At 40.4% G+C, this 115343-nt stretch carries 94 protein-coding genes and 3 pseudogenes (1 of these 97 running past the window's edge); 33 read left to right on the top strand and 64 right to left on the bottom strand.

What is annotated here, in order from left to right; genetic code table 11:
- Positions 1 to 224: 224 nt before the first annotated feature.
- Together ABJE44_RS02830 and ABJE44_RS02835 are read right to left on the bottom strand one after the other, a co-directional pair.
- Positions 225 to 404: a hypothetical protein gene (locus ABJE44_RS02830; protein ID WP_348109836.1), complete on the bottom strand. Its 180-nt coding sequence runs from the start codon at positions 402 to 404 to the stop codon at positions 225 to 227.
- Positions 405 to 649: 245 nt separating this feature from the next.
- Positions 650 to 946, bottom strand: a complete 297-nt coding sequence (locus tag ABJE44_RS02835) for a hypothetical protein (RefSeq protein ID WP_348109838.1) — start codon at positions 944 to 946, stop codon at positions 650 to 652.
- Positions 947 to 1122: 176 nt separating this feature from the next.
- On the opposite strand from ABJE44_RS02835, the gene ABJE44_RS02840 reads away from it, so the two are divergent.
- Positions 1123 to 2106 (top strand): hypothetical protein, encoded by a 984-nt coding sequence (locus ABJE44_RS02840; RefSeq protein WP_348109840.1) that lies wholly within the window; start codon positions 1123 to 1125, stop codon positions 2104 to 2106.
- Between the two features lie 594 nt (positions 2107 to 2700).
- On the opposite strand, the gene ABJE44_RS02845 is transcribed toward ABJE44_RS02840, so the two are convergent.
- Positions 2701 to 3822 (bottom strand): RHS repeat-associated core domain-containing protein, encoded by a 1122-nt coding sequence (locus tag ABJE44_RS02845; protein ID WP_348109841.1) that lies wholly within the window; start codon positions 3820 to 3822, stop codon positions 2701 to 2703.
- A 136-nt stretch (positions 3823 to 3958) separates the two neighbouring features.
- Between ABJE44_RS02845 and ABJE44_RS02850 the strand changes: the two genes are divergently transcribed.
- On the top strand, positions 3959 to 4519 hold the full coding sequence (locus tag ABJE44_RS02850) for a heat-shock protein (protein WP_348109843.1): 561 nt from the start codon (positions 3959 to 3961) through the stop codon (positions 4517 to 4519).
- Between the two features lie 206 nt (positions 4520 to 4725).
- Here ABJE44_RS02850 and ABJE44_RS02855 read toward each other — a convergent pair whose 3' ends face one another.
- The 5 genes from ABJE44_RS02855 to ABJE44_RS02875 form a co-directional block, all read right to left on the bottom strand.
- Positions 4726 to 5676 carry a tyrosine-type recombinase/integrase gene (locus ABJE44_RS02855; RefSeq protein ID WP_348109845.1) on the bottom strand — a complete coding sequence of 317 codons (951 nt, stop codon included), beginning with the start codon at positions 5674 to 5676 and terminating at the stop codon, positions 4726 to 4728.
- The gene (locus ABJE44_RS02860) at positions 5666 to 6148 is read right to left on the bottom strand and encodes a hypothetical protein (RefSeq protein WP_348109847.1); all 483 of its coding nucleotides are present in this window, start codon (positions 6146 to 6148) and stop codon (positions 5666 to 5668) included. The genes ABJE44_RS02855 and ABJE44_RS02860 overlap by 11 nt, the downstream gene beginning before the upstream one ends.
- 2 nt (positions 6149 to 6150) lie before the next feature.
- Positions 6151 to 6918, bottom strand: a complete 768-nt coding sequence (locus ABJE44_RS02865; protein WP_348109849.1) for an ATP-binding protein — start codon at positions 6916 to 6918, stop codon at positions 6151 to 6153.
- Positions 6915 to 8453 (bottom strand): IS21 family transposase, encoded by a 1539-nt coding sequence (istA, locus tag ABJE44_RS02870; protein ID WP_348109851.1) that lies wholly within the window; start codon positions 8451 to 8453, stop codon positions 6915 to 6917. Before istA ends, ABJE44_RS02865 begins: the two co-directional genes overlap by 4 nt.
- A 187-nt stretch (positions 8454 to 8640) precedes the next feature.
- Positions 8641 to 8838 (bottom strand): hypothetical protein, encoded by a 198-nt coding sequence (locus ABJE44_RS02875; protein ID WP_348109853.1) that lies wholly within the window; start codon positions 8836 to 8838, stop codon positions 8641 to 8643.
- A 161-nt stretch (positions 8839 to 8999) separates the two neighbouring features.
- Between ABJE44_RS02875 and ABJE44_RS02880 the strand changes: the two genes are divergently transcribed.
- Both ABJE44_RS02880 and ABJE44_RS02885 read left to right on the top strand, forming a co-directional pair.
- Positions 9000 to 9971: a hypothetical protein gene (locus tag ABJE44_RS02880; RefSeq protein ID WP_348109855.1), complete on the top strand. Its 972-nt coding sequence runs from the start codon at positions 9000 to 9002 to the stop codon at positions 9969 to 9971.
- A 414-nt stretch (positions 9972 to 10385) separates the two neighbouring features.
- Positions 10386 to 10610 carry a hypothetical protein gene (locus ABJE44_RS02885; protein WP_348109857.1) on the top strand — a complete coding sequence of 75 codons (225 nt, stop codon included), beginning with the start codon at positions 10386 to 10388 and terminating at the stop codon, positions 10608 to 10610.
- A 202-nt stretch (positions 10611 to 10812) separates the two neighbouring features.
- Here the strand turns inward: ABJE44_RS02885 and ABJE44_RS02890 are convergent.
- From ABJE44_RS02890 to ABJE44_RS02910, 5 genes and pseudogenes are all read right to left on the bottom strand, one after another.
- Positions 10813 to 10956, bottom strand: a pseudogene (locus ABJE44_RS02890) (transposase); the annotation flags it as partial.
- A 97-nt stretch (positions 10957 to 11053) separates the two neighbouring features.
- A pseudogene (locus ABJE44_RS02895) lies at positions 11054 to 11167 on the bottom strand (transposase); the annotation flags it as partial.
- A 98-nt stretch (positions 11168 to 11265) separates the two neighbouring features.
- Positions 11266 to 11724, bottom strand: a pseudogene (locus ABJE44_RS02900) (transposase); the annotation flags it as partial.
- Positions 11725 to 11852: 128 nt separating this feature from the next.
- Positions 11853 to 12347 carry a hypothetical protein gene (locus ABJE44_RS02905; RefSeq protein WP_348109859.1) on the bottom strand — a complete coding sequence of 165 codons (495 nt, stop codon included), beginning with the start codon at positions 12345 to 12347 and terminating at the stop codon, positions 11853 to 11855.
- Entirely contained in the window at positions 12328 to 19566 is a 7239-nt protein-coding gene (locus ABJE44_RS02910) for an FG-GAP-like repeat-containing protein (protein WP_348109861.1), read from the bottom strand. The genes ABJE44_RS02905 and ABJE44_RS02910 overlap by 20 nt, the downstream gene beginning before the upstream one ends.
- Before the next feature lie 300 nt (positions 19567 to 19866).
- Here ABJE44_RS02910 and ABJE44_RS02915 point away from each other — a divergent pair, with 300 nt between their 5' ends.
- Positions 19867 to 20466 (top strand): peptidylprolyl isomerase, encoded by a 600-nt coding sequence (locus ABJE44_RS02915; protein WP_348109863.1) that lies wholly within the window; start codon positions 19867 to 19869, stop codon positions 20464 to 20466.
- A gap of 351 nt (positions 20467 to 20817) precedes the next feature.
- The gene (locus ABJE44_RS02920; RefSeq protein WP_348109970.1) at positions 20818 to 22986 is read left to right on the top strand and encodes a TonB-dependent receptor; all 2169 of its coding nucleotides are present in this window, start codon (positions 20818 to 20820) and stop codon (positions 22984 to 22986) included.
- 66 nt (positions 22987 to 23052) lie between these two features.
- Here the strand turns inward: ABJE44_RS02920 and ABJE44_RS02925 are convergent, their stop codons facing one another.
- Positions 23053 to 23502, bottom strand: coding sequence for a PA2169 family four-helix-bundle protein (locus ABJE44_RS02925; protein ID WP_348109865.1), 450 nt, complete (start codon positions 23500 to 23502; stop codon positions 23053 to 23055).
- A 416-nt stretch (positions 23503 to 23918) separates the two neighbouring features.
- Between ABJE44_RS02925 and ABJE44_RS02930 the strand changes: the two genes are divergently transcribed.
- A complete protein-coding gene (locus ABJE44_RS02930) occupies positions 23919 to 24455 on the top strand; it encodes a DsrE family protein (RefSeq protein WP_348109867.1) in 537 nt (178 codons plus the stop codon).
- Positions 24456 to 24578: 123 nt separating this feature from the next.
- On the opposite strand, the gene ABJE44_RS02935 is transcribed toward ABJE44_RS02930, so the two are convergent.
- The 3 genes from ABJE44_RS02935 to efp all read right to left on the bottom strand — a co-directional run bounded on the left by ABJE44_RS02935 (position 24579) and on the right by efp (position 26710).
- The gene (locus tag ABJE44_RS02935) at positions 24579 to 25037 is read right to left on the bottom strand and encodes a hypothetical protein (RefSeq protein ID WP_348109869.1); all 459 of its coding nucleotides are present in this window, start codon (positions 25035 to 25037) and stop codon (positions 24579 to 24581) included.
- 49 nt (positions 25038 to 25086) lie between these two features.
- Positions 25087 to 26073: an elongation factor P--(R)-beta-lysine ligase gene (epmA, locus tag ABJE44_RS02940; RefSeq protein ID WP_348109871.1), complete on the bottom strand. Its 987-nt coding sequence runs from the start codon at positions 26071 to 26073 to the stop codon at positions 25087 to 25089.
- Between the two features lie 67 nt (positions 26074 to 26140).
- A complete protein-coding gene (efp, locus tag ABJE44_RS02945) occupies positions 26141 to 26710 on the bottom strand; it encodes an elongation factor P (protein WP_348109873.1) in 570 nt (189 codons plus the stop codon).
- Positions 26711 to 26745: 35 nt separating this feature from the next.
- On the opposite strand from efp, the gene epmB reads away from it, so the two are divergent.
- Entirely contained in the window at positions 26746 to 27771 is a 1026-nt protein-coding gene (epmB, locus tag ABJE44_RS02950; RefSeq protein WP_348109875.1) for an EF-P beta-lysylation protein EpmB, read from the top strand.
- 28 nt (positions 27772 to 27799) lie between these two features.
- On the opposite strand, the gene ABJE44_RS02955 is transcribed toward epmB, so the two are convergent.
- Positions 27800 to 28084, bottom strand: coding sequence for a hypothetical protein (locus tag ABJE44_RS02955; RefSeq protein ID WP_348109877.1), 285 nt, complete (start codon positions 28082 to 28084; stop codon positions 27800 to 27802).
- 260 nt (positions 28085 to 28344) lie between these two features.
- Complete coding sequence (locus ABJE44_RS02960; protein ID WP_348109879.1) at positions 28345 to 28521, bottom strand: hypothetical protein; 177 nt, start codon at positions 28519 to 28521, stop codon at positions 28345 to 28347.
- A gap of 95 nt (positions 28522 to 28616) precedes the next feature.
- Between ABJE44_RS02960 and ABJE44_RS02965 the strand changes: the two genes are divergently transcribed.
- On the top strand, positions 28617 to 28925 hold the full coding sequence (locus tag ABJE44_RS02965) for a hypothetical protein (protein WP_348109881.1): 309 nt from the start codon (positions 28617 to 28619) through the stop codon (positions 28923 to 28925).
- 25 nt (positions 28926 to 28950) lie between these two features.
- Here ABJE44_RS02965 and ABJE44_RS02970 read toward each other — a convergent pair whose 3' ends face one another.
- The 7 genes from ABJE44_RS02970 to nudF form a co-directional block, all read right to left on the bottom strand.
- A complete protein-coding gene (locus ABJE44_RS02970; RefSeq protein WP_348109883.1) occupies positions 28951 to 30243 on the bottom strand; it encodes a hypothetical protein in 1293 nt (430 codons plus the stop codon).
- A 29-nt stretch (positions 30244 to 30272) separates the two neighbouring features.
- Complete coding sequence (locus ABJE44_RS02975) at positions 30273 to 30623, bottom strand: hypothetical protein (RefSeq protein ID WP_348109885.1); 351 nt, start codon at positions 30621 to 30623, stop codon at positions 30273 to 30275.
- Positions 30623 to 32512 (bottom strand): DNA topoisomerase IV subunit B, encoded by a 1890-nt coding sequence (gene parE, locus ABJE44_RS02980; protein ID WP_348109886.1) that lies wholly within the window; start codon positions 32510 to 32512, stop codon positions 30623 to 30625. The genes ABJE44_RS02975 and parE overlap by 1 nt, the downstream gene beginning before the upstream one ends.
- A 99-nt stretch (positions 32513 to 32611) precedes the next feature.
- Positions 32612 to 33190: a YqiA/YcfP family alpha/beta fold hydrolase gene (locus ABJE44_RS02985; protein WP_348109887.1), complete on the bottom strand. Its 579-nt coding sequence runs from the start codon at positions 33188 to 33190 to the stop codon at positions 32612 to 32614.
- A 9-nt stretch (positions 33191 to 33199) separates the two neighbouring features.
- On the bottom strand, positions 33200 to 33943 hold the full coding sequence (locus ABJE44_RS02990; RefSeq protein ID WP_348109888.1) for a metallophosphoesterase: 744 nt from the start codon (positions 33941 to 33943) through the stop codon (positions 33200 to 33202).
- A gap of 10 nt (positions 33944 to 33953) precedes the next feature.
- Positions 33954 to 34397, bottom strand: coding sequence for a DUF1249 domain-containing protein (locus ABJE44_RS02995; protein WP_133467988.1), 444 nt, complete (start codon positions 34395 to 34397; stop codon positions 33954 to 33956).
- Complete coding sequence (gene nudF / locus ABJE44_RS03000; protein WP_348109889.1) at positions 34390 to 35037, bottom strand: ADP-ribose diphosphatase; 648 nt, start codon at positions 35035 to 35037, stop codon at positions 34390 to 34392. Before nudF ends, ABJE44_RS02995 begins: the two co-directional genes overlap by 8 nt.
- Before the next feature lie 227 nt (positions 35038 to 35264).
- On the opposite strand from nudF, the gene tolC reads away from it, so the two are divergent.
- Together tolC and ABJE44_RS03010 are read left to right on the top strand one after the other, a co-directional pair.
- Positions 35265 to 36614, top strand: coding sequence for an outer membrane channel protein TolC (gene tolC, locus ABJE44_RS03005; RefSeq protein WP_348109890.1), 1350 nt, complete (start codon positions 35265 to 35267; stop codon positions 36612 to 36614).
- 173 nt (positions 36615 to 36787) lie between these two features.
- Positions 36788 to 37603: an ion transporter gene (locus ABJE44_RS03010; RefSeq protein ID WP_348109891.1), complete on the top strand. Its 816-nt coding sequence runs from the start codon at positions 36788 to 36790 to the stop codon at positions 37601 to 37603.
- Positions 37604 to 37712: 109 nt separating this feature from the next.
- Here the strand turns inward: ABJE44_RS03010 and prsT are convergent, their stop codons facing one another.
- On the bottom strand, positions 37713 to 40487 hold the full coding sequence (gene prsT / locus ABJE44_RS03015) for an XrtA/PEP-CTERM system TPR-repeat protein PrsT (RefSeq protein ID WP_348109892.1): 2775 nt from the start codon (positions 40485 to 40487) through the stop codon (positions 37713 to 37715).
- Positions 40488 to 40558: 71 nt separating this feature from the next.
- Entirely contained in the window at positions 40559 to 41803 is a 1245-nt protein-coding gene (locus ABJE44_RS03020) for a TMEM143 family protein (RefSeq protein ID WP_348109893.1), read from the bottom strand.
- A 312-nt stretch (positions 41804 to 42115) separates the two neighbouring features.
- Here ABJE44_RS03020 and ABJE44_RS03025 point away from each other — a divergent pair, with 312 nt between their 5' ends.
- The 7 genes from ABJE44_RS03025 (at position 42116) to ABJE44_RS03055 (ending at position 56451) form a co-directional block, all read left to right on the top strand.
- Positions 42116 to 43852: a DEAD/DEAH box helicase gene (locus tag ABJE44_RS03025; protein ID WP_348109894.1), complete on the top strand. Its 1737-nt coding sequence runs from the start codon at positions 42116 to 42118 to the stop codon at positions 43850 to 43852.
- Positions 43853 to 44021: 169 nt separating this feature from the next.
- Positions 44022 to 45404 carry a siroheme synthase CysG gene (cysG, locus tag ABJE44_RS03030; protein ID WP_348109895.1) on the top strand — a complete coding sequence of 461 codons (1383 nt, stop codon included), beginning with the start codon at positions 44022 to 44024 and terminating at the stop codon, positions 45402 to 45404.
- Between the two features lie 409 nt (positions 45405 to 45813).
- Positions 45814 to 47007 (top strand): diguanylate cyclase, encoded by a 1194-nt coding sequence (locus tag ABJE44_RS03035; RefSeq protein ID WP_348109896.1) that lies wholly within the window; start codon positions 45814 to 45816, stop codon positions 47005 to 47007.
- Between the two features lie 51 nt (positions 47008 to 47058).
- On the top strand, positions 47059 to 50688 hold the full coding sequence (locus ABJE44_RS03040; protein WP_348109897.1) for a hydantoinase B/oxoprolinase family protein: 3630 nt from the start codon (positions 47059 to 47061) through the stop codon (positions 50686 to 50688).
- Between the two features lie 15 nt (positions 50689 to 50703).
- Positions 50704 to 51921, top strand: a complete 1218-nt coding sequence (locus tag ABJE44_RS03045; protein WP_348109898.1) for an Nramp family divalent metal transporter — start codon at positions 50704 to 50706, stop codon at positions 51919 to 51921.
- Positions 51922 to 52100: 179 nt separating this feature from the next.
- Positions 52101 to 53249 (top strand): efflux RND transporter periplasmic adaptor subunit, encoded by a 1149-nt coding sequence (locus tag ABJE44_RS03050; RefSeq protein ID WP_348109899.1) that lies wholly within the window; start codon positions 52101 to 52103, stop codon positions 53247 to 53249.
- 10 nt (positions 53250 to 53259) lie between these two features.
- Positions 53260 to 56451 (top strand): efflux RND transporter permease subunit, encoded by a 3192-nt coding sequence (locus ABJE44_RS03055; protein ID WP_348109900.1) that lies wholly within the window; start codon positions 53260 to 53262, stop codon positions 56449 to 56451.
- A 63-nt stretch (positions 56452 to 56514) separates the two neighbouring features.
- On the opposite strand, the gene ABJE44_RS03060 is transcribed toward ABJE44_RS03055, so the two are convergent.
- The 6 genes from ABJE44_RS03060 to ABJE44_RS03085 form a co-directional block, all read right to left on the bottom strand.
- The gene (locus tag ABJE44_RS03060) at positions 56515 to 57078 is read right to left on the bottom strand and encodes a lysophospholipid acyltransferase family protein (protein WP_348109901.1); all 564 of its coding nucleotides are present in this window, start codon (positions 57076 to 57078) and stop codon (positions 56515 to 56517) included.
- The gene (locus ABJE44_RS03065; protein ID WP_348109902.1) at positions 57078 to 57386 is read right to left on the bottom strand and encodes a hypothetical protein; all 309 of its coding nucleotides are present in this window, start codon (positions 57384 to 57386) and stop codon (positions 57078 to 57080) included. The genes ABJE44_RS03060 and ABJE44_RS03065 overlap by 1 nt, the downstream gene beginning before the upstream one ends.
- Before the next feature lie 47 nt (positions 57387 to 57433).
- Positions 57434 to 58057 carry a YigZ family protein gene (locus ABJE44_RS03070; RefSeq protein ID WP_348109903.1) on the bottom strand — a complete coding sequence of 208 codons (624 nt, stop codon included), beginning with the start codon at positions 58055 to 58057 and terminating at the stop codon, positions 57434 to 57436.
- A gap of 3 nt (positions 58058 to 58060) precedes the next feature.
- Entirely contained in the window at positions 58061 to 58936 is an 876-nt protein-coding gene (locus ABJE44_RS03075; RefSeq protein WP_348109971.1) for a DMT family transporter, read from the bottom strand.
- Between the two features lie 162 nt (positions 58937 to 59098).
- Complete coding sequence (locus ABJE44_RS03080) at positions 59099 to 60250, bottom strand: iron-containing alcohol dehydrogenase (RefSeq protein ID WP_348109904.1); 1152 nt, start codon at positions 60248 to 60250, stop codon at positions 59099 to 59101.
- A 93-nt stretch (positions 60251 to 60343) separates the two neighbouring features.
- Positions 60344 to 60757, bottom strand: a complete 414-nt coding sequence (locus tag ABJE44_RS03085) for an MAPEG family protein (protein ID WP_348109905.1) — start codon at positions 60755 to 60757, stop codon at positions 60344 to 60346.
- Between the two features lie 85 nt (positions 60758 to 60842).
- Here ABJE44_RS03085 and ABJE44_RS03090 point away from each other — a divergent pair, with 85 nt between their 5' ends.
- Together ABJE44_RS03090 and ABJE44_RS03095 are read left to right on the top strand one after the other, a co-directional pair.
- Positions 60843 to 61274 (top strand): MarR family winged helix-turn-helix transcriptional regulator, encoded by a 432-nt coding sequence (locus ABJE44_RS03090; protein WP_348109906.1) that lies wholly within the window; start codon positions 60843 to 60845, stop codon positions 61272 to 61274.
- Positions 61275 to 61692: 418 nt separating this feature from the next.
- On the top strand, positions 61693 to 63030 hold the full coding sequence (locus tag ABJE44_RS03095; RefSeq protein WP_348109907.1) for an alkaline phosphatase D family protein: 1338 nt from the start codon (positions 61693 to 61695) through the stop codon (positions 63028 to 63030).
- A gap of 250 nt (positions 63031 to 63280) precedes the next feature.
- On the opposite strand, the gene ABJE44_RS03100 is transcribed toward ABJE44_RS03095, so the two are convergent.
- From ABJE44_RS03100 to ABJE44_RS03140, 9 genes are all read right to left on the bottom strand, one after another.
- A complete protein-coding gene (locus tag ABJE44_RS03100; RefSeq protein WP_348109908.1) occupies positions 63281 to 63760 on the bottom strand; it encodes a DUF6436 domain-containing protein in 480 nt (159 codons plus the stop codon).
- 38 nt (positions 63761 to 63798) lie between these two features.
- On the bottom strand, positions 63799 to 65265 hold the full coding sequence (locus ABJE44_RS03105) for a methyl-accepting chemotaxis protein (protein ID WP_348109909.1): 1467 nt from the start codon (positions 65263 to 65265) through the stop codon (positions 63799 to 63801).
- Between the two features lie 388 nt (positions 65266 to 65653).
- A complete protein-coding gene (locus tag ABJE44_RS03110) occupies positions 65654 to 67459 on the bottom strand; it encodes an EAL domain-containing protein (protein ID WP_348109910.1) in 1806 nt (601 codons plus the stop codon).
- A gap of 371 nt (positions 67460 to 67830) precedes the next feature.
- Entirely contained in the window at positions 67831 to 68487 is a 657-nt protein-coding gene (locus tag ABJE44_RS03115) for an HAD family phosphatase (protein ID WP_348109911.1), read from the bottom strand.
- 142 nt (positions 68488 to 68629) lie between these two features.
- Positions 68630 to 71596 (bottom strand): amidohydrolase family protein, encoded by a 2967-nt coding sequence (locus ABJE44_RS03120; protein WP_348109912.1) that lies wholly within the window; start codon positions 71594 to 71596, stop codon positions 68630 to 68632.
- A gap of 60 nt (positions 71597 to 71656) precedes the next feature.
- On the bottom strand, positions 71657 to 75043 hold the full coding sequence (locus ABJE44_RS03125) for a TonB-dependent receptor (RefSeq protein WP_348109913.1): 3387 nt from the start codon (positions 75041 to 75043) through the stop codon (positions 71657 to 71659).
- A 110-nt stretch (positions 75044 to 75153) separates the two neighbouring features.
- Complete coding sequence (locus ABJE44_RS03130) at positions 75154 to 76284, bottom strand: FecR domain-containing protein (RefSeq protein ID WP_348109914.1); 1131 nt, start codon at positions 76282 to 76284, stop codon at positions 75154 to 75156.
- Entirely contained in the window at positions 76281 to 76853 is a 573-nt protein-coding gene (locus ABJE44_RS03135; protein ID WP_348109915.1) for an RNA polymerase sigma factor, read from the bottom strand. Before ABJE44_RS03135 ends, ABJE44_RS03130 begins: the two co-directional genes overlap by 4 nt.
- Before the next feature lie 405 nt (positions 76854 to 77258).
- Positions 77259 to 77684 carry a hypothetical protein gene (locus ABJE44_RS03140; RefSeq protein ID WP_348109916.1) on the bottom strand — a complete coding sequence of 142 codons (426 nt, stop codon included), beginning with the start codon at positions 77682 to 77684 and terminating at the stop codon, positions 77259 to 77261.
- Between the two features lie 505 nt (positions 77685 to 78189).
- Here ABJE44_RS03140 and ABJE44_RS03145 point away from each other — a divergent pair.
- From ABJE44_RS03145 to ABJE44_RS03165, 5 genes are all read left to right on the top strand, one after another.
- Positions 78190 to 79227: an alpha/beta hydrolase gene (locus ABJE44_RS03145; RefSeq protein WP_348109917.1), complete on the top strand. Its 1038-nt coding sequence runs from the start codon at positions 78190 to 78192 to the stop codon at positions 79225 to 79227.
- 39 nt (positions 79228 to 79266) lie between these two features.
- Positions 79267 to 81891 (top strand): TonB-dependent receptor, encoded by a 2625-nt coding sequence (locus ABJE44_RS03150; protein ID WP_348109918.1) that lies wholly within the window; start codon positions 79267 to 79269, stop codon positions 81889 to 81891.
- 64 nt (positions 81892 to 81955) lie between these two features.
- Positions 81956 to 83113 carry an iron-containing alcohol dehydrogenase gene (locus ABJE44_RS03155; RefSeq protein WP_348109919.1) on the top strand — a complete coding sequence of 386 codons (1158 nt, stop codon included), beginning with the start codon at positions 81956 to 81958 and terminating at the stop codon, positions 83111 to 83113.
- A gap of 30 nt (positions 83114 to 83143) precedes the next feature.
- On the top strand, positions 83144 to 84487 hold the full coding sequence (locus ABJE44_RS03160) for an MFS transporter (protein WP_348109920.1): 1344 nt from the start codon (positions 83144 to 83146) through the stop codon (positions 84485 to 84487).
- A gap of 81 nt (positions 84488 to 84568) precedes the next feature.
- On the top strand, positions 84569 to 86026 hold the full coding sequence (locus ABJE44_RS03165) for an NAD-dependent succinate-semialdehyde dehydrogenase (protein ID WP_348109921.1): 1458 nt from the start codon (positions 84569 to 84571) through the stop codon (positions 86024 to 86026).
- Between the two features lie 18 nt (positions 86027 to 86044).
- Here the strand turns inward: ABJE44_RS03165 and ABJE44_RS03170 are convergent, their stop codons facing one another.
- Together ABJE44_RS03170 and ABJE44_RS03175 are read right to left on the bottom strand one after the other, a co-directional pair.
- Complete coding sequence (locus ABJE44_RS03170; protein WP_348109922.1) at positions 86045 to 86980, bottom strand: LysR substrate-binding domain-containing protein; 936 nt, start codon at positions 86978 to 86980, stop codon at positions 86045 to 86047.
- A gap of 195 nt (positions 86981 to 87175) precedes the next feature.
- Positions 87176 to 87703 carry an NUDIX hydrolase gene (locus ABJE44_RS03175; protein ID WP_348109923.1) on the bottom strand — a complete coding sequence of 176 codons (528 nt, stop codon included), beginning with the start codon at positions 87701 to 87703 and terminating at the stop codon, positions 87176 to 87178.
- A gap of 204 nt (positions 87704 to 87907) precedes the next feature.
- Between ABJE44_RS03175 and zigA the strand changes: the two genes are divergently transcribed.
- Both zigA and ABJE44_RS03185 read left to right on the top strand, forming a co-directional pair.
- Positions 87908 to 89116, top strand: a complete 1209-nt coding sequence (zigA, locus tag ABJE44_RS03180; protein WP_348109924.1) for a zinc metallochaperone GTPase ZigA — start codon at positions 87908 to 87910, stop codon at positions 89114 to 89116.
- Positions 89117 to 89305: 189 nt separating this feature from the next.
- Positions 89306 to 90058 (top strand): transporter substrate-binding domain-containing protein, encoded by a 753-nt coding sequence (locus ABJE44_RS03185; protein ID WP_348109925.1) that lies wholly within the window; start codon positions 89306 to 89308, stop codon positions 90056 to 90058.
- A gap of 248 nt (positions 90059 to 90306) precedes the next feature.
- Here the strand turns inward: ABJE44_RS03185 and ABJE44_RS03190 are convergent, their stop codons facing one another.
- From ABJE44_RS03190 to ABJE44_RS03225, 8 genes are all read right to left on the bottom strand, one after another.
- Complete coding sequence (locus ABJE44_RS03190) at positions 90307 to 90486, bottom strand: hypothetical protein (RefSeq protein WP_348109926.1); 180 nt, start codon at positions 90484 to 90486, stop codon at positions 90307 to 90309.
- Between the two features lie 198 nt (positions 90487 to 90684).
- A complete protein-coding gene (locus ABJE44_RS03195; protein WP_348109927.1) occupies positions 90685 to 93012 on the bottom strand; it encodes a tetratricopeptide repeat protein in 2328 nt (775 codons plus the stop codon).
- Between the two features lie 28 nt (positions 93013 to 93040).
- The gene (locus ABJE44_RS03200; RefSeq protein ID WP_348109928.1) at positions 93041 to 93406 is read right to left on the bottom strand and encodes a hypothetical protein; all 366 of its coding nucleotides are present in this window, start codon (positions 93404 to 93406) and stop codon (positions 93041 to 93043) included.
- 680 nt (positions 93407 to 94086) lie between these two features.
- Positions 94087 to 95268, bottom strand: a complete 1182-nt coding sequence (locus ABJE44_RS03205) for an NAD(P)/FAD-dependent oxidoreductase (protein ID WP_348109929.1) — start codon at positions 95266 to 95268, stop codon at positions 94087 to 94089.
- Positions 95269 to 95345: 77 nt separating this feature from the next.
- A complete protein-coding gene (locus ABJE44_RS03210; RefSeq protein ID WP_348109930.1) occupies positions 95346 to 95963 on the bottom strand; it encodes a response regulator transcription factor in 618 nt (205 codons plus the stop codon).
- Between the two features lie 5 nt (positions 95964 to 95968).
- Positions 95969 to 97144 carry a sensor histidine kinase gene (locus tag ABJE44_RS03215; RefSeq protein ID WP_348109931.1) on the bottom strand — a complete coding sequence of 392 codons (1176 nt, stop codon included), beginning with the start codon at positions 97142 to 97144 and terminating at the stop codon, positions 95969 to 95971.
- A complete protein-coding gene (locus ABJE44_RS03220; RefSeq protein ID WP_348109932.1) occupies positions 97145 to 97924 on the bottom strand; it encodes an ABC transporter permease in 780 nt (259 codons plus the stop codon).
- A 25-nt stretch (positions 97925 to 97949) separates the two neighbouring features.
- On the bottom strand, positions 97950 to 98831 hold the full coding sequence (locus ABJE44_RS03225) for an ABC transporter ATP-binding protein (RefSeq protein WP_348109933.1): 882 nt from the start codon (positions 98829 to 98831) through the stop codon (positions 97950 to 97952).
- A gap of 204 nt (positions 98832 to 99035) precedes the next feature.
- On the opposite strand from ABJE44_RS03225, the gene ABJE44_RS03230 reads away from it, so the two are divergent.
- From ABJE44_RS03230 to ABJE44_RS03240, 3 genes are all read left to right on the top strand, one after another.
- The gene (locus tag ABJE44_RS03230) at positions 99036 to 99968 is read left to right on the top strand and encodes an alpha/beta hydrolase (protein ID WP_348109934.1); all 933 of its coding nucleotides are present in this window, start codon (positions 99036 to 99038) and stop codon (positions 99966 to 99968) included.
- The gene (locus ABJE44_RS03235; protein WP_348109935.1) at positions 99965 to 101122 is read left to right on the top strand and encodes a sigma-70 family RNA polymerase sigma factor; all 1158 of its coding nucleotides are present in this window, start codon (positions 99965 to 99967) and stop codon (positions 101120 to 101122) included. The genes ABJE44_RS03230 and ABJE44_RS03235 overlap by 4 nt, the downstream gene beginning before the upstream one ends.
- A 65-nt stretch (positions 101123 to 101187) precedes the next feature.
- On the top strand, positions 101188 to 101802 hold the full coding sequence (locus tag ABJE44_RS03240) for a DNA-3-methyladenine glycosylase I (RefSeq protein WP_348109936.1): 615 nt from the start codon (positions 101188 to 101190) through the stop codon (positions 101800 to 101802).
- A gap of 16 nt (positions 101803 to 101818) precedes the next feature.
- Here ABJE44_RS03240 and ABJE44_RS03245 read toward each other — a convergent pair whose 3' ends face one another.
- From ABJE44_RS03245 to recG, 5 genes are all read right to left on the bottom strand, one after another.
- Complete coding sequence (locus tag ABJE44_RS03245; protein WP_348109937.1) at positions 101819 to 102478, bottom strand: SCO family protein; 660 nt, start codon at positions 102476 to 102478, stop codon at positions 101819 to 101821.
- Positions 102426 to 103094 (bottom strand): toxin-antitoxin system YwqK family antitoxin, encoded by a 669-nt coding sequence (locus tag ABJE44_RS03250; RefSeq protein WP_348109938.1) that lies wholly within the window; start codon positions 103092 to 103094, stop codon positions 102426 to 102428. Before ABJE44_RS03250 ends, ABJE44_RS03245 begins: the two co-directional genes overlap by 53 nt.
- A complete protein-coding gene (locus ABJE44_RS03255; protein ID WP_348109939.1) occupies positions 103081 to 103929 on the bottom strand; it encodes a YHYH protein in 849 nt (282 codons plus the stop codon). Before ABJE44_RS03255 ends, ABJE44_RS03250 begins: the two co-directional genes overlap by 14 nt.
- A gap of 121 nt (positions 103930 to 104050) precedes the next feature.
- On the bottom strand, positions 104051 to 104848 hold the full coding sequence (locus ABJE44_RS03260) for a class I SAM-dependent methyltransferase (RefSeq protein WP_348109940.1): 798 nt from the start codon (positions 104846 to 104848) through the stop codon (positions 104051 to 104053).
- Positions 104841 to 106916: an ATP-dependent DNA helicase RecG gene (gene recG, locus ABJE44_RS03265; protein ID WP_348109941.1), complete on the bottom strand. Its 2076-nt coding sequence runs from the start codon at positions 106914 to 106916 to the stop codon at positions 104841 to 104843. Before recG ends, ABJE44_RS03260 begins: the two co-directional genes overlap by 8 nt.
- 269 nt (positions 106917 to 107185) lie before the next feature.
- On the opposite strand from recG, the gene ABJE44_RS03270 reads away from it, so the two are divergent.
- Positions 107186 to 108208 (top strand): GGDEF domain-containing protein, encoded by a 1023-nt coding sequence (locus tag ABJE44_RS03270; RefSeq protein ID WP_348109942.1) that lies wholly within the window; start codon positions 107186 to 107188, stop codon positions 108206 to 108208.
- Here ABJE44_RS03270 and trmH read toward each other — a convergent pair.
- The 5 genes from trmH to gmk all read right to left on the bottom strand — a co-directional run bounded on the left by trmH (position 108205) and on the right by gmk (position 112805).
- A complete protein-coding gene (gene trmH, locus ABJE44_RS03275; RefSeq protein ID WP_348109972.1) occupies positions 108205 to 108921 on the bottom strand; it encodes a tRNA (guanosine(18)-2'-O)-methyltransferase TrmH in 717 nt (238 codons plus the stop codon). The two genes, ABJE44_RS03270 and trmH, sit on opposite strands and share 4 nt — an antisense overlap.
- A 118-nt stretch (positions 108922 to 109039) precedes the next feature.
- Positions 109040 to 109426 (bottom strand): RidA family protein, encoded by a 387-nt coding sequence (locus ABJE44_RS03280; RefSeq protein WP_348109943.1) that lies wholly within the window; start codon positions 109424 to 109426, stop codon positions 109040 to 109042.
- 21 nt (positions 109427 to 109447) lie between these two features.
- Positions 109448 to 111580 carry a bifunctional GTP diphosphokinase/guanosine-3',5'-bis pyrophosphate 3'-pyrophosphohydrolase gene (gene spoT, locus ABJE44_RS03285; RefSeq protein ID WP_348109944.1) on the bottom strand — a complete coding sequence of 711 codons (2133 nt, stop codon included), beginning with the start codon at positions 111578 to 111580 and terminating at the stop codon, positions 109448 to 109450.
- A 214-nt stretch (positions 111581 to 111794) separates the two neighbouring features.
- Entirely contained in the window at positions 111795 to 112067 is a 273-nt protein-coding gene (gene rpoZ / locus ABJE44_RS03290) for a DNA-directed RNA polymerase subunit omega (protein ID WP_348109945.1), read from the bottom strand.
- Positions 112068 to 112157: 90 nt separating this feature from the next.
- Complete coding sequence (gene gmk / locus ABJE44_RS03295; protein ID WP_348109946.1) at positions 112158 to 112805, bottom strand: guanylate kinase; 648 nt, start codon at positions 112803 to 112805, stop codon at positions 112158 to 112160.
- A gap of 108 nt (positions 112806 to 112913) precedes the next feature.
- Here gmk and cyaY point away from each other — a divergent pair, with 108 nt between their 5' ends.
- Both cyaY and ABJE44_RS03305 read left to right on the top strand, forming a co-directional pair.
- Positions 112914 to 113234, top strand: coding sequence for an iron donor protein CyaY (gene cyaY, locus ABJE44_RS03300; protein ID WP_348109947.1), 321 nt, complete (start codon positions 112914 to 112916; stop codon positions 113232 to 113234).
- Between the two features lie 11 nt (positions 113235 to 113245).
- Positions 113246 to 113917: a carboxylesterase gene (locus tag ABJE44_RS03305; RefSeq protein WP_348109948.1), complete on the top strand. Its 672-nt coding sequence runs from the start codon at positions 113246 to 113248 to the stop codon at positions 113915 to 113917.
- Here ABJE44_RS03305 and ABJE44_RS03310 read toward each other — a convergent pair.
- A protein-coding gene (locus tag ABJE44_RS03310; RefSeq protein ID WP_348109949.1) for a transporter substrate-binding domain-containing protein crosses the window boundary here: on the bottom strand, positions 113914 to 115343 show its 3' end. It continues 2725 nt past the right edge of the window; only the last 1430 of its 4155 coding nucleotides appear in the window; the start codon falls outside the window, past its right edge; its stop codon occupies positions 113914 to 113916. The two genes, ABJE44_RS03305 and ABJE44_RS03310, sit on opposite strands and share 4 nt — an antisense overlap.

The following is a 115343-nucleotide window of genomic DNA, read 5'->3' on the forward strand; positions in this document are numbered from 1 at the left end:
GTATCGATTTTTTCTGATAGTGATACCACTCAAATAAACGACAGCGTTCAAAATTAGATAAATGTGAATAGTGGATTCCCATAGTACACCTCCGTAACTAATAGCTTAGTAAAGGTGGTGCACTTCAACCTTGAAGCTGGGCTGTGATTTAGCTAACTTTAAAAATGGGTGTCTTGTTTATTTGTGTTGCTTCAAAACTAAATTTAATGTTCATCTGACCCCGATTAGTTTTCCTCGTCAGTCATATGCGAAATTTGCTGCCAATCCAAAAGCATACGACTCAGTAAAAGTTTATGCCTACGCACTGTATTGGGCGCTAAGCCGGTATTTCTGGCGATATGATGGTTAGAATAGTCAGTCGTCAGAAGTTGTCTCACCATTTCTTTTCTAGTTTGAATTTTCATTGTCGAGCCTTAATAGGTCATGTTTAGCCATCACCATTCGAAGTGATAGCTAAACCAATTTAGTAAATTCAAGACACGCGCACGCATACCTGAAAAACAGGTGTTGAAATTTTGTGCGGAAAGACTATTATGTGGATGTCGGCGTCAAAATCGGCAAACACTAAAAAAGCTTGGGAGTCCTACCTCTTAAGCTTTTTTGCTTTCTGGTCTTGGGTGATAGTGTTATTTATTTTCAAGTTCAGTGTCTATTTTTCCATTTCACCTCCTTTTTTACTTTCATAACGACTTTTAGCCAAATAACAGGCAACGTCTTTAACTAACACAAAGTACCCACGCCTTTTCTCCATTTTAAACACTGGAACAGGTACCGTCTTTCTTACAATAGACTGGCGCAGCGCTTCTTGAGATACAAATCCCAACGCTTTAAGTAAATGCTCTCCCGTTATAACAGGACCATGCAGTTTTAATAAATCCTTTTCTAACGCTTCAGCGAACACCTCAATCTCATTCAATGTGTTATCTACCTTTTTGTTTATAACCAACCGTGACTTTTCCTTTAGATTTTACGCTGGTTTTTGGATAACCTGTTAGTGTCTAATTTTTGAGCTTTTGGACACAGTTTTTAATCGCGAAAATAATTTTATTATCGAAATATCAATGAATTGAGATAACAACATAAATTTCGCATAAATGTATGCGAAATTTTGAGGGGCGGCACTTGAGCAAAAAATGCCAAAACTTGAAGACTGTTAGAAAACTAGCAACACAACTTTATGTGGCTGGACTTGTTGAACGTTCGGGTGGGTTGTCACTTGGCCTGATTGAAAAAACGTTCAAAAAGTCACACAAAATACCCAATAAACAATATTGGGAAAGTTACTCAAGGACATTTTATAAATACGCAAGAGGAGAATCTTGTATAAAAGACCAATCACTTATCCTACATATTGATAAATACGAAGCTTACAGAGGGGTAAAAGAGGTATTAAACCATCCCCTTTGGTTGATTTTGGAAAACCCAGATGCCTCATTACATGACGTACACGCATACATGCACCAATTAAAACCGAGCTTTCAGCAACGCTTATTCAAACTTGATAAAAACATCAACACCCTAACCAGAAAATATTGGAGTCATACTGACCAGCTTTCTCGCATCAGCATGGAAAACAATTTGGATGCACTAGCTTGCCTGATTATGCTACTCAGAGAAATGGAATTACTCAACAAATGGCACGCCTATGTAAAGGTAAAATGGGAGGTACACTTTCTTTTTTTGAGGTTGTCTTACTTCGATCCACTTCTGTCGATTCGCGAGGTTTTATACCACTTTATGGACACCTACTTTTTTGATAAGCATCGTTTTATTACAGAGCGTTATTTTCCAGCAACACGTCAACTGATGTATACACACTTTAGACATGCCTTTAAATCGCCACAATGCATCAACGATTTTACAGGTTATGATGAAATCAATGCCGAACTGCTGAAATACGCTTATCAGTTATCAATAAAGACTGATACAAAAGAGACAAAACTAATATTTTTATTTTGGGTCGTAGAGTTTGGTTTAACTAATATTGTTAAAGCATTTGAGTGCTCACCGCCAGACTCAGACTCTTTGTTACAAAGATTAACCAAAGCATGCACTAGTACAAATACCCGTAAATATCTTAAACATAGTTATATTCTTGAGTTTTAACTGACCAGTAATAGGCACTACAGCAAGTTTGGTAGGCAACTCATTCTGGTTTGATTAGGCAAAACATACCAGCGATATTAGGCAAGTTTACCGGTGTCACCAACTAGTGGCACTGCCACAAATTGCCCGTCCCGCTTGCAACGACTGACCACTTCTACCGGTATGCCCTGCCTGAGGCTCTGGTGATATTGCCCACGTCAGACAAAGAAAAGCCCTATCTATTGATAGAGCTTGCGGGACAATGAACAAAATCAAAGTGATCTGCCCCTTCGATCCGAGCTTTTGCAGAATTTACTTAAATTTACTACGACCCTTTTTATTCTAAAGCAGAAGCATTAAGAAATTGATTGCTACAGAGGAAAACGCAACCTTTCGAAAACCTTTGTACAGAGACAGTATTGCTATAACTGCAATAGCTATAAGTAAAAAATTAGCAAATAAATAATGATCCGAAGAACGGTACATGAGTCCACTGACCTCACTACCAAATTTATATAATTCTGGTGATAAGAGGAAGCTAAAAACACTAACTCCTCCAATCAAAATCATTAAAGTAGCTACCATATATACAATTGAATTTATAATTTTCATTTCTCAATAATCGACTTTCAATGGTATGTTCTGTCTAAAGGGGTTTTGTTCAAAATAAGTGTTAAATTGATTAGTAAAACTATTCATATGTATAGTTAAATCGACACACCCTGCAGATCCTGCAGTTGATCCACCATGAACTGAGAAACCACTTCTTCCAAAGGTTTCCGTACCTGCTACGGGGGTTGCCCAGACTCGATGTTCTCCCCATGAACCTGTGCCACCAGGCCAAGGCCCGCGTCCGATAAGAGAGAGTAACTTATCTCCACCAGGTACATCAGCCCAGTTTTGTAGTTGATCTTGTTCTAACAAATAGTCACCTTCGGGAATAGGCCCGTAGTCCACCTCGTCTTGATCAGCGGTAGTAGATCCTGGCCGCCCTGACGCAGCATCCCACTCTTTTACGGTATTGCCGTCATCATCCTTCCATGTAAGTTTTTTTCCATTGTAATGAAGTTCATCATTAAACGCTCTAGAAAACGCCCCAGTTACAGCACCATTTGCAAACTTTCCTCCTGTAATTACTGAGGTAGTTCCTCCAATTACAGCAGCAGCTATAACTCGCTGAGCACTAATGCCGCTAGTTGTCGAATCAATACCATCAATTCCAGGAGCAGCAAATTGAGCCATGCCCGCAGATGCAAAACCATGACCAAACTTCCCACCTTGAAGTACAGACATGACTCCACCCGTCATACCGTGTGCTAATACTTTTCCAAAGTGTTTTGCAGAACCAAATGCTACGTCAGCATTACCAAACGCACTCCCGACCCCGTAGAATACCCCAGCCGTAAACGCACCTGTTAATGCTCCTTTGAGAGAACCTGTCGCTACATAGCCAGCCAACGCCCCCGTGGCAACAGTTGCTCCAAATCCTCCGGCAGCAGCTCCCCAAATTGCGGTAGAGCCTGGTAAATAGACACTGATTACAATCACTGCTATAGGCTTTAATATTTTATCTCTAAATTTAGTCCAGGCGCTGTAACCGCTAGGGTCAGTGTAAGACATTGGATTATTAAACACATAGCTATATCTATTGTAAGACTGGCTATTTTTAGGCGCTTGTATCAACGGATCAGCCTGCAAAAACCTCCCCAGCGTTGGATCGTAGATCCGACCGTTCATATGAATTAATCGGCTTAAATTTCACTAAGTCGGGATTGACCTAGCCAAGTGTGCAACCCCTTGTGTACTATGCATTCATTGCCGAAAGCAAAGCGTTTTCAAAACTAACGAATAAATAAATTTAAACAACGATAGTATGACAATAAAGAAAAAATTCAATTTAGCAGACAACGAAGTTCAGTGTTGGTCGCCGCATACACATGTGACTGGGGAAGTGTTTTGTTTGGAGCACCTTGATGCTGAATTGATAACTTACCAAGACAGTAAACAAGCTGATATCTGCTATAAATTTTATATCACTTATTCACACCATTGTTTTACTAAAGATGAGCATACTACTCAGGCTGGCCAGAATTCGGTTTCACAGTATCCATCACCTAAAGACAGACGAGCTTTTCACATTGGTCGCTATAACTTATCAAAAAGTCTTCCGCAAATAATCAGAACGCTACCAGAGCAGTTTGTTTATCATGGTGGCTATGACAACTATTGCAGTGCAACGTTTACAGATCCCCAAGGTAATGAAATTGTTTACCAGATAGTTTTTTCTGTTTTCCGTAGTCAGAAAAAACTACGCCTACATGTCGAGAGTGCATATTTACTGGATAAGGGCTTGGGTAAAATCAAGAAAGTGAAGTTTGAGAAGATTGCTTGGGCATTGCTCAGAAATAAAAAATTACCTAGGCCAGCAAATTAACAAGTGCCAGATGTAACAAAGGCCCCCTTAAGGGAGCCTTCGCCAAGAATTAACTTGGTATTCAGAACATCTTTACCGGCACCGCCTCGACCATATAGGTAATGGAATGTCATGCTTTCGCATGTCTGCTGCATCCTTAACGGCACAATAAAGTACACGCTATGTGCATATTATCGTACTTCCCCCTAAGATAAGTCAAGATTATATTATTGATTAGATAACGCTGCTGGATGAGTATTGCTATACACTTCCCTTAATTTCGCCATGCTCACATGCACATATACCTGAGTAGTGGATAAATCAGCATGTCCTAGAAATTCTTGAACATGCCGAATGTCAGCACCTCTATCGACCATATGAGTGGCGGCTGCATGACGATACTGGTTACAAGCACCACCTTTTCTTATGTCAGCTAGTCTAATGTATTTGGCTACCAACTCTGATAACTGCGTTGGTCTAAACGGTTTGCCGTTATTCGCCAAAAACAATGTTTTACCTGAATGCTTATTGGCTAATTTAGGTCTGACTTCTCTCAAATATCGATAAACTAAAAAACAGGATTTTCTAGCAAAAGGCACATAACGGTCTTTGCCTCCCTTACCTTGATATACTCGAAGTTGATATTGCTCAAAATCAATGTCGTCTACCGTTAGCTCACCCAATTCAAATCGCCGAATACCAGAAGCATAATAGGTTTCCATAATGGCTCTATCACGCACTCCCGTTTGTCCATAAAAAGACGTTTGATTGAGCACTTTCTGTACTTCATTCTCACTCAAAACGGGCTTGGGTAATCGTCTCCCTAATGTTGGCAATTCAAACTTTTCAAAATGATTGTTAGGAATAATATCCTTGACGAACAATGCGCGTAAAAACACACGCACAGCGGTTAAGCGATTCCTACGGGTTCCCTTACTTAATGGCTCATCGCTCTGTGGCTTACGGTACTGGTTTAGATACTGCTGATAACTATCTAACACATCGACATTAATGTTAAGCACATCATCAATTTTAGCGATACAACACCATTGTGCAAATAAAGCCAAGTTAAACGCTTTGTCTTTAACCGTTTTTTCGCTTTGGTCTTTTGCTCTGCAATATTGAAGATAATAACAAACACAATTTTCAACAGAATTAGTATCAGGTTTAATCAACATGCAGCCCCCCTAGCTCTGTTAATGTAAACCGCATCAATTCTGTGTACACATCTTTTCGATACCAGTAGATTGCTTGAGGGGCATTACGCCTCACTCGTTTAGCAAGCTTGACTCCACATGCAGCAATAACCTCAGCCTCATCATTAAAAATTGGCTCTACTACACAACCACGAAATAATTCATGTCCAGTATCTTTAATTAACGCTAGTCTCTGCAAGCAACCTCGAAAGGCTCCTCCCTCGTCTGTTACTGAGCGATTGATATAACGATTGAGAGTACGATCGCAATAACCAAACTTTCCACTCACCAAATTTAGCTCTTTTAGGCCAAGCTCTGTCAACTGACTACAAACCTGTGCGTTAGCCATCAACTGATTATGATAATAATCAAAAGTCTGAGTCAGTAATATGCCATCGCTACTTACCATACTCATCATGGTTTCGTATTCTGGAATAGAAAAATCATCAAACATTCTCAGCCTCCTTTTGCACTTTTTTTCTTAACATCAGACGTTGCCTTTATGCTCCTAAACGCGATGTCATGATTGAGTGATAAACGATAAGACATGGGTACGATACGGTCGAGTATCGCATCCGCTATTGTGTCTCCACCAACAGCCTTGTGAAGCACTTTTGTTTCAAACTGAGTGGTAATTACTAAAGATGCTCTTTTTTCGCGTTTTTCGATAAACTCAAACAACACGGCTTGTTCTTCATGAGTCAATTTATCGGATACCCAATCATCTATAATTATGACGTCAATCCTGAGTAACTTTCTAAGCATTGTTCGCAGCTCACCTTCCTTCTCTGCCGCTACCAAGCGAATAAGTAGATCACGATATCGAAAAAACTGGACGCGAAATCCATTCGCAATCACCTCGTTACCGATAGCACACGCTAAATGTGTTTTGCCACTTCCAGTTGGGCCTTCAATGAGAACATGCGCCTTCTGATCCAACCAACCGCATGACTGAATATGAGTAAAAACCGCTGGCTTTATTACTGCACGCAACTCTGCTGAATTGGCTAACGTAGCATCTGGCCATCTCAGTGCTGCAAAGCGCCTCATGCGAGTCGCCGAAACCGCCCTATTGTGTTCGATTTGTTTATCTAATAGAGACTCAAGCAAATCGGTAATTGATAGCAAATCAATATTTGCATCCTTACAAGATTGTTCGATACAACTAGCAACAGTCGTGAGCTTAAGTGCTGTTAGTTTGTTTTCAAGTGGTGGCAATATCATAGCTGCACCCCTGCATTTTCAAAATAGTGACCGCCCCGAATGATACTGTTAGACGGAATAGAACTGGAGGTTGCTGGTAACGACTTAAACACACCTGATTTCAGAATATGTTTAAACATATTCCAGTTGTTCTCATGACCGTGAGCAATAGCATATGCACAAGCACCAATAACGTCGTCTACTTCAGCGTTTTTACACAGCTTTTGAAATTCTCGGCAGTGCTGATTTCCACGTCTAGATAACGTATATTTAGATGTAAATAGATGTCTAATGAAAGTGGTAACAACATCAGAATTAAACGTCTCTGTTGCCCACTCTTCATAGTGCGCCAAAGGCTTATCATCGAACCACAAATGGTCAGGGTGTAAATGTCCTTTTTCCTTGGTAAAGCAACCTTTTTCAAAACTACGGCTATGCTGTGCTATCAATTTATGTCCAAACCATACTTCTATTCGAGTGGCATACACATGGACTTGCACTAGCTTATGTGCATAACGATAAGGCACAGAATAGTAATGCTCATCATACAAAACGGTGTAGTTACTAGGAATAGTCACATTCATAATAGTCACTATGGGTTCAAACCGTGTGGGTGTTAATTCATTGAGTATGGGCTTCACAAATTTATCGAATAGCTCCTGCCTAGATACATTTCGTTTTTGGAAGTTTTCTTGATTAAATTTATCCACCTCCTTGGCCAGAAATTTGTTCAGTGCCTCCAACGACCCAAACTTGTGCTGGCGCAGTATAGGTAGAATTCTCTGAGTGAAAATTTTCACAGATAACTCTCCTAGCGCTTTATCTTGCGGATGACCGGGACGAGCAGGTAAGACTGTCACGCCATAATGATTTGCGAATGCTTCAAACTTTGGATTTAAGGTTAATATCGGACGCACACTCGACACCACTGGTGCAGGGTTGTCTGGCACAATAATTTCAGGTAGGCCACCAAACGACTCAAATGCACTAATGTGGCCGCATATCCAGTCATCTGTAGTTTGACGAGGGGTAGCTCTGACATGAATTAAACTAGAGAAGCTACACGTCGCTACAAAAAATTGAATTGGCTTACTTGCAAACGAGCATTCCAAGGTCGCTCCTGCATAGTCCGATTGAACGGTCTCACCTGCTTTGTGAGTGAGTTTCATTGACAACTTTTGCGATTGGCAATATTTGCGAAACTCTCGACAGAATGTAGAGTATTTCATCGCGGTGCTGCTATCTTGTTCGGCATACTCTAAGTAAAAAAATCGACGGGTCATTCCTTTACGCTGCAATCTTTTGCACATATCTTCCCAATTTGGAATGCGATGATTTTGATGTCTCCTACCAGCTTTAGGAAAGCGAATAGTCATCACTTGTTCAGGCTCTAATTCCTTAAGTTCAGCTAAGCTAATTCCACTTTTCTTCCATCGTTTAATGCAGCGACCTACCGTCTGATGTGAAGCGCCTACAATCCTGCCTATCATTCTTTCACTAAGGGGGCTTTCGTTTTTTAATCTAATAATTTCTACAAACTGTTTACTTTTTTTCATGATTATCTCCAATATTGGAGGACGTACACTTTTACCCCAGCGAGTGAAAAACACGACGGTATCACTTGCATTTTTATTGGGGCCTACTACACTAAATTTGTCGGCACGAAAATCGACAATTTCAGAAAAAGCCTCAAAGCGTCAACTTTGAGGCTTTTTTGTACGACCTAGTAAATACAATTTAAAGTTATTGACGGGACTGTGTGGCCAACCAAAATGCAATATCTTTGATTAACACAAATTTTCCTCGTCTATTTACGATGGTAAAAGTCTTTACTGGAAGTGTTTTTCTCACAATGGCTTTTCGCATTGCATCCATACTCCGATATCCCAAGGCTTTTCTAAGCTTTTCTCCAGATATCAAAGGCGAGCCATACAATTCCAATAAGTCTTTCTCCAATGCACGAGCTAATAGCTCTATTTCTGCTTTTGTCAGTTAGTCACCTCTTGTCTCATTTGATTAAGGAAGTCTAAGCCTAGCCAATTGTCTGTTTTTTATCCTACACTTATGAAATCAGTATGTTTTTTTACTATCTAGTTGTTTTTATGACACTTATTAGATTTAGCTATGACGTGAAAATCCCTAACATTTGCATGCCAGATGTTGTTACTATCTATTCGTCACTACCTAGTCCGCTCAAAAAGCTCGCAACACAGGCATGTATTTACGATCTTATGCGTGACCAAAAGGTAGATGAAATTGGTGGACTGCTAGATGCACTTGAATCTAGTGATAGATATAACACTGAGCGTTTATGGCAAGAGCGAGAGTCTGGGTTCTATAGAAAAAAACTCAACGGCCAACCGTTAAAACAACACAGTAAAATCCGTTCTATCGGAGAGGTGTCGAGCCTAGCAATTCAAACACTCAACCATCCTTTATGGCGTTTACTGGCAAATCCAACTAAGGATAAAAACGAACTCATTTCTTTTTTTAAGCAATATCAAAAATACAATGGTAACAATAAGACTAGCGTCAAAACGTGTATAAAAAACTACTGTAGTGATCTCAAAAAATGCAGTGATATAGATCAAATGACTGCACACCTACTTTTATATATGTTCGAGTTATCAAAAACTAACCGCCATCCTCCACTGCATGACTTACATCGCACATTCAAATTCACACTGGTTTTTTTAGCATTTCAATACCCATTGTTGGATCATTGGGAATTTCTCAAAGTGATTGAATCCGCAATAAACGCAACTCATGTCAGTCGAAAACACTATCCAAAAGACTTTGCCTACACACCTGAGAAACGAGCTTATTTGGAAAAACCAAGTCCAATGTATTTCTCTGACATTTTTAGCAATGAAGACCTAAACCATTTTATAGTGGCTTATCAAAATGCGGCTGATTGGTTGTCTAAACAAGTACATCAAACCATCACCCCACAGGATTCAATTTGCACATTAGCTACCTTCCATCCGGCAGATATCCGTAATCTCAATATAGATACAAAAAATGAAATCCTCCGAAGATGGCAATCTATAAATGGTTCATCCACTTGCGCATAGTGTTCCACCTTAGCGAGAACACTGGTTCACAGAAAAAGAACAAGTGGTGCATTTATTGAGAATATGCAGCTGCATATTATCTTCAAAATGAACCACATCAACTACCAACTAGGAGCACGATACTCGATAAGGTGAACCACCCAATGCAAACAAACGAACCACTGTTGTATTAATTAGGCCTACTACCTCATTTTTATATTTTCTCTACAGCCATGACGATTTGGTGATGCTGCGCTATACTTTTTGTATTACAACTTTAGGTGATTCCCATGCCATATTGTAAATCTGCGATAAAAATCGAAGCGACAGCAATGGCTAGTGAAGTACTTTTTGCTTTTGCCAAAGCCCATACTTTTGAGTGCAAATTAATTGATATTGAGGACGTGAGGAAGCTAAGGTACGAGGAGAGCAATTATGAATAGCACGTTAGATGTGATGGCACTTTCCGAAGAGGTCGAGCAAGATAGTCAATCTGGGAAGTTAAGCAAAGACTTGCTAGCGCAAGGCAATACGCTTTACGGAATAAATCCAGCTCACCCAGAATTCATTGAGAGGATAACCCCAGATAGCCGAAGAACATTAGGGCAATTAAAAGATGTAAAATTCGAGGCCGAAATCAGCCTGCTAACGGATATTTGACAACAAAGCCCCTTTCGGGGCTTGCTGGTTAACTAATGGCAATTTTTGAAGCCAAAGGCAAATCAACGTCTACGACCCCATTGATTCATAGAAATATTCAAATTATCTTGGGTGTCCCCTTAAAACACAAACACTCTTACTTAAAACATAGACCAATAATAGAAATACTCAAATTATCTTGGGTGTCCCTTTAAATATGGTCTTCTACCCAGCCTCTACGATGCTCATAGTTTTGGCCCGAATACTTATCTACACCACACAAAAACGAACGACGCACACAACGTGATACGCAGTGGTAATAACAAGTGTCAGTCAAACACACTAAACTCGCTCGCTTCTGGGTCATAAAGCCTCCGAATTAGATTAAATCTATCGCAACCTCTTACTTAAAACATAGACCAGTACTAAAAACATTCAAATTATCTTGGGTGTCCCTTTAAATATTGGCCCGAATACTTATCTACACCACACAAAAACGAACGACGCACACAACGTGATACGCAGTGATAATAACAAGTGTCAGTCAAACATACTAAACTCGCTCGTTTCTGGGTCATAAAGCCTCCGAATTAGATTAAATCTATCGCAACCTCTTACTTAAAACATAGACCAGTAATAGAAATATTCAAATTATCTTGGGTGTCCCTTTAAATAAGCGGTTTGCTTCACGGGCAATAAATTCATTAAGATTACGCATAAACCAGCTGATATCGTGTAAACGCCTGCGATACTCAGCAATGGTTTCATCCAAGGTGATTAACTCTCCTTGGCTTAAAGGTTCGTCTCGCATAAACTTTTGGGTCAGTAAGGTACTTTTGTACAAGCTATGCCACACATCAAGCACATCTTTACTTGTCCAGCTCAAAGCTTTGTCTACATCCACATGCAACACTACATGTACATGGTTACTCATAACGGCAAACGCACAAATATCAATGGCAAACACCGATGATAAATACAATAACCTTTCTTCTACCCAGCCTCTGCGATGCTCATAGTTTTGGCCCGAATACTTATCTACACCACACAAAAACGAACGACGCACACAACGTGATACGCAGTGGTAATAACAAGTGTCAGTCAAACACACTAAACTCGCTCGTTTCTGGGTCATAAAGCCTCCGAATTAGATTAAATCTATCGCAACCTCTTACTTAAAACATAGACCAGTAATAGAAATTTTCAAATTATCTTGGGTGTCCCTTTAAATGTCCCGTTTCAAAAGAGGGTGCACCTACTATTTTAAGCATTACTTTTAGAATACTTATAAACCCAGCCATCAAACAAATACCATAGTTCCTCACCTACAATTTCAAATTGTATAGGTATTCCGGTTGCGCCCTCTATTTGCGGCGCAATTTTCATTAGTTCAATTACTTCTCTATCACTTCTCAATCCATAAAAGCTACTAAACTTCTCAACTGGAACTTCACCTTCACTCACATTGCTGACACATCGGAAATCAATCTTTGACTCATATGCGGCAAATCCAGCCATATCAAATAAATTGAGATCAATAATTAGTATGCTTTTCAGTTTGCTATTCGCTTGAACCTCTGTAGTTAAACCTCCCCGGTATCTAACGACGGAAGTAACTTGGTATTTACCTAAAAAGTGATCAATTTTATGACCTGTACAGTTTTCGGCCTTCTCCTTAGCAAATGTGCAACCATTCACGAAAAACAGCAATAAAAAGACTAGTGCTGTTTTTTTTAAGTTAATAATTACCATTTGCATAGATATCCCATTCGGCGTTTCTTCTATTTATTAACCCCTGACTCACCGCACCTTGTGATTGATTCCAAGCTTTCCATGCGGTTTCAAGATTTGCATACGGTGTAGTAGCAGCAGGATTGTTTATCAGAGCCAGTGCAGAAGAGTTTGTAAACCCAGAAACTCCAATGTTATAAGCTAAAATTACAGCAGCATCAAACTGCTGCTGAGATACATTAACACTAAGACTGTTATTTACAGCTGCAACAAAAGGCGCAATGTCGGATTGAAACAGAGCGTTTGCCTGAGCTTGGGTTATGCCGCCACTATACAACGCCCATTCATTTTGACTTATTAAATGGCCGTACCCTATTGTTGCACCTTTAACCCAAGAAGTAATCGTTTGGCCAGTTTGGTCATCATACGGCAGTAAACGTGCCCCTCCTTCAAGGCTTTTTAATTTAGCCTCGCCCTTGGCACTAAAAGAATTTGATCTTCTTTGAGATGCTTGATTGAACAAAAATTGGAAAGCTCCTGTTTGAGCACCATTGGCGAATTTACCGCCAGATATTGCGGATGCAGTTCCCCCTAATACGGCAGACAATATCGCACCACCGAATACCTCACCTGACGTCAAATCACTACCTGCGGGTAAAAATGCACCTCCGACACCTTTAGTAAATCCAGCACTGAAGAAACCATGGCCAAACTTACCGCCACTGAGCGTAGATATTACACCTCCTGCTACTGCATGACTGGCTATTTGCCCCGCAATCTGAGTAGACGTCAACATGTTACCACCAAATTTTGTCAAACCATCTACGCCATTCTTAACGTTTGCAGCGCCAAGCCCTTTGTAGTGGGCACCTATTTGCTGAAATACTCCTGCTGAAAATGCTCCAATTAAAGCACCTTTGAGACTCCCTGTGGCTACGCCTCCAGAGGCGAACCCAACCAGTGCCGCATTCCAGAAACCTTGCGCAGCCCACGGCCCTGCGAGAACCCCAATTGCAATAGCTACAAACGGCGCAAAGTCTCCTAATGCTTTATTGATAGACTTAAACAGCTTATCGAAAAAATAACCACTAGGATCAGTATAAGAAAGCGGATTATTCAACACGTATGAATAACGGTTATAGCTCTGCGAATTCTTTGGCGCCTGAATATGGGGATCGGCCTGTAGGAATCGACCCAAAGTTGGATCGTAGATCCGACCGTTCATATGAATAATCCCCACATCATTGAGCATTTTATGCCCTGTGTATCCTTGGCTAGTTGCAGGGCTGATGTAAGAGACCAGACTAGAGTGAGCATAAAAGGCAGTTTGCTTACCCCAAGCATCATAACTAAAGTGCTGTTTAATGACGCCATCTGCATCAGTAATGCTGACGGTAGAGCCTAAATTATCCTTGTGCAAATACAGAGTATCGTTCACGTCATTTGAACGGTCTGTGATAACGACACTACCCACATGGTATTTATGCTCGGTGACACCCGTTGATAATTGTGTACGTTCGTATAAGCCTTTTACATAAAGGGTGTCTGTAATCGCGCCATTTACGGTTAAACGCTGGAAATACATAGCGCGACTGGGTCCATAAGAAAACGCGGTACTAGTATTGCCTTTGGTAATAAGGTAAGGCTTATCATAAGAGGTGTAATCAAAGGTACGGGTGCCATCATCGGTAATATTGCCGCGGGCGTCGTAATCAAAATCGTGGGTTTTAGTGCCAGTGAAGCCTGAACCAGACCACACTTCTAGTAAGCGGTTTTTCCGCGTGCCGCCATATTTATAATAGCCTGCGCCCTGCTTGTAAGTTATATTCCCTAGGGCATCATAACTATAATCTTCATTTACCGCGCTGCCTTGAATGGTCTTTTTACTATAATCGAGGCGATTTAAACCGTCATAGAAGAACTCTTCAAAAAAGTCATCAGCAGCACTGCCATAAGCAAAGTTGTTGGTTCTCTTCTTCAGGTTGCCATTATTATAATAAGTATAATCTAATGCATGATGAAGGGTGCCACCTTTTGCCACATCCAGTGACGACAGCCAACCTGTTGTAGCTTGATAGCCCAATGATTCAACCACACCATTACCCAAAGTTTTACTGGTAATTTGCCCTCTGGCATTCATAGCGGTGATGGTTTCATATGCTACGCCATAGTCACGATGCCCTTGTGTGGCGTTAACTATCGACTCTGGGTACCCCAAACTGGTATAGGTTTGCTTGACTGTAAAGTTATTAGCAGGGTAAGCGGTTAAGTAAGGGCGGTTAAATTCGTCGTAACCGTTTTCGATAGTAAAACTCTCTCCGTCTATCAGTATATCCGTAGACAGCACCTTACCGTGGCTGGCATAAATATAACTTTCTTGATAATTAGCAGTGCCGCTGGCGCTACTTTGCCCTTTGTAGTAGCGCACACGATTGAGCTTGCCTTTGGCTTTGACGCTTGAGTCATGGTTATCATACTGCCAATCGGTATAGCCGTCGTCGTCTTGGCTGTTGATTTTACGGCCTAGTGTATCGTAGGTAATAATAGTATTTTGATTACTACTATTAGTTTGTTTGACCATTTCTCCAAAGGCATTATATGCGTAGCTCCACGTGCCTTTGTCTAAATCTGTCATGCTGGTTTTACGGCCATAGTCATCGTAATAGTTGGTAACTTGAGTATGGCTAAAGGTATTACCTGCATATACATCAGCGGCAAGCAACTCACCTGTGGCTGAATAGTGGTAAACCAGTTTACTTTGTTGTGCATTGGTTGCATTTGCGCTGATAACCTGACTAGTTTGCCCTAGGTAATTGCTTGTTTCTTTTTGAATTAGCCCGGTTTCGGCAATTGTGGTGGTCGTCGCGCCGTCATATGTGCGACTGACAGTTCCAACGGGTTTGGTTTCTTTAATCACACGGCGCAGGCGGTCGTATTCAATTGTGGTGACATAACTAGAAGCTGCACTTTTGCCCGGCTCAGATGTTGTTTCTGGCATGCCATTGCTATTATAAGTTTGACTGCTGACAGTCCACGTATCATCGAATGCTTTCACACGGGTTTCAACTGTGCGCCCCCATTTGTCTATGTATGTTTGTGTTTCGGGTGCGCCTGCCGAGGCTTCAATCACTCGAATATAGGCATCACTGTTAGCACAAGTCACACCGGAGGTGCTACAAAACACACTATAGGTATAGCTAACTAGTGAAGGGTCATTCGCCCCTTCTCCTGTGATAGTGGTTTTATAAGCGCTGCCAAATTCATCTAACTCAGTGGTTTTAGTAATGCCATTGGCACCTGTGCTAATTATTTGCTTAATGCGCCCTTTATCGCCCCCTTTGGTGCCTATATATTCTACTTCAGAGGTATGGCCTAATACATTGCTGCTGGTAAGCGGGAATCGTCCTCGAGTTGAATCATAGCTAGAGCTGGATGAACGGGTTTGGGGTAGGCTAGCGTTTTCGCCTGCTGCGCCCACAGTAGCGCTAGATATTTTATTACCAAAACTATCATATCCATGGGTAGTCACTAATTTTACACTGGCGGTATCGGGTTCAACGGTTTCAGTTTTTAACATTAAGTCGCCATTATAGGTAAAACTAGAAGTACGATTAATGATGCTATTGCCCGGTGAAATGGCGATAGCACTGCCTGAAACATGCAGTGTTTTTTCAACTGAGGTATTGGTTAATCTACCTAGTTGTTTGTACTTATCTGTAGTGCCGTAGGTATTGAATGTGACAGTCGTTAGGTAATCTGACGTAGGAGAAGACGGGTCTTTTACTGTGTTGGATGAGCTAGTTAAATTACCATAGGTATCATAACCAAAAGTACTATCTGTGATAGATAATGCGCTTGAGCTGGTTAAATCTTCGGACAGCACATAAGACGTTTCAGAAGAAGACTCAATATAAGGAAATATCGCTGAGTTGGCGGTCGTTTTTTGGTCTAGTGTGTTGGTCGCCTCACTGATGAGCTCACCATTAACGCCTAAGCTTTGGGTTGTACTTAGAGGCATGCCAGTATACGGGAAGTGCTGGGCGTAAACCGTCTCTGTGGTCATACAAGTGGTGTCATCTAGAACATCGACTGTATATTCAACATCACTGTCAGTTTCAGGATCAAATACGGAAATGTCTTCTTCTTTTGTTGTACAAGTTTGTAAGTCTAGAGTGCGTATTCGCTCAAAACCTAGCATACCACGGCCTTTTTTATGGAGTAGCAAACCACCATATTGATACTGAACACTATTTGAGCTGTTATCACCTGTATCTGTGGTTGCTTTTTTTACTGCAAAGTATCCACTTTTAGGGCTAAAGTAATCGCTGAGCTCATTACCACTGCTGTCATAGCGATTGTTCGAATCTTTAGCATAATAAAGATTTTCGTCAGTAATATTGCCATATACCAATTGAGTCTGAACACCAAAGCCGTTATCGAAGGTGTCTATTACGTCTTCTGCTTGGCCAATTAACCCACCTTTGTGCACATACCATTTACCACCGCTAGCGGCTTGAAGAAAATCGAGCTTGCCATCTCCATTTACATCACCAAATTGAAAACTGCGGCTTTTATCAAACGAATAGGTACCACGACTTTCAAATATTACTTCATCAGGGCTGCCCGGTAATGGACGAGAAAAGTAGGTAGTCCAATTAGTAGCGTTATCATATGGCATCAATAAGTCAGTACGACCATCGGCACTAACATCAATAAAAAATGCGTAATCATGACTATCAGATACGGTATATAATTTAGTTGATGTTTCATCTTTAAATGCCCACTTTTCATCCATGAATTGTAAACCATTAGACAATCTGTATTTCCAATTGTTACCAGACAGCCACATGATGTCGCTTAACCCGTCACCGTTTAGGTCAACGACACGAGGTTCTGTACCGCCCGGAGCAACCTCTTGTTGCTCTGTATAAGACGAGTTGCCAGTTGAAACATATAAATACCAGTTAGACGTTGTTTTTGTTTCCCATTTGGTACTATCACCATCCCATAAAGATTCACATTCCGAGCCTGACGTCACATTTGGGTAATATCGACATGACATCGTTGTGGTTGCCCGTTCAAATAAGATATCCGAACGACCATCCCCATTAACATCTAGTGCACTTGCATTTTTTAAATTGCCGGTGCGAGAAGTTATACCTTCATTAAAAGTAGCAAGACTAGAGCTAGTATTTAAAGCAATAATAGGTGTACTACTTTCAAAAGTACCGTCGCCTTTATTACGGTAATAAATCAAGTTTTGTCCTGACGCCATGACAATATCGGTTAAGGCATCGCCATCTACATCTAGAATTTGTGTTTTACCTTCAAGCCCAGTTGCTGGAATACTCGTAACTTTATAACTCGTGTCAGCGGTATAACTGTAACAACCTCTAGGGCAGATTACTTGTTCTGTCTCAAAAGTAGTGTTGTAACTCAATATAGTCCAGTTATCACTGGTGCTATTAGCCACCATCAAGTCCTGCACCCCATCACCGTTGTAGTCCATAATAAGGGCATACTCCGGTTTATTGGTTTTACCTGAGTACAAGGTTTCCGTTGTACTAAAAGTTGGGCCTAACTTAACTTTCCAAGCGCCACTTTGGACATAAACAATATCAGCATAGCCGTCAGCATTGATATCGAAAACCTTAGCCGTGAAAGGATTGCTAGTACTTGTAGCTGACGTACTAGAAGTTGTAAATGGCTCAAATGCATCAACATCGGCCTTATCGAAACAATAATCCTCTTCTTCTCCAATATCATAGCAAGCACTGCTGGTATCAGTGGTAACGGGATCTCTTTTAAGCCACTCAAAGCTAAGAGGCACTAAACACTCACCATCTACGCACTCGGTTATGTATTCGAGATAATTTTTTTCTTCTAGAAAATCTGATGTGTAATAGGCTAAATTATATTCTCGATACTGAGCGTCATCGATTATGACTTCGACTTTATCTAATAGCTGAGTTAAAGATACTGGCTCTCCTGCTTGCCAGCCGGATTTTTGTTTACTATTTTCTTCGTAATGAAACTTAACTCTGGCGTAGGGAAGTAAGCTTTGATCTGTGTTCCCTGTGTATTGAATTTCATCAATATAGTGCTCACCGGAAGAGGCATACTCATTATAGCGATACAAAATATAGTTATTTTTGACATCTTTAATGGCTTTGAGCGCCCACATTTTAGCCAAATTAGCATTACTAGCGATTTGTACAAAAGCGTCTTCGCCTGTATCCGTAACATCAGAGCGAGTTTTAAAACTTACCGACAAGGCTTCATCAACTAAACTATTACCAGTTATTCCTGTGGTACTGCCATAATAGTGCACTTCACCTGCTTTATTTTGTACGGTAAAGCCTTTTAAAACCGAGCCTGAATAATGAGGTTTAATATAAGTATAGGTGTCTACTTCGGTATGATAACTAGCTGAAGTCGCCCAATAATTTGCATCGCTGGTAGTTTTATCATCACTTTTGCCGTCTAGAATAAGACGTTGACCGTTTAAACAAAGGCGATCTGTGGACGCAAATTTTACGCCATCTATCACACCATCATGCACATAAGTTTTTGGACAACGGGATATTGCCCCCATACCTGATATATTCCAGCCACGTCCCATATAACCGTCACCACCTTGACTGCTATAACTTAGACTGACTTGGGGTTGAACGCCGGCCGTACCAGATGGCAGCGCAATTGGGACATTATATGTCGCAGCTCCTGATTCATCGACTCTAAACTGAGCGGCAGTCGTACCTACAAATTCCTGCAAACTACTAGATACGCTTGGCGTGCGTGTACCACTGTTATCTAATACTTCTATACTGGCTGTAGCGATAGTCTCTGAGCATGCGAGCGCACCATTTTCAAAGGAGTCAATTTCACAACCATCACCTGTCATACAAGCCGATACCTGATAGCTGTATACACCGGCACTAACATCGTCGATTATTAATGAGTCGCTATTGGCTGCAACAACATCTGCGGTTTGGCATTGCCACGCTCCATATTGCCCGTAACTATCTAACTGACGGAAATAATAAGCTTGGGTAGATTCAGTAGATCCAACTTGGATAGACACAGAACTGTTACTACTAAAACTACCTATTTCAAGTTCCTCGACAGAAGGTAAAGGAACAAAGGTAGTGATTTCACCGACGTTAATAGGAACCCAAGTCGAAGCAAAAGCACCCGAAGAAAAAACAACAGCAACAAAAAGTGAGTTAACTAGACGAAGTCGCATTGGGGCATTCCTTTATCTTATTATCAATAAGCCGAATACGGGGAAATGGCTTGGGTAGAGTTGTATACTACCCAAAAGTGAAATTTATTACACCTTACCATGTTTATTTTTTGACCAATTAAATAAAAAAACCTGTAACACCATGAAAAATAATAATATTTATCCTTATCGCCACCTTGATTTTTTATATTTTTCTGCATTTGAAACTATAAAAGAGTAATCATCAGCTATTGCAACCAGTAAAAAATTCAGTATTTTATCTGCTACTAAATGATCATCGTATTTAAAGGTCAACTTTCTATGCTTAAAGTATTACTTATTCTATCTTCGCTTATTCTCACTACAGTCAGCTTTGCTAAGTCCAAACTAGACGGCTCTCATATTCAACCCGATAACTTTTATCCTAGAGTGAAAATGGAAACCACTATGGGAGATATTATTGTTGAATTGAACCGCTCAAGAGCACCCATTACGGTTAATAATTTTCTGCGCTACGTAGAAAAGCGTAGCTACGAAGACACTATGTTTCATCGGGTTATTGCTGATTTTGTAGTTCAAGGTGGGGCCTACGATGTCAATTTTGTAGAAAAACCGTCTTTTGGCAGAATAATAAACGAATCGGGTAATGGTCTAAAAAACGACATGTACACCATTACTATGGCTAGAGAAAACGACCCACACTCAGCCAACCGCCAATTCTTCTTTAATATGGCTGACAACGAGAGTTTAGATCCCGGAAGAGGTTGGGGCTATACTGTTTTTGGCAGTGTAATGGAAGGTTATGAAGTACTAGATAAAATCGTTGCGGTTGAAACAGACTTCGATCCTAAATATGGTTGGGCAGATGTGCCTGTTGAACCAGTGATACTTAAAAAAGTTACCATTTTGCCTCCTATTTAAAAAGGCAAGGCGGTAATTTTTGAATCATTTAATCTATGTTCCTTCTACTTATTTAAGCTATTCCCACTAGTACGCACTGTTTGCTCCACTCCTATGGCTCAACTGAGCTATTTTTGAGCAAAACTGCACAGCGCTGAAACCAAAACTTAGACCAAAAGGTCCAAAAAAATCATGAGATAATTATAAGCTATTGTATTTTATGCAATTTGTCCTACTGGTCTAATTTGTGCTTTCCCTGCCTGAAGTTACAGCTCCTAATAAAAATAATAATTTGAGTTGCTAACCATTAAAAAAATTAAGACCAAGATAACAATCATGGAGATTACCTTGAACAACACGCATTATAACAAGCTGGCTAAAAAAGCCTTTTACGTCACCGTTTTAGCAGCAGCAATCTCAGGTTCACTTCATGCTCAGGAAGAATTAGCAGAAGAACAAACAGATAGCAAAATTGAGTCTATTACAGTAACGGCGACTAAACGGTCACAGGTAATTTATGAAGTACCTATCGCTATGAGTGCATTTAGTGGAGATGCTTTAGCAGCTCAAGGGATTTCTGACCTGACTGACGTAGGCAAGTTTGTCCCCAATTTAAGTATTACTGGCTTTTCAGCTGGCCATACGTCTTCTGCAAACCCTTTTATTCGTGGTATTGGCTTACAAGATCATCTTATCACCACAGATCCTGGCGTGAGTGTCTACGTAGATGGCGTGTATCTTGGTCGTCAGGTTGGTCAAAACTGGAACCTAAACAACATAGAAAGAATTGAAGTGCTAAGGGGCCCACAAGGTACTTTATACGGGCGCAACTCAATTGGTGGAGCCATTAACATTATCACCAAAGAGCCTAATGAAGACGCTGTGACTAAACTGGGTTTACAGCTTGGTACTCGAGGGCGCGCTAAGGCTGACGTATTTGTTAACAGAGCCTTGAGTGAAGATTTCTCATTCAACTTTAATGCTGGATACAACAGCCGCGATGGTTTAGGTGAATTCTATAATGTGCCAGATGCTGAATATGATGTGGGTGAAACCAAAGAGCTTTATGGGCGCTTATCCGTAAAATATGCCCCTAATGACGACTTTAGTTTAGTCGTAACAGCAGATGCTAATGATGGAGAAGGCGGTTTACGTCCTTATACAACACTGATAGATGAAATCCCAACAGGAGCCTATTACACAGGTGAACGTTTTGGTTTCCCTACTCCATCTGGCCCGTTACGTAACTCAGATGTATCTGCCGACCCTTACGATAATGCTACAGGTACAGAAGCTGTTACCACAGTAAGCAATAAAGCCAGTGGTATATCAATTACAGCTGACTGGAGTTTGTCTGATACCTTATCAACCAAAGCCGTCATTAGTAACCGTAGCTCCGAATACAAAGCAGGGTTAGATGATGACAGTACTATCTATGATTTAGACCAATATCCAGAAACAGGCGACGCAGATCAAACCTCTATTGAGTTACAACTAAACGGTTATTACGATAACTTTGATTTTGTCTCAGGTATTTACTGGTTTAACGAAGAAGGTAGTAACCGCCAAGGAGAAGATTCAAGCTTCAACGGCGGAGGAAACTCGTTTGCCCTCGATCAAGAAACCACCAGCCAAGCTGTTTTCGTCAACCTTGGTTATGACCTAACAGATGACTTACGTATTTCTGGTGGATTACGTTATACAAAAGATGAAAAAGAAGCGACGGCTAATGTAGGCATAGGCCCAACCACATCAGAAGACGACTGGAGTCAATTAAGTTATGAATTATCAGCCGCCTACACTCTTGATAACGGTTTAAATGCCTACGCTAGCATTCAAAGTGGCTATCAATCAGGTCAGTTCCCAGCAAGACCATATTGTTTATTTGGTGACCCAGATTGTTTTGTAGCATCAGATAACATCACAGCTGTTAACTATGAAGTAGGGTTAAAGGGCCAAGTCACTGATAGTTTTAGTATGAGTATTGCCTTGTTTAATACAGAATACGAAGACTTACCTTACCAAGTCAGTACCACACTTGAAGGCGGGTTTAGTACTACCAACCTAGTGGTTGAACAAACCTCTAGAGGTATTGAATGGGAAAGTACCATGTACTTTACCGAAAACTTCAAGCTGCATACTAGTCTTGGCTACATAGATGTTGATGTGCAAAAGCTTGATGGCGTTAAACCTGTTGCGCCTTTAACACCTGACCTTACTGCTTCAATCAGCCCATCTTACGAGTTTGAGCTAAGTAATGGTGCAACTATAAATGCAAGGGTAGATTATTCATATCGAGACGAAATGTATGGTGAACCCAGCTCAGATCCTGGTCGTTTAACCCAAATCGACAGCCGTGAATTAGTTAACTTTGATCTGTCTTACGCACCAGCAGACGCGAATTGGAAAGTATCACTATACGGCCAAAACGTATTCGATGAACGATACGACAACGCCCGTCTAAATACTGGAGACTACATATTAGTTGTGCTGAGCAATGACGCCAGTGAATTTGGACTGCGATTCTCTTCAGAATTTTAATATAACCAGTCAGCTTAATTAAGCGGCACAGTGTGCCGCTTTAATCCTTAACACTACATGTGAATACTAATGTTTAGTTACGTGCTGTAACGCCTTCATTTGGTCATGCATAGCCTGGGCTTCTACCTTAGCAGATAACAAGGTAGACATAGCTTGAGGTGGTTGCTTCTCTGAAATCGCTTCATCTAGCGTTTCTAAAATTTTATCTTCAACCTCTTCGAGCTGACTGACATAAGTATGATCTTCATTTTTAGAAAAGGTACCTAAAAAGTCTGTATACACTTTTCTGGCATTCACAGCCCAAGAAGAACCTGTTTCAACTTCACCTTGCTCTGCAATAGCTAGAGGTTGTAGCTTATTGATTACATGTTTCTTTTTAGCAACCATATTGCTGAAAATAGTTTTAACTGCAGGACTTTCTACTTCTGTAATCGCATTTTCGTAAAAATCGATACCCGCTTTAACCACTTGGATAACGTCTGTAACTTTCTCTACTTGTTTAACTTGCGTTTGCATAATTTACTCCTGTAATTTAATTTGGCCGGCTACTTAACGAGTCGGCTTATTAACTAAGTAGCAAACAGTGTGCCTATCAAGAAAACAGATAACATATTGATTATTATGAACTTCTAAATAAATCACAAAAATCACAACCATGGAATATTTACATTATCTCTGTAAAGTTCACACAATAAGATTCAAAGCTTTGCAAACAAGTCGTTTGTTAATTATGAATTAAGTAAAACAAAACTGGTTAGCGCAATAAGCAGCACGAAGAGATAGGTAACGTATTGACATTACCCCGTAAAAGACAAGCATTCCGCTTAGCTTAGATATTAGTCGCCTGACAGCAAATTAATTGAACTACTGATGTCGTCGAGTAGACTCAATGACCATATAATTTAAAAAAATTAATCAAAAAGGAAATAATAATGATCAAATCATCCTTGCTTGGACTTCTTAGTACCCTACTTATCACCTTTAACACTTATGCTGGCGTTGAAGACTTCAAACCCGGCCCGGTGTTTGAGAACTATGGCACTCATGTTCCTGTGCCTGGTGTGACTATTTCAGCCGATGAAACGTTTAAAATAGCCTTTGATGTAAACGCAGGAGCCAAAGAAGGCAAAGTCAATCGCGGCTTTGAACGCTTGACACGATTCATCAATATGCATGTTGCTAGTGGCGCAAAGCTGGAAAACATAGACGTTGCTATGGTTGTGTCAGGACCTGCAACATCCGAAATCCTTAGCAACACTGAATTTAAAAAACTAAAAGGAAGCAACAACCCCAACACTGAGTTATTGCAGCTACTTATTGACAAAGGCGCGCGTATTTTAGTGTGTGGCCAATCAGCTGTGGCCCATGACTTCCTACCAAACATGTTTGAAAAGGGCGTAGAAGTTGAGCTATCTAATATGACCGCCCATGCACACCTAGCTAAACAAGGTTATACCTTAATCCCTTAGCGTATTATCTTAAGTGACGAGATGGGCGATACGAAGTAGCAACAAAGTCAAAGTATCACTGGAATGACTAAAGCTAAACCTTCAAATCGCCTAATATGCCGTAACCATGCTCCGCTAGCATAACTACCCAGTTAAAAAGCTATTAGCAAAAATTATCAATAACAGTAAAACATGAGGGTAAGCCACAGTAGGCTTAATTGAGTTTTTTAGGTACTCGAAGACCAAGCCTATGGTACCTTTCCTCGATTCTTCCCATGCGCTGTTAAATTGCATTGCCATGTGGGATGAATCGCCATTACCTTCAGCATTTTTGGCAGTACAATAGTGTTTAATAGAGCATTCAACCGACTCTAGGCGCTGAGCAATACGCCCTTGAAATGTTTTCCAAATACCATCTTGTAACCAAATAAGGGCACAGATTAATAGTGTCCAAAGACCAATGTTAACAATAAATAACAGTGCACAACTCATAGCGACATTGAACAGTTTGATAAGCAAGGAGTGCTTTTCGTAACTATCAAACTGAGTTTGTAGGGTGGCCCATTCTTGCTGTAAAGCCAGCAAGTTGTTATTGGGTGTCATATTGTCCAATCCTTATAAATGCGTTGATAATCTGTGTTTACAGAATGAGCTATGCGCGGTGATGCTCAAACGCCGTCACTTGGTCAATACTGGCACAATTTAGGGATAACATTAGTAATCTATCTATACCTAATGCCACACCAGCACATTCGGGTAATCCATGTTTGAGCGCCGCTATTAAGTGTTTGTCTAGGGGCATACTTTGTAACCCTAGCGATAAACGGGTTTGGTTATCTTGCTCAAAACGCTGGCGCTGCTCATCGGCATCACTTAATTCATGGAACCCGTTAGCCAACTCTACGCCTTTAAAATATAACTCGAAGCGTTCAGCAACTAAGGGGTTATCTTTACTGATTTTAGCAAGAGCCGCTTGTGACGCTGGAAACTCATACACTAAACAAGGTCTTTCTTGCCCTATATGTGGCTCTATGTGTTGGCTGAACAACAGCATCATCAACGTATCTCTAGATGATTCATTAGCGGCTATGTCTTGATAACCGTAACGACCGGCTAGCAACCTTAATTCATCTAAACTCGCCGTCAAAGGGTCACATTTTAGGTGTTGCTGAAAAGCCTGTTGATAGGTCATGCGTTCAGCTGGTTCTGTCTCAAGTATTAATTGTATAAGCTCATCAACTTCAGCCATCAACTGATGATGATCATACCCAACTCGGTACCATTCCAGCATAGTAAATTCGGGGTTATGAAAACGCCCCGCTTCTTCATTTCTAAAAGATTTACATATTTGATAAATAGAACCGCTACCCGCACATAGCAAACGCTTCATGGCAAACTCTGGAGAAGTTTGTAGAAATAGCGTTTTTTCTTGCGGCGACATAGGGTCATTAAAGCACGTGGAAAAAGAATGTAAGTGTTGGTCTGTCACTGCTGCGTGGCTTAAGGCTGGCGTATCAACTTCTAATACATTTTTATGATAAAAGAAATCACGAATAGCGCGTAAAAGTTGCGCTCGTTTTTTAAGGGTGACTATGTCAGCACTAGGCTGCCAAGCTGTCTGAGGATATTGATTTAGCATGTTACAATTTCGTACCCATAAATAAAAAAAGCCCACCTATGTGAGCTTTTCATTAATCATATTAAAACTACTTTTGAGCGCGACCTACGTATTCACCGTTACGGGTATCAACACGTACCACTTCACCTCTTTGTACAAATAAAGGGACGCGAACGACAGCACCCGTAGCTAAGGTAGCAGGTTTGCCACCTGTGCCAGCTGTATCGCCTTTAAGGCCTGGATCGGTATCGGTAATTTCTAGCTCAACAAAATTTGCAGGCTGAACAACAATAGGGGCACCATTCCATAAGGTAATAGTACAGGTGTCGTTTTCTACTAACCATTTTACGTTTTCGCCCACAGCTTTTTCATCTGCAGCAATTTGCTCAAAGGTTTCGTTATTCATAAAGTGCCAAAACTCACCGTCTGTATACAAATAATCTAATTCGGTATCGATTACATCAGCACCTTCTACAGATTCACCTGACTTAAAGGTTTTTTCTAATACTTTACCCGTAATAAGCTTACGAATTTTAACTCTACTAAAGGCCTGGCCTTTACCTGGTTTAACAAATTCATTCTCAAGAATGTTGCAAGGTTCGCCGTCGAGCATTATCTTTAGGCCCGCTTTAAACTCATTTGTGCTGAAATTAGCCATGTGTCCCCGTAAATATAACTATGTTGAGTCAGTAATTGTCGCAAATAATACCTAAAAAACCGCTGTCTGTAGAGAGTAACTGGCAAAAAGAACTGGCAACGGCATTTACAGACCCAGTTTCTTTACTAAATTACCTTAATTTACCGGTGGATAATTTCACTAAAGACATAGCTGCCAGACAACTTTTTCCCATGCGCGTGCCACGTCCTTTTGCTAATCGAATGAAAAAAGGGGATGCGCTTGACCCGTTATTTTTACAGATATTTACTAGTAAACATGAATTTAATACATCAGCTGGTTATTCAACGGATCCACTAGATGAACAGAACAACAATCAACCTGGAATACTACATAAATACCAAAATAGGCTGTTACTGCTTGTAAGAGGGGGTTGCGCCGTTAACTGTCGTTATTGTTTTCGCCGACATTTTCCTTATAGCGACAATCATTTAAACAAGCATCAATGGCAAGAAGCCTTGCAATATATTGCAGATAACCCGCAAATTAATGAGGTAATTTATTCTGGGGGCGACCCCTTAATGGCCAAAGATGACTTTTTAGCATGGCTCACACAAGAAATAGAAAAAATCCCCCATGTTATTAGGCTACGTATTCATACCCGTTTACCCGTAGTGATCCCATCTCGTATTACCCCAGAACTTATTTCTTGGTTTAGTGAATCTCGTTTGAAGCCAGTCATGGTGGTACATGTAAATCATGCTAATGAGATTGACAACCATTTAGCCGAGGCTGTTAAAAAGCTTACTAAAGCTGGGGTTACGGTACTTAATCAGAGCGTACTACTTAAAAACGTCAATCACTTAGCCGAACACCAAATTGAATTGTGTGAAAAGTTATTTGAAATAGGCGTAATGCCCTATTATCTGCACGTTTTAGATAAAGTGGAGGGGGCTGAGCATTTTGACTTACCTGATAGCCAAGCGACGGCTTTGCTAAAAGAGATGATAAAACATCTGCCGGGCTATCTAGTACCTAAACTCGTTAGAGAGATAGGCGGACAGCCCGGAAAAACCCCCCTTGATTTAAATCTGCATCCTTAGAGGTCCTCGATATTTTGTGACAAAAAGCTTAGTTTATGCAGGTATCATCAATTAAATTCGTCTGCCTTTTAATTTCACGTTTATCTTCATTGGCTTTCGCAACAGCTAAGTCCACCTTCGCTGCTGAGCACTTATCAGAAAGTTCTTTATTAACGAGGTAATTTTGATCTTTTTGATATTGAGCCAAACCTTTTGCACCTACATAAGTATCGCGATCTTCTGGGTCTCGGTCAGATTGATAACTTGGCGGCTGTGTTGCATTACATGCGGCTAAAAAACAGACTAAGGGTATAAATTTGTATGTATTTCTCAACTTTGACACTCCATTTCAATTGGTAACAAGAAATGGACCGATATAATTTAGCAAAGTTGCAATCTTTAGCACAAAGTTGAACTATTTACAGTCCAGACTAACTTAGAATTACAAGGGAAAGTAAAAATTGATAAAACGATTACCAAGTTACCTGACACCTAAACTTCTAATAGAAGTCGGCGCAAGATAACCTGGCAATACGCTACTTAATCGACATCTGCGACCATTTGGCATAGATAAAAATGTCTAGCCTAAATAATCTAAGCAAAGGTGTCGATAGTCGACCCTATTGCAGGATTGGCAGATGTAACTTTAGGTGTTTCAGCAGCTTCCAGTAACTCTAGTGTTGCTTGGCCTTCCACTTTTTGCTGTGATTTAGCAAGTTGCAGAGACTTAATCTCAAGACTAGAACTAGCAGCTGAACCTGAAATATCCATACAGTGCTCCTTATTGCTTGTAGCAAAGTACAAAAACGGGCAAAATCGCCCGCATCAAAAATTTATCGGCAAGCTGAAGTCAAACTTTAATTTCTATGCAATCTATTATTCAAACTCTTAGTGAAAATGTTCAAGTAATTTATCGTAAATCTATCGATGCAGATCAAACTATCACCCGTTTACAACAAAGCGGAAAGGGTAAGTTTAGTGCTGTTTTCACAGAAGATGCTGGGTTTGAAACCAGTAGTAAATTTTTCAAACCTTATGTTGAAGAAATAGCGAAAGAAGTGCTTGAGCTTGAAAGTCAATCACCTGAATCAGTTAAAGCTGCGCTGCCAGTTTTAGTAAAAAAGATTGAGATGATATTAACCACACTTAATCAATTTCAGAAAAACGCCCGTTAGATGTAAGTGTAAGGTATCCAGCAAACTAAATAGGCTGGTTGTGAATTTGCAGCGCATCAATACGGGCGTTTATTTTAGCAATCATTTGTTTATATTTTTGGCTATCTACACGGATAAATCTGCGTTCAAATTCAGCTTTTTTCAAGCCTTCGGGTAAGCCTGTAATATTTGGAAAGAATGCTTTCTCATCTAAGTTTCCTGCGAGAATATCTTGAACGTATAGAGCTGAGTCTGGGTTTGTTGCAGATTCAGCAAATTTAATACCTGAAAAATCAGCGGCTAAATCAATAAAACTGTAACCACTGCCATCGTCGCTTCGATCCATCAACTCTTTAAATTCACCTATCGCCACACTAATGCCTTGCTCAGAGAAAATTTTAATGGTCGCTGAAAAAATAAAGTGTTGGTTTAAATCGACTCGAGACTTTAGAACGGTTCTTGAATTAGGAGATACTATCTGTGGACTATTAGGCTGAACATCACCCACTAAATTGGCAAACCTATGATGACCAACATATATAGCCAAAGCCATGATCACGGCTTTATTCTCCAGTGCTGCCGATTCATCTGAGCTAGAACGCTCCTTAGCTAAGCTAAATACTGGGCCAATATACTTTGCTAAGGACTGGGGTGTATAACGCTTTGCAATGCTCAACTCTGATATTTCTTTTAGATAATAAGCGGTCGCCACTCTAAGTTCTTCATCTTTTGCCCCCCCTCCCCCTTGTTTAAGGGCGCTTAGATTCTTTAAAAACGTCTGTAAAGGCAACACAGTTAACACCATGCTTTTATCGCTCATAGCAATGTGATCTATTCGTTGAATAAATTGGGTAGCAATGTCACTACGAGTGTACCAGTTAGCAAGCATTTCAAGAGAGGCTAAAGCAAAATCACCAGAAATTGAAATAGGGCCTATTTTTACATATTCCACAGCGACTCCGGCTGACGGCAGTAAAGAGGCTTCTATGTTGATGTACCGACCTACAGGGTTATGGGGAAGCTCATAACTCACCATAATTTGTGACGACTGCGCTGTAATAACAGTCTTACCTTGAAAAGGCTTGTGGGCTCTTTGAGCAAAGCCTACTAAGCTGTTTAGCTGCGCTTCACTTATAGTAATGTCTTGCTTACTGGTTCGATGCTGAACACTATCTTGTAATTGCCCCATTAATACTTTGACAGACTCAGCCTGCTCAACTTGGGTTGCACTTGAAGTATCAACTAAAGGTTGGGATTCAAGGGCAAAAAGAAAGATCCCTACAACTAACACGGTTAAAAACAAAAGCAGTACAACCAAGTACTTTACCAGCCTAAACAAACAACTTTCCTTTAATTAATTAGCAAACACTATACGTTTAAATGATGCGAAGGAGATACCGTAATCAAGGAGAGCACACTAGCAAGTTTGTTAGTGTATCCCGCCAAGTAATTAGTCTCTTGGTCGCTTATGAAAGTTTCTTTATTAACTCTACTTTTTATAGACTTCAGCTTTTGTGAATATTTAACGATAAAATCTTGTTCATAAACATCCATTGAATCTAGCAACATATCGTTTAAGGCTTGATATATCCCTAAATCCTTGTCACTCATTTCCCCTAGGTTATCAATAGGCACTCTTTCATCGTAATAAAGCGAATCAATTTGTCTTTGGATAACACTGGTTAATTGTCCAAAACTGACAGTTCTTGTCACTGTCATTAAACTTCAGCCATATTACCTTTAGACTCTAGCCATTCTTTGCGGTCTGGGGCGCGTTTTTTAGCTAATAACATGTCCATGATCTCTAGCATTTGCTCGCCATCACCAACAGTAAGCTGTACTAACCTGCGAGTGTTAGGATCCATTGTGGTCTCACGTAATTGCAATGGGTTCATTTCACCCAAACCTTTAAAGCGCTGTACGTTCACTTTTCCGCGCTTTTTCTCGGCAACAATTCGGTTCAAAATACCTTCTTTCTCCCCTTCATCTAGGGCGTAATACACTTCTTTACCAATATCGATTCTAAACAAAGGCGGCATAGCCACATATACATGGCCCGTGTTCACTAAAGTTCGAAAATGTTTAACAAACAAAGCACATAAAAGTGTAGCTATGTGTAATCCGTCGGAGTCAGCGTCCGCCAAGATACAAATTTTATCGTAACGCAGTCCGCTTAAGTCTTCAGAGTCTGGATCAATCCCTAAGGCAACTGAAATATCGTGAATTTCGTTAGATGCCAAAACCTGAGAAGAGTCCACCTCCCAGCTATTCAGGATTTTACCACGCAAAGGCATGATGGCCTGAAACTCTCTATCTCTAGCTTGTTTAGCAGAACCACCAGCTGAGTCCCCTTCCACTAAAAATAACTCTGAGCGAGTAGTATCCTGAGTAGAGCAATCTGTTAACTTTCCAGGCAAAGCTGGCCCTTGGGTGACTTTTTTACGAGCCACCTTTTTACTTGCTCGTAAACGAGATTGGGCGTTGTTAATACACATTTCGGCCAATAATTCAGCCACATCTGTATGCTGATTTAACCACAAGCTAAAGGCATCTTTTACCACACCCGATACAAACGCTGCAGCTTGGCGAGACGACAAACGCTCTTTAATTTGCCCTGCAAATTGAGGGTCTTGCATCTTGGTAGATAACACGTAACTGCAACGATCCCAAATATCTTCTGGACTCAGTTTTACGCCTCTGGGCATTAAGTTTCTAAATTCACAAAACTCACGCATAGACTCTAACAAGCCTTGACGTAAACCATTTACGTGAGTACCGCCTTGTGCGGTAGGAATAAGATTCACGTAACTTTCGGTGATCATCTCACCACCTTCTGGCAGCCACATTACCGCCCAATCAGCTGCTTCAGTATTACCAGAAATAGAACCAACAAATGGCGCATCTTCAGGCAGGGTGACGTATTCTTTAACCGATTGATAGAGGTAATCCCGCAGGCCATCTTCGAAATACCATTCTTTAGTTTCACCAGTGATTTTATTATCAAATCGAATTCGTAAGCCTGGACATAGGACCGCTTTAGCCTGCAACACGTGTAGTAGCTTAGAAACTGAAAATTTAGCTGAGTCAAAATATTGCGGGTCTGGCCAAAAATGAACTTTAGTACCAGTATTGCGCTTACCACAGGTATCAACTATTTCTAACTCTTGTACTTTATCGCCATTCTCGAACGCAATTTGATGTACATTACCATCCCGGCGAATGTTGACTTCAACTCGCTTTGACAAGGCATTCACCACTGAAATACCCACACCGTGCAAACCACCAGAGAACTGATAATTTTTATTGGAAAATTTACCACCGGCGTGCAACTTAGTCATAATCAATTCAACACCAGAAATACCTTCTTCAGGGTGAATATCCACAGGCATGCCACGACCATCATCAGTGACTTCTAGTGATTGATCGGTATGCAATACAATTTTGATAGAGGTCGCATGGCCACCTAGCGCTTCATCAACACTGTTGTCTATCACTTCCTGACTCAAATGATTAGGGCGAGTAGTATCTGTGTACATGCCTGGGCGGCGTTGCACGGGTTCTAGGCCGTTTAAAACCTCAATGGCTTCTGCGTTATATTGATTTGACATAATTTTTTTCAGAGCTCTTATTATTCGAAATAGCGGATGAAACACTCACGGCTTACACGCGGGCACTTACATATATACATATGTTATACCAAGCTTCATTTAGTCTTGCAGTAGAAACCTAAAAATATCTGGTAAGAATCGCTGAAAATTTTGAAAACTATGATCGCCACCTTCCTCAATTGTCATTTTACAGCCTTGGTATTTCGATTCTGCTTGGCGATAATCTAATGTTTCATCTTTGGTTTGCAGCAATACCCAATAATTTTCTTTAGTGTGTACATTTTCACAATCTAATGCGACCAACTCTTCAATGTGTTTCTTCTTAAGTAAAAACTGCTCGCCAGAATTGGGATTTACATGCTCACCTAAATAGCCCAGCAATAGTTCATATGGCCTTACCGCAGGGTTAACTAACACAGCTTTACCTGAATACTTCTCTCGCATATAGGTCGATAGATATCCACCAAGTGAGCTTCCAATAAAGCGTAGTTTTTTATCAGGATACTGCTTAATAATATCTTCTATTATCTTTGCCGCATCTTGCGGGTAGTTTGCTAACTGGGGCACCTCCATATGTAAATCAGGGTAATGCTTTTTTACAAAATCTAAAGTCTGTGTAGCTTTTAAAGATTGTGGTGAGCTTAAAAAACCATGTAAATATACGACTAAATAATCCACTTGTTAAACCTAATTAATGCGTTTAATTACGTGATTGAACTGAGCATTGTCATCTAATTCAATCACCCGAAACCCCGGCTTTAAGTCACTTACGCCAAAAGATTCTGTATTGGCCCATTGCCAGCAAGTTGACGGGCAGGCTAAATACAACACGCCATTTTGTAGCGTTTCTATATCACTATGGATATGTCCATATACAACTAGTTTCACGTTTGGGAAAGACTCCACTAACTGCGTAAAGTCCTGACGGTTCACCCATTCGTGTTTATCCATCCAACCATTGCAATCAATTGGATGGTGATGAACCGCTATAACATGATACGTGTCTGCATCGTTTTGCAATTGTTGTTGTAACTCATCGAGCTCTTTCTTGGAAATATTCCCTAACGTACCTTGAAACTGCGTATTGAGTAGATGGACTTTCCAATGAATATTACAAAACTCTAGAGGGGAATTCAGCCATAACATGCTTTCAGAAAAGACACTCAGTAAATGCTGAATTGAATCATGATTACCCGGTAATATTCGTAGTTCACACTCTAGGTTCGACGCGGCAAAAAGCTGTTCAAAGTGATGATAACTCGCTTCTGAGGCATCGCCGCTTAAGTCCCCGGTTACCAACAAGATATCAATTTTGCATGCACTGATTTCGAGCAGTATTGTTTGCAAGCTTTGATAGGGGTTTATGTGGTTATAACCGACTTTTTCTTTGTCTGCGAATAAATGGCAGTCTGAAATTTGGATGATGTTCACAGGTCAAAAACTATCGTGTAATAGCGTGTTTTTGATTATTTTGGCTCAAACAAAATTGTAACCATTCAGCTAAGAACAAATTAACCATTTCTTTTTCATTCTTTTGATACATTTTAATATTTGGATATTGATAGCTAGGTTTTAGAGAACCGATATTTTGAGCCTGTAATACTTCAGCCATTTGTGCATCATGATATAACCTAACTTGAACCACAGGTTGTAAAAATTCAAACCCAACATGGCTTTTCTGTGACATTTCAATGGTGCTGGTGTAACGACTACATTCAACAATTTTAATGGTATATTGCAATGCTTTACTTATTTCAAACTCGTATTCCAAATCTTCAGTATCACAATCAGGCAAGAGCCTTAAGAGCCGTCCATAGTTAAACTCACACACTTTATGCATGTTAGCTAATTTGGGAACATACTTTTTCTGTAACACATCACTCATTTGACCAAGCATCCAATATTTTTTGTTTATTCATCGCAAACCATTGTAAAACAATTATGGTGGCAGAATTGTCAATTTTTCCTTCTTCGAGCCATGCCATGGCATCAACAACTGACACTCTGTGCACTAATATATCTTCACTTTCATATTCTAAGCCATGTACTCCGCCCGCTTGGCTAGCGTCTACCTCTCCCACAAAAAGATGAAGGCGTTCTGTACAACCTCCGGGGCTAGGTAAATAATTCAAAGCCGGAGTTATTTTTTTTATGGTAACTCCGGCTTCTTCTAACGCTTCTCGGCGACATACATTCTCAGGAGTTTCATCAGGGTCAATAATCCCTGCAACCACCTCTAATAGCCAAGGGCTTTGAGGGTTAGACAAGGCACCAATTCGGAATTGTTCAATCATCACAAACTCTTCTAACATCGGGTCATAAAGCAATACAGCAACGGCGTTACCGCGCTCAAACACCTCTCGCTCAATGACCTTGCTCCATCCCCCCTCGTAAAGCTTGTGTTTAAAATCATATTTCACCATCTTAAAAAACCCCTCAAAAAGAGATTCTTTTTTAACAATTTCTACATCTTCTGTTGAAAATTGTAAGGTAGATAGTTTAGATTCTTGATTTATCTTTTTCACGACAGCGCCAATTCAGAAAGCTTAGGGAAATCGTACCATATAATAATTTAGAAGTTCATTTGCTAAATGAAGCAATCAATGCCTGCGCTAGCAAATAATATTCTGTTACACTTGAGCCTGTTGTGTTACTACAAAGTATTGTCACTTATCACTTGATTTGCTTAGACTTCTACCATATACAAATATTCGGCAGCTAGATCGGATTAGAAAACCACATAGGACCACTAATGAAAAAAACATTTTTGTCATTTCTAATAGGCATAAGTATTTCTACTTCTGCTCTAGCAGATGACCTATATCAAGTCTATCAAATGGCGATAGAAAAAGATCCAACCGTTAATAGAGCTCAAGCGGATAAAGACGAAGCTTTTGAAGGCATTTCTGTTAGTAGAGCCAGTTTGTTACCGCAAATATCTGGTGCAGTTGGTTATACAGATAGTACCTCTGAGTCTTTTAACTTCACTACCGATGCAAGCGGAGCTTCGGTTGTAGGAATAGTTGAAAGCGATTCTCAAACTTTAGGTATTGACTTGGACTTAACTCTTTCTTTATACAACCGTCAAAACTGGGTCGCTTTATCCCGAGCAGAGAAATTAGCACAAAGAAGTGACATCAACTTCGCTCTGGCCAAGCAAGACTTAATAGTAAGAACAACTAATGCTTACTTAGCAATATTAAGGGCAAAAGACAGCTTAACTTTTGTACAAGCTGAAAAGCGTGCAATCGAACGCCAGTTAGAGCAAACCAAGCAGCGTTTTAATGTGGGTTTAACAGCAATAACTGACGTACATGAAGCACAGGCAAATTTCGACAACACTGTTGCACAAGAAATTTTAGCAGAGAATGTTGTAGAGCTTCGTTTAGAAGAAATGCGAGAAATTACAGGCAAATATCTAAATACCGTGTCGGTATTAAATACTGAAAGCTTCAGCGCATCACGTCCAACACCCACAGGTGTAGATAACTGGCTGAAAATAGCAGAAGAGAAAAACCTCAATCTTATGGTTAGCAATATGACCAAAGAGATTGCTAATGATGATATCGCCTCAGCTAAAGCGGGACATTATCCAACACTTTCTTTAGGGGCTAACTATAGCCGTGATGATACAAAATTAAACGGTAGCAGTAATTTCCCTGTCAGAAATAGTAATTATATCGCTCTAAATCTTGACGTTCCTATCTATTCTGGTGGTTCAACCACGGCTTTAACAGCCCAAGCGCGTTATCGCTATGTAGCTGCAAGTGAAGATATGGAGCTAACTTATCGCTCTACTGTTCGCTCTGTACGCTCTGCCTATAATGATGTCATTGCATCAACATCAACCATTCGAGCCTTAGAGCAAGCGGTGGTTTCTGCTGACAGCGCTCTCAAAGCTACTGAAGCTGGTTTTGATGTAGGCACCAGAACAATAGTCGACGTATTAAATAGTACTCGAAACCTATTTGATGCACGTCGTAACCTTGCTAGTGCGCGCTATGATTTTATTAGTGCTATTTTGCAGTTAAAACGCGCAGCTGGAGAATTAAAAGAACAAGATTTAATCGATATTAACCGTGGCCTTACCGCTGAAAGTTAAATTTAAGTTACTTTAAAACAGGTTAAATTTAAACGAATGAAAAGGGCGTGATTGCGCCCTTTTCAATTGCTCAGAATAAGTGCATCTAAATATTTTGTAATTATCATTAAAACATTGACTGTAAAAACCAAAACACTATCCTAACGTCGCTCCCAATAAACAATTAAAGACCAATGAAAGCTTCCATCTTACAAGACAAATTTCTACGTATTCGCTCCAACAAATTATTCGAAATATTTGTTGTTACCGTGATTATTTTCTCCGCGCTACTGGTAGGTGCTAAAACTTACGAAATGTCTAGCACTATGCAAAAAATCACTTTGTTTTTAGATTGGTTTATTAGTGCGTTTTTTCTAACAGAAATAACCATTCGCTTTTTAGCAGAGCCCCGTAAAAGAAACTTCTTTAAAAGCTTTTGGAATATATTTGATACCTTAATTGTGATCGTAAGTATGATCCCAGCTGACGATGCCGAACTTGCAGTGATAGCACGTTTAGTCAGGGTATTTAGAGTATTACGAATGATATCTATCATTCCTGAGCTCAGGATACTGTTGGTTTCCTTGGTTAAAGCCCTGCCACAATTGGGTTATGTAATGTTATTGATGTTTATCATTTTTTATATTTACGCTGCAATAGGAAGCACTCTATTCGGAGCTATAAACCCAGAATTATGGGGTCATATTACAATTTCTCTGCTCACTCTATTTAGGGTTATGACCTTTGAAGATTGGACAGATGTAATGTACGAAACCATGGAGGTCTATCCGCTTAGTTGGTTGTTTTATCTAACCTTTATATTCTTCACAGCATTTGCATTCTTAAATATGGTGATAGGCATAGTGGTCGGCGTTATGGAACAAGAGAACGCCAAGGCAAGAGCTGAGAAAATGGAAGAAGAAGGAGAGCCAAGCCTTAAGGATATATCTAAACAAATACTGGCCCTGCAAACCCAAATAAAAGCACTACAAAATACTGATAAATCCTAACTGTATAGATTAGTTAAATCCTGAAATATGTCTGTAATACTAGCTTTTCTCAATTTTGAGAAAAGCTAGTGACTATTAGACGTTAAGTTTTAGATTGAATAGCCTCTAACTATTCAATACCGTACTCTGCAATTAAGGCTTGCACCCTATCCAGAGACTCTTGTAACTTCATTTCTCTTTGCTCAATCTTACGTTTAGCTAGAAATGCATCACCAGACACAAGTAAGGTTTCCACATAATTAAGATAGATTTCTTCATTTTCTAGGTCACCTGTTACTACCCGACTATATAACTCTAATGCTTCTTCATAATCATTTTCAGCTACGTAAATCTGTGCCAAAGTATCCAAGGTTTCTGCGTTATCAGGGTTTAACTCTGCTGCTTTTTCTGCAAACTGTTTAGCTATATCAAGTTCACCTTGTTGCAAGTATAAATACGCTAAATTATTGTTGGCAATATAATTATTGGGGTTTTGTTCTAATGCTTTTTTATAGGTCAACATAGCTGCACCTATATCTCCACCAATTTGGCGCTCAGCATATAACATTCTAGCAATAAGGTCGTTTGGCTTTTCCTCAAGGTGCGCTTCCAAAAACAACAAAGACTTGTCGGCTTGCTCCATTAAATCAAGAATATGAATAACCAATAATAAATTGCGACTGTTTTTGGTGGCATCATAAGCAATTTCAGCATTAGCTAATGCCGGTTCAAGTTCTTTACGACTTAACTGAAACCTAGCTAAAAAACCTTTAGACATTGGCTCTTCTAGCACCTCAGCTGGTAATTTATCGTAGGACTTCTGCGCCGCTTCAAAATCACTTTTCATAAGTAGAAAATGGGTATCAAGGATTTGCATCTGCACATCATCACGATTAACCAAAAAAGACTGTGTTAGCTTTGCACCTTCTGCAAACTTATTTTGACTATCTAGTAAAAATAGCTTCCCAATCACAGCATCTTTATCATTAGGGGCAAAGGCTAGCCACCGATCATAGTGTTGTGTGGCCCCTTGACGTTGATTATCTCGAATAAGACTCCGACCTAATGTAGCCCAATACTCTTTGGGTAGACTTTCTTGCGCCTCAAGCTCATCCAATAAAGTAATAACCTCTGCATACCTCTGCTCCACCAACCACACTCTTGCAAGTAATAACCTAAGACCAATATTGGTTTGGTTTTTATCAAAGGTGCTTTTGATTTTTTCGAGTCCTGCAGCTTGGTTTCCCTGCTGTTTAGATATCAAATAAAAGGTTGCTAATGCTGTTACATTGGTTGGATATTCTTGTAACACAGCATCTAACATATCTTTGGCTGGGTCTAAATTCCCTTGTAATAATTCTAAATTTATTAAGGCTAATTTAGGAATTGCACTTGCACCGCCACTTGATAACTCTTCTGCCTTAGAAAATTCAATTTTTGCTGCCTTAAAATCTTCCAATTTTACGTATACATTACCGGCTAGCAAATAGGGTCTAGCATCATCAACCGCTGTCTGTTTCCAGCTATTTGCTAAATCCAAGGCTTTGTCGTACTGCGCTGTAACAATATAGGCTTTTGCTAAGGTTAATTGAGCGCTATCAAGCTCTGGCGCTTTCGCCACCGCTTGCTCAAGGTTAACAATGCCATCTAAATTATCTAAGGATAATTGCAACAGCCCTAAACGTGTTAAATCTTCTGCCGTACGACTAATGCCTCCCGATTTTTTAATCAAGGCTTCTGCGTCTTTTTCGTATCCCCCTTTTATTAACTCGTAGCTCGCTTTAGAAAATAAAGGGGCGTCTTGTTCAGTAAGTTTATCTAACCTACTTAGCACACCACCTAAATCTGTGGTCAACCCAAGTTGTAATTGACTTGCTGCTAATAGCTTTAAACCAGGATGATTATTTGGAAGTGCACCCGCTATATACGATAGATGGCGATTAGCTCCAGTAAAGTCTTGTTCTTGATAAGCCGCATAACCCGCAATCAGCCTTAGTGATAGCTCATCAACGCCATTACTAATTGCAATTTCTGCATGTTTAAGTGCATCAGAATAGTTTTCTTTAGAGATAGAAATAGCGGCTTTCAATTGATTCAATAAGCCATGTTGTTTGTTGATTTTTAGCAAACTATCAACATAAGGCTCAGCAGCACTCATCTCCCCTAAATCCACCAACAACTTGGCCAAAACAAAAGTGGTTTGGCTATCTTCTGGGTAAAATTGTACATAATCTTTAAAAACGTCAGCCGCTTCTTTAGGCTGGTTCGATGCTAAATGTAATTGCGCTAAAAGTTTCAGCACTTCAGCGTTTTGAGGCGATTCATCTTTTAGTGCTGAAACAGCTATTAAGGCGTTTTCAAAATCTGAATCCAAAACTAAACTATAAGCGGCAGTTAAACCTTTATACACTGAGCCAGTATCTAAACTTCTGAGATCTTCTATAAGTAATTTAGCCTCAGTGACATTATCTAATCTAGCTAAAGACACTACTTTAAAGTAGCCGATCTCTGCTTTTTCTACTGAAGTTAAACCAGCTTGCTCATGCTCTATTTTACTTAGCGCAGAGTAAGCACCAGTACTCTGATAAGCTTGGGTAAGTAAAGGCAGTACCTTTGATGCTTCAAATCCGTATTCTAAAGCTCGGTTTAATTCTTTTTCAGCACTTTCATACTGCTTTTGGATAACATAGACTCGCCCTAGTTCATATCTAGCCGGAGCCGACTTTGGCGCAGTTTTAACGGCATTTTTTAAAGCCACAATGGCTGCTGCTGAATTATCTTCTTCAAGATACTGTTTAGCCTCTTGAATATACTCTTCGCTGCTTTGTTTGCCACAGCCTGCCATTATGCCCAAAACTAAAATAGCCGATACAAATCTTAGTTTTGGCCCAGTGAACCTTTCCATTTGTTGCTCCTTTTTATCTCTTATTTACAAATATAATGACACTTGTAATGATTTAATGGGATTCATACCCCTTAGCAGTTGAATATACTATCCCAACGGGTATCTAATTGTTTTTGTGCAGCATCGATTGGTAAAGCATGGTAATGGTGATTTTGTTTGACGACAATGCCAAAACGCAGCAACTTTGATAAAGCATCGCTGATTTCAAAGTCCACCTTCACTTTAAACTGAGACTCCAACCAAGCTTCGATTCTGGTGTCTAACTGTTTACTACTCATTGGTCCATCTACAGTCAGAAAATAGAAGGCTAAAATAGCTTCTTTGCACTCTTCTTCTTCAGCAGCATCAATCAGGTGATGAAACACACCTGCATTGTTATCTAAATTTTTAAAATATAAATTGTCTGCCAAAGCTTTCATAAACCGTAATTTACGGTTTTTAAACTTACTCCACTCTTTAAAAATAAAACCACCTAAGATACCCACTCCAGTGCCCAGTACGATTAACTGCTGGCTAGATATAGTCACCAACTTATCACTTAACCCTAACCAAAAGCTAAACAACCCAGCTAGCACCACAAGTGAAGCGCCTAACTTAGTCACCAAAACTACTGCACCACCAGCAACTGCTGATCCCCCAATAATAACTTTATCTATGGTTCTCATGCGCACTTCACTATTTGGAAACAACATTTCTAAATCGGCTTTAGGTACGTTTTGAAATAATTTTATAATGGTAGAGCCCGGCTCAAAATTATTAATAGCTTTGTTATGCTCCTTAAAATACTCTTTATCTTTGAATTTGATATAAACAGCGACTTTGTCGTAATTGGTAAAGGTTACTGTGTCTTTCTTAAGTCCCCACCACTTCTTAATAGTTTCGGTCTTTTGGTACTCACCTCTGCGATAAAAAACCATCTCTGAAAAATCATTAAATTCAACAGCTAGCCTAACTTTAAATAAAGACTCCTCTTCCAAGGCATCTCTTAAATCTTGCTCGGTAATTTTTTCAAAATTGGCAGCATTTAATACTTGGGTAAATGCTTTCGCAAAAACATTTTGTTTTGCTTTTAACTCGTCTTCACTAAAGACTTTTATGGAATGAGTATCTGAGTTTGGGTCAAATGGTGCATAACTGTCTTTTAAAACTTCTAAGTTTTGATGGAACTCAAAGTGCAAAGTACTAATGATTAACTGAGACAATAATTGAAACTGTTCTGAACTCTCATTTGGCAATTTATCCATTCCAATACAAGCTTGAATTACATCTACTTTTCTCAGAGGTATGAACCTGTCTTCCCTATTTTTTATCTGCATAACACCTCAAAATAACACACTACACTTTACCATTGTTAGCGGAACGCTCGCCATTTGTTAACCACTAACGCAGACCTAGTTACATCTAAATAACAATATTGACAATAAAGCCTCAAAGTGATTGCTTAAAAATTAAAAATGATAGAAATATTGCAATTAATCAACTCATTACATGGAGTATATGTCAGTAATCGAATATAATTTAGCCTTTGAAACCGTGCCGGCTTCGCCTTAGAAAATTGTTTTACCAATTTAGTAATTGTTTTACCGATTCATATAATGCTGTGCCTGCCTGTACCCTGGGAAAACTTGATGACAACCCCATCTGAAATTACATTTAGAGATTTAAACCTACCCGAAGAATTACTGCAAGCACTGGAAAAAGTCGGCTATGAAAAACCTACACCTATCCAAGCAGAAAGTATTCCAATTATATTAGACGGCAATGACCTTTTAGGTACTGCCCAAACTGGTACCGGTAAAACGGCAGCCTTTGCTTTACCCATGCTGGCAAATGTTGATGCAAACGATAAGAATACTCAGTTGTTGGTACTAGCACCAACACGTGAATTGGCTATTCAAGTAGCAGAAGCGTTCCAAGTTTATGCAAGCTTTTCTAAGAAAATTAACGTGCTACCTATTTATGGTGGTTCTTCTTATGACAACCAAATCCGTCAACTAAGACGTGGAGCCCAAGTTGTTGTTGGTACACCAGGGCGTGTCATTGACCATATTAAGAAAGGTACGCTTAAACTTGATAACTTAAAATTCTTAGTACTAGATGAAGCCGACGAAATGTTACGCATGGGCTTTATTGACGACGTAGAGTGGATTTTGAGCCATGCGCCAGAACAACGTCAAACTGCTTTATTCTCAGCGACTATGCCTGACGCAATTCGTAAAATAACTAAACGTTATTTAAACGATCCTAAGCAAGTAAAAATTGCAGCTAAAGCCGCAACAGCAAGCACTATTCGTCAACGCTATTGTCAAGTAGCGGGCCATCATAAAATGGAAGCCCTTACGCGTATAATGGAAGTTGAAAGTTTTGACGCAGCCATAATCTTTGTGCGTACTAAAACCGCAACTATGGAATTAGCTGAAAAGTTATCAGCTAGAGGCTATGCCGTTGAACCACTAAACGGTGATATTCCACAAAACTCTCGTGAAAGAACAGTTGACCGCTTGAAGAAAGGCAAAATCGACATCTTGGTTGCTACCGATGTCGTGGCCCGTGGATTAGATGTCGAACGTGTAAGTCACGTAATCAACTATGACGTACCTTACGATACCGAGTCTTATGTTCACCGTATTGGTCGTACTGGTCGTGCTGGCCGTCAAGGTGATGCAATATTATTTATCTCTCATCGTGAAAAGCGTATGTTATTTTCAATCGAGAGAGCAACTAAGCAGTCTATCGATGCTATGACTATCCCATCAATTTCACAGTTAAACGAAACTCGTTTATCTCGCTTCAAAAGCAGTGTAATTGAAGCTATGGGTGATTCATCTATTGAAACATTAATTCCAATTGTTGAATCAATACAAGAGCAAACAGAAGCGGCGCCAGAAGTAATTATGGCTGCATTAGCTAAAATCGCTCAAGGTGATGAGCCACTTATCCTTAAAGAAAGTGACCGTCCTGACTTAAATGCACGCCCACCAAGAAACGATCGCAATGACAGAAACGACCGCGGTGGCCGCAATGAACGTGGCGGCCGTGGCGGTGAGCGTCCACCAAGACGTGAACGCAAATCAGGTCCTCCGAGTGAAGGTATGCAACGTTACCGCATCGATGTTGGTCATACTCATGGTGTTAAGCCTGGCAACATAGTTGGTGCCATTGCAAACGAAGCTAACATTAGCAGTAAAAATATTGGTTCTATCGAAATTTATGATAATTTCAGCACAGTAGATTTACCTAAAAATATGCCTAAAAACACCCAAGACGTATTACAAAAAACCCGTGTAGCGGGCCGTAGTTTAGGTATGCGTGAATGGTCAGATCAACCACCAAAGAAACGTGGCAACCCAGCCAACCGTGATTAATCACAACACTTACTAAAAAAAAGGGGCTTATTAGCCCCTTTTTTTATTTCAGCACACTTATAAAAAACAAAAACTAATAACCTAATGGAATATTAATTCCAATTAAATTGGTTTGCTCTTGAAGGTATTCAAGGCAAACTAATCGGCAGAATGTCACGAGTGCTCAGATATGAAATATTTCCCCATCTTTTTAGATACCCAAGATTTAACCTGTTTGGTCGTAGGCGCTGGTGAAGTAGCCGCTCGTAAAATTGAGTTGTTACTTAAAACTTCAGCAAAAATTACAGTAGTTGCTCCATGGGTATGTGACACAGTGAAACGATATGCAACAGAGGGAAGAGTCCATTTAATCGAACGTATTTTTGAATCTGATGATCTTAACGACAAACAAATGGTATTTGTTGCTACTGACGATAGCCAAATAAACAAAGGCATTCATGATGAAGCTCGAGCCCTAAAAATTCTTGTTAACGTGGTAGATAACACCCCACTGTGTCAATTCATAACGCCATCTATCGTTGACCGCTCTCCTATTATCATCGCCATGAGTAGTGGCGGTGTAGCTCCGGTTTTATTGCGTTACATGCGGCAAAAGCTCGAATCATTAATTCCACAAAAAATTAGTTTGTTAGGCCAATTTTCAGAAAAGTTTCGAGAGTTAGTAAAACAAAAGCTAAAAACAGTTACTGAACGTCGTTATTTTTGGGAAGACGTACTAGATGGTGATATTGCCGAAAATGTCATGCAGGGTAATAACCAAATCGCAGAACAGAAATTTTTAGAAAAATTAAATAGTGATGACGCAAGCCAAACTCAAGGTGAAGTGTATTTAGTAGGAGCTGGGCCAGGAGACCCTGATTTACTGACATTTAGGGCTCTACGTTTAATGCAGAAAGCGGATGTTGTAGTTTACGACAGGCTGGTATCGCCTGAAGTATTAGAGCTAGTTAGGCGCGACGCAGAAAAAATTTATGTGGGTAAAGCCAAAAGCAAACATTCGGTACCTCAGGATGAAATTAATGAGCTATTAGCCAAACAAGCATTGGCTGGTAATCGAGTAGTTAGACTCAAAGGAGGCGACCCCTTTATATTCGGCCGAGGTGGTGAAGAACTCGAAACCTTAATAGAGCACGGTGTGAGCTTTCAGGTTGTACCTGGAATTACCGCTGCTAATGGAGCGGCTAGTTATGCCGGTATACCACTTACACATAGAGACCATGCTAAATCAGTCGTGTTTGCTACTGGCCACTTGCGAGACAACAGCATAAACCTAAATTGGCAAGGGTTAGCGCAACCGGATCAAACTATAGTATTTTATATGGGCTTAACGGGACTACCGATAATTTGTGAGCAACTAGTTAAACACGGAATGCCAGCTAACACGCCTATTGCTATGGTGCAATCTGCGACGACAGAACAACACAAAGTGGTTACAGGTACGTTCGAGACTATTCAAGAAATAGCAATCAAAGCGAATATACAACCACCCGCTTTAATTATTGTGGGCTCGGTCGTTAGTCTGCATGAGAAATTAAACTGGTTTACACCGTAAATTTCTATCTAACTTATCATTATCGGAGTTGCCACTAGACACTTTTAGGTAACTCCAAATGATAATAAAAGCCCCCCGGAAAAATATAAAAACAAGCCTCCTAAACGAGGCCATTCGCGACTAATTACTATGTGAAAACTCACTTTTTCTATTTTTTGGTTGGCAACCCCTTTGTAAACTTATGGGCTTTCGACTTTCGTTTGAGCCAAAAAAAGTACACCTTTAAACACATTTTAAGTTTTTGTAACTAAATAACTAGGTTAACCTAAGGGGGCAATGGACAAAGCCAATATTTTAATGAAACTAATTGAGACAACTCAGCTGCAAACACAAGCGAGTGCCGTTTCATTAAAAACTAGATTAAAAAGCAAGGGCGCTAAAACAGCCAGGTATAAGGGTAAAAACCTTATTGAATCTGCCAAGAGATCATAAACGTGAGCAAAAAGGCCCCAATGTGAGTATTCCAATTCCAGTAGTTAACCCTACTAAATCTATGACGCTCACTTATGTGGTGTCCTTATCGATTATCGCGCTGTTATCCATACTAGTGCACTTTATGCTAGATAAAATTATTCACCAACAAAAAGACTCAGCCACCATAGTCAATATAAGTGGCCAGCAGCGTATGCTTTCACAACGAGTCAGTTTATTTACAATGGAATATCTAGCTGCAAGCCACTTAGAAAGTAAGGAAGAAGCGCAAAAAGCACTGATTAAACTCAATAGTAACCACGACTTATTAACCACTCAATACCTGATTTCAGATGAAATACGGGACCTTTATTTTTCTCCACCACATAATATAGATGCCCAAGTAATTGAATTTACAAAACTCATTAACCAAGCTCTGGATATAGACCTAGGAACAGTTGAAGGCAAACTACCTGATGTAAGTTTACAATTTTTTGAAATGGCAAAAACGCCATTGTTAGAAAGTCTCGATTACCTAGTTCATAAATATGAAGACGAAAGTATCAAAAAAGTAAATAAATTAAGGCTAGCCCAACAAATCGTGTCATTTATTATATTACTGACCATTTTACTCGAAGCCCTTTTTATATTTAGGCCTATGGTTAATAAAGTTAAAACCTTCTCTGACAACCTACAAAGGGAAGCGAATTACGACCATTTAACTGGTTTACTCAATCGCCGTTCTTTTTCCATTTTAATAGATAAAGCACTGGCATTAAGTAAACGGCATCAATATGAGTTGGGAGTTTTAAGCTTCGATATAGATCATTTTAAATCAATCAACGACACCTATGGCCATGATGTGGGCGATAAAGTAATTCAACATGTAAGTAACATCCTAAAAAGTAACACTAGAGCTTCAGACTGCGCAGCTAGATTTGGTGGCGAAGAATTTGTAATTTTGTTACCACAAACAAAGCAAGAAGACTGTTTATTTCTGGCCAACAAGATACGAGAAATCATTGAAAATACCCCGTTAACACTAAATGGCCTAATCATTGAAGTTACAGCAAGTGCCGGTGTAAGCGGTTATAAGAAAGGTGATACCAACGCAGACGCTATCCTAAAACGAGCCGATGAGGGTATGTATCAAGCTAAAAACGCCGGCAGAAATCAGGTTTTTTATGGATAGTATTCAACGTCTCCACTTTGTCACCAAAAGCGATATAAGCTAAAAAAATTAATGCATATGTATACCCAAAACAAAAAATGGCAGTTCTGGATTGACCGCGGCGGTACATTTACTGATATTGTTGCCCGTAACCCAGCTGGCGAATTACAAACCCAAAAGTTTTTATCCGAGAACCCCGAGGCTTATGAAGACGCCGCTGTATTTGGCATTAAATCAATTTTAGAGGTACCCCAGTCAGATCCAGTACCTGACGGCCTCATCGACAAAATTAAAATGGGCACTACTGTTGCCACAAACGCTTTACTTGAACGCAAAGGTGAGCCTGTTTTATTGGCAATTACTAAAGGCTTTCAAGATGCCTTAGAGATTGGATACCAAGCTCGTCCTGATACTTTCGCTCTTAAAATTGTTAAGCCAGATATTCTCTATTCACAAGTTATTGAGATTGAAGAACGAATTATGGATAACGGTAAAATTGTCACTCCGTTAGATAGAAATGCAAGTCGCCAACTATTGTCGCAAGCATTCGAACAAGGCCTAAGAAGTATTGCCATCGTGTTAATGCATGGCTATCAATATCAGCAACACGAAAAACAGCTTATGGCGTTAGCTAAAGATATTGGTTTTACTCAAATTTCAGCCAGTCACGATGTCAGCCCATTACAAAAATTAGTATCCAGGGGAGAAACCACACTTGTTGACGCCTACCTTACACCTATTTTATTAGGTTACATTCGTGACATTAGTAAAGGACTAAACCAAATAACCCCCACTCCATTACTTTTTATGCAATCTTCTGGAGGTTTAACTTCAGCTGAATCATTTCGAGGTAGAGATGCCATTTTATCTGGGCCAGCAGGGGGAATAGTGGGCGCAGTTCACACTGCTCAACTAGCTGGGTTTAATAAAATAATTGGTTTTGATATGGGTGGCACATCAACAGATGTATCCCATTATGCTGGGGAATTTGAGAAAGCCTACGAAACAGAAGTCGCAGGAATACGCATGCGTGTTCCTATGTTACATATTCATACGGTAGCCGCTGGCGGTGGCTCAACCTTAACTTATCAAGATGGCCGTCTTCGAGTGGGTCCAGAATCCGCCGGAGCTAACCCTGGCCCAATTTGTTACCGTCGCCATGGTAAATTAGCGGTTACTGATATCAATGTTTGCCTAGGAAAAATCCAACCTGAATATTTTCCAAATATATTTGGTCCAGAGCAGAACCAAGCACTAGATAAACAAGCTTCTTTACTAGCCTTCTCTGAAATTGCCAAGGAAATTAATGATGGTCGTTGTGCCGAAGATGTAGCAGAAGGCTTTTTAGCTATTGCGATAGAACATATGGCTCAAGCCATTAAAAAAATATCGATAGCCAGAGGATATGACTTAACAGACTACGTACTCAATTGTTTTGGTGGCGCTGGCGGACAACACGCTTGCTTAGTGGCCGAAAAGTTATCCATGAAGAGCATCTTTTTACATAGCCAGTCTGGTATTTTATCTGCGTATGGAATGGGACTGGCTGATGTAAAAGTCGAACGCCAGTGCGTCGCGAACCAAGCCATACAAGCAGGTGATGCAATAGCCATAGAGCAAGCGGTGCAAACACTAAAGCAAAAGAACATCACACATCTAATAAAGCAAGGGTTAACTGAAGCACAAATCCACCATAAAACCTCAGCCTTAGTAAAATATGCCAATACTGACACCAGTTTAAATATTCAATTAAACACCTTTGATTTGATGGAACAGGAGTTTACTAAGCAACACCAAAGACAATTCGGGTTTAGTGCCAAAGATAAAACGATTGTTGTAGATACCCTAATTGTAGAATCGTTTGGAGGTGCCGAAAAACCCCAAGAAGCAATACAAACACTGGTAAAAAACAGTAAGCCTATAGTAAAAGGATGTAGCCAAATATATAGCCAAGGCCAATGGCTAGCCGCTAATATTTATGATATTGCAAACTTACATTACGGCCATATTATCCAAGGGCCAGCCATTATAATTGAAGCAACAGGTACCATAATTGTTGAAAATAACTGGCGTGCTGAGGTGAATGTAAATGGCCATCTAATATTACATTTTGACCCTCGCTCTACTACCAGCACACACCCAATTCCCGCTGACATCCATAGCAAACATAAGCACGCTGACCCTGTTACTTTAGAACTATTTAATAGCGCCTTTATGAGTATTGCCCAACAAATGGGAATTGTACTGCGCAATACCTCTCAATCAGTCAATGTAAAAGAGCGTTTAGATTTTTCGTGTGCCCTATTCGACCCATTAGGTAATCTCATCGCCAATGCGCCCCATGTCCCAGTACATTTAGGCTCTATGGATGCAAGCGTTAAGGTCATTATAGAAGGCACACAAAGTATCAATCCAGGTGATGTATTTGTACAAAACAATCCTTACAACGGGGGCTCTCATTTACCCGATGTAACGGTTATCACACCGGTATTTGATGCCCGGCAAGCCAAAGTTTTGTTTTATGTAGCCAGCCGCGCCCACCACGAAGATATCGGCGGACTAGCCCCGGGGTCAATGTCTTCTTTAGCAACGACCATTCACGAAGAAGGTATTCTGCTCGATAGCGTTAAATTAGTAGAAGGCGGAGAGTTTCAAACACAAAAACTGCATCAGATATTGTCATCCGGAAAGTATCCAGCCAGAAACATTCAACAGAATATGGCCGACTTGATGGCTCAAGCTGCTGCTAATAAAACGGGGGAAAATGAATTACTCAAATTAGTGGCTCAACACGGTTTAGATACAGTTCATGCTTATATGCAACATATTCAAGATAGTGCAGAAGCCTCTGTCAAAAGAGTCTTATCCACCCTTAAAGGTGGAGAGTTTAATTACCCATTAGACTCAGGCAGCACCATCAAGGTTAACATTAAGGTTGACCAATATAACTTAAAGGCAACCATAGATTTTACTGGTACTAGCAAACAACAAGCAGACAATTTAAATGCGCCCAAAGCCATTACCCAGGCTGCAGTAATGTATGTATTTAGATGTTTAGTTAATGATGATGTGCCCCTAAACGCAGGTTGTATGAAAGCACTAGATATAATTGTGCCAGATGGCTCGATACTCAACCCGGATTTTCCCGCTGCAGTGGTAGCAGGTAACGTAGAGACGAGCCAAGCTGTCACTAACGCTTTGTTTGCTGCGCTTGGGGCATTAGGTTCTAGCCAAGGTACTATGAATAACCTCACTTTTGGTAACCAAACCTATCAATATTACGAAACCATTTGTTCAGGTAGCCCAGCGGGCAATGGTTTTGATGGCGTAGCGGCCGTGCATACACATATGACTAACACTCGAATGACAGACCCTGAAGTATTAGAACAACGTTACCCAGTAATACTTGCAGAATTCAAAATAGATAGGCATTCAGGGGGACAAGGAAAATGGTCTGCCGGTGATGGTATCACTCGAACCATAACCTTTTTAGAAAATATGCAATGCTCGATTTTATCAGGGCACAGAATCACTGCTCCGTTTGGATTAAAGGGTGGCAAACCCGGTCGTGTCGGACGGAACTGGATCACTACCAGCCAAGGTAAACATAAAAAATTACAAGGCTGCGACCACGTATCAGTAGAAGCGGGAGACTCGGTTTCTATTCAATCGCCAACAGGCGGAGGCTTCGGCAAAAACTAATGGATATAAAGCTAAGTGCTTAAACGAATACGAAATATTGGCCCTGGGGCATTAATTGCAGCAGCCTTTATAGGACCAGGCACAGTCACAGCCTGCACCCTAGCAGGTGCTAATTTCGGATACACCTTATTATGGGCTTTGTTATTTGCGACCTTTGCGACCATCATTTTACAGGAGATGTCAGCTCGATTAGGTCTAGTCACCCAACAAGGTTTAGGTGAAATATTAGCGACTATTTTTAGGCAATCTAAATGGAAATGGCCGCTTTTTGGACTAATTATAGTGGCTTTATATTTAGGTAATGCAGCCTACGAAGCGGGTAATTTATCAGGAGCTGCACTTGGCTTAGGCGCACTAACTAACAATGCGCCTTACACCTATCACATTTCCGTAGGTGTCATCTCATTTTTAGCTGCAGCTTTATTTTTACTAGGATCTTATAAGCAAATCGAAAAAATACTGCTGATACTGGTCACGCTCATGGCTTTAGCATTTTTAGCGACATTTTTTGCAGTTAAAGCAGACATTAGTTCATTATTAAAAGGTCTGTTTACCCCGAGCATTCCAAAAGGCAGTTTACTCACAGTTATTGCGCTTATTGGTACGACTATCGTGCCATACAACTTGTTTTTGCATGCATCAGCAGTAAAAGCGAAATGGGCATCAATAGACGACTTACAGAATGCCAGAACAGATACCTCAATAGCGATTGGCCTAGGCGGGCTTATTACTATTTTAATTGCCTCCACGGCTGCGGCGAGCATTTTTGGGAGCGGTCTACAAATTTCTGGTGTGGGCGATATGGCAGTACAACTAGAGCCTTTGTTCGGCTCATTCTCTAAGTTTATGCTAGGAATCGGCCTATTTGCTGCTGGATTAAGCAGCTCAATTACAGCACCGTTAGCAACAGCTTATGCCATGACTGAAATTTTAGGCATAAAAGGAGGGGTTACTTCAAAAACGTTTAGATTTATTGTACTAAGTGTTATCTCAGTAGGCGCAATTTTGGCACTTACCGGTATAAAGCCCATTAGTATTATTTTAGCAGCACAATTTGCTAATGGTTTATTACTGCCGGTTATTGCCATATTTCTATTATATGCCATGAATCAAAAGGCAATTTTAAACCGTTACGTAAATAAATGGCTAGGTAACGCCTTAGGAGGGTTGATTATAATTATTACTGCGTGTTTGGGTGCGCGTATGATATTTAAAGCAACTGGGCTAATGTAAAGGCATATTTGACACCCAAGTCAGACTCTTACCGAAAATAAAAATGCTCTAGGCTTTATTTTTAAATTATTTAAACAATAAATCGTCTAATCTTCACACATTTTTACAAATCGAACTTACCTCAAATTCAATCCTAAGTTATTATAAGTTAATAATAAAAAGCAAAATGGTTGTTTTTAATGAGAAACAAATGGTTCAAAAGGATATTACCCATAATAGTAGTCATAATCGGTTACGGTGGTATGGGAGTCATCAGAGCTTCCGGTGACAATGACGAAGAAAAGGAGCCTGTTGATACACGCCCTACCGTTAAAATAGAAACAGCCATTGCTGAAGATTATCAAGTCAAGATCACTAGCTATGGTGAAGTCACCCCCCTTGAGAGTACAATGATTTCAGCTCAAGTTTCAGGTGAGGTCATAAGTTGGCATCCTAACTTTGTGCCAGGTGGCTTAGTATTAAGCGGCAGCGTTCTTTTCAGTATAGAAAAAGACACTTATGAGGCTGCATTATTACAAGCAGAATCTGATTTAACGCTCGCAGAAGCAAACCTAATAGAAGAACAAGCCCGTGCAGATGTTGCCAAACAAGAGGCAAAAGGAACCCAGGTTTCCGATCTATATTTAAGAAAGCCACAACTTTTAAGCGCCGAAGCATCCGTAAAATCTGCGAAAGCTCGACTTAAAATTGCCCAGCGAGACTTAGATAACTGCGAAATTAAAGCGCCATATGATGCCTTAGTCATCACGCGCACTTTAGGCAGTGGTCAATATGTCAATCAAGGGGCTCAAGTAGGAGAACTTTATAACATTGAAACTGCGGAAATATCTTTTCCAATCGCAGGTTTTGACCGAGAATTTTTACCCTCAAATTTAGCCCATAAAAAAGCATGGGTAAGTACCAAAGGGCATTCGAGTATTACTCGTGAAGGCTTACTTGATAGGGATTTAGGCATAATTGACCAACAAACTAGAATGAGCCAACTAGTGATTAGAGTAGAAGACCCATATAGCTTAAAATCATCTGAGCCTCCTTTAAAGTTTGGTAGTTATGTAGAAGTTAATTTTGCAGGTAAAACACTTAGCCAAGTATACAAATTACCTCAAAATTTAGTAAACAACCGTATCATTTGGGTGCTTGATGAAGAGCAGCAAATGCAACCTAAAAAAGTAGAAGTCGTTCGAGAAGAAGGCGAGTATTTACTTATTGGTCAAGGTTTGAAAAATAAAGACAAATTAGTGATGACGTTACCTGAATATCCGCAAAAGGGTATGAAAGTCAAAATTGCTGAGCCTAAAAAAGAACTCGCTGCACAGCAATCATTATAAGGGTTGAGTCATGTCTTCAAATCAACAAGATAATTCAGAAGTAACGCAAACACTGACAGAGCCAAAACAAACAGGCTTAATAGCCTACTTTGCTAATAATTCAGTGGCTGCAAATCTCATGATGGTTTTTATCATTGTCATGGGTCTATTTAGTTATTTCACCATTCAAAAACAAATGTTTCCAAACATTGAAATTAACTATATCAACATAAGTGCAGTATATCGTGGCGCCTCGCCCCAAGAAATAGAACAAAGTATTCTCATTAAAATTGAAGAAGCTATAAAAGATATTACTGAAATTAAAAAGGCCACATCTCGTGCACTCAGAGGCAATGGTCAAATAACATTAGAGATTCATAAAGATAAAGAGCTCACAGAAGTATTAGACAAGGTAAAAGCTAGGGTCGACAGCATAGCCACTTTTCCGGGAGAAATGGAGCCTCCCAATATATCCCAAATTGAATTTAAACAAGACGTAGTAGAAATGGCATTAGTAGGCGACATACCTATTAAAGAATTAAAACCAGTAGCCAAACAAATTGAAGACGAACTATTACAACTAAATAACGTATCTTTAGTGGAGCTAGAATCGCCAGACGACGAAATTGCAATAGAAATTAACCCCCAAACTTTACGCAAATACAACCTAACGATTGACAATGTTTCTCAAGCTATCAGAGGCTACTCGGCGAATATTTCAGCCGGCCAACTCCGGACTGACTCAGGCATCATAGCCGTTCGCGTTGAAAACCAACTATACGATGGTCATGAATTTAGAAGTATTCCAGTAAAAATTGGTGCTAATGGTGCAAAGGTATTACTTGAAGACGTAGCTGACATCAAAGACGGCTTTGTTGAAGGTGAGCGGTACTTTAAGTACTCAGGGCAAAATGGTATTTACTTATCAGTAAAAGCAACAAAAGATCAAAACACTGTTGCTGTAGCAAAGTCGGTCAAAGCATATATAGAAGAGCGAAATAAAACCTTACCTCAAGGGATTGAGATAAAAACACTGGTTGATTTTACATATTATTTGAATGCTCGCCTGGACATGATGCTCAAAAACCTACTTCAAGGCTCCATATTAGTGGCATTGATGCTAACAATATTTTTACGATTTAGGCTGGCATTTTGGGTCATGGTTGGCTTACCCATATGCTTTTTAGGTGCCATGATGATGATGCCCGTATTTGGTATTACCATTAATATAATGTCACTGTTTGCCTTTATCATGGTACTTGGGATAGTTGTTGATGACGCCATAGTCATAGGAGAAAGCGCTTACTCCGAAATAGAAAAAAAAGGCGGGGGAGTAGAAAGTGTAGTGCGCGGCGCGAAGCGTGTTGCAACACCCGCCACCTTTGGAGTACTAACAACAATCGCAATTTTTGCACCTTCCTTATTTTCATCCGGCCCAGAAAGTGCGTTTTTTATAAACATCTCTACAGTAGTTATTTTGTGCCTAATATTTAGTTTAATTGAATCTAAGTGGATCCTGCCGGCACATTTAGCCCACATGAAATTTACCCCCATAAAAGAGCACAGCTGGCGTGATAAATTTAACAAACGCTTTTTCGGATTTGTAAACGGACCATATCAAACATTTATAAGGCTGTGTATTCAATGGCGCTGGCTTGCATTTTCAATGTTCTTTGCAATATTGTTATTGACGATAGGGTTGATTCAAGGTGATTACGTTAGAGTCGTGCCCTCTCCTAAAGTCCCCCATGACTTTCCATCTATCAGCATTGAAATGAATGAGAACGTTTCGGATTTAACTACCATCGAGGCCTTACAAACCATAGAGTCAACACTGCTGGCAGTAGATTCTAATATCAAGGATGACTACGGCAGTCCTATGATTAGAGACATTATGGTATTTAATCAAGAGCGCACTAAAGGACGTATGATCATTGCACTGGTAGCTGAGGATGAACGCCATTTTAATGCGTTTGAATTAGCAAGAAGATGGCGTGAGGCGATGCCTGTCATCCCCGGGTTAAAATCAATCTCTATCCAAGACGATATTCTTGGTGGTGGCAACAACAACGGTGAATTCGGATACATGTTATTTGGTGCAGATATAGAAGTACTAAATGCTGCAGGTCTAGAGTTTATTGCAATGTTGCAACAGCAAAAGGGCCTATTCGACATTAGTTCTAGTATAGATCCTGCAACTAAAGAAATTCAAATTGATTTACTGCCAGTAGGCTATGACCTAGGTTTGAGTCTTGCGAGCGTAGCAACTCAGGTTGGAGCGAGCTTTTTTGGTGGTGAAGCCCAAAGAGTTATCAGAGGAGACGAAGAAGTCAGAGTAATGGTGCGTTATCCTTTGCTCACTAGAGAGCGATTCGCAGATCTAAAATATACAGTCATTACTACACCAAAAGGACGCGAAGTGATGTTAGGCGATGTCGCAACACTTAGCGAAACGTCCGGCATTAACTATATTCGCCGAGAAAGTGGTTACAGAACGGTTTATATATACGGCTCTATCGATGAAGAGCTAGTTGAACCAAATGAAGTAATAGCCGAAGTAGAAGAGCAACTATTACCACAGCTAAAGTCTAATTACCCCGGAGTTAAATCTGAATTAGGCGGTAGCATAGAAGAACAACAAGCCCAAGAAAGTCAGCAGATGACATTCTTCATTGCTGGTTTGCTAATGATTTATATACTGTTAGCAATCCCTTTAAAAAGTTATGGGCAGCCATTGATAATTATGTCTGTGATCCCCTTTAGCCTGACAGGTGCTGTATGGGGTCACTATTTCTTTGGGGTCGACTTAAGCCTTATGTCTCTATTTGGCATTATTGCAGCTTCGGGCGTTGTCATTAACGATAGCTTAGTTATGACAGACTTCGTCAACAAAAGGAGCAAACAAGGCTATGCCATAAAAGATGCGGTAACAGAAGCGGGTTGTGCACGGTTTCGAGCAATTACTCTCACCTCTATTACGACCTTCGCTGGTGTTTTACCTATAATGTTTGAGACCAGCTCACAGGCAAAATTTGTGGTACCTATGGCTATTTCCCTAGGTTTTGCAGTGTTATACGCAACAGCAGTTACCTTAGTATTAGTACCCTGTTTGTATATGATTTTGGTAGACATCAAAAATGGTTTCAGTTGGATAGGCCGCAAGCTTAGCGGTAAAGATAGAAAAATAGTAAAAGCTGAACAATCCGCTCCCCTTAATTCATAAACATAAGCTTATACTCAATAAAAAGCGCCGAGTTCGGCGCTTTTTATTTAATCTTAAATCGATTTAATTGTTATGAATACTAAGTTCAGATAAAGCCTGTACTTGCCCATATAAATATTCAGTAAGCCGTTTACGATCACCCTGCTTGCTTAACTGCTGCCATGACATAGGTGAGCCAATTTCTACTCGAACTTTCTGGTCGCGCCGTTTTAACGCTTCGTGCATGAGTAGCGCCATACGCAAAGGCTCCGCAATATGGGATGCCACATGAAATTTACGACTGTTTCTGCCATGAAAAAAACACGGCACAACTGTGGCCTGTGCTTCTTTAATAATTTTCGCTGCAAAGGTAGTCCAAGGTCCATCTTTGACTTCACCAAATCCAAAGCGAGTTGCAGTACTTACTATTCCTGATGGAAAAATTAGCACCGGTAAGTCTTGTGATAGATGTTCGAGGGCAAGTTGTTTAGAGCGAATATTAGTGCGAATTGCTGACTTAGTATTAGAAAAATCGATAGGTAAAAAATACGGCGCTAAATCTTTATCTTGAAACAACTGAGAGTTAAGCATGATCCGTAAATCACCTCTAACCTTAGCCGCGAGATCACATAAAATGAGGCCATCCACTACCCCAAAAGGATGATTTGCAACAAAAACATCAATGGGCCAGTTTTAGGAATGGCCTTAAGCTGCTGCTCATCAAAATCAGCGGAAAATTTCATTTCACTCAAAGCATCACCGAAAAACGATTCAATGTTAAAATCGTCGTCTTTCAAGCGTTTATAAACGGCTTCAATTTCTTTACGTCCCATAAGGGCTTCTAAAGAGGAAACAAGCTTACGTCTAACCCAACCATCGTCTGCTTGTGAGTAAGTAAGACGTGGAGGATCTCGTAAATAAGATAGAAACTCAGGATCGATTGATGCACTTTTCATGTTGGCAACTCTACCAATGCTATATGACCGATTTGTGACAAACTAAATCAGTTTTCAGCTCCATCCGTAACAATATTAATATTACCCGCTGTGATGTTGATTAACTCAGATTTACACATTTCAAGTGCAGACGTGGCTACTGCAAAACTGACTACCACTCTATGTTCATAAGTAGAAACCATGTCTTTTATGTCGTAACGCTCAAGTAGGCGAGAGATCCCACCGTCATGGGCGTAGTCAAAAGTTAATGTCAGTATAGTGCGATCCACTTTTGTAATAGTAGGTAAATCTTTTAAGACTAAAGCTACGGCATCAGAATAGGCACGTTGTAAGCCTCCAGTACCTAGCTTAGTGCCACCAAAGTAACGCACTACCGCCACGGCAGTATCGCCTAAGCCACTATACTCCAATACTTTTAACATTGGCATGCCCGCTGTGCCGCTGGGCTCACCGTCATCACTCATAGACCTGATAGTCGTATTGGGAGCACCAGCAATATAGGCCCAACAAACATGATTTGCTTGAGGGTGTTGTTCTCGCAACCCCTTGATAAAAGCTTCAGCACTAGCGCGATTTTCAGTATTGGCAGCAAAGGTTAAAAACTTACTACTCTTTACTTCTAACTCTACTTGCCACTCATAAGCTGGTACTTGATAACTCGCAATACTCATCAATCAGGCCCACATCACTAATACTGCTGCCGCAGCAATAAGTAACAGCCCGACAACTTCATGCCTAGCAACCTTATTTTTAAGCCAAAATATTGCAATCAACATAGTAAACAAAACTTCTATTTGCCCCAAGGTTTTTACATAGGCAACATGATGAAGAGCCATAGCACTAAACCAGCAAATAGATCCCAAACAACTCGTTGCACTAGTAGCCAGTGTTTTGCCTGAATTGTTTTTTAGCGCAATGAAAATAGACCTGTCTTTCATGGCGATATAACTGCTCATTAGCAGAGTTTGAATACATAATACCCACAACAAAACCCATGCTGCACTATGGGGAAACGGCACATTTAATAGTTGACTTGCTTCGCGCACAAACAAAGAGGTTAAGGCAAAACAAGTACCACAAGCTAAACCAATACCTATGGTTTTAAGGCTAAGCCCACCTTTTTTTCCTCCGCCAGACAATACAAAAACTGCCGCGCCACCCACCAAAATCCCAAGCCAACCAAAAAGGCTCAATTGGCTCCCAAAAAATAACGTGCCTAATACACCTGCCACTAACGCTTCGCTTTTTGCCAAGCCTGCACCAACAGCAAAGTTTTTTTGTTTAAACAAAATGACCATGAAAGACGTGGCTGCAATTTGTAGCAAAGACGCAGCCAATACAATCATGATAAAGGCTTGATTAAAGGTAGGGATGATTTGATCTGATACAGAATAAAGTATTAACAAGTAAACCAGTGCAATTGGGGGAGCAAATAAAAAACGGGCTAAGGTCACACCAGATGTACTGACACTAGCACTAAGTTGACTTTGCAATGCATTACGAAACGTCTGCATTACAACAGCACCCATAGTAAAAAAGATCCAACCCACCATGTCATCCCATTAAAGTGATATCTTGTTGGTATTATCTACTTTATAAAAGGCAATTGCTTTTAATATTAGACTTACTTATAAAAGTTTTAATGAAAAGAGAGCTAAGAAAAAGCGGATACTCCCCTCTCTCTTAGCAATACAACTGTTAGCATAGATTTATTATAATGCGGTCTCTAAAACTCTACGGGAATCAGCTAATTCAACTGTGCCGTGCTCACCTAACTTTGTCATACCGTGGGCTTCTAAACTAGCCATAACCGTGTCAATGTCTGATTCGGTTAAATCTATTTCTGATAAAGATATAGGGGTTTTCAGATGAGCAAAAAATTGTTTAGTTTTTTCGATAGCTGCATCAATACGTTCATCTTCAGACCCTTGGGTGATGTTCCAAACACGCTCTGCATATTGTAGCAATTTAGCTTTTTTGGTTACTCGACAAACTTCCATAATTGCCGGTAATACTATGGTTAAGCTACGACCATGGTCTACACCAAAGTTACCGGTAAGCTCATGCCCTATCATGTGAGTCCCCCAATCTTGTGGCACACCGACTCCAATCAAGCCACTTAGTGCTTGAGTGGCGGCCCACATCACATTGGTACGGGCTTCTAGGTCTTGCAAGTTGACCATCAACTTGGGGCCTTCTTCAATCAGAGTAAGCAGAATACCTTCTGCAAAGCGGTCTTGAATTTTGCCATTTACCGGGTACGTCAAGTACTGCTCCATTACGTGGACAAAGGCATCAACCACACCGTTTGAAGTTTGACGTTCTGATAAACTTAATGTGGTTTGTGGGTCTAATACTGCAAACTGTGGGCGTACTAATGGACTCATAAAGGGCAGCTTTTCTTTACCGCGGGTCACAACCGCTCCTGTGTTAGTTTCTGACCCCGTGGCTGGCAAAGTCAAGATACAACCAAGTGGCAATGCTGATTCAATCTTGCCTTGTTTAGCTAATATATCCCAAGCTTCTGGTCCTTTAAAATTCACAGCTGCGGCAATAAATTTAGTACCATCTACTACTGAACCGCCACCTACAGCTAACAGGTAATCAAAACCCTCAGCGCGAACACGCTCAACAGCCTTCATCAAAGTATCGTATTGAGGATTAGGCTCAATACCTGAGAACTCATCCCAGTTATGCTCAGCTAATGCTGCTACAACTTGTTCATATACACCGTTGCCTTTGATTGAGCCGCCACCATAAGTAACTAAAATTTTGGCATCTTTTGGAATGCTAGTGGCTATGGCACTAATTTGGCCTTCGCCAAAATGGATTTCGGTGGTGTTCTGATATGTAAATTTATTCATCTGTCATTCCTTTAAACAACATTACGACTTAGGTCGTTTATTGATAAAAATCTAACTAAGGTCTCTATGGCGTCAAATTACGTATTTTAAAGACTAAAAAGACCAGCCGACTAACCCTATGAGATAAATCTGGCTTAACAACCCAATCATATAGAAGTAACTTCTTGGGCTAGGGTTGGTATTAGTAGCAATCAAATAAAACAACACCATATGGATAAAACGCGCTACAAGAAACACGCTAGATACAATTAATAAAGACTGTGATTCAACCCCAACTAGTAAGCCAACCAAAGCAGTCAATACAAAAACAGGTACATTTTCTATGGAGTTCATGAATGTACGATGACTTCTAAACACGAACGAATGGTGATCGAGTTGAGAGTCCACCACCCCAGGAACCATATTTTTTTGTTTTCTGTGGGCGACTGTTGCCACTATTTGCTGTACAAGCATGAGCGCCAATAAAGATAGAAGTACAAATAGTACGTTGTGGTATTGCTCAGCCATTGAAAAATCCTGTTAATATAGTTTGCATGCAAAATATATTAGTGGGAATATAAAGACATGTCAATTAATTTGCACACAAACTAATATGGACCAACTAAAGCTATCAAATCAAATATGTCATCGTTATTATGTTGCCTCTAACGCCATCACCCGAGCATATAGACCACTTCTAGATAAGTTGGGGATCACCTACCCTCAATATGTGGTTTTGATGGCATTATGGGAAACAGACAATGTAGATGTGAAATTCATCAAACAAAAAACTCAGATTGATGGCGGAGCTTTGTCTCTAATTTTAAAAAAACTATGCGATAAAAGCTTGATAGAGGTAATGGCATCAGAGCAAGATAAACGCATAAAACACGTTAAACTAACGGCAAATGGTTGGCAAATGCAACAAGACGCAAGCTCAATCCCTGATCAATTAGCCTGCCAAGTCAAAAATATATCTGAAGAAGAGTTTACTTTATTGAAATTACTCACTGATAAAGTAATCGCTAACTTGCCCAAAACATAACTGAGGTTTGTTTATCTCCAATGTCTCACTTTCAATAAAAAAGACCATTCCCAATCAGCGGTAGCTTCATCAAATGGGCATGGTCGAAAAATAAACCAGACCAATACTCGATAATTCCGTACATTTCTCGATTGAAGCCAACTAGATATAACCTAGATTCACAGATTTTATATATCTGATGAACAAGCCCTATGATATTTCAAGTGGCTTCATTGTTCATAAATGCACCACACATGCACAATATTCTTCTCTTAAAAAATCTCCAAAAACACCACTTTGATATAACCCCTTAAAAAATATCAAGAATATAGCCTGTAGCCCAAGTGGTCTAAATTTTGCTCGATTTAATAGGTCTGTATATTGTGGATGTTTATCGCTACCGATATTTTTTATATAGCAAAGCCAAAGGATGGTATTAATGTTATTAACGAAAAAGCAGTCTATTCAAAATATAACCCTTTCTCTATTTTTTATGCTTAACTCATTGCTGTTATCGGCTGCCACAGTAACAGATGGGCCACTGATTGGGGGAGTCACAGATAATTCTGCACGTGTTTTCATGCGTACCGATGAAGTCGCAAATGTAATGATTAGATACGACACCGACCGTCTTTTTACTAATCCACTATTTTCTGAGGACTTTGTTACTCAAGCCCGCGACGACTTCACCCGAATTATCTCTATTCGAGAACTTCAAGCAGACACCAACTATTACTATCAGATTATGGTTAATGGCAGACCACAACGCACCATTTCTGAATTTCAATTTAAAACTTTCCCTGCTCCCGGTATTGATAAACCCTTCAAATTTGCTGCCTTAGTGGATACAGGAAACTCACCAGATCGCCCTGCAGCAATTTATGGCAGGGTAGAAGCCGAACAACCAGCCTTTGTTTTGCAATTAGGCGACTGGGATCACCGTGATCCTGAAACACTAGATGAAATGCGAACTATGCACCGCGAAGTAAGGGGCCGTTTAACCACAGCCGGACTTTATTTTAGTGACTTCATTGCTCCAAGTTTCCCGGTATTTCATATGTGGGATGACCATGATTATGGAATGGAAAATGGAGATATAACCTTCTCAGGTAAAAATGATGCCTTAAGAGCGTACCGAGAATACTTTCCTGCGGCCAATATTCCCAATCCTCAACAAGGAATATGGCAAAGCTTTCAATATGCCAATGTTGAAGTGTTTATGTTAGATACCCGCTCAAACCGAGATCCTAATGACGATATCGACGATGAAAACAAATCTATGTTAGATGGAGGTAATATCGATAATGGTCAAAAACAGTGGTTGTTTGAAGGCCTACTCAACTCCAATGCCAGATGGAAAGTAGTAACCTCAGGATCACCCTTTAACCCCAGCTGTAAGCCATCAGATGGTTGGGGGGCATTTAATACAGAAAGACAAGAAATTGTTGATTTCATCAATGACAATAACATCAGCAATGTTGTGATATTAACCGGCGACATTCACTCTGGTGGCGGTATAGACAATGGCACTAATTCGGGAATTCCTGAACTAACCGTGCCCCATACAAATATGAATATGGACCCAAATAATCCCAACGGTCTAACAACTACGCGAGCTGGAGAATGGAGTGAAGGTTTAGTTAAGGGAATTGAAGATGGGATCTTAAAGCATGGAATGGGTGTAGTCGAAATAGCCACAAACCCACACCGCCTAACGCTTTCAGCTAAAGGGCAAAACGGTGAAATACGCGTAGCTTATACGATAATTGATCAGTAAATAGGCCTGCACTCAAGTGCTCAAGGTAATACTCTTCAGCTAAGTGAGATAAAAAGTACAACTTCACCCTGTGTTATCAGTCACAACTTGTCCGTATTTTCTATTCTAGATATCGACAGAAGAGTAATACTTGGATATTTATTCGATGAGTTCCCCAACCATTAAACCCCATTGAGATATCAAGCAAGCCTTTGAAATATAAAACATTTTACTAGAGGTAGTGATTGAAATTAACGCTGAAGATAAGAAATTAGTGGCAATAACAGCCCTTTACATCAGCCACTATCATCTTGGCCGCAAAGCCTTTGATATAATTATCTAATACAGTTTGAGCTAGCCCATCAGTATTAGAACAACCCAACCCTGCTCCATAAGGCCCAAAATACACCACATCACTATTGCTATCGGTAATAACTACAGAAGGTGTGGATGTCACTAATTGTGAGTTTTTAGGCTGCATATTTAGCACCGACATATTCTGCTTGTTGGCTGTTGTTGCTAAACCATTAATGTGGATTTGCGTGACCTTATTACAATTGCAGTCAGGTTCAGTAAAATTAATAATAGAGTTGGCTGGGAGTGCTAAACCCGCAAAAAATTCTTGGCTTAGTCGCTCCCTAAATGTATCTGCATTCGCCTCGAGTAATTGCCCATTAACATCAAAATCAATTAATCGTTCAAATGTAAAGTAACGAAAGGCCAAAATGGTAAAGGCAACCCAAGCTATCAATATACTAAACTGGACCCTTTTTTTTGACCAAATACCTATCATTTAAAGCTAGAGACACTCTCAGCTAATTTATTGGCTGTATCGTTTATCCCATTGGTTTCAATATCAAGAGTCTTAACATTTTCATTATCAACTTGTGCCGTGGCTCTTAAGGTTTCAGTGCTTTTTGCTATGCTATCTGTAGTCACTGATTGCTCTTCTATCGCAGCTGCTACTGTCATGGATATATCATTAGCCCTTTCTACAATACCTAGTGCATCTGTAATTTGTTGCTTAGCTTTATTTGCTGACTCACTAACCGAATGCACTATATGCATACTAGCTTCCATTGACTCAGTAGACGACTTTGAATAATTCTGTAATAACAAAATAGTTTCATTAATCTTATCAGTACTTTGCTTAGTACGATTAGCCAAAGCTCTAACTTCATCAGCGACGACCGCAAAGCCGCGACCTTGCTCACCCGCTCGGGCAGCCTCAATGGCCGCATTTAGCGCTAACAAATTAGTTTGATCTGCTATACCAGTAATTTCAGTTAACACGGTTGAAATAGTCTCAGTAGAATTTGCCAATTCCCCAACCTCATTGCTAGTGTTCTGTAAAGCATTGGCAAGCGACTTATTCTGAGAATTAATCTCTGCCACATCTCTATCAGTAGCTTGAGTAAACTCAGTGGCTTGATTCATTTGAGTGGTTAGCTCAGAAGTTTCTTTAGCGATAGACGCAACTGTCATTGATAATTCTTCGGTTGAAGACGCTATGGTATCGGTTTCGATATGACGTTGTTCAGACGACTCTTCTAACTCGTTTTTCGCAGCACCTAAATTTTTGGCATTATTATTTAAATCGTTAACTTGAGTCTTTATTCCCTCGGTTAAATGACTCAACGAGTCTAATAGCTTATTAAACGCTGTAAGGGTCGGGTTATTGTCAGCATGCGTCCTTGGTTTAAGATCAATCAAGCCTTTCTCACAAGCTAAGGCTTGCACAACTCTTGCTAACTCATTACCAGTCTTGCTCTCTGCAAGCATCAGTCGAGCTAAATAGCCACCGACAACTGCTTCTGCAACTGCATAAGCTGCGTGTATTAACACTGTAGTAAAGGCTAACCTGTCTGCGTCAAAGATATAAACACCCGCACCACCTACTTGAAGGAAATAAAACGATAAATGATGTACCGCAATCACCACAATAGCAGTCAAAAACACTTTCCAATCTTTAAATACAATCAGCAGTGCAATCAATATAAATATTTCAAAATGTACTTCAATCAAACCATTGGCTTGATGAATATGCAGAGCTGCAAAAACCATTACCGCAGCAGCGGTGATATGTTTTGATAACGTGGAATCAGGTGCAGTACGGTAGAAAAACAACGGAACTAACAAAGCAGGTAGACCTATAACCAAACCAGATATCAAAGTGCCAAAAACCAAGCCAAACACTACACTTAAGCCTAAAAGTGCAATAAGAACATATAAAAATAGCCTATTTACCTTAGTCATCTTAAATTTTTCCTACGTTAGATCATTGCTTTAATCACAATATATCGACATTTCATTGGTTTTGTTAAGTAGTACTTATATTTTTAATCTCTATTTAACATATATATAGAAATCACACTTAGTTTTTAGTTTGTCAAACTATTATAAAAGTAACTAGCGTAAGGCCTAATAAAAACATTCAAGTGCGCTTTAATTTACTACCTCATTTTAAGATTTAAGCCACTTATTAGCAATCATTTGGGCACTTAGCACAATGATCTTACAACCCTGCGTTAAATAACCACGATTTACATATGATTATTTTCTCGACCCACCACAAAAATGTTTTTCTTTAGTTAAACCGGACACGTCAATAAAAAATAAAAAGCAGCTGTAGATAAAGTTAGCTCTACTTAGGTTGCGCTTTAAAAGCCTCATGCCACAACGCTAATTCGCCTGCTTTCATTGGTTTGCTAAAGTAAAATCCTTGCAGGCTTTCAACCCCCATCTCTGACAAAGTATCAGCTTGCAGTTTAGTTTCTACCCCTTCAGCTACCACGCTGTAGCCTAACTCATTAGCCATATATTGAGTGGCTTGAATAATTGCTTTACCCCCTTCATCAATTGATTTAATAAAACTCTGATCGATCTTAACGACATCAGCGGATAGAGATTGCAATAAGGCTAAAGAAGAAAAACCAGTTCCAAAATCATCTACAGAGACTTTAATACCTATCCTTTGCAGAGCTTTCATTTGTTCGAGTACATAACTGATATCTTGAGCAAAAATAGATTCTGTAATTTCAATATGTAAGTTCTCTGCTGGTAACTGAGAACCTGCCAAAGCGCTCTTTACTATTGAAACTAAATCACCATGCATTAATTGCGCAACCGATACATTAATCGATAAATCAACGGTTTCATCAAACGTCCATTTTGAGGCTAGTTTACATGACTCATGGAGCACCCACGCCCCAATAGAGTGAATCAGACCATGTTGTTCAGCCACCGGAATAAACTCCACAGGCGAAACAAGCTCACCGTTTAACTTCCATCGTAGCAATGCCTCACAAAACCCGACTTGACCAGACTTACTATCAATAACAGGTTGAAATACAACAAATAACTCATCATTTTTAATAGCCTGACTCAACCCCTCTTTTAGCTTCATTTCTCTTTGTAAGGTCTCCCCCATCTGCTCGGTAAACACACAAACATCAGATTTAGCCAGCTGCTTTTGCACATACATAGCGGTATCCGCAAGGGTAATTAATTGAGCCTCGTCAGTACCATGCTCTGGATACATAGCGATGCCTATAGTCGCTCCAACATGCAATTCATGATGTTCTATCGTTATAGGCAGCGATAAATTAAAGATTAAATTATTTGCAAACTCCAAAGCCCTCTCAACATCACAACCTTGTAGTGCGATCAAAAACTCATCACCGCCCCAACGACATAAGCATTGCTTCATATCGGCCTGAGCACTTAAACGTGTTGATGTTTCAATTAACACTTTGTCACCGATAACGTGACCATGGGAATCATTAATTGCTTTAAAACCATCTAAATCAATAAATAACACAGCTAGGCTCGACTCATGTAACTCACAGGAATCTAGTAACAATTTTAGGTTTTCGGAAAAGGCATTACGATTAAACAGCTTACTCAGCGGGTCAATATTCGATAACTCGAAAATTTGCTCCGTTCTTCTCTGAACTTTACTTTCAAGGCTAGCATTGACCTCCAAAATCTCTTTATTCTTTAATTCCATTTGTTCAAGTAAGTCGGAATTTTGATGTTTAGTTAAAATCGACTCTATCGTGAATTGGTTAGAGTATTTAGCGGAAGAAAACATCACAACAACAAAAATTAACCCTAATATCCCGAAAATATTTTGATATTCTTCATTAGCAAGTAAGCACAAAACAGATAATGGTGTGAGTAAAATAAACGCGTAACTGAGAGCTAGCCCCTTATGCGCGGCCAAAACCGTGGAAGCACCACCAGCCATAGCCGATAAAATCACTATGGTACAAGCCAACTCAATGATGTCCATAGACTCAAAAAAAACAACCGAATAAGCACTAAATGCAAAGGCCGTTAGATATCGAGCAATAGTAAAACGCAACATAGGTTTGTAAGCATCATACTCATTACCCTTAAGGTATTTCCTCCAATGATACATATCCCAATAACGATACAGCAATAGCACACAAACCAATGCCAGCCAATAAACCTTCGACGCAACTTCAGGGTTATTGACAAAACCAAATACGAGGGCAATACAAATGCAAAAGGTAACAAGTAGACTACCCGCATTATTACTATGAAGTAAATTGAGGGCATCTCTTTGCAAATGTTTGGGTAGAACAGAAGAATGGTTAGTAATAACGAGTCCTTTCTTTTACTGTTTAGCGACGCAAATAAGTTAAATATGTAGTGTAAACACTCTACAACCCTAGTTGTGAGACATAAAGCTTACTGGAGGTAACACGTTATATTTTTAAATACTCAACGGCCAATGATTATGTGATGAATAAAGAATCAAATAAAGCATTTTAGTAAACTTTAGGTATTTCAGAGTCATGACTTAAAAACGAAATGAGCTTCATCAAAACTGCCAAGAGTATAATGGCAGCAAGTCAATAACTCTGGCTCGATGTCTGCTAAATCTGGAATAGCCACGGTTTGACAACCCGCCGCTAATGACGCTTTTATGCCGACACTCGAATCTTCAAACACCAACACACGTTCTGGCAATACCGACAACTTTTGACAAGCTAATAAGTAACAATCAGGAGCAGGTTTGGGATTAACCACATCATCAAGAGTGACTAAAACATCTAAGTCTGGCAGCAATTCAGTATGTTGAAAGCTATCCATGGCCGCAGCATATGAAGACGATGTCACCACACCGACGGGAATATTTGCAGCTTTTAAGGTTTCAAAAAAATCTATAAACCCTTTTTTAATGGGCACGCCTTGCTGTTTACTAACACTCATACAATGGCGGTACTCAGCTATAAAGCTGTTCATAGGAAACGCTTCACCAAACAGACGCTGCGCTCTGTTAAAGCACTCTGGCGTCGGCACTCCAATAAATGTTTTATAAATATCAAGGCTAAACGCCACACCAAAGGTTTTGGCTGTATCCATCCAAGCATTAAAAGCCATGCGCTCACTATCGAATATAGTGCCATCTTTATCAAATAATATGGCGTCGTACTTAGTTGCAGACATCTGCCGCCCCTGATAGGTTTTGTAGAAGTTAGATCGCAGTATTTTATAGGAAATTTAAAAACAAAAAAATAAGGGATAAACATGCTTACCCCTTATTTAATCATCACTACTTTTTGTTTTACTTACCTTTTAAAGATTAGAATTAATGCATAGGCATATCTTTATTTAATAAGTGTGACTGGGATAGTAGTCGTCCATTAATCATTGTCATCTTGATTTTGGTAGTATTAGCGATATCCTCTAAGGGGTTAGCCTCTAAAAAAACCATATCAGCCAACTTACCGACTTCTAATGTACCAGCATTTAGCCCTAAAGTTTGCGCCGGAACAGCTGTAGCAGAGCGTAACGCTTGAAATGGCGTGAATCCCGCTTCAGACACATAAAAGTATATTTCAGAGTGTAAGTTAACAGCAGTAATCAAATCAGTCCCTGCTGTAATAGTTGTGCCTCTATCAAACAATGCTTTTAATGTTTTGGCTTTACTTTTAAGAGTTGCTTGAAATGCTGGTGATAAAAATCGCGGATTCTGACTCTTTATGATGCGCTGCATCCAATCTGAATACAAATTCAAACGTGGGTCATCTGTAAGCTCTGGATATTGTTTGAAAAAGCTAGTAGTAGATCCAAATATAGTCGGTGTAATAATTTTATCTATAAGCTGAGCTGCATCATTAAAAGCCTTACCATTAATATGTTTAAGACTATAACCTCTGCGGCTTGTGGCACCTAAATGTTCAATATTATCTACACCAATTGAAGACGCTGGATACACTTCATGTGACGATACAGGCACCCCCATCTCATGGTGTGCAAAATCGACAACACGCCTCTGCTGTAAATCTGGCAACCTAACGTAGCTTTTTAGAAGGTCATATTTTAATGCTTTGGCTCTCGCTAGTTCTTTTTCTAAATGTGCAGGTCCAGATATAGCAATACCCATTTTGTAATATACACGCTGCCATTCCATCAAATGCCCTGTTGTATATACTCTAGGACCAACACGCACCCCAGCTTCACTGGCTTCTCTATCTTCAACACCATGATAGGGCTGATTACCCAAGTCACGTATAGTCGTGACACCATAAGCCAACCAAGCTCTATGTGCAGTTTGTCCAAAATCCTTTTGGGGGTGCACATGGCTTTCTATTAGCCCCGGCATTACGATTAAATCAGAAGCATCTATAAATTTAGCATTTTTTTGATTTTTAGAATTATGAGGAAGAATTTTTGTAATCAGATTACCATCTATAACAATATCGAGGTCTTTCTTAATTTCTTCAGTTACACCATCAAATAAACCACCAACATGCACCACTAAACGTTCTGTCGGCATATCCATTTTATACGTTAATGGCATAGCTACGTCTTGAATCAAACCACTTCTAAAATTGACGCTTTTTAACTTGTCCTGTGACTGAAAAAGCAAGGTTTCAGAATCACCTGACCAACTGGGTGAATGGGCGATCTCATTAGTAATACTTCTGGGGGGGCCTAAGGGCTTGCCATCTATTGCCACTGGCCAAACATGTAATGTGCCACCATAAATAGCCGCCATTCTTTTTCCATCTGGAGACCAAACCGGTCCCGCACCACCTCGGGTATCAATCGATAAATTAGGCGTGGGGAAATACCATTTATCATTTTGCGATCCATCTGCCGCTACGACATAAACCTGATTAGTCCCTTCACGAAAACTATGTGAATAAGAATAGGTTCCAGCAATAGCAACATTCTGGCTATCAGGTGACCAAGTAGGGCGACCAGGTTGTTTTAATGTAGGAGTAAGTGTTGTGACTTTACCACTAGCAACATCTACAACCGCCAACCCCGCAACACCCCACATACCATCAACATTAAGATAAGCGATGCTTTTACCATCTGGAGACCAAGCTGCCTCAATTGGCTGAGTATCTAAGTTGGTAAGCTGTCTTTCTTTACCAGTTGCGACTTCTCGCAGCCAAAGCTGCATCATATCGCCGCCTTGGTCAGAACTATAAACTAAAAATTTACCGTCTGGAGACCAAGCAGGATCAACCTGCATATAATGGTCATTAGTCAAATTTTCAGGCTCTTCACCTATAGTCATTAGATACAAATTACCTAACGCGATAAACGCGACCTGTTTACCATCTGGAGATATAACCGGGCGCATCACTCCTAAGACATTTTTATCCTCTGTAGAACTAAAATCTCTAACTGTCCGTGTATATTTTTCTTTGGCAGAAACTAATTGAGCACTAAAAGGAATGGTTTCAATTTTATTACTTTTTATATCGCCGCGTTTAATTTCACCTTCAGCTACAAAATAATAATGTCCCTTTTTATCCCAACTTGGCTGAAAAGGAAAAACATCATCCCCCCCACTGACTAAGTCACCGTCCACAATGAGGTGCATTTTAGTGCCATCATTTTGGCCATATGCTAATTTCCCCCCAGGGCTCCAAGAGGGATTGCTGATAAAGCTATCACTTGATAAAAGTAGCGTTTCTTGTTGGGTAGCTAGCTCAACATTCCACAATGCAAATTTTCTATCACGTACACTTGCATAAGAGATCCCTTTACCGTTGGCCTTCCATGCAGGCATACGATTCTCATAAGGGTCATCTGTTAACTGTGTTAATTCGCCAGTCGTTAAATGTAGCGTCCAAATATTATAACTAGCATGGCTACCCTTTCGGTCAGAAGCGAATGCTATTTTAGTCCCATCAGGTGACCATACAGGCTCTCTGTCATCATAAGGACCCCAAGTTAACTGCTTACGGTTACTTCCATCAGGCTCAATCGACCAAAGATCATAACCACCATCTATAAAAGCAAAATATACTAAAGATTTTCCATCCGGTGACCAACGAGGTTGATGAGCATCATCAAAAGAGTCAGTTATTTTTTTTGCTTCACCACCGCAACTAGGTAATGTCCATAAACTACCCTGTAGATCAATCGCTAGCCACTCCCCATCAGGTGAAACAGTGACTGACATCGCAGTCCCTTGGCTCAAGCTTATGTTTTTATAGGTAATATCTTTTTTACTAGGTGCTGTGGCTAGGGTAACGCCACTGTTAACTATCAATAACCCAGTTAACATTAGGTTTCGTAAAATTCGGTTCATTTAATGCTCTATTTCAAAATAAATAAAAACGCTCTCTATAAATAGAGAGCGCTGTAATACTTAAAATTTCTTTTCTATACTCGCATATAGGTATCTAGAATAAGGTAAATACAGGTCGGCTACATAGCTACCCGTTGAATTTAAAGGAGGCTCTTCATCAAAGATATTGCGTACTCCAATCTCAGCAATAACACCATTTAATGTAGATTCATCGAATTCATATTGAGCGGATGTATTCCATGTCAGTACAGACGGCACTTCAAAATCTAATCCGCTAGCATACTTCCCATCTAACACGCTACCTGTGTACTGCGCAGAAAGGCGATAAACAAAGTTCTCATAGTTCCAAATAAACCGACTACTCGCTTTCCACTCAGGTTTTTTACCATCTAAGCCAACTTCATCAGCAGTACCGATAGAAATAAATGCGTCAAGTAATCCAGCTTCCTGGGCCGCTTTTGCATCTTGCATTTCCCTTGTGAGTTCTTGTTTGAAATTGAGCAATTTAGAAGCGGCAAAGTTAACAGAAAACACACCGAAGTCAGTTTTCTTAGAGCGCCAGTCAAAACTAAAGTCGATACCTTTTGCCTCTAAAGAATTAAGATTTGAGTAATCTGTTTGCACATACTCAATTTGACCAACAGGGTCTAAACCTGTCCCTGCGAACCTTGCAACGTCATCGGTACTAGGATCTGCTCTAAATATTCTTGAGTCCGATGAGCCTTCAACCGTGCGTAAATATAAATCATGAATAATCACATCAAGGGTAGATGTAACGCCGATTTGATCGTCAATTTGAATACGCCATGCATCAAAGGTGAACTTTATGCTCCCCCACTCTTCAGGTAAAAACTGCGGTGTAAAAACGGTACCCACTGAAATATTCTCAGATGTTTCAGGCTTAAGCTGGTCATTACCTTTGGAGTGCCAAGTTACTGCATAAGAGTCAGAACACTCAGAGTAACTGCTGATTTCTGCTGTTCTCAATGCAGCTTCACAATAAATGTAATCTGGGTAAGTCAAATAACGAGCCATTTCATCAGCATTTAATACTTCAAGGTTAGGCGCTTTAAAGCCCTCAGACCAAGATCCTCTGAACATTAAGTCATCTGAAACTGTCCAAGCGATTGCCGCTTTAGGAGTAGAAATATCTCCCACATCACTATAGCTTTCATAACGAGCGGCCAATTGCATGTCTATAGACTGTACAAAAGGAATATCAAAATCATCAGATACAAGTGGCAATGCAAATTCTATATAGGCGGTTTTTACGTTACGGCTACCATATGAATCAGGTGTCGGACTACTGCCAGCTAAATTACTGTCATAAACAGTACCTGTGTACCAATCAACATAAGGATCAGAGCCATCTACCAATGAATCGCGGTCATCATCTAATGACTCATAACGGACTTCAACACCGGCAGCAAATCCCACTTCGCCTGCTGGCAGGTTCAAGATATCAGGTTTATTTATCTTAAAATCCCAAGATGCAAGCTCTGATTTACTTTCACGCTTTGCCCAAACAGTAAATGAATCGATGATTTCCTGTGAATTTAAACTATCATCGCCAGAGCTAGGATCCGTCAATGAACCACCTGTAAAAGGATTATAAGCATCAGCCGTTGTACCAGACAGCGCCTCAGATATTTTAGTCACACTGTATGCTTCAGAGTTATCAACAGACTTACCTTGCGAATAAAGCAACGCAGATTCCCATTCAAAGTCGTTTTTTGTCCAGCCTTTTAGGCCGGCTAAAAATCGAGTTTGCATATTATCTACTTCGACTTTTCTGGTGCCTGCATCAACAAAACGGTAATTTCGTAATTGCACCACACTGCCTTCGTCTGGCACGTTATCTAAACCAGTAAGGCGGTTAGGGTTCAAAGAACCATCGGCTAAATACATTGCACCTAATGGGTTGTAATAGGCATCAGCCGCAATATAAACAGGTTGGTTTATTGAAAACAAACCAGGTGCAGTCACATATTCAGTCTTAGCTTTATATAAAGATACTTCACCAAACAACTCCAAATCCGGAGCCAGTTCATATGTAAAATTTGTAAATATATTGAAGCGGTCTACCTTAGGCGTTAGGTAGGTATCCTCTTGTGCCGTATCATATTTATAATCACCTGTTGCAGATCCGGTTGCAAAACAAACTCCGTCTGATGCAGCTGTTGCACAATTATCAGAGCTCCCAAGCTCAGTATGAAAGAAACCAGCAGAACTCGTGATAGCAGTGCCATTTTGAAATATCTCAGTAGGCGCCACAAAATTACCCCAAGGCGTGTAAGAACTGCGGCGATCGAGTGACGCAGCGCCTTCTAAGTCTGTACCATTCAAAAAAGTTCGGTGGTCACTAGTAGCGGTATACCATTTATCAGCAACGTATTGCGGCTCCCTATGAGATAAGTTGTACATCACTGATACATTGCCTTTACCACTATCAAAGTCAGAGCCCCAAAAGCCTGTCAGGTCTGTATCAGAGCGGTTCGTACCTGTCGCCGCGCCATATTTTAACTTAATTCCTGCTCCGTTAATTTCTTTGTCTGTCACTATATTCACAACACCAGCAATGGCATCTGAACCATAAATGGCGGCGGCACCATCAAGTAACACTTCAACTCTATCAAGCCCGTACATAGGAATAGCATTAGTGTTATAAGTGGTAGTCGACATACTGTTGTCAACGGTTGATGTTGTAGGGTGAATAACAGAGCGGCGGCCATTAACAAGTAATAGGGTGTTAGATGCACCTAAGTTCTTTAAGTTTAGTGAGCCCATGTCCCCCCTAGCGGCATTACTACTACCCGGGATCCACGACTCATTCCACGTCATATCTCCCATTTGTGGCATGCTTCTAATCAACTCATTACCATCTGCGGCACCAATAGCTGCCAATGCGTCTTTATCGAATACAGTTACGGGTAAAGCTGCCTCGGTGCGTAAATTTCCAATTTTGGAACCAACTACTGCAATTCTTTCATATTTTGGATTGCGCTCAATACCACTGGTATCAGCATTTTCTTTAGAAGCTTCATTATTTGTCGATACTGGCATCCTTGACTTGCTGCTGGATGCCAGCGGAGGCTTTCCCACCGATGTACTGCCATCGATTTCAGAAATTGCCACAGTATCATCACCAATCACGGTGTAGGTCAAACCCGTGCCTTTTAACAAAGCATCAAGGGCTTCAGAGGTAATTTTTGAGCCGGTAACACCTTCAATATTAACACCTTCAATAATTTCGGTTTTTACCGCAAGCTGCACGCCAGACTGTTTAGAAAATGCTAATAATGCTGCGTCTAAAGATTGAGATGGAATATTAAACTCTATCGACTTATTCATTTCATTTGCATGAACCGCACACATGAGTGCAGGTATCAAAGCCATAGTTGCAAGAGACAATTTTCTTTTGAATTTCGCTTTTTTTTGTTTTCGCATGTAATTTTCCATTTTTAATTATTTTTGATTTATTAGGTAAATGCCATTTGCTTATCAAAATGGCATCTACCTACCTAGACGGAAATACAAACAAGAACGGAACTAAAAACTTACGTTGAGGAATTATTTTTGATTTTTGTACTGTCGGTAACCAGTACAATATCGCCATTATTATGGGCCAACACCTTGATAGGAAACGCCTCAGAAATACTATCTAGCCAGTTTTCTATTCTGTTGGTGTAAACGGTTCCCGAGTATGCTTGACTTCCCACAAACTCATCACCAATTCGGATAGGATGTTCAGAGTAGCGATTGATATCCTCTACAACAAAGCTCAATGTCTCACTTAAATATTGTAAACTGCCATCTTTCCATGATGTAGCGGACATTGAATCGATAGACTCAACAGCAGATACCGTTTCTTGGCTATAAGTGAGTTGCTGACCTGCGACCAAAAATTTATCGGTATTACCATATTTTTGTTTAAACGCCTTAATCACTCTAGGAACCGAAGATGGTTTAGATTTGGGTTCTACCAATACCTTTCCTTCAGCAACGGTTACCACTACCCGTTTAACTTGACGAGTAACATTAAACTCGGTACCAATGGCAGTAATCGTACGACTTCCAGAACCAACAACAAAAGGTCTATTAGGGTCCTTCGCTACATCAAAGTAGGCCTCTCCCCTCTCTAATAACACTTTTCTTTGTTCCTCATTATAGGCAACAGATATCAAGCTTTTTGCCCCTAAAGTGATAATTGAACCATCATCTAAAACGATTTTTTCATGCTCAGCCGAACCGGTTTCATATACAGAAACAGTAATATTATTATCGTTAAAATCAGGAATTTGATAAGTTAAGAATATACAAAACACAATAGCCATTGCAGGTAAGGCAAACGTAGGAATGAGTTTTTTTCTGCTAGAAAAGTTAAAATCCATTAAGGTGGTTACCCATTTGCGCCAGCCTTTTTGACTTACACGCCATTTTTGGACACTCACTTCTCCGTCATAGTCGTCATCCAATAATTCATTGTCATCTGGCCACTCAACGTTTTTAACTTGCGCGGTTAATGTCATCAGTTGTTCAACTTTTTCGAATGCTTTAGCATTCTCTTCGCTTGCCTGTGTCCATGATAACCAATCAATAATTGCTTGCTCTGAAACATCAGGCTCTCGAATCGTATAGTACCATTGCGTTGCCTCATGCAATGGATTTGAGTTTTTTTCAGTATTCATCGTCTACCTCCTGTCGCTTCTTCCAAACGCATTTGACAATGCTCGGTTGCACGAACTAGATATTTTCGAACCATCCTATCTGACAGCCTCATTAACTGAGCAATTTCGGTAGTCGTCATGTCATGATAACGACTTAACATGAAAGCCTTTCGGCATTTCGCAGGTAATTCCTGCACAAATTCATGCAATAACTCAATTTTTTCATTTACTAAAGCCGTTTGCTCTTCTGAAGGCTGCTCTTCCTTAAAAAAAACCATAGGGCGATAGTGACTTGCTCGTTGTTCAGAACGTAAATGATCGGCCGCCAAATTTGATGCGGTTTTAAATAAATAAGCACGCAAATAACTAATAGCCGAAGGGTTATCTAAATCTAATAGTTTTACGTATGCCTCTTGCGCTACTTCATGAGCATCTGAGTCAGAGGGCAAACGTGCCCTCAAAAAGCGTAACAACATATCATTATGTTGACTAAACAACTCACCAATCAAAGCCCCTTGGGCTTCACTTAACTCATGACTTTCAAGATAAACTTGGAGATCACGGTTTTTAATATGCGTTTCTGCAGACACCGTTTGCCTCCTTTTTTTCCGTTTATAATACATAGACGTTTGTTGTTCTGAAAACGGAACTAAAAAACAAAAATAATTTTAATTTTTTTAACTAACTGAAAAATAATCCATGTTTTCATGCTTTAAGAGGAAGAGTTTTCTTAAGAAATAATTACGACTTAGTAGTGATGTGAAAAATACAAATTGACTTGTACAACAAAGATTACTTTACCTTATTAAAAATAAAGCGGCCAACCTTAACCCTTGAAATTTAATTGATATCAAAGCTCTGTGCGCTTGCTATCAAATAATATGGCGTCGTATTTGGGGTCTAACATATAGGCTCGTTTAGAATAAAAATAGAAGAGCGTCTCAGCGGTGATTTAAGGCTACCACTAAAGTTCACGGTATGAATAGGATAAACATTTAACGGGTTAATTGCTGCCACTCTTTAAGAGAAAAGTTGAAACCTTTTTCAACTAACCAATTACTGGCGTCTTCTGGGCTTTGAGTATACAACTGGTGCTCCCCGTCGTAGTTCGACACGTCACCAATGATATGCTTTTGAGTGTCAAAGCGGCACAAAGTCACTTCGTGAGTCTGATTGTTTGCAGCGCACCAATCATAAATATACTGAAAATCATCCAAAGCTTCTAAGGTAGGCATGATCCAATTGCGAATATTTACCAAAGCAGCCCAAGGCTCACCTTTAATATCTGCCACTAACTCTTGAGCTTCTGCTAAAGCTTTTTTTGAGGTAGCTTTAGACCAGACATTATTCATTTCTACGCACAGTACGTTACCGACTAAATGTAGTTGGTAAACGTTAAGTTTAGGAGCGGATGACACCATAAATATTCCAACCCTTTTTAAATATACTCATTCGTACCAAGGAGAAATCATACAGATGAGCCCACAATTAAAGGAAATATATTACACGGGCAAATGAATAACTTCGGATATTTTTGGTCAGAATTACATACCCAAAAATCATCAATAGTATTAAATGAAATAACTTCACTAAAAAGCTTAAATCGCTAATTACCCTGCCATAAAGCATATAAAAACGACAATGCGCCTCTTAACAGCCCACAATTCTTTAAAGTGGTTGTTAACAAATAATCGTCCTCATAGGCATTTAACCCAATATTCCAGATAAATGTACTTATTCATTGTGCCTAATAAAAACCCCAAAAGCGGCCTTAAAATAAATCTAACCTATTGTTTTAAAATAATTTAAATTTCATGGTGAATAAAAATCAACAGTACGTTGCTTATATGTTACTTGAGCGAATAAATACAAAGATGTAAAAAATAACCACTAACATTTAACAAATTATTTACAGTGATTTAAATTATGTCTTCAGATGAAGTAATTAAAAACCCCCACAACACTGCAGTCAATGACATTTTTGGTGCTAATTCATCCTCACATGTAAACATTTTAGAAACCGCTGGTGCGGCAAGTACCGGGGTCGATAGCAAGGGGCAACAAATATTAGATTACATTCACTCCCTGCCACCAGCCTATGAATTTGAACCAGCTTACACCCGCCAGTACAGAGAAAACCCCTACGAACACGATGATGTGCCAAATATCATCAGAGAAAAGCTCATTATTCCATGTGCAAATCATGAGTTAACCGCAAGGGTATACCGCCCCTCATCAGACAGCACTGCACCCAGTCCTGCTCTAATTTATTTTCATGGTGGTGGCTTTGTATTAGGAAGTATTGAAAGTTACGACAAACTAATTGCACAGCTGTGTATTCAATCAAAACTGGTCGTGATTTCTGTGGACTACAGACTAGCCCCTGAAACTGTTTTTCCTGGTGCGGTAGAAGATACACAAGAAGCGGTAGATTGGCTCGCAAGCAATGCATCAACTTTATGCTTAGATCCTAGCCGAATTGCCCTTGGCGGCGATAGCGCAGGGGCTAACCTAGCAACGGGGTATTGCCTAGCCAATAAACACCCAGATGACTTTAAACCTTGTTTTCAATTGCTGATTTACCCAAGCATTGTAGGTAACGACCCAACACCAAGCCGCGAGCAATTTTCAGAAAAGCTGTTACTAACAGACAAGCTCCTAGAATGGTTTCACGACCTTTATATCACCAAAGAACAAGAAAACGACCCTCGCTTTAATGTACTAAAAGCAACTGAATTTAAGCATTTACCCGCGACCTTTATCTTGACCTGTGGCTTTGACCCGCTCCGAGACGAAGGGCAAATGTATGTAGATAAACTCATCGAAAACGGCGTAACCGTAAAGCACTCATGTTACGCCGATATGTTTCATGCCTTTATTAATTTTGGCGTGTTGCAACAAGCAAAAGACGCAGTAAGGGAGTGCGCAATGATCCTCAAGGCCGTGATGGCTCACAGTAAATAAGACAAGTTTGAAATAAAAACTAATCTAATGGGACGAAACATGAAAATGACACAATTATTAACCTCAAAAAGGCTTATCGCGATATCAATATCAGCGGCCCTAACGTTTTCGGCTACCGCACAACAAGACGTTGAAAAAATTCAAGTAACAGGCTCCTACATTAAACGTACCGCAGTGGATGCCTCCGAGCCTGTGCAAGTGCTCGACTACAACTTTATCCAATCAACTGGCGCAACCACAATTTCGGAGCTTATTGGCAAATTGGCCATATCGTCTGGCGCTGAGAACCAAGCTGATTCATTTTCTCAGGCGGCCACACAAGGTACTGGTAACGTAAACCTACGTGGTTTAGGGCTAAGTTCAACACTAGTGTTAATTAACGGCCGTCGCCAAACAATTTCAGGAGCACTAACCAATGACGGCAGTGTGTTTGTAGATACCAGCCATATACCCATTGATGCCATAGAACAAATTGAAGTATTAAAAGAAGGTGCAGCGTCTACATATGGCTCAGATGCCATTGCGGGCGTGGTTAACTTTATATTACGTAAGGATTTTGAAGGATTAGAATTTAATGCCAGCATCAGTAAAGCGGCAGATAGTAGTCAAAAAGATACCGATATAGGGTTTTTATGGGGAGCGGAGTTTAACAATACGTTTATTACCATTTCAGGTCATTATTTAGATAGAACACCTTTAACCATAGCTGACCGACCAGATTTAGGCGATGTAGCATATAGCTCACTAGGTAATTCGTTCCTACTTTTGGGTAACGCTGAGGTAACCGAAGGTGCCTATGCCGGGAGTTATGGCGCTTTTGAAAATGTACCCGATCCAACCTGTTTAGACGATAGCTTAGGCATATTAATACCCCAAGCCTATGGTTCACGTTGCGGTTTTAATTATGGGCCCTTGTATAACTTAGTGAATACCGAAACCCGTGCACAGTTGTATTCTAATCTAAGTCATAACTTCGATAACGGTAATGAATTATTTATTGATGTGAGCTGGAGCTCTAATGAAGTAAAAGACAACCCTCAATCACCCAGTTATCCAGACTTAACTTTTCCATACATTGGCCCTTCAGATTCAGGTAACCCATTTGGGGTAGGCGTCGTTTGGTTAGGTCGACCGCTAGGCGCTGATTATGAGCCCGCTTTATCACCTCGTGAAAATGACACCTTTCGCAGCTCGTTTAATTTGGTAGGCGATTTTGAAAATGGTTGGGGTTGGGACACGGCATTAACTTATAGCAAAAATAACTACACGCAATATCAACAAGACCAATTGAAATCAAGATTAGTCGCGGCATTAGCAGGCACTGGCGGCCCTAATAACGATGAGCTTTTTAATCCTTTTGACCGCTCTAGTCTTAGCCAATCAGTTATTGATGACTTTACCTATATGACAAGGTCCGAGAAAACCACAGACTTATTGGTTCTTGATGCTGTTATTGATGGCGAATTATATGAATTGCCTGCAGGCACTATAGGCTTTGCTGCTGGTGCCCAAGTAAGAAATGAAGGATTTAAAGTAGCAACAGATGATGTGTTTGAAATCAAGTTCGATGCAGACGGCAACCCCATTCCTGTCGATTTAATATTTTTGCAAGGATTGTCAGAAGTTGATGTAGATAGAACATCATTAGCGGTGTTTGCTGAAAGTGTTATCCCTGTTTCAGAAGACATTGAAATAAAAGCCGCATTACGTTACGAAAAGTTAGAAAATGACGCAAGCTTTGATCCCAAAATAGCTGTTCGTTGGCAAATATCTGATCAATGGATTATGCGCGCATCTGCAAGTACAGCTTTTAGAGATGCATCACTATCACAGAAAAACGCCTCATCGGCTGTCATTACAAGCATTACCGATTACAACGATGACGGTACAGCAAAATCCAGTGCTTTTGTGGGGGTGATAGCAACAGGTAATGAGGATTTAAAACCTGAACAATCTGAAAACTACAATATAGGTTTGATTTTTAAACCCACTGATAATTTAGATTTTAAAGTAGACTTCTGGCGTGTTGACTATACCGACCTGATTACCGTAGAAAATGCCCAAGGTAAGCTAATAGATGATCCAAATGGCGCAGACATTATTCGTACTGAAGCGGGCTTTTTACAATCTGTTAAGGTTAATTATTTTAACTCTTCATCAGTCAGTGTTAATGGATTTGATGTTGAGTCTCAATGGACCCTATCAGACCGATTCAACCTATCCATTAACGCATCACATTTTAATTCATACGAACTGACCAAAGATAATGGCGAGGTTGTGGAAGCTGCAGGCTCACTTAATGTTGATAATTTTGCCCGCTCGATGCCAAAAACGAAAGGCTCATTAAACTTCAATTGGGTTGGCGAAGGCCAAAGAGCATCGTTAAATATTAACTATGTTTCAAGCTACGACACCGGAGTAGACGTATCGGCGTTGCCTAACGAAAGCGCCACAGTAGACGCTTTCACTACAGTTGATACGCAATATTCAGCGAATTTTGGCATAACAGAAAACAGTGAAGCGGTATTAACTTTAGGGGTTAAAAACCTACTGAATGAATTACCACCACGCGCTTACATTGCTGAAGGTAGCCTAAGTTATGACCCCAAACAACATAACCCATTAGGCCGTGTACTGTATGCGAAAGTAAAATTCGCATTTTAGAGCCGACTCCACCTATGTAACAACTAAAGAGGGGCCTCGCCCCTTTTAACCAAAAGAAATCATCATGTCATTTACTTTTAACACTACAAAATCAATTGTAAACGCACCAAATTCATCTTTAAATTTGGCGCAATATTGTGAAAACCTCAATATGACCAAGGTTCTATTGGTGACCGACCCGGGTATTGTGAAACTGGGTTTACACCTAAATATGCTGGCAAATTTAGAAGCAAGCTCACTCGATTATGTGCTCTTTAGTGAAGTAGAAGTAGACCCTCCCATGGCCGTCATTGAAAATGCGCTCGCTTTTGCCAAGCAGCACCAGATTGACGGTGTAGTAGGTCTTGGCGGCGGTAGCTCTTTAGATACTGCCAAGCTCATCGCAGCTCTTACCCAGTCAAGCCAAACCCTTGAGCAAGTATTTGGAGTAGACAAACTTTTACACTCAAGATTGCCCTTAATTCAAATCCCAACAACCGCAGGCACAGGCTCAGAAGTCACCCCAATATCTATAGTCACAACCGGTGAAGCCATGAAAATGGGCATAGTGTCGAGTGTATTACTGCCAGACATAGCACTACTAGATGCCAGCCTTACAGTAAACCTGCCGCCACACATAACTGCAGCAACAGGCATAGACGCCATGGTGCACGCCATTGAGGCATACACCAGTAACATCAAAAAGAATCCATACTCAGACATGCTAGCCATTGAAGCATTAAAGTTAATGTCTAAAAACATTCAACAGGCTGTACACCAAGGCAGTGACTTACAAGCTCGAGCTAATATGATGCTTGGGGCCACTATGGCAGGCCAAGCTTTTGCCAATGCACCAGTGGCAGCAGTACATGCCCTAGCCTATCCACTAGGCGGTCATTATCATATTCCCCATGGGCTCAGTAACTCTTTAGTATTGCCCCATGTTTTAAAATTTAATGCCCCAGCGGCCGCCCCTTTATATGCGCAACTAGCCGATATTATTATTCCAAACATAGCTTCTACATTAACCACAGCGGAAGAAAAAACAGCAGCCTTCATTCAATACCTAGAAGACTTAATCATTAACTTAAACCTACCTAACCGTTTAGCCAGCCTGGATATTCCCCAAAGCGCGTTAACTATGCTTGCTAAAGACGCACTTAAGCAAGAACGCCTCTTGGTAAATAACCCTAGGCCCATGAACGAAGCCGATATATTAGCTATATATCACGCTGCCTTTTAATGCTGACTCATTATCTAAAGAGGTACATAAATGATTAAAGACACATCCACACAGATTGAAACGCCCCAACAGCAGGTTACGTCATCAACGCAGAGTATTTATGCCGTATATCTTATTTTTATTTTGCTGCTGGCTTATACCTTTTCATTTATTGACCGCCAAATTTTAAGTTTATTAGTTGAGCCTATGAAGCGAGACTTAGGTATTAGCGATACTCAAATGAGCCTATTACAAGGCCTGTCATTTGCATTGTTCTATACCCTAATGGGTTTACCCTTAGGTCGCTTAGCCGACAGTAAAAGCCGCCGCGGGATCATCGCTTGGTCTATTTTTATATGGAGCCTGATGACCGCCGCCTGTGGCTTAGCCAAAAGTTATGGAGCTTTGTTTTTTGCACGAATGGGCGTAGGAGTGGGCGAAGCAGGTTTATCTCCCGCAGCGTATTCACTTATTGCTGACAGCGTACAGAAAAAGCACCTCGCCAAAGCCATAAGTGTTTACACCATGGGGATTTATCTAGGGGGCGGTTTAGCCTTAATTGTTGGCGGTATGGTGATTCAATGGGCGTCAGAGTTTTCATCGATAACCCTGCCAATAATTGGTGATGTTTATCCGTGGCAAGCGGTATTTTTAGCCGTAGGCCTGCCAGGATTATTGCTAGTCCCTTTGCTTTATACATTAAAAGAGCCAGCTCGCCCTCAAGTGCAACAACAAGCTGTACCCGTTGCCGATGTCATCAGTTTTTTTAAGCACAACAAAAAAACGGTGTTACTTCATAACTTTGGCGCAGCTCTCGCCTCGGTTGCCGGTTATGGTGCATTAGCTTGGGTGCCAAGTTACCTTATAAGAGTACACGGCATGAGTGGTGGTGAAGTGGGGTTAGCCTTTGGGTTAATCGTACTTTTTTGTGGTGCTGGCGGCGTAATTGTCGGTGGAATACTTGCTGATAAACGTTTTAAAGCAGGGCAAACCGATGCAAAAATGCGAGTAGCGATGTGGGCCATGATTTTAGGGATCATCCCCACCTTGCTATACCCACTCATCTCCGACTTACACATTGTGTTAGTGATATTGGCGGTTTCTACTTTTTTTGCCAACTTCATGATGGGCCTAGGGCCAGCTGCAATTCAAGAAGTAGTGCCTAGTAATATGCGAGGCCAATTTAGTGCCTTATATTTATTTATCGTTAACCTGATTGGCTTAGGACTTGGCCCCACCCTAGTTGCCTTGTCTACCGACTATATTTTTGGCTCACCAGAAATGGTTGGCTACTCATTATTACTAGTCACAAGTTTAGCCATGGCAGGCTCTGCAATATTGCTCGGTAAATGCTTACCCCACTACCGAAAAACACTCGCATCGTTAGCGCAGTAATTAACAACTACACCCAGAGTTTAGGGTTGCCAGTGATATCACTTGCAACCCAAGTTTTAACACTTATCGAATGGATATCCCATGCTACCTTTGAATGACCCTCAGCTATTAAAACAGCAAATTTTTGTTAATGGACAATGGCGTGATGCAGACTCAAAAGACACATTAGCTATCGACAACCCCGCCACGGCGAGCAAAATATGCGACATAGCCAGCGCAGGCTTAAGTGATACACAATTGGCCATAACCAGCGCTCATCAAGCTCTGCAAAGTTGGCGTAACACCACAGCCAGTTATCGGGCTGAAATATTAAAACGCTGGCACGATTTGATTTTAGAGAATATCAACGATTTAGCAGCAATACTCAGTGCCGAACAGGGTAAGCCTCTAGCAGAAGCCAAAGGGGAAATACGCTATGGTGCATCGTATCTTGAGTGGTTTGCAGAAGAAGCAAAGCGCCTTTATGGCGATGTGATCCCCAGCAAACAGGGATCACAAAGGCTGTTAACCATTAAACAGCCAATAGGTGTGGTTGCCGCCATCACCCCATGGAACTTTCCTAATGCGATGATCACCCGTAAAGTTGCCCCAGCGTTAGCCGCTGGCTGCACAATGATTGTCAAACCAGCAGAAGCCACCCCATTGAGCGCACTTGCGCTAGCAGAATTAGCGCAGCGGGCAGGGTTACCTAATGGCGTATTATCGGTAATAGTAGGCAGCGATGCCATAGCCATAGGCAAAGCACTAACAGACAGCCCAACTGTGACTAAACTGTCTTTCACAGGCTCCACCAAGGTGGGTAAATTACTCATAAAACAATGCGCCGACACCGTAAAAAAAGTGTCTATGGAACTAGGAGGTAACGCCCCTTTTATTGTATTTGACGATGCAGACATCGACCAAGCGGTACAAGGCGCTATTGCGTCAAAGTTTCGCAATGCAGGTCAAACTTGTGTTTGCGCAAACCGCTTTTTAATTCACCAAGATGTTTATCAAGAATTTACCGACAAGTTTGTAGCTGCAGCTCAAAAGCTCATCCTAGGAAATGGTGCAGACACAGGGGTTACCCTTGGCCCACTGATTAATGCCGACGCCGTCAAAGATGTACATACAATGGTATGTGATGCCGCCAAAAAAGGGGCCAGTAGACGCTTAGGTGGGCAACCATCTAGCCTAGGCACAAACTTTTACCCTCCCACAATTTTAACCAATATCAGTGCTAACATGCGGGTTTTCAATGAAGAAATATTTGGCCCAGTCGCCCCGATTATTGCCTTTGAAACCGAGCAACAAGCGCTACAACTCGCCAATGCTACACAAGCAGGTTTAGCTGCATACTTATACACTCAAAATTACGCAAGAATATGGCGTTTTTCAGAAGATTTAGAATGCGGAATGGTAGGTATAAACGAAGGCATTATTTCATCAGAAGTCGCCCCCTTTGGAGGCGTAAAGCAATCAGGAAATGGCCGCGAAGGCTCTAAATATGGGCTAGACGATTACACCGAAATCAAATATCTGTGTATGGGAGGTATCTAGCCCTAAGAAAATTAACTGTTAAAGGTGAGCTTGGTTCCAAAGCTGTTGCGATGCCTGTGATTCAGCCACCAACCAATCACGGAAAACCTTTATAGTGGGGTTGTTTTCAAAGTGCTCTGGACACACAAAATAATAAGTCTCAGGCTTTAACATCATATGGTTATGGGCAACAACCAATTTCCCCTCTTTTAACAAGTTATCAGCAAGAGGACGGTACATAGGAATAATCCCCAAACCATCAACTGCAGCTTGAGTCGCCACAGCCACATTATCAAAGGTGATATTCTTTTTATCGGTAAGCAGCCCCGGTTGATTACTTTTAGACAACCACTGCTCCCATAACTTTGATAGGTGGTCGTAATGCAACCAGTTGTAATTTGCTAAGCTACTGACATCGTCGAAGTCGTGCTGCGCGTCTAATAAAGAAGGTGCACAGACTGGCTGGACATAAACATCCAATAGTTTTTCACTATGACAACCGGGCCAGTCACCTGTACCTAAACGAATAGCCGCATTCATATGCTCACCAGAGAAATCCACCGAATCTTTACCGGTATCTAGACTATTGGTATAAAACGACAAAGTTAAATCAGGATAATACTCCTCTAACTTGCGCAAGCGGCTCATCAGCCAAGTAGAATTAAACGTAGCTGAAATGCCCAGCTTCAATTTTAATTTTTCGCTGCCATGGTGCAAAGTGTCTGTGGCCACCCGTAAATCAGCAAAAATATTAGAAATAGAATTCGCATAAACCACCCCCTGCTCGGTAAGCTCAAGGCCCACCTTATGGCGCTCAAACAACTTAAAACCAAAGTGCTCTTCTAAATTTTTAATTTGGCGACTCACAGCTGAACGAGTAATAAACAACTCATCTGCCGCTTTAGTAAAACTTAATAGACGGGAAGCGGTAAGGAATACCCAAAGAGTATTAAGTGGTGGTAAATGTCTCGACATAACAGATCTTCTAACCCTTCGTTGAGGTAGCACTCGCAGAAATGACAATCATAATAACTAGCTAATACAGACTAACTTAAACGACTAAAAAAGAGAAAACACTCTAAAATTCAATGCCCTAAGAGAAAACATTAAGACGTTCAACAGAATACACACAATATATCCTAACCCCAAGAGTTGAGCAAATAAGGTGATTTAAACACTAGTCACAACCAGCTCTGCCACAATACGTCTCAGTAAAAAGGTTTCACGCTCTATCGATAAGCCTTTTTTATCACTATGTTTCATGGTGTCTTCGTTATGTTGAATCGCCTCATGAATATTCAACCATACTGGGCGCATTCCGTTACTCACTTCATAATCTTCAAACTGAGTAGCACCTAGCTCGCTATCAATATCACAGGTATAACAATATGAATTCATATGCATAGTATCTAAATTGTTTTTATACCAAGGCCTAAACTCTTCATAATGGCCAAAAGCTATAATATTGGTAATACCTGTAGCGCCGGTCTCTTCTGCTAGCTCACGTTGCAGTCCCTTGATTTTGTCTTCACCTGCGTCAATCCCTCCACCGGGTAAGGTGTAATCATTGTACCGTTCGGTGAAAAGCATCAATATTTTGTCACCCCTTAATACAATAGCCCGAGTCGCATCACGCTTGAATACCTTAGTACTTTGAAGATTAACATCAGGGTGAATAGCCGTTTTTAATAAGCGCATGGTGTGATCAGTTTTTTAGATGAAAAGTAAGGCGCGAAGTTTACCTAATTAACCTATAGCACGCACACTTAGCCACAAAATAATGGTGATAAGACACTCCCAACTTACCTAGTTACACCTGCAATAATAATAATTCATTCGACCACACTCCAACAGAAATGTTATAACATAACAATATACAGTCCAAATATGTAAAACTAACTCATGTCAGATACCTCTTCTTTATTGCCTGTTACCGTTCTTTCTGGATTTTTAGGAGCAGGAAAAACGACAGTACTGAACCACATTCTCAATAACAGAGACGGTTTAAAGGTTGCCGTTATTGTCAACGACATGAGCGAAATCAACATAGATGCCGCTGTCTTAAAAAATGAAGTGAACCTAAATCGCTCTGAAGAAAAGCTAGTTGAAATGAGCAATGGTTGTATATGTTGCACATTAAGAGAAGACCTACTTGAAGAGATTAATCGCCTCGCTAAAGAAAAAAAATATGACTACTTAGTGATTGAATCAACAGGAATTTCAGAACCTCTTCCTGTTGCCGAAACCTTTACATTCGCTGATGAAGACGGTGTAAGCCTGTCAGATATATCCACACTAGATACTATGGTAACGGTAGTAGACGCACTCAACTTTTTACAAGACTATGACCAAGCCAAATCCCTTAATGAAGTGGGCGAAAGCTTAGGAGAAGAAGACGAACCAAGTGTCGCCGACTTACTAGTTGAACAAGTGGAATTTGCTGACGTGATATTGATCAGCAAAACAGATTTAGTTTCAGAAGATGAATTACTTCGCCTAAAAAGCATCTTGCAAACCCTCAATACCGAAGCAATACAAATTCCCATAAAAAATGGCAAGGTGCCCGTTAAACAAGTTTTAGCAACCGGTAAATTTAACTTTGAAAAAGCGCAACAAGCCCCAGGTTGGCTGAAAGAATTGCGAGGCGAACATATTCCAGAAACCGAAGAATTTGGGATCAGTAGCTTTGTATTCGAAGCTAGGCGCCCCTTTCACCCTCAAAAATTCTACGAATTTATACACAGCAAAGAAATTGCAGGAAAACTCATTCGCTCAAAAGGTTTTTTCTGGTTAGCGACACGCCCTCAACTTGCAGGAAGCTGGAGCCAAGCCGGAGGCATGGCCCGATACGGTGCAGCCGGGCTATTTTGGAAAGCCGTTCCTAAACAACAATGGCCAGAAGACCCAGACTACCTAAAATCAATTGAAGAACAATGGGTTGAACCCTTTGGAGACATGCGCCAAGAGCTAGTATTTATCGGTCAAGGCCTAGACAAAGACGATATCACCCAGCGCCTAAATCACTGCCTACTAAGTGAAGAAGAAGTATTACTGGGCGGCAAAGAATGGAAAAAATTACCCGACCCATTTCCAGCGTGGGAACTTCATTAGCAAGGGGCTAGGATGTCGAGGCTCGAGCAAGTGTGATACTAAGCAAATGTGTATTCATAGTAACATCAGATCTAAAGCCAACCTCAGGAGACATCTTAGTACGTCACTTCACTCGGTAACTCAGCCTGTCATTGATTGATTAAAACCAAACTAACGTTTATTCTGCTCATACTAAAAAGAAGGCCTAGTATGCGTTTAATAATACACTCTCTTATATTTATTTTATTTGCCTCCTCATCTTCATATGCTGTCGCAGAACAAAGCACAAACAAACATTTAGTGGCTGTAGCAAACAGTAACCGCTTACTTCAATATTATGAAAACGGTGAAAACAAGGGTCCTTCTATTGGAATTCTTCAGGCAGTTTTAAAAGAAGCACAACTCGATGCTACTGTAAAATTTATGCCCTGGGTACGGGCTTTTTCAACCGCAAAAAATAATCCCAACACATTAATTTTGAGCATGATAAGAACACCTGAGCGAGAAGCAGATTTTCATTGGATTATTCAAGTAAGTAATTTGTCGAGAGTATTTATCTCTTTAGCAAGTAAACCAGAAAATTACGTAGATAATATGCAACAAGCTAAGCATAAGTTGGTAGCGACTATTGTAGACTCGGCCAGCTACAACGAACTTATTTCTCATGGTTTCTCAGAACAAGAGAACCTTTATAGGGTTCCAAATAGTGAAGTAATGGTTACTTTATTAGAAAGTGGTAAGGTCGACTTACTTTATGCAGAGCCTAATAGTATTAAACATATCTTAAAAAGGCGCGGCAAAAACAATGTTGCTCTTAGCTACGAAGAAATAGAATCCAAAAATGAACTCACTAGTTATATTGCCATTAGCAAATCCACTGATATAGAAATAGTTAAGCGCTTACAACAAGCCGCTCGCAAATTTGAAAAAACAGCTGAGTATAACCGCCTACTTTTTGAATAGATTATGCGTAAAGCAATTGATAGCGAGATGTAACACTCAAATCAAATTCAGATTCAGATTCAGATTCAGATTCTTAGAAGCGAGCCTTTTGCGATTTATCGCAGGTTTATCTGATAACTTCGTGTATCAAAAACTATCAGCTTGGTTAACCAAATAATTCATAAAAGAACTAGAGTATAGCCAATATACCCACACCAACCTTGCCTCCATCTGACAATTGGCAACTTACATCAAGTTTTTGTATCGCCTTAAATGCCATGTTTTAGCACCTCTTCAATAGATTTAGGTGCCTGTGACGACTCCCTTACCTCCAAAGTAAGCTGATAAAGTCGCGTTAAGTCGTCTAACGACTGCCAAAGCAATAACAACTGACGAAGGTGACTTGAATTGGCAAGCTGCACATCAGACTCAGTCAAAAGCTTGTACATAGAAAAACCAAAAAACAGATACAATAATAACCATAAATGTCCTGTGTATGATTTATCTGAATAAACAAAGTTAGAGCACAATTAACCTAAGGGCATAATGAAAAGTGTGGTTACAAAAAGCTTGAAAGGTAACAATTGGTGGGACAATGGAATACGCCTCTTTATTCTATTCTGGAGTAGATAGATTCTAATTCGATTTCAACGTGACGAATCTAGTAAGCTTTGTAATAACTTTTTTGTAATTAAAATACTATCATGCCCTTCAGGTAAAACAGACTTTAAAATAGAGTGAGCCTTTACTCCCCTTTTTAAAGCGCCTTCATAATCCTTTAGTTCTAGAAGTGCTAACGCTAATTGCGCATAGTTCATGCCAGTGATGTGATGCATCTCTCCAAATTTTGCTTCATTAAACTTTAACGCTTTATTAATTGATTTTTCAGCCTCTTTATAATCACCAGAATCTATAAATTCATGACCTAAGTTTTGAAGTAGCTGACCTAAATTAGAGTAGAACCTCATCCTATTAGGATGTCCCTCACTAAAACTTACCTCATCCGATGCCACGGCCCTTTCGAGTAATTCTTTAGCATCTGAAAAATCTCCCATTTTCTCAAGTACTCCAGCTAAATTAGCGTAGTCCAGTGCCCTAATGGGGTGTCCCTCACGAAAACTTAACTCATCTGATCTCACGACTTTTTCGAATAATTGTTTTGCTCTCGCACATTCACCTAAACATTGAAGTACACTAGCTAAATTAGTGTATCGTATTGCCGTAGTAGGATGCATTTCACCAAAACTGATTTCATCTGATATCACCGCTTTTTCAAATAATTTTTTAGCCTCAGTATAGTCACCCAAATCTCTAAGCACAGTCCCTAAATTAGAATAGCCTCTTGCTGTGCTGGGATGATCACAACCATACTCCAATTCAAATGATGTCAGTACTTTTTCGAGTAATACTTTAGCTTTTTTATTATCTCCCAAATCCCGCAGCACAATCGCTAAGTTAGAATAACTCGTTGTTGTTGCAAGATGCTCATCCCCAAACTGTGCTTCATTCGATGCCACTACTTTTTCGAATAACACTTTAGCATTCAGAATATCCCCCAAGTCTTTAAGTATTAATGCTAAATTAGAATAATAACTTAATACTTCTGGATGCTCCTCATCAAAGTTATCCACACCCAGTTTAATCGCTTTTTCCAGCAGTTTTTTGGCACTTATATAATCACCAAAGTCCCTAAGTACTAACGCTAAATTATTTTGTAAACGAGATAACAAATTATTATCAAAATCAGCATATCTACTTTCCAAATACCTTCCAAATGGCAGCCAGATAAACTTCTCAATAGGGTTCCCCTTAGTTTGGTCAGATGACAAAAGGTGTATCATTTTCTCAACAAAAGGCTCTATATCTTCACCCTTAACTTGAAGCTGTGATATTAAAGATTCAGCAATAACGGTATGCATTTTGTAGCTATCAGTCTCGCTATTTTCAATTAGCCACCCACGTTTTTTAAGATTATCTAAATTTTCGTTAAAGATATTTGAATTGTCATCTAAACCGGGTTTAATTAGCTTTTCAAGTAAAGAAAAAGTATGGAATTCAGGTGGTAAATAGACAAATTGAACAAGTAGCCAACGCTGTACCTCAGTTGGCTCATCAAGTAAAAACACAGCATTTAGGTATCTTTTGATGTTTTCAGTCGATACATGCTTATTACCTTCCCTGTTTTTCGGTACTTTTCCAACTATATCATCGGATAGAGCCTTTTGTAGTTGCTCAAAAGGCAGTCTCAAACTATGTGCAGTAGATGCTAGAATTTCAATAACAAGCGTATGATAATCAACAATTTTTACTAATTCTTCTATTTCTTTCGTTGATAAATAATTTCGAGAAAAGTGAACTTGAAATAGCTGCACAGCATTTTTAGGTTCCAAAAAACCTAACTCTTTATATGTGAAACCTTCCAATTCCATTCTAGAAGTTACCAATATATGCCAGTTACTTTTAGGAAGCATAGTTTTCCATTTAGCGAGACTGTCATCGGCATTGTCTATAACTAGTAAGTTTACATTCTTATCAAGACGATTTAATGCATTTACAGCACTCACTAGTAGCTTTTCCGGAGTCTGCTCTACTTTAGTAATATTGAGGTTTTCGAGCAAACCATCACTGAAAACAAAATCAGTCACAAAATCTGATACTTGTGTCACCCAAACAACATGTTGATAATCATCCCAAAACTTTGTTGCATAGGCCTGAGCAAGACATGTTTTTCCAACGCCACCAACCCCGTGCACCAAAATTAATTGACTTTCATATTGAAATTGACATTGCAATTCAGTTAAAGCATTGTCCCTTCCAATTACATTATCTAGAGATGAAAGTATAGGTATGCTAGATGTTAAGGGTTTTGGGAAAGCGCTTGGTGAATCATGAAAATTCTGGGTCAAATGTTCGATATTTTCAGCTGTTGCACCCAATATGTTAGCATTAATTTGCGAACCTTTTGCTGTACTCATATAATCGCCCTTGATTAATTCAATACATTTAAAAATTTTGAGTTAAGTTTTGAATCTTGTCAGCTACGACCCCAATTTTTTCAGCATTGATATTAAACTTTTCTGGAACATGGTTATCATTTTTATTTAATTGAATCATCAATTGACTTAACAGCTCTTGTATTTCATCAATTTCTGCAATATCAGCTTTAGTCAACTCTTCACTTAATACGAGCTGCCTCCCTTGCGAATCGGGGGCTGACTCAAGTTCCTTCACGGCTACTGCTACATTAACCGTAGTAAGGCTAATTATTTTAGTTTTAAGCGCTATATAAGCATCTTTAACGGCAACTTTTGTCACATCACTCAAACTCGCAGTTAACGCAGCAACTATAGTTGTGGTAATTGGTTCCATTGTAAGTTTCCTTTAATACAAATGTTCAAGTTTACATCCTACCCTTTTCAAACATTTATAAAAGAGCTCGGAATTCAATAATGCACACCTATTTGCAAAGCCGATGCTTTTGATTTACCCGCGACTACAAATTCCCCATAAAGTTTTTGGCTTGTTGAGTGTTCGAGCAAGGACGCTCGAACAAGGCAATCTTTTATAGCTGGGTGAAAGCTGATTTTTTAGGAGCGCAGCTTCGCCAGCTTGAACAGCTCAACAAGCGACCTACATGGATGTAGGAAGGTAGAATAAAGCAGGAGCACTTATCGAGATGTTGAGCTTGGGTGCATTTCATCAAGGATGTGTATTTGACTAAGTTAAAGGCTTCCAAATACTTTATGGATTAGGAATTTGATCGGAGTGCGGCCTCTTTCTGGTTACTCTTTCTTGGCTGTTGTAGAAAGAGTCACTAGCTCTCACGGACGTGAGTTAAAAACTGCATGGATGCAGGTGAACGAAGTGAATAATCTCAATAAGCGAAGCAGATAAACGAGCTACAGATCCTAAGCGTGATAAGTGATGTGCAATAGCATTGAGTCTATAACAACGCTTTCGAACTTTGAGACCCATTGAGCTTATATGTTACTAAGTGATTTGGGCGAAAAATGAGAGTAAGACAGTTATAGGCTCAAGGATGAAGCTCATCACACCACTTGCCCAGCTACCCAACCACTACTCCAAGCCCACTGAAAATTAAAGCCACCTAACCAACCAGTTACGTCCATCACTTCACCTACAAAATATAGGCCTTTAACTTTTTTGGCTTCCATGGTTTTTGATGAAAGCTCATCAGTATCAACGCCACCTAGTGTCACTTCAGCGGTGCGATAACCTTCGGTGCCGTTGGGTTTAAGTTGCCACTGATGAAAAGCAAGGGCAGCTTGTTCAAGTTGTTTGCCTTGATATTGTTTTAGTGGCTTGTTTTCAACCCCTAGGTACGGCAGGGCCGCTTGGACATAACGTTTGGGGTAGTGGCTTGAGAGTGCGGTACTGAGTTGTACATCAGGCTGGTTTTGCTGTGCTTTTTGCAGTTCTGCGAGTAGGTCGCCATTAGGAAATAAATCAAACTCAACACTTTGCCCCGGCTCCCAAAATGAGGATATTTGTAGCACGGCTGGGCCACTTAAGCCTCTGTGTGTAAAGAGAATATTTTCATTAAATGAGGTGTTATTGCAACTGGCACTGGCGTCTAACGAAATACCACTTAGCTCGGCGAGAACTTTTTTATCTTGTTCGTGCAAGGTAAAAGGCACTAGCCCTGCCCGCGTGGGTAACACCTTTAAACCAAATTGCTCTGCTATTTGGTAACCATAGGGACTAGCGCCAAGTTTAGGCATAGACAAGCCGCCCGTGGCCACCACTAATGATTCGCTTTGAAACTGACCTTTAACCGTATTCAGCTCAAACCCTGCTTCTGATTTCTGAACCGATAGAATTTCACACTGATTGGTAATGGTTACCCCTGCTTTTTTGCACTCGGCCAGCAGCATATTTAAGATGTCTTTAGCGCTGTCATCGCAAAAAAGTTGCCCTAGGGTTTTCTCGTGATAGGCAATGCCGTGCTCGCAAACTAACCCTATAAAATCCCATTGGGTATAGCGACTTAGGGCTGATTTACAAAAGTGGGGGTTGTTAGATAAAAAGTTTTCGTGACTGGCGTACATGTTAGTAAAGTTACAGCGGCCACCGCCCGACATCAGAATTTTACCTCCTAAGCGTTTGGCGTGGTCTAGCACGGTTACACTGCGCCCACGCTTAGCGGCCTCAATGGCACAAAACAATCCAGCCGCACCGGCCCCTATTACGATTACATCTACGTTTTTCAAAAGATTACTCACCCTATCCTCAAGGCTGAGATTATAAAGTATCTATTAGGGTTGCAGGTAGTTAAATTAGTTTAGCCTTACAGCCAACCATTTTGATGGGCTATTCTTGCCGCTTCCACACGATTTTTAGCATGTAATTTACTAGATGCTGATGACAAATAGTTACGCACTGTACCGGTAGATAAAAATAGCTTTTCGGCAATTTTTTCGGTGCTTAATCCATCTTTTGCTAAGCGCAGCGCATGCCGTTCTTTGTCTGATAGCGGGTCTTTTTCCATCCAAGACTCAACCATTAGTTCTGGCGCAATAGCCGTGCCTCCTTGATACACTTTTTGAATAGCGTCGATTAAGTCTTGAGAGGGGGAGTCTTTTAACAGGTACCCTTTTACCCCTGCATCCATGGCACGGCGTAAGTACCCACTTCTGGCAAAGGTAGTCAGAATAATGGTTTTACAATCTGCTTGGGTATCATGAAGTTGTTGTGCCAATTCTAAACCTGTCATATCGGGCATTTCAATATCGGTGAGAACTATGTCTACCTTTTCAGACTCTGGCGATTGCACATAATCAAAGGCTTGTTTACCGTTAGCACAGCTTTGTACCACATGCAGGTTATCTTCTAAGTCTAAGATAGTGGCCAGTGCATTGAGTAACATGGTTTGGTCTTCAGCCAATAATATATTGATGGGTTTCATCTTGATTAGTCCTTATCAACCACAGGTAAACTAACCTGGGTTAGTGTGCCCGCTACCCCTGCCCCACTTTTAATAGAGACAGAGCCATTTAAATGTTGAATGCGTTCGGTAATACCTTTAAGGCCATTGCCATGAATTTGAGTACTACCGATACCCACACCATTATCTTGCATACTCAGTATTATTTTACCGTTTTGCTGCATGATATTAGCCGTGACAGAATCGGCTTTAGCGTGTTTGATGATATTAGTCACTAACTCTCGCAGCACTATAGCTAACTCTTTATTGGCAGCTAAATCTAATTCAATATGCTGCTCATCTATGTTTTCAAACTCATAATCAAATTTAATATTTAGACTAGCGAATACATTTTTTGCATTGGCTAGTTCACTGAGTAAGTCACTGGTGCGGTAACCCGATACCACCTCTCGTACCTGGCTTAAGGCATTGCGAGATATATCTTCGAGTTGTTTTATTTCACTGCGCGCTTTTTCAAGGTCTTTATCTAATAACCGCCCCGCTAAATCTGCTTTAAGGGTAATCACCGAAAACGTATGACCAATTAAGTCATGTAGGTCTCGGGCAATGCGCTCCCGCTCTGCTACTTTGGCTAGGCGCTGGGTTTCTTTGCGCGACAAAATAAGCGCTTGCTTGTTTTCGTGTAAGGCATATTGATAAATATTTAATAAACCAATAATTAACGAAAACACCAAGGCAGGCAGAATAAAGTACAACTCAAAGCTAAATACCCAGCTTATTGAGGCAATCCAAATCAAGATAGCAGCGAGTACACTCAGGGCATACTTTATGGGCTTTAAGCGACTACAAAATGCGGCGGCATAAATAAACAAGGTACTAGCAGTGGCGGTAATCAGTGCTGAAAGGCTAGCTATCAGAATGATAGCCACAATATGATAGATAACAGTTTGGCCTTTCACCCAAAAGGCATGAAAATACAATGCTAAGAACGCAAAAGTGGCCAGCAACACCCAAACAAAATCCATCGGGTGTTCATTCAAAAAAGCAACAGGTACAAAAAATAACGGCAAATAAATCAGCCATACATAGGGAGAGCTTTGCTCATTGAGGTTTCGGGGCAACAACCAGCCGTCTATTTTTTGCAATAATCGCTTCATCACATTCACTCTAATATTTATAAATTGCTGTTCTAAAGCCTTCAATTAGTTCGCTTTTTTACGAGATGCTAAAACAGCAAACACATAAAATATACCACTAAACAGTCCTAAAATAAGTATGTGATTGGCAACCGAGCCCCCCGCATCTAACCCTACTACTTTCAATGCCAGTTGCGACAAATGATAAGGCGGTAAAAACTCAGCAAAAGACTGTAAAAACTCTGGCAGCATAGCAATAGGTATCCACAAGCCAGATAAAAACGACATAGGTAAGTACACCATATTAATTACCACAGGTGCGCTTTGTGCTTTTAAAGACAAGCCCAATGTTAGCCCTAACAAACAAAAGGGTAAGCCACCTAACACTAAGATTACAGACAACACACCTACTTGCGATAAGGTTAAGCTGATATCGGTAAGGCTTGCAGCCAACCCTCCTAGACTTAATAAAATCAGTATAGAAAACCCCATAGATACGAAAAGGCGACTTATCACCTGTGCCCCACCCGGCATAGGTGACGCCGATTTAATGTCTAACCAACCTTGCCCTCTTTCTATGGCTAAACCCGCTCCAAACGAAAATAACGCAGGCCCCATTACACCAAATACCCCGTAGGTACATAATAAGTAAGTAGCGGCCTGAGGGTTATGACCATTCATCAACACCCCGAAAAACACATAAAACAAACCAGGAAATGTAACAGCAGGCAATGCAAACGCAGGGTTACGGATAGATTTCAGCCATTCGTACTTAGTTTCTTGCCAATATACGTTTACGTGTTTGTTGAACGTCATTGTTTGATCATGATTAATATGTGATCCCATTGTTTCTCTCCTTAAATTTCAATTATTAGCTAAGTTGTTTAAAGGCTTCTTCTAGGCCTGCGCGCTCTACCGTGACGTCTTCTAAGTTAGGGTATGCGGCGAGTATCCCTTGCAAGCATTGGCTGGCATTACTGGTTTGAACTTCAATATATTTACCGCTTTTAGCGCAGCTCACTACACCATCAAACCCATCAAAGGCGGCGGCGTCTAAATCTGTACAAAAACGTATGGTGGTATGATTAACACTGGCTTTTATTGCTTCGCTGCTACCTCTTTTCACGACCTTGCCATCTTTTAACAATAAAATTTCATCTGCTAGGCTGTCGGCTTCTTGTAAATAATGGGTGGTAAGGACAATAGAGGTTCCTGTGCTTTTAAGGTCACGAATGGCCTGCCACATGCTTTGCCTAGACTCGATATCCATCCCTACACTTGGCTCATCTAAAAATAACAATTTAGGGTTACCACAAATACTTAACGCAAACAGTAAGCGCTGTTTTTCACCACCAGATAGCTTTTTAGAATACCTGTTTTGCATCTTTTCTAAGCCTGCGTAAGCAAGTACTTTTTCATAGGGCATAGGGTTAGGGTAATAACTTTGAAACAGGCGAATATGTTCTTTAATTTTTAAGGTTTCGGGTAAATTAGCCACTTGCAACATAGCGCCAGTTAAACGCTTAGCTTCTAAAGAACCCGCTTTAGCATTAAACAAACTGACATCACCCGAGTCATGATTAAGACGTCCCAATAGAATATTAATTAAGGTTGTCTTACCTGCCCCGTTCGCGCCAAGTATGGCAAGCACCTGACCCGAGCTGATCTCAAGGTCTACATTCGACAAAGCAGGTTTACCTTTGAAAGCTTTGGTTAACCCTTTAGCAAAGGCAATCATATTTTGTTGGGCCATGTGTGCACTCCGTTTTACTGTAATTAAGTCGCTGTAAATGATGGGTACACTATGAATCAAGCAAGAGCAGCTAGGCAGAGGCAAGTGTCATCAATTCAATATGACAAATGTCATGTTATGCAAAAAAACCTACAATTAAATGTCACAGTTTTTAAACTCGCCGTGCCTTAGAGATGTTGATTACATTCTTAAAAGGAACACACAATGTTTAAAATGACTAAAGCTAAAAAGGCAGGGGTTTTACTAAGATTTGTGGCTGTGTTTATAGCCACTGTTATTTTTCAAATAGCGGTGAATTCAAAAGCTTTCGCTGGCGAGCAAACTGCGTCTCATAATCAATTTAGAGTTGAAGTTTCAGGCGCTGGGCGACCTATTATTTTAATTCCGGGTTTAATGTCTGACAGCCGCATTTGGGATTCATTAGCCAGCTCTCTGTCCACACACTATGAACTACATAAGATTAGCGTGGCAGGTTTTGCAGCAACACCCGCGGTTACTGAGCCCTCTATTACAGAGCTTAAAACCCAACTTTTATCTTATATCCACCAGCGTAGACTCCATAAACCTATCATAATTGGCCATAGCTTAGGCGGGTTTATGGGCTTGTGGTTGGCATCAAGTTCGCCTAATGGAATAGGCCCGGTGATTTCGGTAGATGGCCTACCTTTTATTGGCCCAATATTCACTCGCAGCAACGACACCACAGTGCAAAGCCTAGCGGCTCAAGCCCAGCAAATTAAACAAATGTATTCGAATATGTCGCAGCAACAGCTTATCGAACAGTCTCGTTATAGCCTGTCAGTACAAGCCAGCACAGATGCAGCAAAAGCTAAGGTAATGGCTATGATAGAAACCTCTGACCCCACTACCTCAGGCTATGCGATTCACAGTTTAATGAGTCATGACTTACGCCAAGATATTGCCAACATCAGCTCACCTGTTTTATTGTTAGGGGCATCGGGAGGGTTTGACTCCGACTCACAAAAAACCATGGTAGAAACCTTGTACAAACAACAGTTAAGTCATTTACCACATGCTCAATTGACGATGAATACTCAGGCTCGGCATTTTATTATGTTTGATGATCCACTATGGCTTAACCAACAAGTTATTCAATTTTTAGGGGCGCAACTATGAATGCCACTATTAGCCCAGCTTTAGATAACAAACAACAAGATTTAAATCATGACGTAAGCCTTGCGCAAGGTGGCGATCAACAAGCTTTCTCTCGTTTAATTAAGCACACTCAAAACCTTGTATCTAGCATTGCATTATCCATAGTGAAAGATTTAGATAATAGCGAAGACGTTACCCAACAAGTTTACATAGGTGCATGGCAAAATATTACAGAACTAAAAAATGGCGACAGCTTTTTACCTTGGTTAAGGCAAATGACCCGCTACAAAGCTCTTAATTTTCTTCGCGATAATAAGGTACGTCAAAAAATTGAGGGTGAAGAAGCCGACCAAATACTCGCGCAATTTTGTGATCCCAAATTAGCCATAGATGACAATATACAGCGCACCCAATCCAACCTGATAATACAGAACTTTATAGACAAGCTACCCGATGAAAGCCGCGAACTAGTGTTGCTTTACTACCGTGAAGAACAATCTAGCCAGCAAGTGGCTAGGCTTTTAGAGTTGAGTGAAGCGAATGTGCGTAAAAAACTGTCTCGTGTTAGGCAATTACTGCAAAAACAAATAATGGGCAAGTATGGGCGCTTACTACTGAGTACCGCTCCTGCTGCTGGGTTAAGTGGCTTAATTTTAGGAGCCATTACAACCAGTAGCCCAGTGGCGGCAGCAACTATTAGCTCGGTAAGTGCCAGTTCAAAAACTGGGGTGCTACAAAAAATCGGGCTACTTTTGGGTGGCTCTATGATAGGTGCTTTTTTTGCGATTATTGCGATTCGTTTGAGTACTAAGCCGCTATTAAAGAAAGCCACAAGTGATGAGGCTAAACAGCAAATTTTAAGTTATAGGCGCAACATAACCATTTGGATTATCTTTAGCGCGGTTTTACTTACTATAGGGTATGAATTTACAACAGGTTGGTGGGGACCTGTCTCGGCATTTAGCATTTTTGCAGCGGGTATCTTATTTCACAGTAACAAAATGCAGACATTAATAGCACAACAAACACTAGCGGAGCCTAGTATAGATACCAAAGAAATATCCCATCAAAAGTTTCAAGCCTTATGTGGTTTTTGGGGGAAATATTTGGGGTTATTGTCAGGTTTCTCTGGGTTAATTTATGGCTTGGTGTCTAGTGGCAGATTATCCTTTTAAATAAGGGTGTTTGCATATGCTATTCGCCACTGTAGGCTAGTCACAAAAAAATAAACGAGATAAATATGATTGAAACTTTCACGGCTACAGATAACAAGGTGCGCTGTAAATGGTGCGCGGCAACTCAACAATACCTAGATTACCACGACAATGAATGGGGCTATCCTGTCGTTGATGATCAACGCCTATTTGAAAAAGTTTGCTTAGAGGGTTTTCAGTCAGGACTTAGCTGGTTAACGATTTTAAACAAGCGAGAAAACTTCAGGGCCGCATTCGCTAATTTTGACTTTAACCAAGTAGCTCAATTCACTGAGCAAGATGCAGAGCGGTTAGTATTAGATGCAGGCATTATTCGCCACCGCGGTAAAATAAACGCTACTATCAATAATGCTAAAAAAGCCCAACAGATAATCAAAGAATTTGGCTCTTTAGCTGCCTATTTTTGGCAATATGAACCTAAACGAGATGAATCAATAGAGCCAGAGGTATTGGCGACCTGCGACGAGTCCATTGCTTTATCAAAGGATCTTAAAAAGCGTGGCTGGAAGTTTGTTGGCCCCACCACTATGTACGCCTTAATGCAGGCCATGGGCATGGTGAATGACCACGCCCTGACTTGTATAAGCCATGCTAAATCGAAAAAACTTCGTGAAGAATTTATACGACCTACAGCTCTATAGTATTAGCAATATAATCTTACTGAGATAACAGCGTGTTTATATCCGAAATGAGGTAATCCATCGACGCACTATTCAAGCCATTATAAATGCCGCGAATATGGCGATTTTTATCAATCAATAAAATACTTTCGGTATGTAAAAAGTCGTTAGTATTTTGAATGTTTCCTAAATCTTCACTGGCAAAATAGGCACTTTTAGCTAAAGAATAAATACTCTCTTTCTCACCCGTCACTAAATACCAATGGCCACTTTTTATATCATGTTCATCGGCATAATCTTTTAGTAAGTCAATAGTGTCGGAAGTGGGGCGAATAGAGTGCTGCAATATTTTCACATTGGCCGTATCTAGATAAGTTTCTTGCACTTTAGCTAGCTTAGAGCGAATTTTAGGGCAAATTCCTGGGCAGGTACTAAAGAAAAATCCCGCTACATACACTTTGTTTTTAAAGGTTTGTTCAGTAACTGTATTTCCATCTTGATCGGTAAAACTAAACGCCGGGATTCGATGAAAGTCTTCAAGTTCTGAGCTGTTGGCTTCTAACCAGCGGGGCGAGAAATCTTGGCTATCATAGTAAGGCAGTGACTCTGCGGCATGCAAACTTACAGCACCTAACACCAAACCGCTAAATATTATTATTTGCTTGAGATTGATAATAACTAGGTGTGATAACTTCATTTTCCAACCCAACACAGCTATTCGCTTTTTTAAGCCCATATGTACGCCCATTTCTATATTCAAAATTAGAAGACAACTTGCCGTTTTCTCGCCAAGCTTGCTGCAAACCAACAGGTTTACCTTTTTTGTAATTAAATCGTTTGAACTTTGCGCCACTTTTATACCAGCGCCAAGCCTCACCTTCTGGCTTGCCTGAAATATAAAAAAATTCTGAACGTGGCTTACCATTAACCCACCAGCTGCAAGTGATGCCTTCTCGCTTTCCAGCTTTATAGAATGATTCGTAACCCAATACGCCATTATCAAACCATTTTTTAGCGTGCCCCTCTCGTCGACCTTTTATAAACTGGTCAGAACTGGCTATTTTGCGGTTTTGATAGTAACTGACCATTTCCCCTGTAAAAGGACGCTTTAGGTACATCCTCAGGCCTTGTTTGTTTAGACTAACCTCTGACTTGTCTACAATTAAAGCTCTATTAAACAAGCCCTCAGGGCCCGTCAGTATTAAAACTAAAGCAACCAACAACAAAAATACGGCAGTTACCCCATGGCGTTTATTAACCCGAATGTTAAATAAAACACCGCCATTAAGGTTTGGCGTTCTAGTTAATATCACTCGGTGTGCCCTGGAAATTACCTGGGAAAATCAAATAGTAATCGCCATTTAAATATTGCTCATTAGAAATATGATAGTGATATTCGCCGTCTGTAGTCTCAGAATGTAGCGTTAGCCCCACATGACCATTTGACTCATCTAGATCAGTTGGGTATTCACCTGTCTCGTAACTTCTGCGCCCATAAATAAAGAACCCATCTGCCATTATGCCCACTAAAGAATCATCATCATAAGAAATCGCTTTGGGCTCTAAATGATAATGGTAAGTTTGTGGTCCAGTGTGAGCTCCATTGCGGTCAAACCCTTGGATAACCCCAAGAGACACATCGCCATTACCTTCTGAATCATTAAATATGGGTGCCCCGCTTATGGCGATACCAATAGCACCCAGTGGTGTAGCCGAAGAGGTTGCTGCTAATTCAGGGGCCACTGATACAGTTAGGTCAAAATCATTGATATAATCTTCGATATCTCCAGGGGATCTTTGTTGGTCAAACAAGTCTGGGTCTTCTGCTTCAACGTACAAACCACTGGCATTGCCAGCGTCCCAATATGAAGAAGTATGGTCGGGTTTACCCGCAGATTCTAAAGAAACCGTGCAACCATCTTCAGACAAAATAACAGTGACATTTGGTGCGGCAACAAATTCAAGAAACGCACTTGAAAGCTCAGTTACAGGAGCGTCACATTCTGTTGTGGCGGTTCCGGTGGCGTCATCATCGTTAAATACAAGGTCTACTCCTTGGTTGTCTGCTGAACTTCCTCCGCAGCCGACCATGATCAGTAATAAAAAAATGTTACCGATTAAAAAGAAATAATATTTAGAATTTGCCATTAATCTCCCCCGTTCTGAGAATGCTTTATTGCCAGGATAAGTCAGCCAATGTATCAGTATATGAGGGAGTACATTGTGCAAATACTGAGGAACGAACTCACTAACAAGCTTACATGACAGATTACTCTGAAGTGGTATGAATTAGGTAGATATCAAAACGATTAGCTTTGCCTGCCATTTCAACATCTGGTTTTTTATTGGCTAAATAAGGCGCCCCTGCCGGGCGTTTTACAACAACCCGCTTTTTAGCCAGAGCCAACGCTGGCGCTAGCAGTAAATCGGCATCTTCATCTGGCCCTAATAATTGCTGAAATAAGCGCATTTCCTTTTTAACTGCTGCACTTTTTTTACGATGGGGAAACATAGGATCTAAATACACTACATCTGGATGAATGCCTTGCCAATTAGCTAATAACTCTGTGGCTACCCCATGGTGTAATTGCATTTTTTTAGGTAGCCAAGTACTCAACTCTGAGTCAGTAGCTGCTCGATTTAAACCGTCTTGCAACAGTGCCGCCACTATTGGTGAGCGTTCAATCATATCGACCCTACATCCAAGGCTAGCTAATACAAAGGCATCGCGCCCAAGACCCGCCGTAGCATCTAATACACGCCATATTTTCTGACCTTTTAAACCAATGGCTTTGGCGACTGCTTCACCTCTACCACCTCCATGTTTGCGTCTATGAGTGGCGGCATTAGAGGCAAAATCTACGATTACCGCGCCGACTTTAGGCTCATCAAGTTGTCTTAGCTCAAGGTGGGTCGATTGTTGAAACAGTGCCAAACCTTGTTCTGCAGCGGCTTTAAACTCTAGCCGCCATGTTTTAGCAGTTTCTTGAGCTTGGGCAACTAAGGCCTCACATGCATCAATAGGTACGGTAACAGGTACACTGTGTTCTGTTTGGAGGTTATGCATGACCAAAGTGCTCTTTGTTGCCTAACCAGCGGTTAATAATAGCTTGGGCGTTTGATGGGTATTGTTGCCACAAATGATCCGCAATGTTTTGGACTTGTGGAATAAGCTCAGCGTCTCGAATTAAGTCTGCAATTTTCAAATCAGCCAGACCTGTTTGTTTAGTCCCTAATAACTCCCCAGGGCCGCGTATTTCTAAATCTTGCTGCGCGATATAAAAACCGTCGTTAGACTCTCTTAACACAGCCAAACGTTTATTGGCAGTTTTTGACAAAGGGCTTTGGTACATCAGTACGCAGTGACTTTCAACAGACCCTCGACCTACCCTGCCACGTAACTGATGCAATTGTGCAAGCCCTAAACGCTCTGGGTTTTCAATAATCATTAAGCTTGCGTTGGGTACATCTACGCCCACTTCAATAACTGTGGTAGCCACCAGTAAATCTAAGTCCCCTGCTTTGAACTCGTCCATAATTGTTTGTTTTTCGTCAGACTTTAAGCGCCCATGCACTAAGCCAACTTTGAGTTCAGGTAACGCAGTTCGTAACAAAATGGCAGTATCTTCAGCGGCTTGGCTTTGCAGAAATTCTGACTCATCTATTAGGGTACATACCCAGTAGGTTTGCCGCCCTTGCTCAACACTGACATCGCGCACTCGGTTAATGACCTCATCACGGCGAGAGTCTGGCAAGACTACGGTTTTCACAGGTGTACGCCCTGGTGGTAACTCATCTATGACCGAGGTATCTAAATCGGCATAGGCGGTCATGGCTAATGTTCTAGGAATAGGCGTAGCCGTCATAATCAACTGATGGGGAAATGCGCCTTGAGACTCGCCTTTTTTACGTAATGCTAAGCGCTGCCCTACGCCAAACCTATGCTGCTCATCCACAATCACTAAAGCAAGTGACGAAAACTGTACCGTGTCTTGAAAAATAGCATGGGTGCCTACCAACATTTTGATTTCGTTATTGGCAAGTTGCGAGAGTACTTTTTCTCTAGCTTTGCCTTTTAACTTACCAGCTAACCACCCTATTTCGATACCTAAAGGTTCAAACCATTGTCTAAAATTACTGGCATGTTGCTCAGCTAATAATTCGGTAGGCGCCATCAGCCCCACTTGATATCCAGCAGCAATCGCAGATAACGCCGCCAATGCTGCAACTAAGGTTTTACCAGAGCCTACATCACCCTGCACTAAGCGCATCATAGGTTGATTTTGCTGCATGTCCTCTTGTATATCTGTAGTAACTTTCAATTGTGCGTTAGTGGGCTTAAAGGGTAGGTTACCCAAAAATTGATTAAGTAGACTTGCCGCAGGGTGAATGGGATAGCTTGCTTGTTGCCGACTTTGCTGGCGCACTTTTAATACACTCAAATGGTGAGCAAGCAATTCTTCAACCACCAAACGTTGTTGCGCAGGGTGTTTGCCCTCTTCTAACAAGCTTAAGGTGACATCTGGTGATGGCCTGTGCACCAAGTGCAAAGCTTCTATCAAGCTAACTTGGTGTTGATATAGACCTTCAGGCAACAACTCAGCTAAGCCACCTTTATCCAAAAGCTTTAAAGCTTGGTCAGTCAAATTTCGCAAGGTTAGCTGCTTAATACCTTCGGTGGCGGGGTATACTGGAGTCAGTGACTCTTGCATGGAGTCTGGCTTATCAAGATCAATAGACTTATATTCAGGGTGCATTATTTCTAAGCCAAATTTACCGGCTTTAACTTCACCAAAGCAGCGAATAGTTGAGCCTATTTGCAGGTTGTTTTTTTGTGCAGCTGAAAAATGAAAAAATCGTAAAGTGACTGTGCCCGTGCCATCACTTATTCGTACCACCAGCATGCGTTTGCGGCCAAACTGAATATCGCACGACATCACCTCACCTTGAATACTGGTATGCAAATGCGGTTGTAAATCACTAATGGGATAAATGCGGGTGCGATCTTCGTATCGATGAGGCAAGTGAAAAAGTAAATCTTGAACCGAAACGATCGACAGTTTCGTGAGTTTTTCAGCCGCTTTGCTGCCCACACCTTTTAGCTCTGTGATTGGCTTTTGCGCTAGCCCTAACATTGCCTGTCCATAAACCTTTGATTAAAAGTCATTATACTAATAATACAAAACAACCAACAAACCTCATTCATCAATTAAGCCGCCAATCATCAAAGAAATGCCGCAAATTCGCAAGTAATACCCTCGCTAGTTAGCGACCTTATTAAAATCACAGCAAATAAAACTAGAAATTAAAGATTACTCTGTAGCAAATACTTGCTAATCTAAAATTGCTTAGCCCATTTAAAGTGAGCAATTTTATGTACAGACAGCGACCAAATAGGGATTGAATGAATAACGCTTTAGTACAAAACACCAAATATCGACGAGATATTATGCGTGCATTGGCCTTATTTACCTTCACGGGCGGCTTACTATTTTGTACTCTCAACTTCATTAGAGGCTTATATTTTTTAGCTGCTTTAGAACTCGCCTACAGCCTATTTTCTATTTTTTTATGGTTCATCATTCCTAAAACTCCACATTTATCTCGTTGGATTTTATGGTACATAATCCCATTTTTTATAGTGATGATGTTTGCTCTATCTTTACCCGCGACTTCTGATGCAATCTTTGTATGGGTATTAACGATTCCGCTCTTGGCTTATCTATTATTAGGTCGCAGACTAGGGTTTTGGGTGTCATTAATCTTTATATTTTTAGGCATTATTGCGTATCATTTGAGATTTATAGACAGTAGTCATTCCTTCTCACTAAATGCTGCAATCTCAATAAACATAACCTTAAGTGCTTTGCTAGTAATGATCATTGCGCACGTATATGAACTAAATAGAGACAAAAATGAAAATCGTCTTATCGAATTAGCAGGTACTGATCAACTCACCGGCTTGCCTAATCGCATGAAGCTAGATACAAGCTTTCAGCACATTTCTTCTTTAGCCAAACGGCATAAAATAGATTTCACTCTAATCTTAATTGATATTGATTTTTTTAAAAGCATCAATGACCAATACGGCCATGATGTAGGTGATGAGGCATTATGCTACATAGCTAATTTTTTAAATAAAAATGTAAGAGAAAGTGATTTTTTAGCTCGATTTGGCGGCGAAGAATTTGCATTATTTATAACAAGTACCGAGCCAAACCAAGCCAATCAACATGTAGAAAATATAAGGGAAATGCTCTCCCAGTCACCTTTCTTAAATGGAGATATTACAATAAATATCACCTTAAGTGCGGGCCTTGCCACCTATGGTAAAGACGGAACAAATTTAGAATCTCTATTGAAAAAAGCCGACGAACGTTTGTATCAAGCCAAGCACAATGGCCGCAACTGTATCGTTTTTGATTAACCAGAATGTTGCAATTGTTGCCACCAGGTTTCATCTGCTTCTATGCCACCCTTAGTATTAATATAAGGGTAAGCTAATCCCTTACGATCACAGATGTTTTTGAAGTTTGGAAAGCCACCAGCAAATAATGTACGTTGGCAGGTTTCTTCATCCAGTAGTGGTTTTTCATACATCCCTGCAAGCTGCCGTTGGCGCTGAGCCTCATATAAGATTAATGCCGCGGCAACAGATACATTTAACGACTGCACCATACCCACCATAGGAATAATAATTTCTTTGTCTGCCAGAGACTTAGCTTGGGCACTAACACCTAGTTTTTCTTGACCTAAAAGAATAGCCGTTGGCTTGGTGTAATCAATCTCCCGAAAATCGACTGCAGCAGGACTAAGGTTAGTCACCAAGATTTGCATATTCTGCTGCTTTAAAACATCAACTGCACTGTCGATACTTGGATGAACTTGAGTTTCTACCCAATGTTCGCTGCCCATAGCAGTCGCTTTTAACATGGCGCTTTCTTTTAATCCTGACGCACTTTGTGGACTGTCTGGATCTTGAGAACAAACAGCATGCACTTTATGTATACCCACTGCATCACAACTACGCACAATCGCTGAGGCATTATGTGGTTTATAGAGTTGTTCTAAACATACAGTCAGGCTGGGTTGCCTCAAAGCGAGAAGCTGCCGAATACGAGCATAGCGCTCAGGGGACATACGAGAATGAGAAGTCATTTGGGATGATTACATTTTACTATTTTAAAGGTCATATAAAGCAACACCTGTAGGATTAAAAACTCACTCGTAGGCGTTGCTTGTCAGGCATTGAAGTGGTTTATTCAGGTAATTCCATTACGCCATCAATTTCTATTTGCACGGCTTTAGGTAATGCACTAATTTGTACAGCAGCTCTTGCAGGATATGGTTGAGCGAAATATTGACTCATGATTTCGTTAACCATGGCAAATTTTGAAAGATCGATTAAAAAGATATTCACTTTAGCTAAATCATTTACCGTGCCACCCGCCGCTTCGCATACAGCTTGAATATTCTTAAATACTTGATGGGCTTGTTCTTCGAAGTCTTCAGAAATAACTTCCATAGTTTCAGGAACAAGAGGAATTTGCCCTGATAAATATACTGTAGTACCGCTTTTTACTGCTTGGCTATATGTGCCGATCGCTTGCGGCGCCTTGTCTGTATGAATAACCGACTTAGACATAATGGTTTACCTTTTTTAAAATTATGATTTGTGAATACTTTGTTTGTTAAGTTTGGCTTGGCTGTGTCTTGAAACTCGCTGAACCTCTGGCATAGTACGTATTTTGCGCATCACATTTGCTAATTGCAGACGATTCTGAATCATTAACTCAATATCAATGTAATAAACGTTACTTTCTTTTTCTTCAGTTTGTAGGCTGACAATATTAGAACCACAACGGGCGACTGTATTAGTTAATGTTGCCAACGTACCTTGATGGTTGACTAACTCTACGCGCAATGAAGTGTGAAATTCACCTTTAACATCCTCATCCCATTTCATTATCAGAACGCGGTGAGGCTCTTCTTTACTCAGTTTACGAATATTGCTGCAACCATTTTGATGGATCACCATGCCTCTGCCTGGGCTAAGTATGGCAACAATTTCATCATCAGGTATGGGGTGACAACAGCGAGAGAAAGAAACTAATAAGCCTTCAGTGCCTCGAATGGCAACATTACCTTGCTTGTCGATGTTAGTGTTTTCTCCTAACAAACGTCTGGCAACAATCGCGCTAAGCTCATTACCTAAGCCAATGTCTGCCAACAACTCGTCAAAGTTATTATGCTTGGTTTCCAACACCACTCGATCAATGTCTTCTTTTGACACGTCATCTAATTTAATTCTACCTAATGCATGCCTCAGCAACCTATTACCCATCACCACGGCTTCTTCTGCGCGCTGATTTTTAAGGTAGTGGCGAATATTAGAACGCGCTCTCGCCGTAACGACAAAGTTCAACCAATTCGCATTGGGTTTAGCTCTTGGAGAGGTTATGATTTCAACAGTTTGGCCGTTCTCTAACGGTTTACTAAGTGAAAACGGTCGCCTTTCAACCTTGACCCCAACACAGCTATTGCCAACATCTGAATGCACCGCATACGCAAAATCAACAGCCGTGGCCCCTAAAGGCAATTCAATGATCCGACCGTCTGGAGAAAATACGTAAATTTCTTCTGGGAAGAGATCTGTCTTAACATTTTCAATAAATTCAAAAGACGAACTGGCACTTTGTTGTAATTCAATTAAAGACTGCATCCATTTGTGAGCACGCACTTGAGCTGTAGTACCAGAGTTATCAGTATCATCTTTATATAACCAATGGGCAGCAACACCTTTGTCGGCCATATGATCCATATTTTCGGTGCGAATTTGAATTTCAACAGGGATACCATGAGGACCAATCAAAGAGGTATGTAAAGACTGGTAGCCATTTAGCCTAGGAATGGCTATGTAATCTTTAAAGCGACCTTCAATGGGTTTATACAAACCATGCATAGCACCTAGTGCTCGATAGCAATGATCAACCGACTCAACCACTACCCTAAAAGCGTAAATGTCCATGACTTCATTGAACATCAACTCTTTGTTTTTCATTTTGCGATAAATAGAATAAAGATGTTTCTCGCGGCCTAGCACAAGGGCATTAATTGCAAAATCTTTTAGGCGAGATTCCACTTCTTTACGAGTGTTTTCAATAATTTCTTTTCGATTGCCTCTAGCCTGTTTAACCGCTCCCATTAATGCTCTATGCCTTAAGGGATACATGGCTTGAAAGCCTAAGTCTTCGAGTTCATTTTTAATAGCATGAATACCCAACCTGTGAGCTATAGGCGCATAAATATCGAGAGTTTCACGGGCAATTCGGCGACGCTTATCAGGGCGCAAAGAGCCCAGTGTTCGCATATTGTGGGTTCGGTCAGCTAGCTTGATTAAGATAACACGAATATCTTGTACCATAGCCATCATCATTTTTCGGAAATTTTCGGCTTGGGCTTCGAGCTTGTTGCTGAAGTGAATTTTATCTAACTTACTGACCCCCTCAACCAACTCACCTACCGTCAGGCCGAACTGCTCACTGAGGTCGTCTTTACTATGATGGGTGTCTTCGATTACATCATGTAATAACGCAGCCATGAGAGTCTCATGGTCAAGACGCATATCCGCTAAAATACCAGCAACCGCAACCGGATGAGTGATGTAGGGATCACCACTAGAACGCATCTGGCCACTATGAGCATCTCTAGCCACAACAAACGCACGTTGAGTATCCGCAACCTTGTCGGGCGGCAAATAAGATTCGAGCTTTTGTTTAAGACCCTCAAAGAGATACACAGCTAATACTTTCTATTAATGGATGAATAATCTAAGAATACGGGTAATTTCGGGGGATGCCAACGGCAATAATTAAAATTATCAGAAATGTCTGAAAAAGCTAAAAATACTTACCCCAAGTTGTACGCGAAACATACAATGAGGTAAGTACCTAACAATAACATTTTAATATTTTCAGCCTTGCATTTTAAGGCTGGCAAACAATCAAAAAATTTTATTGCTCTGCAAGAATATTAGTTACTGAATCAAACTCTGCTTGGTCTTGTGCTTGTTGATCACGTAAAGTATCTGCTTCTAGTGTATCAGCAGTCACTAAACCTTCTTCAATTTCACGCAAGGCAACAACTGTAGGCTTATCAGTGCCACGTGCTACCATAGGCTCTTTACCTTCAATAGCAATTTGGCGAGCACGACGAGCAGCCACTAATACTAAATCAAATCTGTTGCCAACTTTATCTACTGCGTCTTCAACTGTTACGCGGGCCATGATGATCTCCGTCGATGGTAATATATAAAAAAAGGTCGCGTAGTGTACTGGCTAACGCGACAGTTTTAAAGCTATTTGATCGAGTATTGACTAATTATCCGTCAATAAATTATCAAATAAGCTCTGATAGCGAATAATTTGCTTCTCTTTTCGCAAGCGCCTAGTGGTCACTATGGCATCTAGTTCATTTAAGGCAGCCTCAAAATCATCATTCACCACAATAAAATCAAACTCATGATAATGAGATATCTCTGATACGGCTTTTGTCATTCGCTCAGCGATAACTTCTGCCGAATCTTGCCCTCTTTGAGTTAATCTTCTTTGTAACTCTTCTTTAGAAGGTGGCGCGACAAAGATAGTTGCCGTATCAGGGATTTGTGCTTTGACTTGCCTAGCGCCTTGCCAATCAATATCTAAAAACACATCAATGCCTTTAGCAAGGGTCTGTTCGATTATGACTCTAGAGGTACCATAATAGTTACCGAATACCTCAGCCCATTCAAAGAATGCATTTTCAGCAATTAAGGCTTCGAACTCAGCATGGTCAACAAAATGATAATGCACCCCATCAACTTCACCAGGCCTAGGTGCCCGAGTTGTATGGGATACCGATACCTGCATGGCATTATTATGCACACCTGTGGTTTGATGTTTTTCTAATAGGGCTTTGATTAGGCTAGATTTACCGGCCCCTGAAGGCGCAGCAAGAATAAATAGATTTCCAAGAGTTTGAGGCATTTTTATCTTTTAGCTATTAATTGTTATGTCGCAGTTAGTTGGCAATGTTAGCATAGTCTCTATCAAGGGCCGAGTGTCCAGGTTTAATTAGTCTCAATAGGTAGCAATATGAACGACAGCCAATATCATCAAATGACCGATGACTTACTTATCGACATCGAAGAAATGTTAGATGAATGCGAAGTGGATATTGATTATGAATCAGCCGGCAGTATTCTCACCATGACATTTATAAATGGCACAAAAATTATCATTAATAAGCAACCGCCATTACAACAATTGTGGATGGCGACTAAATTTAATGGCCACCATTTCAACTTTCAAAATGATCAGTGGATTGATGAACGCACCGGTGTTGAATTTTGGTCATTCTTAGATGAAGCCATATCTAAACAAGCTGAAACAACAGTCAATCTTAGAAAATCATAAGAGCCTTAACCATGAGTCAAGAATTGTTACCTTACGTAGAAGTTAATCCTACCCAAACACCTACAGCCACTGTCATTTGGTTACATGGCTTAGGGGATTCAGGAAACGGCTTCGCGCCAATTGTTCCAGAGTTAAAACTACCTGAAGATTTAGCGGTTCGCTTTGTTTTCCCCCATGCGCCAACACGCCCCATCACCATTAACGGTGGCATGGCCATGCGCGCTTGGTACGACATAGCAAGCATGGACTTTAATAACCGAGCTGATAGCAAAGGCGTGAGAGAGTCAGCCGCTCAGGTTGAAGCCCTCATTGAAGCTGAAATAAGTAATGGCATACCGGCGAGTAAGATTGTTTTGGCGGGTTTTTCACAAGGTGGTGTAATCGCGGCTCACTTAGGCACTCGATATAAAAACTCTCTAGCAGGCATAATGATGTTATCTACTTATATGAGTGAGCCAAATACATTAGCCGCTGAAGCAAGCGATCCCAACAAAGCCACACCTATTTTTGTAGCCCATGGAACTCAAGATGAAGTCGTCCCTATTATGATGGGGAAAAGTGCAGTTAAGGTATTAGAAAGTAACGGTTATGCCACTTCGTGGCATGAATATGCAATGCCTCACAGTGTTTGCAAGCAAGAGATAGACGACATATCAATTTGGTTACAGCAAAGACTAAACTAAGTACCACTCACCATTTTTATAAATTTTATAAGGGCTGATTTTATCTCAACTATATTGAAGCTATCCGTAGCTTCGATAAGTTGCAGAGCAAAATCAGTTAAAGGCTTAGATTGATATTTTTCGGCCACTTCTAATAACTCATTAGCAAATTTAGCGATGTCACTTAAGTTATTACGTTGCTTGAGCTGCTCACACCTAACTAAAAATGTATTGTTCAGCTCAAGTAACAATTCATCACTAAATCCAAGCTCGCATTCAAGTTTTGGCCCTAATGGGCTGTAGCTATAACTTAAATGTTTTTGCAGTTCCGCTATTAATTCTTGTTTTAAAACGGGTTTACGTAAGTATCCAATAAAGTTTTCTCTTCGTTGACGTTCATAATCATCACGCATGACTGATGCTGTTAACGCCACGACTGGAAGCGCTGGATGCGATAGTTTTATCTGATTCGCCGCTTCATATCCATCCATAACTGGCATGCGAATGTCCATAAGAACCAAGTCGAAGTGGTGTTCATGACTCATATCTAGCGCTTGTTGACCATTAACAGCTTGCATACACTCGATATTTAAACCCTTGAAAATTTCGATTAACAAATTTCTGTTATCTGCAATATCATCAACCACTAAGATTCGAGCACCATTAAATACAATATCTGCAGGTGCAGTTTGCGCTACTTCTGATGCAGGGCTCTCATCGACTGCCATAATATCGACAGACTTCAAATAGATCGAAAAACAAGAGCCTTGATTGGGCTGGCTAGTAACAGATATTTTACCCCCCATAAGCTCTATCAAACGTTTACTGATGGTTAAACCAAGCCCAGTTCCCCCATACTCCCTAACACTTTGCCCCTCGTGTTGCTGAAAGCTCTCAAAAATATGCTCCAGCATATTAGACTCAATACCAATACCTGTGTCTTCGACATCAATCCGTAAATCTAACTTGCTATGAATGTCATTTTCGTTCTCTGCAGCCACTCTCAAGGTTACACTTCCAGACTCTGTAAATTTTACTGCATTACCTACAAGGTTAAACAACACTTGCCTAATTCGTGTTGAGTCCAGTAATAGGGCATGAGGTATCCTTTTGTCTATGTCCAACAAAAAATCTAACCCTTTAGTGCGTACACTCATTGTAAAAACGTTACCGATTTCATCAAAAATATTGTGAGGGTTACACGCCTCTTTAGAGATATTAAGCTTGCCTGCTTCAATCTTTGACAAATCTAAAATGTCATTTATCAGCAGTAGTAAAGAATTTCCGGCCGACCTAATCGTTGAAACAAAAGATTTGAGTTTAGAATCTTGGAGCTGTTCATGTAACAACTCGGTAAAGCCAATAATCGCATTCATTGGGGTACGAATTTCATGGCTCATATTGGCCAAAAATTCTGACTTTGCTTTATTTGCAGATTCAGCATGGT

Origin of the sequence: Paraglaciecola sp., assembly GCF_039942875.1 — a bacterium.
Taxonomy (GTDB): domain Bacteria; phylum Pseudomonadota; class Gammaproteobacteria; order Enterobacterales; family Alteromonadaceae; genus Paraglaciecola.

What these genes read in the sequence shown, in the direction of transcription:
- istA (WP_348109851.1), bottom strand. Translation starts at nt 8,453, where the DNA reads ATGAAAAAAAGTAAACAGTTTGTAGAAATTATTAGATTAAAAAACGAA.
- ABJE44_RS02855 (WP_348109845.1), bottom strand. Translation starts at nt 5,676, where the DNA reads ATGTTGATTAAACCTGATACTAATTCTGTTGAAAATTGTGTTTGTTAT.
- ABJE44_RS03120 (WP_348109912.1), bottom strand. Translation starts at nt 71,596, where the DNA reads ATGAACCGAATTTTACGAAACCTAATGTTAACTGGGTTATTGATAGTT.
- ABJE44_RS03255 (WP_348109939.1), bottom strand. Translation starts at nt 103,929, where the DNA reads ATGGCAAATTCTAAATATTATTTCTTTTTAATCGGTAACATTTTTTTA.
- ABJE44_RS03010 (WP_348109891.1), top strand. Translation starts at nt 36,788, where the DNA reads ATGAAAGCTTCCATCTTACAAGACAAATTTCTACGTATTCGCTCCAAC.
- ABJE44_RS03020 (WP_348109893.1), bottom strand. Translation starts at nt 41,803, where the DNA reads ATGCAGATAAAAAATAGGGAAGACAGGTTCATACCTCTGAGAAAAGTA.
- ABJE44_RS03185 (WP_348109925.1), top strand. Translation starts at nt 89,306, where the DNA reads ATGCGTTTAATAATACACTCTCTTATATTTATTTTATTTGCCTCCTCA.
- ABJE44_RS02845 (WP_348109841.1), bottom strand. Translation starts at nt 3,822, where the DNA reads ATGAACGGTCGGATCTACGATCCAACGCTGGGGAGGTTTTTGCAGGCT.
- trmH (WP_348109972.1), bottom strand. Translation starts at nt 108,921, where the DNA reads ATGTCCCCTGAGCGCTATGCTCGTATTCGGCAGCTTCTCGCTTTGAGG.
- ABJE44_RS03190 (WP_348109926.1), bottom strand. Translation starts at nt 90,486, where the DNA reads ATGTACAAGCTTTTGACTGAGTCTGATGTGCAGCTTGCCAATTCAAGT.
- ABJE44_RS02975 (WP_348109885.1), bottom strand. Translation starts at nt 30,623, where the DNA reads ATGACAGTGACAAGAACTGTCAGTTTTGGACAATTAACCAGTGTTATC.
- gmk (WP_348109946.1), bottom strand. Translation starts at nt 112,805, where the DNA reads ATGCCTCAAACTCTTGGAAATCTATTTATTCTTGCTGCGCCTTCAGGG.
- ABJE44_RS03200 (WP_348109928.1), bottom strand. Translation starts at nt 93,406, where the DNA reads ATGGAACCAATTACCACAACTATAGTTGCTGCGTTAACTGCGAGTTTG.
- ABJE44_RS03225 (WP_348109933.1), bottom strand. Translation starts at nt 98,831, where the DNA reads ATGGCCCAACAAAATATGATTGCCTTTGCTAAAGGGTTAACCAAAGCT.
- ABJE44_RS02865 (WP_348109849.1), bottom strand. Translation starts at nt 6,918, where the DNA reads ATGATATTGCCACCACTTGAAAACAAACTAACAGCACTTAAGCTCACG.
- ABJE44_RS03160 (WP_348109920.1), top strand. Translation starts at nt 83,144, where the DNA reads ATGATTAAAGACACATCCACACAGATTGAAACGCCCCAACAGCAGGTT.
- ABJE44_RS02910 (WP_348109861.1), bottom strand. Translation starts at nt 19,566, where the DNA reads ATGCGACTTCGTCTAGTTAACTCACTTTTTGTTGCTGTTGTTTTTTCT.
- ABJE44_RS03040 (WP_348109897.1), top strand. Translation starts at nt 47,059, where the DNA reads ATGCATATGTATACCCAAAACAAAAAATGGCAGTTCTGGATTGACCGC.
- ABJE44_RS03165 (WP_348109921.1), top strand. Translation starts at nt 84,569, where the DNA reads ATGCTACCTTTGAATGACCCTCAGCTATTAAAACAGCAAATTTTTGTT.
- cysG (WP_348109895.1), top strand. Translation starts at nt 44,022, where the DNA reads ATGAAATATTTCCCCATCTTTTTAGATACCCAAGATTTAACCTGTTTG.
- zigA (WP_348109924.1), top strand. Translation starts at nt 87,908, where the DNA reads ATGTCAGATACCTCTTCTTTATTGCCTGTTACCGTTCTTTCTGGATTT.
- ABJE44_RS03095 (WP_348109907.1), top strand. Translation starts at nt 61,693, where the DNA reads ATGTTATTAACGAAAAAGCAGTCTATTCAAAATATAACCCTTTCTCTA.
- rpoZ (WP_348109945.1), bottom strand. Translation starts at nt 112,067, where the DNA reads ATGGCCCGCGTAACAGTTGAAGACGCAGTAGATAAAGTTGGCAACAGA.
- ABJE44_RS03305 (WP_348109948.1), top strand. Translation starts at nt 113,246, where the DNA reads ATGAGTCAAGAATTGTTACCTTACGTAGAAGTTAATCCTACCCAAACA.
- cyaY (WP_348109947.1), top strand. Translation starts at nt 112,914, where the DNA reads ATGAACGACAGCCAATATCATCAAATGACCGATGACTTACTTATCGAC.
- ABJE44_RS03155 (WP_348109919.1), top strand. Translation starts at nt 81,956, where the DNA reads ATGTCATTTACTTTTAACACTACAAAATCAATTGTAAACGCACCAAAT.
- ABJE44_RS03240 (WP_348109936.1), top strand. Translation starts at nt 101,188, where the DNA reads ATGATTGAAACTTTCACGGCTACAGATAACAAGGTGCGCTGTAAATGG.
- ABJE44_RS03175 (WP_348109923.1), bottom strand. Translation starts at nt 87,703, where the DNA reads ATGCGCTTATTAAAAACGGCTATTCACCCTGATGTTAATCTTCAAAGT.
- ABJE44_RS03055 (WP_348109900.1), top strand. Translation starts at nt 53,260, where the DNA reads ATGTCTTCAAATCAACAAGATAATTCAGAAGTAACGCAAACACTGACA.
- ABJE44_RS02880 (WP_348109855.1), top strand. Translation starts at nt 9,000, where the DNA reads ATGACACTTATTAGATTTAGCTATGACGTGAAAATCCCTAACATTTGC.
- ABJE44_RS03210 (WP_348109930.1), bottom strand. Translation starts at nt 95,963, where the DNA reads ATGAAACCCATCAATATATTATTGGCTGAAGACCAAACCATGTTACTC.
- ABJE44_RS03065 (WP_348109902.1), bottom strand. Translation starts at nt 57,386, where the DNA reads ATGAAAAGTGCATCAATCGATCCTGAGTTTCTATCTTATTTACGAGAT.
- ABJE44_RS03260 (WP_348109940.1), bottom strand. Translation starts at nt 104,848, where the DNA reads ATGCATAACCTCCAAACAGAACACAGTGTACCTGTTACCGTACCTATT.
- ABJE44_RS02930 (WP_348109867.1), top strand. Translation starts at nt 23,919, where the DNA reads ATGATCAAATCATCCTTGCTTGGACTTCTTAGTACCCTACTTATCACC.
- ABJE44_RS03280 (WP_348109943.1), bottom strand. Translation starts at nt 109,426, where the DNA reads ATGTCTAAGTCGGTTATTCATACAGACAAGGCGCCGCAAGCGATCGGC.
- ABJE44_RS03080 (WP_348109904.1), bottom strand. Translation starts at nt 60,250, where the DNA reads ATGAATAAATTTACATATCAGAACACCACCGAAATCCATTTTGGCGAA.
- ABJE44_RS02935 (WP_348109869.1), bottom strand. Translation starts at nt 25,037, where the DNA reads ATGACACCCAATAACAACTTGCTGGCTTTACAGCAAGAATGGGCCACC.
- ABJE44_RS03105 (WP_348109909.1), bottom strand. Translation starts at nt 65,265, where the DNA reads ATGACTAAGGTAAATAGGCTATTTTTATATGTTCTTATTGCACTTTTA.
- ABJE44_RS02850 (WP_348109843.1), top strand. Translation starts at nt 3,959, where the DNA reads ATGACAATAAAGAAAAAATTCAATTTAGCAGACAACGAAGTTCAGTGT.
- ABJE44_RS02830 (WP_348109836.1), bottom strand. Translation starts at nt 404, where the DNA reads ATGAAAATTCAAACTAGAAAAGAAATGGTGAGACAACTTCTGACGACT.
- ABJE44_RS03145 (WP_348109917.1), top strand. Translation starts at nt 78,190, where the DNA reads ATGTCTTCAGATGAAGTAATTAAAAACCCCCACAACACTGCAGTCAAT.
- ABJE44_RS03140 (WP_348109916.1), bottom strand. Translation starts at nt 77,684, where the DNA reads ATGGTGTCATCCGCTCCTAAACTTAACGTTTACCAACTACATTTAGTC.
- ABJE44_RS03115 (WP_348109911.1), bottom strand. Translation starts at nt 68,487, where the DNA reads ATGTCTGCAACTAAGTACGACGCCATATTATTTGATAAAGATGGCACT.
- epmA (WP_348109871.1), bottom strand. Translation starts at nt 26,073, where the DNA reads ATGCTAAATCAATATCCTCAGACAGCTTGGCAGCCTAGTGCTGACATA.
- ABJE44_RS03230 (WP_348109934.1), top strand. Translation starts at nt 99,036, where the DNA reads ATGTTTAAAATGACTAAAGCTAAAAAGGCAGGGGTTTTACTAAGATTT.
- ABJE44_RS03235 (WP_348109935.1), top strand. Translation starts at nt 99,965, where the DNA reads ATGAATGCCACTATTAGCCCAGCTTTAGATAACAAACAACAAGATTTA.
- ABJE44_RS03070 (WP_348109903.1), bottom strand. Translation starts at nt 58,057, where the DNA reads ATGAGTATTGCGAGTTATCAAGTACCAGCTTATGAGTGGCAAGTAGAG.
- ABJE44_RS03090 (WP_348109906.1), top strand. Translation starts at nt 60,843, where the DNA reads ATGGACCAACTAAAGCTATCAAATCAAATATGTCATCGTTATTATGTT.
- ABJE44_RS03170 (WP_348109922.1), bottom strand. Translation starts at nt 86,980, where the DNA reads ATGTCGAGACATTTACCACCACTTAATACTCTTTGGGTATTCCTTACC.
- efp (WP_348109873.1), bottom strand. Translation starts at nt 26,710, where the DNA reads ATGGCTAATTTCAGCACAAATGAGTTTAAAGCGGGCCTAAAGATAATG.
- ABJE44_RS02860 (WP_348109847.1), bottom strand. Translation starts at nt 6,148, where the DNA reads ATGTTTGATGATTTTTCTATTCCAGAATACGAAACCATGATGAGTATG.
- ABJE44_RS02995 (WP_133467988.1), bottom strand. Translation starts at nt 34,397, where the DNA reads ATGAGTGATGTGTTACAGAAAAAGTATGTTCCCAAATTAGCTAACATG.
- ABJE44_RS03220 (WP_348109932.1), bottom strand. Translation starts at nt 97,924, where the DNA reads ATGGGATCACATATTAATCATGATCAAACAATGACGTTCAACAAACAC.
- parE (WP_348109886.1), bottom strand. Translation starts at nt 32,512, where the DNA reads ATGTCAAATCAATATAACGCAGAAGCCATTGAGGTTTTAAACGGCCTA.
- ABJE44_RS02885 (WP_348109857.1), top strand. Translation starts at nt 10,386, where the DNA reads ATGAATAGCACGTTAGATGTGATGGCACTTTCCGAAGAGGTCGAGCAA.
- ABJE44_RS03130 (WP_348109914.1), bottom strand. Translation starts at nt 76,284, where the DNA reads ATGAATACTGAAAAAAACTCAAATCCATTGCATGAGGCAACGCAATGG.
- ABJE44_RS02925 (WP_348109865.1), bottom strand. Translation starts at nt 23,502, where the DNA reads ATGCAAACGCAAGTTAAACAAGTAGAGAAAGTTACAGACGTTATCCAA.
- ABJE44_RS03245 (WP_348109937.1), bottom strand. Translation starts at nt 102,478, where the DNA reads ATGAAGTTATCACACCTAGTTATTATCAATCTCAAGCAAATAATAATA.
- ABJE44_RS03195 (WP_348109927.1), bottom strand. Translation starts at nt 93,012, where the DNA reads ATGAGTACAGCAAAAGGTTCGCAAATTAATGCTAACATATTGGGTGCA.
- tolC (WP_348109890.1), top strand. Translation starts at nt 35,265, where the DNA reads ATGAAAAAAACATTTTTGTCATTTCTAATAGGCATAAGTATTTCTACT.
- ABJE44_RS03150 (WP_348109918.1), top strand. Translation starts at nt 79,267, where the DNA reads ATGAAAATGACACAATTATTAACCTCAAAAAGGCTTATCGCGATATCA.
- ABJE44_RS02915 (WP_348109863.1), top strand. Translation starts at nt 19,867, where the DNA reads ATGCTTAAAGTATTACTTATTCTATCTTCGCTTATTCTCACTACAGTC.
- ABJE44_RS03085 (WP_348109905.1), bottom strand. Translation starts at nt 60,757, where the DNA reads ATGGCTGAGCAATACCACAACGTACTATTTGTACTTCTATCTTTATTG.
- ABJE44_RS02965 (WP_348109881.1), top strand. Translation starts at nt 28,617, where the DNA reads ATGCAATCTATTATTCAAACTCTTAGTGAAAATGTTCAAGTAATTTAT.
- ABJE44_RS02905 (WP_348109859.1), bottom strand. Translation starts at nt 12,347, where the DNA reads ATGCAAATGGTAATTATTAACTTAAAAAAAACAGCACTAGTCTTTTTA.
- prsT (WP_348109892.1), bottom strand. Translation starts at nt 40,487, where the DNA reads ATGGAAAGGTTCACTGGGCCAAAACTAAGATTTGTATCGGCTATTTTA.
- recG (WP_348109941.1), bottom strand. Translation starts at nt 106,916, where the DNA reads ATGTTAGGGCTAGCGCAAAAGCCAATCACAGAGCTAAAAGGTGTGGGC.
- ABJE44_RS03025 (WP_348109894.1), top strand. Translation starts at nt 42,116, where the DNA reads ATGACAACCCCATCTGAAATTACATTTAGAGATTTAAACCTACCCGAA.
- ABJE44_RS03050 (WP_348109899.1), top strand. Translation starts at nt 52,101, where the DNA reads ATGAGAAACAAATGGTTCAAAAGGATATTACCCATAATAGTAGTCATA.
- ABJE44_RS03270 (WP_348109942.1), top strand. Translation starts at nt 107,186, where the DNA reads ATGAATAACGCTTTAGTACAAAACACCAAATATCGACGAGATATTATG.
- ABJE44_RS02960 (WP_348109879.1), bottom strand. Translation starts at nt 28,521, where the DNA reads ATGGATATTTCAGGTTCAGCTGCTAGTTCTAGTCTTGAGATTAAGTCT.
- ABJE44_RS03125 (WP_348109913.1), bottom strand. Translation starts at nt 75,043, where the DNA reads ATGCGAAAACAAAAAAAAGCGAAATTCAAAAGAAAATTGTCTCTTGCA.